The sequence below is a fragment of the Arthrobacter sp. Bz4 genome, from assembly GCF_003075455.1.
Classification (GTDB): domain Bacteria; phylum Actinomycetota; class Actinomycetes; order Actinomycetales; family Micrococcaceae; genus Arthrobacter_D.
The window spans coordinates 1-94911 of the sequence record NZ_QDAE01000013.1 but is presented as its reverse complement, the minus strand read 5'-3'; the positions used below and the strand labels follow the sequence as shown (position 1 = coordinate 94911).

Genomic DNA, 94911 nt, shown 5'->3' with positions numbered 1-94911 from the left:
GGGTGATGTCATGCAGCCAAATTCAACCAATCAATAAAACAATCGGTATCAACAAACATGGCACACTATTGAGTTCTCAAATAACAGGCGCAATTCGTATTATCTGTAAATAATCTTTCTATTTACATTTCCTCGCTGCGACTTATCTAAAGTTATTCCATCCGCATTCTCTTTGTCAAATCCGCGTTATTTCCGGATTTCGGCAAAAACAACCGAATGAGCCGACGAAAAGTTGAGGTAATTCTGGCTTCTGTGCAAAGCACACGCCGGAGCTACCTGTAAATTTTCGAAGGGGGTGGTTGCCACTCAGTGGCGGCAACTCATGAAACATTACACGTGGATCTGAGTGCACGCAAATCGTCCTGCTGCACGCCTGAACCAGGTGGTTTAGGCGGGTGCGACGTCCACAGTGGCGAGCGTCCGTTTGCCCCGGCGAAGGACCAGGTACCGCCCATGCAGGAGCGATTCGGGGCCCACAACAGTGTCAGGATCCTGGACTTTGGTGTTGTTCACGTAGGCACCCCCTTCCGAGACGGTGCGTCGTGCGGCTGAGTTACTTGCCGACAGCCCGCTGGCCACCAACAGATCAATAATCCCCAGACCAGCAGTCGACACAGTGGCAGTGGGTAACTCGGCAATTGCCGACGACAGGGTGGTCTCGTCGAGTTCCGACAGTTCACCCTGACCGAAAAGCGCTGCGGACGCGGCAATGACCTTCTCCGTTGCGTCCACGCCATGCACCAACGAGTTCACCTCGAAGGCAAGCGCGCGTTGCGCCTCCCGCAAGTGCGGCCGTTCGTCGGCAGCGCGGCCCAACTCTTCGATTTCCTCACGGGATTTGAACGTGAACACCTTCAGCCTTCCCACCACATCAGCGTCGGCGGTGTTGAGCCAGAACTGGTAAAAGGCGTACGGGCTGGTCAGCTGGGCATCGATCCAGATGGCGTTGCCCTCGCTCTTGCCGAACTTGGTGCCATCCGAGTTGGTAATCAGCGGCGTCCCGATAGCGTGGACGCTCTTCCCCTCGGCACGCCTGATCAGGTCCGTGCCGCTGGTCAGGTTGCCCCACTGGTCTGAGCCGCCCGTCTGCAGGGTGCAACCGTAGCTGCGGTAGAGCTCCAGGAAATCCAGGCCCTGCAGAATCTGGTAGCTGAACTCGGTGTAGCTGATCCCGGCGTCGGAATTCAGCCGCGCACTGACGGCGTCCTTGGCGAGCATGGTGCCCACCCGGTAGTGCTTCCCGATTTCACGCAGGAAATCAATAGCACTCAGCGGTGCCGTCCAGTCGAGGTTGTTGACCATCCGGGCAGGATTGGACCCGGTGAAATCGAGGTATTTCTCGACCTGTCCCCGCAGCTTCTCGACCCACTCCGCCACCGTTTCAGGAGTGTTGAGTGTCCGTTCGGAGGTGGGTCGCGGGTCACCGATCAAACCGGTGGACCCCCCAACCAGGCCGAGCGCACGATGGCCGGCGAGCTGCAGCCGGCGCATGGTGAGGAGCTGCACCAGGTGTCCGAGGTGTAGGCTCGGTGCAGTCGGGTCGAAACCACAGTAGAAAGTCACCGGGTCCCCCGCAAGGGCTTTTTCGAGCGCTTCCTCGTCGGTGGACACATGAATCAGTCCACGCCACTTCAGTTCCTGCCACACATTGGCGAAAGCTGGGTCGTTGCGCTGGGCGTTCAGGAGTTCGGCGAGGCCGTGGTCTGTGGTTTCTATTTGCTGGGACACAGACTCTAAATTATCAGTCCTCGATGCCCGCCGGTATTTCGCCCGTGGCAATCAGGCGCAGTCGCTGGGTAGGTCGCGTCATCGACACGTACAGGTCGCCGACACGGATGGACCGTGGGTCGAGCATTTCTGCTGGTTCCAGCACCACGACGCCGTCGAACTCCAGCCCCTTCGCCTCCCGGGGACTCGTGACCACAATGTCCTGACCCATGCTGCCCGCACCGAAGCCGATCCGCTGACCGTAGACTCCGGTCAGAGCGGACCGCACCTCCGCCAGAAGCCGCTCGGGGGCAATGATGGCGAGCAACCCGCCCTCCACCGCACTGAGTTCTTCGGGAAGAGCCTGCAGGAGCGCCGGAATCAGTTCAGGAACCCGGTCTACGATCGGGGCCCACCGGCCTTCTCGGACAGCCTTGGGTGCCGAGACCACCAGGCCCGCGGCATTGGCCATCCGGGCCGCCGCCTCGGCAATCTGCGCCGGTGTGCGGTAGTTGACGGTGAGCTCTTCGAGCTGCCACCGCTCCCCCACGAACGGTTCAAGCGCCTGCTGCCATGAATTGGAGCCCGCGGCCGAACTGGTCTGGGCAATATCACCCACAATGGTGAACGATTTCAGGGGGCAGCGGCGCATCAGCACCCGCCACTGCATGGGGGATAGTTCCTGGGCCTCGTCGACCACAATGTGGCCAAACGCCCATGTCCGGTCGACTGAGGCGCGTTCAGCTGCGCTCAGCCGGGCTTCGGTGACTGCATTGTGGTCCGCAAGGTCTTCAGCGCTGAGCACACCATCGACCCCTGAATCCGCCAGCGACTCGTTGACATTCTCGAGGGTTCGTTCGGCGTTTGCCAGGTCGCGGCGACGCTCCTGGTCCCGGGCCGCTGTGTCCCGACCCGCTGAGGGATCGAGGTCGCCGAGCAGTTCGGCTGCCTCGTCCAGCAACGCCACGTCGGCTTCGGTCCAGGGTGCACCTGCTGGTCGGGTGAGGTGGCCCACCTCCGCGTCGCTGAAGCCAGGAGCTGCAGCGGCAAGGATGCCGGGCTTGGTCAATAGTTCAGCGACGAATTTCTCTGGGGTCAGCGGCATCCAGGCCAGGTTCAACGCGATCCGGACGTCGCGCGAACTGCGCACGTCTTCTGCCAGGTAGGACCGGTCAGCGGTATTGCCGGCGCCCGACGATTCCTCAAGCTGCTCGGTGAGTTGTTCGGTCAGCTCGCGCAGGAGGATCTTGACGAACGTCACCCGGGCTTCGTTATGGGGTTTCCCGGTGGCCCGGGCGCGGTCGCGTGCCTTGCGCACCTGCCGGGGGGAAAGGGTCAGGATGGTTCCCTCGACATTGAGACGCTTGTCCTGGTCGGGGACCCGTTGGCGGTTCGCCAGGGCTCGCTTCAGCACCTCGACCATCTCCAGACGGCCCTTGATCTCTGCTGCTTCCTCGGTGGGCTCCTGTATGGCAGTGATGCCGGGCATCAGGCTGCCGATGCTCGCCATCACCACGCCGGTTTCACCCAGCGACGGGAGCACCCGCTCAATGTATTTCATGAACGCGTTGGTGGGTCCCACCAGGAGGACGCCAGCCGACTTCAGCCGTTCACGGTGCGTGTAGAGCAGGTAGGCGGCGCGGTGGAGCGCAACAGCTGTCTTGCCGGTTCCCGGGCCACCCTGTACGACGACGACGCCCTGCAGCGGCGCCCGAATCACCCGGTCCTGTTCGGCCTGGATGGTTCCGACGATGTCGGACATTTGTCCGGTGCGCTTGGAATTGAGGGCGGCGAGCAGCGCACCCTCACCCTGGAGTGATTCATCTTCGGTCAGGAGGGCTGCATCCAGCACATCATCTTCAATGGCAAGGACGTTCCGTCGGGACAGAATCAGGTGACGACGACGACGAACGCCCATTCGCTCGAAAGCGGTCGCCTGGTAGAAGGTACCGGCTTCGGGTGCACGCCAGTCGACCATCAGCTGTTGCAGGTCCTCGGTGGACAACCCGATCCTGCCGATGTACCGCTCATCCCCGTCGTCAAGGTCCAGCCGGCCAAAGACGAGCCGGTCGTCGACGGCGTTGAGCTGGGCCAGCCGATCCTCGTACATCGTGGCGAAAGCGTCGCGTTCGGACCGGTTCTGGTGGGAGCCGGCCGACAGGGAACGGCGCACCTCTGCCAGCTGCCCGCGCTTCTCGTCACGGAGTTCATCGAGCCGTTGGTAGAGTCCCGCCACGTAGCCGCGCTCATGGTCGAGTTCGTTACGGGCCGTGGATGTGTGATGCATTATGCGTTTCCCTCTCGCCAAAGGCAGACCGTCAATTCTACAGTGCAGCTGGCACTTTTGGCATGATCGGTGAATCCTATGAGGCCACCACCGTGTGCACTGGGTACTGCTGGACTTTCAGCCGTCCCTGCAACCCGGTGAGTTCCAGGACCACCGCGCAACCGACAACCTCGGCTCCGCACGATTCGAACAGGGCGGTCGCCGCGGCCAGGGTGCCCCCGGTGGCCAGCACGTCGTCGAGCACCAGCACCCGCGTCCCCGGGGCGACGTCGTCCTGATGGATCTCCAGCTTTGCCTCCCCATACTCGAGGCTGTAGGACTCGGAGAGGACCGGCCGGGGCAGCTTTCCGGGTTTGCGGACCGCCAACACTCCGGTGCCGGTCGCGTAGGCGACGGCGGCGGCCAGCAGGAATCCGCGTGCCTCAATCCCTGCGACGAGGTCGAAGGTGCCGGTGAAGGGTTTGACCAGGTCATCGATGACGGCACGGAATGCGGGTCCATCGCTAAACACCGGGGTGAGATCGCGGAAGCTGATTCCCGGCCGGGGAAAGTCCTGAACGGTCAGGCAGAGTTGTTCAACATAGTCCTGAGCTGTCGTCCCGGAGATTGTGGGCACTGAATTATTCACCCGTTAACTGTACGGGGTATACGGGGCTTCGCCGCGCGGTACCGCGACACGGTGGGGTCGTCGGTGAGCCAGTACCGCCAGGGATATTCACTGCCCCCGCCCACGCCGGCGACTCCGACGCGGGGGCCACTCGACACGAGGTCCGGGTCCACCGGTGCCGCAGGCAGGGTCAGGGTGAGGGGCGCCGCAAACAGGTCGGCGCCGTCAAGTTTCCGGTTCAGTCCGAGCGCCTGAGCCAGGCGGGCTGGTCCGCGGGCCAGGTCGACGTCGTGTCGTGGAGACTTCCGCCGTTCCCGGGCAACATCGAGCCCCTCGACGATTTCCCCTGCCCGCAGCAGCAACCCGGTTGCCTGACCTGCCTCGCCGCAGACCACATTGGCGCAGTAGTGCATACCGTAGGTGAAGTAGACATAGAGGTGGCCGGGGTTACCGAACATGGTGGTGTTCCGGGCCGTCTGTCCGCGGAACGCGTGCGATCCCGGGTCGTCGGCACCAAGATAGGCCTCCACCTCGGTGATGCGGACGGCAACGCGGCCGGTGTCGTCGTCGTGGGTCAGGGTGCTCCCCAGCAGCAGGGGCGCGACCTGGGTGGCGGGCAGGGCCAGGCGGTTTCTGTCGGGGGTCGCAGTCACGCACACGACGGTAGCAAACCCTGCAGCCACCCCACCCACGCTGATGTCCGATTTCCGCTAGCTGAGGGGCGGTTCAACCTGCAACGATGGGTGGATGGACTTCTGGCAGCAGTATCGGGCAATCGACTCGCGGGACGCGCGTTTTGACGGCCAGTTCGTCACAGCTGTGGCGACAACGAGAATTTACTGCCGGCCGTCATGCCCAGCGAGAACCCCCAAGCCCGCCAATGTGCGGTTCTACCAGACCTCGGCGGCCGCGCACCAGGCCGGGTACCGTGCCTGCAAACGCTGTCTCCCAGAGGCGGTCCCGGGCACCCCGGACTGGAACCTGCGCTCCGATGCTGCGGCCCGCGCCATGCGGCTGATCTCCGATGGAGAGGTGGACCGGACCGGCGTCACGGGACTGGCAGCGCGGCTGGGTTATTCAAGCCGCCAGTTGAACCGGATCCTGCATCAGGAGTTGGGCGCCGGCCCACTCGCCCTCGCCCGTGCCACCCGCGCCCAGACCGCACGGTCACTGCTCACGGCTACCGGCTTGAAGTTCTCGGACATTGCCTTCGCCGCCGGGTTCAGCAGTATCAGGTCCTTCAATGACACCGTGCAGGAAGTGTTTGCGCTCACCCCCTCCGATCTTCGCGGCCGCGCGAAAGCCGCCGGCGACAACACCCCCGGCCGCCCGGCTGGTACCACCCCGGCTGGTTCAACCCTGGCGCTGACCCTCCCCCTCCGCGCCCCCTACGACCCCGGCATCTTCGAGTTCCTGCGGCTCCGAGCGGTCGACGGCGTGGAGCACGCAACCGATGGGGTGTACGAGCGGTTGCTGCAGCTGCCGGGAGGACAGGGCAGGTTCAGCGCACGCCTGACCACGGCGCCCAGTGGCGTGCCTGCGCTGGCTGTGACAGTGACCGTGGAGAAGTTGCCCGACCTGCCGGTGTTGTTGTCCCGGATTCGCCGGCTATTCGACCTCGACGCCGACCCGCAAGCCGTCGACGGCGTCCTGGGCGCCGACCCGCTGCTCGCCGACCGGGTGCGCCTCCTTCCCGGGATCCGGCTGCCCGGGGCCACCGACCCCCACGAGATTCTGATCCGCGCGCTCATCGGTCAGCAAATCTCTGTCAAAGCCGCCCGGGGCACGCTGCACCGGCTCGCGGCGCTCGGTACCGCGTCGACGCTGGTCCCCCAACCGGGCGCCAGCACGCTCCACCGGCTCTTTCCCACTCCGGCTCAACTAGCCGACGGCGGCGCCGAGCTCCTCACCGGCCCGGCTCGACGTCGTGAAAGTATTCTGCGGGTCAGCGCAGCCCTCGCCGAGGGGCGTCTGCACCTTGGGGTGGAGGACAGTGTCGCGGACCTGAAACGCAAACTCCTCCCACTTCCGGGCATTGGGCCCTGGACCGTCGGCTATGTGGCACTGCGCGTGCTCGGTGCCCCCGATATCCAGCTGGACAATGACGCAGCCCTGCGCACCGGTTGGGCCGCCCTCCCGGGACAGACCGGACCGGTCCACCCGCGGCAGCTTTCGGCGTCCATGGAACGCTTCAGCCCCTGGCGCTCCTACGCCACCATGCACCTCTGGCGCCTGGCTGCCAGCCACCCTGCGACCCGCACCCCCGCAACCCCCGCAACCCCACCAGTGAAAGCAGCAACCCCATGACCCTCGATCCCCCCACCGTGGTCCGGCAAACCACAGTCCTCACCCCTGACGGTCCGTTCACCATCCTGGAGCAGGGCGGCGTTGTGCTCGCGTCTGGCTGGACCTCGGAGCTGGCGGAACTGACCGGGCAAATCCATCCGACACTCCGTCCCACCGACCCACCACGTGAGGTGGCTCCCGCCGAGCTTGGGCCCATCGCTGCGGCAGTCGACGCGTACTACGACGGCGACATTACGGCGATCGACTCGGTGAGAGTGCAACAGGTGTCGGGACCGTTCCGCAGCCATGCGTGGGACATGTTGCGCACTGTTGAGCCGGGCCGGCCGGTCACCTACGCGCAGTACGCCTCGCTGGCGGGCAATGCCGGCGCGGTGCGCGCGGCAGCCGGCGCCTGCGCCAAGAACGCTGCGGCGCTCTTTGTACCGTGTCATCGGGTGATCCGCACCGATGGCTCCCTCGGCGGCTTCCGGTGGGGGTTGGCGGTCAAGACCAGCCTGTTGGCCCGCGAGGCGTCTCACTCAGCGGCGGTGTTGGCCCGGTAGAAGTCCTCAAGCACTCGCAGTTTACGGACGCTGATGTGAGGGGTATCGCCGTCGATATCCACTCCCACCGCATCAAGATGGGCATGCCAGCGGGCCATCAGTGCTGCGGTCTCGGTGGGGTCTTCCACCACATGTCTGACGGTGACAATGGTGGAAGAGCCGGCGGCCGTGAAGTCCACCTCCGCCTGCTCGACCCGCGGCTGCTGCGACGGATCCGCGGTCACCGCGTCCTTCACCCTGGGCAGGGTCGCCTCGAAGCGTCGATCGAAGTGGATCATGGTGACCCCGTCGGCGATCTCCAGTTCACCCATCGTGTGGGAGAGCTGGTATTGGTGGCGTACGCGTCCCGTAACGCAGCCCAGTCTGCATCCGGGCCGGGCGTCCTGCCAGCAGCGATGGCGTCGAGGGTGTCCAGGATGAGTTGCCAGCCAGCAGCACCCTCGGTGAGGAAATCTGCGGTTTCCGATCGGACCCGCAACTGCAGCAGGGCACCGCCGGCGCAGTCAAGAACCCGCCATTCCAGGATTGATTCGAGCCCCATGTTGTCGTCCCAGGTGACCTGGAGGCTGGTGGGCGGGTTGAGTTGAAGAACAGTGCCGGTGGACGGGTCGCCGCCCATATCCAGCGCATATTCCTTTCCGAGTTCCCAGCCAGGTGTCAGCTTCCCAAGCCACTGGGCGAGCCGTGCCGGTTCGGTGAGAAGGTTCCAGATGTAGGAGCGCGGGTAGTCGAACTGCCGGTCGAACGCCAGCACATACCCGTCCCTCAACCGTTCAACACGGCCCAGCGGCTCGGCACGGTGGGACGCCGATTCGCGCTGCAACTCGCCGGTGAGTTGGGATTCCATGCTGCCTCCTGGGACAGGATGCTCCCAACCTACAGCAGGCACCTACCGTTCCGGAAGGGTGTTACTGGGGCGAGACCGCTGCCGGCCAGGGTCCCAGCTCCGGCAGGTCAACTGTGTCGGCGTCTTCGGCCGCATCAGTGGCTTCCAGACCACCGACGGGTTCGCGACCCGCAAGCCACGCGGCGATGTCCTGCAATGCGCCGGTCACGACGACGGTGTGGGCGGCCTCCGAGGTGTCGTCGGAACCGGGCGCCTGGACTGTGATCGCTTCCTCGCCCATCGGCTGCAGCTTCAGGACAGTTCCCTGTGGGACGCGGGCTGCAAGGAAATCGATGAGGTAATGGCAGAAGCGGTCGCTCCAATCCCGGGTGGTGGTGCCGGCATCGAGGTCGGACGCGTGGATCACCAGCTCCCGCCACAGCGCCAGGGCCGCGTCGTAGACAGTCCCATTCCGGAAGGAGACTTTTGCCTCCCACTGGTCGCGGGCGTTCTCGAACGCGCCGACGGCGGCGTCAACCGCCGCCACCAGTGCTTCCTTCTGCTCGGCGGCCGGGCGCTGGGCCCTGGCCTCGATGGCCTGGACCCGGCCCTCGTACCCGCCGTCGTACAGCTCGATCAGGTTGCCCTGCGTCGCATGCTCGACCTGCCGCTGCATGGCGCGCGAGATTCCCTCCGCGTGCGCGACCACGTGGGCCCGCGACCAGCCGGGCAACGCGGTAGGTTCGCCGAACGAACTGTCGTCGATCCCCTTCACTGTGGCCTTCAGGTCCTCACCGGCAACGGCGAGCCCGGCTGATACTTCGCGGATGAGATGCTCAATCACTGTGGGTCCTTATCGTCTGGCCCGGTCGACGGGCGGCTGCACTAGATCCTGTCCTAGAGCGTACCCCGCACGTCAGTCAGGAAGCTGGCAACGCCTGCCAGCTCCTGCCGGAGGGCCTGCAGCTGGCGCTGCACCGCCACCGGGGCCGTGCCGCCCTGGGAGTCTCGGCTGTTCAGGGAACCCTCGACCGTGAGGACCTCGCGGACACCCGGGGTGAGGTGCTGCGAAATGGACGCATAATCCGCGTCACTGAGGTCCCACAGCTCCACGCCACGGCCCTCGGCCAGCCGGACGGCTGCACCGGAGAGTTCGTGGGCTTCCCGGAAGGGGACCCCCTGCCGGACCAGCCATTCGGCTACGTCGGTCGCCAACGCGAAACCCTGGGGTGCGAGGGACGCCATCCGTTCGGTGTTGAACGTCAACGTGGCGATCATGCCGGAGACTGCTGGGAGCAGCACTTCCAGCGTGTCGGTCGCGTCGAAGACCGGTTCCTTGTCCTCCTGGAGGTCACGGTTGTAGGCCAGCGGCAGCCCTTTGAGGGTGGCGAGCAGCCCCGTGAGGTTGCCGATCAGGCGGCCCGCTTTGCCCCGCGCCAGTTCAGCGACGTCGGGGTTCTTCTTCTGCGGCATGATCGATGACCCGGTGGAATAGGAGTCATGCAGGGTGACGAAGGAGAACTCCTTCGTGGCCCACAGGATCACCTCCTCGCTGATCCGGGACAGGTCCACCCCGATCATTGAGGCGATCCACGCGAACTCGGCGTAGACATCCCGCGCCGCCGTCCCGTCGATCGAGTTATGGGTCGCCGAGGCGAAACCCAGCTCCGCCGCGACAGCCTGCGGGTCCAGCCCCAGCGAGGATCCCGCGAGGGCGCCGGAGCCATAGGGCGACACGGCCGCCCGTTTGTCCCAGTCCTGAAGCCGCTGCACATCGCGCAGCAGCGCCCAGGCATGGGCGAGCAGGTGATGGCTCAAAAGCACGGGCTGGGCATGCTGCAGGTGGGTGCGGCCCGGCATCGGAACCCTCAGATGGTCCTCGGCCTGTTGTACCAGCGCTTCAATGGTGGCCAGCACCCCGGCCCCGACGATCCGGGCGTGGTCCCGCAGATACATGCGCCCCAGGGTGGCGACCTGGTCATTGCGGGAGCGGCCAGCGCGGAGCTTGCCGCCCAGCTGGACGCCGGCACGTTCGATCAGGCCACGTTCCAGCGACCCGTGCACGTCCTCGTCCGATGCGGCGGGCGTGTACGCGCCGGAGCGGACGTCGTCGTCGAGGGCGTCGAGGGCGGCGAGCATGCCGGTGAGTTCGTCGTCGTCGAGCAGGCCCGCCCGGTGCAGGACCCGGGCGTGCGCCCGGGACCCGGCAATGTCATACACGGCCAGGCGCCAGTCGAAGTGGGTCGACTTGCTCAGGGCGGCCAGCGCGTCGGCGGGTCCGCCGTCGAACCGGCCGCCCCAGAGGGCTCCCTCGTTGGTGGAGGCTCCCGCCATCGCTACTGACCCGCCCGCTCGTCGCGGCCGGAGGCCACCTTGGAGGACAGACCGAAGATCTCGATGAAGCCGCGGGCCATTGACTGGTCGAAGGTGTCGCCGGTGTCATAGGTGGCCAGGTTGAAGTCGTACAGCGAGGTCTCGGACTTGCGGCCGGTGACCGTGGCGCGGCCGCCGTGGAGGTCCATCCGGATGTCCCCGGAAACGTATTTCTGGGTGTCGTCGATGAACGTGTCAAGGGAGCGCTTCAGCGGGGAGAACCACTGGCCGTCGTAGACCAGCTCGGTCCAGCGCTGGCCGACGGTCTTCTTGAACCGGGCCTGCTCGCGTTCCACCGTGACGTTTTCCAGCTCGCGGTGCGCGGCGATCAGGGCCATGGCGCCGGGCGCCTCATAGATTTCGCGGCTCTTGATGCCGACCAGGCGGTCCTCCACGATGTCGATCCGGCCCACGCCCTGGGCGCCGGCACGGCGGTTCAGCTGTTCGATGGCCTGCAGGGGGGTGACTGCAACGCCGTCGATGGCGACGGGGATGCCCTCACGGAAGGTGATGGTCACCTCGTCGGCGGCCGGGGAAAACTCGGGCGAATCGGTGTACTCGTAGACGTCCTTCGACGGGCCGTTCCAGATGTCCTCGAGGAAACCGGTCTCGACGGCGCGACCCCAGACGTTCTGGTCGATCGAGAACGGGTTCTTCTTGGTGGTCTGGATGGGCAGGTTGTGCTCCTCCGCGAAGGTGATGGCCTTGTCCCGGGTCAGGGCCAGGTCACGCACGGGGGCGATGCAGCGCAGGTCCGGGCCGAGGGTCTGGATGCCCACCTCGAAACGCACCTGGTCGTTGCCCTTGCCGGTGCAGCCGTGGGCCACCGTGGTGGCGCCGAATTCACGGGCGGCCGCCACCAGGTGCTTGACGATAACCGGGCGGGAGACCGCCGAGACCAGCGGGTAGGCGTCCATGTACAGGGCGTTGGCCTTCAGCGCTGGCATGCAGTAGTCGTTGGCGAACTCGTCGCGGGCGTCAGCCACGTAGGCTTCGACGGCGCCGCAGTCGAGGGCACGCTGGCGAATCTCCTCCAAGGATTCACCGCCCTGTCCAACGTCGACGGCGACGGCGATGACCTCGGCGCCGGTCGCTTCGGCGATCCAGCCGATGGCTACTGAGGTGTCGAGTCCGCCGGAGTAGGCGAGGACAATGCGTTCAGTCATGGGTTGTGCTCCTAGGGTGTTGAGGTTGGTTTTGTCTGAAAGAGGCAAGAAATGGTCAGGACAGGGGTTTGCTCATCGGGTCCTGCGCAAACTGGCGGAAGCGCTCCGCCACGTCCGGCCCGCCCGCCGGGTCGCGGGTCACCAGCATAATCGTGTCGTCGCCGGCGATGCTCCCCAGGACCGAGGGCATCACCGAGTGGTCGATTGCCAGGGCCAGGAAGTTCGCGGCCCCCGGCGGGGTCCGCAAGACGACCAGGTTTCCCGACGCCTCAGCAGTGACGAGTAACTCCGAGCACAGCCGGGACAGCCGGGAATCGAGGATTTCCTGGGTGACCCCGCTCTGCGGCGTCCGCCCGCCGCCTTCGGCGGGCACCGCGTAAACGAGGGTACCCTCGCCGGCACGGACCCGCACCGCACCGAGCTCCACCAGGTCGCGGGAGAGGGTCGCCTGGGTGACCAGGACGCCGTCGTCGGCCAGGAGAGCAGCCAGTTCTGCCTGGGACCGGACCGACTGCCCGGTGAGGATCGCCCGGATCCTCGCCTGGCGGGCGGTCTTGGTGGTGGGCTGGAGGGAGGTCATCGTCGGTCCATCAGCCAGACCATCAAGGCCTTCTGGGCGTGCAGCCGGTTTTCGGCCTCGTCCCAGACCACCGATTGGGGGCCGTCGATGACATCGGCGGCAATCTCGTAACCACGGTACGCGGGCAGGCAGTGGAGTACGACGGCGTCGGGGGCGGCGTGCGCCATCGCGGCCGCATCCACCCCGTAGCTGCTGAACAGCTCAAAGGTTGCGTCCTTGGCTCCCGCGCTGTCCGGTTCCTGGCCCATAGAGATCCAGGTGTCGGTGGCGACGACGTCGGCGTCGGCAAGCGCGGTGGCAGGGTCGGTGGTGACCAGCACCGACCCACCCGTCTCGGCAGCCCGGGCAGTGGCCTGATCGATCACCGACTGCTGGGGAAGGTGCCCCTCGGGGCCGGCGATCCGGACGTGCATGCCAGCGGTGACCCCCGCGAGCAGGTAGGAGTTGGCCATGTTATTGGCAGCATCGCCCAGGTACGCGAGGCTCAGCCCCGCCAGGGTGCCCTTGTGTTCGCGGATGGTCAACAGGTCAGCGAGAAGCTGGCACGGGTGGTAGTCATCGGACAGCGCGTTGATCACCGGGACCTTCGACGCCGCGGCCATCTCTTCCAGCCCGGCCTGTGCGTAGGTGCGCCAGACGATGGTGGAAACCATCCGTTCGAGCACCTTGGCGGTATCGGTAATGGATTCCTTGTGGCCCAGCTGCGACTCCCCCGCCCCGATGATCAGTGGGACCCCGCCGAGGTCGGCGATGCCGGTGGCAAAGGAGACGCGGGTGCGGGTGGACGTTTTGTCGAAGATGACCGCGACGGTTTGACGTCCCGCAGTGGCTGCTCCGTCTGGATCCAGGCCGGCGTAGGTGCTGCGCGAATACGGGGCACGCTTGAGCTCGGCGGCAAGGTCGAGGACTTCGGTCTGCTCGGCCTGGGTCAGGTCGGTGTCGACCAGGAAGTGGCGGGTCATGGGGTACGTTCCTTTGCGATATTCAGGATGCCGGGCAGCGCGGCGGTGAAGGTGGCAGCCTGCTCTCTGGTGAGGATCAGCGGTGGTGCCAGGCGCAGCGTGTGCGGTGTGGGAGCGTTGATGATGAAGCCCTGGAGTAGTGCTTCGGTCACGGCCGCAGCGGCGTAGTCACCGGTCAGGTCGAATCCGATCAGCAGCCCTTCACCGCGGACCTCGGTGACCAGCTCGACAGTGGCAAGCTCGGCGCGGAGCCAGGCTCCGACGTCGTGCGCGTGGCCGAGGAGGTCGGTGGCCTCGATGGTGTGCAGGGTAGCCAACGCTGCGGCCGTCGCGACGGGATTCCCCCCGAAGGTGGTGCCATGCTGGCCGGGGGTGAACAGGGATGACACCGCAGCGCCGAACGTGATCAGGGCACCAATAGGGAACCCGCCGCCGAGTCCCTTGGCAAGCGTCATGGCATCCGGCACGATGCCGCTGGGCTGATGGGCAAACCAGGACCCGGTGCGGCCGATCCCGGTCTGGACCTCGTCGAGGATCAACAGCGCGCCAGCTCGGGTGGTGACCTCACGGGCGGCCTGCAGATACCCGGGAGGGAGCGGACGGACGCCAGCCTCCCCCTGGATGGGTTCGAGGATGACCGCTGCAACGGTCTCGTCGACCGCGTTCACCAGCGCCTCGATGCTGCCGAACGGCAGATGTTCGACGCCGCCGGGGAGCGGTTCGAACGGCTCACGGTAGGCCTGCTTCGCGGTCAGCGCGAGCGCCCCCATGGTGCGGCCGTGGAAGGCGCCGTCCAGGGCCAGGATCCGGGTGCGTGCGGGTTTGCCGTCCGCCGCTGGGGTGCTGTTGCGGCGCGCCAGCTTGAAGGCTGCCTCCACCGCCTCGGTGCCTGAGTTGGTGAAAAAAGCCTTCGACCCGGCGGGCGCCGCCGAGAGCTGCAGCAGTTTTTCGGCCAGGGCAATCTGGGTGGGGCTGGTAAAGAAATTGGACACATGACCCAGGGTGGCGAGCTGGCTGGAGATCACCGAGGTGACGAACGGGTGGGCGTGGCCCAGAGCGTTGACGGCGATACCGCCGAGCAGGTCGAGGTACTGGTTGCCGTCGGCATCCCAGACGGTGCAACCGTTGCCGCGGACCAGAACCCGCTGCGGGGTGCCGAAGACGCCGAGCAGCGAGGAGCTGTAACGCGCCAGCCAGTCAGCACCCGAGGCCTGCTGGTCGAGCACTTCGGCGAGCTGTTCCGTGTGGTTGAGATCAGTCATGATCCGTCCTCGTCCGGTACCACCTGGGTGCCGATTCCGGCGGTGGTGAAGGTTTCCAGCAGCATGGAGTGGGCCAGCCTGCCGTCGACGATGTGCGCGCGCTCCACTCCGCCGTCGATGGCGGCGAGGCACGCGGTCATTTTCGGAATCATGCCCGACTCGAGCTGCGGCAGCATGGCGCGCAGCTGGCCAGCGGTGAGGGAAGAGATCAACGAGGACCTGTCGGGCCAGTTGGCGTACAGCCCCTCGACGTCCGTGAGGATCACCAGTTTGGAGGCGTTCAGGGCCTGGGCCAGGGCCGCCGCGGCGGTATCGGCGTTGACGTTGAGGACCTGGTTGGTGCCCTCGCCGTCGTCGTCAATCTCCGGGGCGACCGTTGAAATCACTGGGATCCGGCCGGCCTCAAGGATGTCGAGGATGGCGGCCGGGTTCACGCCGACCACCTCGCCGACCAGGCCGAGGTCCACCTCGACGCCGTCGACGACGGTGCCGGTGCGGGTGGCTTGCAGGAGGCCGCCGTCCTCACCGGAGAGTCCGACGGCGTAGGGGCCATGGGAGTTGATGAGACCGACCAGCTCGCGGCCCACCTGACCGGTGAGCACCATCCGGACCACGTCCATGGTGGCGGGGGTGGTGACCCGCAGGCCGCCCTTGAATTCGGACTCCATGCCGAGCCGTTGCAGCATGGAGCTGATCTGCGGTCCGCCGCCATGGACGACGACCGGGCGGATTCCGACGTGGTGGAGGAAGACGATGTCCTCGGCGAAGGCGCGGCGCAGGTCCTCGTTGACCATGGCGTTGCCGCCGTATTTGATCACCATCGTGGTGCCAGCAAACCGTTGGATCCACGGCAGCGCTTCGATGAGGGTCTCTGCCTTGTCCTGTGCGGCAATGACTGAATTCATGGTGTCCTTCTGTTCTAAGCTGCCGCGGCGGGCAACCGTTACGACGAGTACGCCGAGTTTTCGTGCACGTATTCGTGCGTGAGGTCGTTGGTCCAGATGGTCGCGGTCTCGGTCCCGGCGTTGAGATCAATCTCGACCGTGACCTCGCGGCCCGTGAGGTCCACCAGGTCCCGTGAATCGCCGATGCCGCCGTTGCGGCAGATCTGCACCCCGTTCATGGTGACGTTCAACTGGTCCGGTTCGAAGGCCGCGTCGGTGGTGCCGACCGCTGCCAGCACCCGGCCCCAGTTGGGGTCGTTGCCGAAGATGGCCGTCTTGAAGAGGTTTGAGCGGGCCACCGATCGGCACACCGTTTCGGCGTCCTTCTCGCTGGCCGCGTTGACGGCGGTGATGGCGATGTCGTGGCTGGCACCTTCGGCGTCCTTGATCAGCTGCTGGGCCAGTGAATGGCAGACCCCGGTGAGCGCTCCCTCGAACTCCTGCAGGTCGGGGGTGACCCCGCTGGCGCCCGACGCGAGCAGGACCACCGTGTCGTTGGTGGACATGCACCCGTCCGAGTCGGTCCGGTCGAAGGTCACTCGAGTGGCCGCGCGCAGGGCCGTGGCCAGCTGTGCGGGATCGACAACAGCGTCGGTGGTGAGTACCACCAGCATGGTGGCCAGACCGGGGGCGAGCATTCCGGCGCCCTTCGCCATCCCGCCGATGGAGTATCCCTCGCTGGGGGCGTCGACTGAAGCCGGGTGCCTCGCGTTCTTTGGCACCGAATCGGTGGTCATGATGGCTTCGGCTGCGGCCTGCCCGCCGGCGGTGGACAGTTGGGCGACGGCGTCGCTGACGCCTGGCAGCAGCTTGTCCATGGGGAGCTGTTCCCCGATCAGCCCGGTGGAGCAGATGAAAACGTCACCCGAGGAGACCCCCAGCGCGTCGGCGACGTACTCGGCGGTGGCGTGAGTGTTCTGGAAGCCAACGGCCCCGGTGCAGGCGTTCGCTCCCCCGGAGTTGAGGACCACTGCATCGACCCGCCCGTCGGAAACCACCTGACGGGACCACTGCACGGGTGCGGCGGCAACCCGGTTGGAGGTAAACACTGCCGCTGCGTGCTGCAGGGGTCCGTCGTTGACAACGACCGCGACATCGGGCTTGCCCGAGGATTTGAGTCCGGCGGCAGTGCCTGCGGCGCGGAATCCGGCCGGTGCGGTGATGCTCATGGTGCTACTCCCTGCAAGGTGAGCCCAGCGGTCTCCGGGAGTCCCAGGGCAATGTTCATGGATTGGATGGCCCCGCCGGCGGTGCCCTTGGTGAGGTTGTCGATCACGCAGGTGACAATCACGCGCCCGGCGTGTTCGTCGAACGCCAGCTGGAGGTTGGCGTAGTTGGAGCCGAGCACGGCCTTCGTGGCCGGCCAGTGGCCTTCCGGTAACACGGTGACGAAGGGTTCGTCGTCGTACGCTGCGGTCCAGGCATCCCGCAGCTGTTCGGCAGTGGTTCCGGGCATCACCTTGGCGGTGGCGGTGGTGAGAATGCCGCGGGCCATCGGTGCGAGGGTCGGGGTGAAGGACACCTGGACCTGCTGCCCGGCGGCGAGGGACAGCCCCTGCTCAATCTCGGGGGTGTGCCGGTGTGCGCCACCGACTCCGTACGGGCTCATTCCCCCCATCACCTCGGACCCCAGCAGGTGCGGCTTGACCGCTTTGCCCGCGCCGGAGGTGCCCGACGCTGCAACGATAACGACGTCGTCGGGCTGCAGCAGCCCGGCCGCGAACCCCGGGGTGAGCGCCAGCAGCGAACTGGTGGGGTAACAGCCCGGGACGGCGACCCGGCGGGCGGAGCGCAGGAGTTCGCGGTGGTCGGGCAGCTCAGGGAGGCCGTACGGCCAGGTGCCGGCGTGGGCGGAGCCATAGAACTTTTCCCAGGCAGCCGGGTCGGAGAGGCGGTGGTCGGCGCCGGCATCGATCACGAGGGTGGTGTCGGGTAGCTGGGCGGCGATATCGGCGCTGGCGCCGTGAGGCAGGGCGAGGAAAACCACGTCATGGCCAGCGAGGTTTTCCACTGTGGTCTCTTCAATCAGGCGGTTGCTCAGCGAGTGCAGGTGTGGTTGAAGTTCACCGAGGCGCGATCCTGCACTGCTGTGGGCAGTGATCGCACCGATGGTCACCGAAGGATGGGAGGCGAGCAGGCGGAGCAACTCACCGCCGGCGTAGCCGCTGGCACCCGAAACCGCCACTGAAATAGTCATGACCCAACAGTACAACAGGAATATACAGAGGTCCACATAAATATGCACGAGGTGCTGCGAGGAGACCCGGTCGTTCTAGCATGGAAACACAGCACGCCAACAAAGGAGCCTCGATGCCAACAGCCATTGTTATCCAGCAAGCCGGAGGGCCCGAAGTACTCAAGGTGACCGAGGTGGATCGGCCCACACCAGCGGGCTCCGAGCTCCTGGTGCGGGTGGCCGCGGCAGGCGTCAACTACATCGAAACCTATCAGCGCAGCGGCTACTACCCGGTGGGCTATCCCTTCACCCCGGGCGCCGAGGCCGCCGGCGAGGTGGTGGCGCTGGGCCCGGAGGCGTCCGGCTTCGCCGTCGGCGACCGGGTGGCCTTCGCCGAAGGGAAGGGCACCTACGCCGAGTTCACCCTGGTGGAAGCCGACAAGGCCCTGCCGGTGCCCGAGGGCATCAGCCTCGAAACGGCAGCAGCGCTTCCGTTGCAGGGCATGACCGCGCACTACTTGATCAATACCACCTTCACCGTTCAGCTGGGCCAGACGGTCTTGACGCATGCCGGTGCGGGAGGCGTGGGCCTGCTCCTCATCCAACTGCTCAAGGCCAGGGGTGCCCGGGTGATCACCACGGTCTCCACCGACGCCAAGGATGCGCTGGCCCGGGAAGCCGGAGCAGATGAAGTGCTCCGATATGAGGGCTTCGACACCGCCGTGCGGGAGCTCACCAACGGCGTCGGAGTGGATGTCGTGTACGACGGCGTGGGCCGGGCCACCTTTGACGGGTCGTTGGCGTCGCTACGGAAGCGCGGCACGCTGGTGCTGTTCGGCGCTGCGTCGGGGCCGGTTCCGGCGTTCGACCCGCAGCGGCTGGCGTCCGCGGGGTCGGTTCATCTCACCCGGCCGAAACTGCTCGATCACCTGCTGACCGTTGAGGAACGGCGCTGGCGCTCCTCGGAGCTGTTCGCCGCCGTCGTGGACGGCTCGCTGAAGGTCAGGATTGGCGCAACCTATCCCCTGGAAGCCGCTGCGCAGGCGCACGAAGACCTGGAGGCACGCAAAACCACCGGAAAAGTGCTGCTCGTTCCCTAGCACCCGGATTGACTGCCCGTGACCCGTGGGCAGTCCGGGCGGTCCGGAACCGCGACCGGACCGCCCGGAACGGGCTAGCGCTGGACGGCTCCGTGGCGTTCGGCCGCCAGGTGGACCGCTGCGTCGCGGGCGCCGCTGGCCTGGTCGGCGGTCAGGGTCCGGTCCGGTGCCCTGAACCGCAGGGCGAAGGCCAACGACTTGCGCCCGTCCTCGATTCCCGCGCCGTCGTACACGTCAAACAGGTGCACGTCCTCAAGGAGCTCCCCCGCGCCTTCGCGCAGGGTCGACAGCACGACGTCGGCCGGCAGCCCGCCGTCGACCACCAGTGCCACATCCTGGGTGGTGGCAGGGAAGGTCGAGAGGTGCTTCGCGACAATTACATCCGGAGCGGCGTCGAACAGCAGGTCGGCGTTGATTTCCAGCGCCACGGTGCGGGCTGGCAGGTCTAGGGCGGCAAGAAGCTTCGGGTGAAGTTCGCCGGCATAGCCGAGCAGTTCACCGGTGCGCAGCGAAATGCGTGCCGTGCGACCGGGATGGAACACCTGGTGCTCCCCCTGCGTCACCTCAAGGTCGACGCCGACGACGTCGGCCATCAGCCGGACCGTGTCCAGGGCATCCGCCCAGTCCCACGGGCGTGGCTGATGGTTGGCGCCTGCCGGTGAGTCGTTGCCGGTGAAGACAGCAGCGATGGTCAACGGCTGGTCGGGCAGTCCGTCATAGAGGCCGTCCAGGATGTCCTCGGAAGGGCGGACACCTAACGGCGGAATGTCACGACTGCCGACGGCGTCCTGTGGCAGGAATACCAGGCCCGCCTCGTACAGGGCCAGATCCCGGAAGCCACGTGAATGGTTCCGTTTGGCGACTTCGATCAGTCCGGGCAGCACCGAGCGGCGCAGGTAGCCCAGTTCGGCGCTCAAGGGGTTGGCCAGCTTGATGGCGGGCTGTTCCGTCGCGTCGGCGGACCCGAAGGTGTTGTTGCTGTCCAGCGACACGAACGGGTAGGAGAGCACCTCGGTGAGGCCCGAGTCGGCCAGCGCCTGCAGCACGCGGCGGCGCTGCACCTGGACGCGGGACAGGCCGCTGCCGGGAGGTGCCACGGGAAGCCGCGACGGGATCTTGTCGTAGCCCACCAGCCGGGCGATTTCCTCGGTGAGGTCGTCCTTGATCTGCAGGTCCTGCCGCCAGCTGGGCGCCGTGACGGTGTGACCGCCGTCGTGCGCTTCCACTACGGCCCCCAAATCGGTGAGGGCCCCGGTGATCTGCTCGTCGGTGAAGTCGATGCCGATCCGGCTGGCCGCGTAACCAGCAGGCAGGTCGATGACGACGGCGTCGGGCTGAGTGCCCACCTCGGTTCCGGCGTCGTCGGCGGTGCCACCGGCGAGTTCGACCAGCAAGTCCACCACGCGCTGGGCGGCGATGCCGGCAACCTGCCAGTCCACCCCACGCTCGAACCGCTTGGAGGCCTCGGACGGCAGCTTGTGGCGGCGGCGTGATCGCGCGATCGACACTTCATCGAAGTGGGCCGCCTCGACCAGCACCGTGCCGGTCGAGTCGGACACCTCCGTGTCGGCGCCACCCATGACACCGGCGATGCCGATGGCGCCTGAACCGTCGGCAATCAGGAGGTCTTCGACGTCGAGCTTGCGGACCTTGTCGTCGAGGGTTTTGAGCGTCTCCCCCGGCGTTGCCCGCCGGACGACGATGCCGCCGGAGAGCTTGTCCTGGTCGTAGCAGTGAATGGGCTGACCCAGTTCGAGCATCACATAGTTGGAAATGTCGACGGGCAGGGAAATGGAACGGATCCCGGCGAGCCGGAGCCGGGACGCCAGCCACGGCGGCGTGGGACGGCTCGCATCTACGTTGCGGACGGTGCGGGCGACGAACCTGTCACAGCCCGGGTTGCCGTAGATCGGCGACTCGTCGCTGATGGTGACCGGGTACCCACCGGACAGTGCCGCGGGCGCGGTGACCTGGGCTGCGGGGTCGGTGAAAGCGGTCCCGGTGGCATGGGCGTACTCACGGGCAACGCCGCGGATCGAGAAGCAGTAGCTGCGGTCCGGGGTGACGTTGATTTCGGCGGCCTGGTCGTAGAGACCCAGCAGGTCCATGGCATCGGAGCCCACCTCCGGGTCGAGTCCGAGGGTGGAGAGCACCAGGATGCCGTCGTGATCGTCGCCGATGCCAAGTTCACGCACCGAAGCGATCATGCCGGCGGAGACGTGGCCGTAGGTTTTGCGGGCGGCGATGTGGAAGTCGCCGGGCAATACGGCGCCCGGCAGGGTGACCACCACCTTGTCACCCTCGACGAAGTTGTGGGCGCCGCAGACGATGCCCTGCACCCCCGACGGGTCGATGCCCTCGGTGGTCAGCGTCTGGGGCTGGCCTTCGGGGACAACGCGGACCTGGCACCAGTTGATGGTTTTGCCGTTGGTCTGCGGCTCCTTGACCACCGAGAGCACCTGGCCGACGACGACGGGCCCGGACAGGGTGTCGGTGGGACGGTGCACGGCCTCTTCCTCAAGGCCGACCTTGACCAGTTCAGCCATTACGTCTTCGGCGGTGGCACCGGCTGGGACCTGTGCGAATTCACGCAACCAGGAAAGTGGAATACGCATGCTTAGATCTCCATCCCGAAGTGCTCGCTGAACCGTACATCGCCCTCAATCATGTCCCGCATGTCGCCTACCTCGTTGCGGAACATCAGGGTGCGTTCAATGCCCATGCCGAAGGCGAACCCAGAGAATTCCTCGGGGTCGATGCCCGCAGCGCGCAGCACATTGGGGTGGACCATGCCGCAGCCACCCCACTCGATCCACTGCGGCCCACCCTTGGCGCCGGGGTGCCAGATGTCGAGTTCGGCTGATGGCTCGGTGAACGGGAAGAAGTTCGGGCGCAACCGGATCTGGGCGTCGTCGCCGAACATCAGCCGGGCGAAGTGCTCCAGGGTGCCGCGCAGGTCGGCCATGCTGAGGTTCCGGTCGATGGCCAGGCCTTCGAACTGGTGGAACACGGGCGTGTGGGTGGCGTCGAGCTCATCGGTGCGGAACACTTTGCCGGGGCACAGCACGTACAGCGGCAGCGGACGTTCCAGCATGGACCGCACCTGGACGGGTGAGGTGTGGGTGCGCAGCAGCAGGTGCGCCTCGGGAGGCTCCACGAAGAAGGTGTCCTGCATGTCACGGGCCGGGTGGTCTGGTTTGAAGTTCAACGCGTCGAAGTTGAACCACTCCGACTCCAGCTCGGGTCCTTCGGCGATTTCCCAGCCCATGCCCACGAAGATGTCGCTGACGCGTTCCTGCAGGGTGGACAGCGGGTGGCGTGCACCCGCACGCCGACGTCGCGGTGCGGCCGTCACATCCACCGCCTCCTCAACGAGGATGCGGGCATCACGTTCGGCTTCCAGTTCAGCCGTCCGGGCGGCGAGCGCAGCGTTGATTCTGCCGCGCGCCGGCCCGATGTTCTTGCCGGCCGCAGCCTTCTCGTCCTTGGCGAGGGCACCGATGCCCCGGTTCGCGAGGCTGAGTGGCGATTTGTCGCCGGTATGGGCGATTCGCACCTGCTTAAGCTCGTCAAGATCGGCCGCGGCTGCAATGTCGTCGAGCGCGCGATCAACGGTCGCGCGAATCGCCTCGGCATCAAGCGGGGAAGGAACGTCGACGACGGCGGACGTTGCGTGCGCGGGTCCGCCCGGCGGTGTGGAGTCAGACATCGAGATGTTCATACCTTCAGTGGTGGTGGGCAACTGGTGTTTCACCGCGGATCCGGTGACCGTTGGCAGACGGTGCAAGTCTAGCTAACACCGGTGCTGAGTCCCCAATGGGCACCTGTGACTCCCGTACTAGGATGATTCCCATGGTCCCGGCCCACAGAATGCGATGGCTGCTCAACTGGCTGAACCTGTCCACCGCGGCGGGGCTGATGCTGGCGAAAACGAAACGGTGCGACCTCCGCCCTGGCCCCGAGGGGCTCCTCCTCGCTTTCGGCTACACCGGCACCCTGCCGGTCGCGCGTGCCTTCACCGTGGGAAACGTCATCCTGTTCCGCGGGTCCGCCTTGGAGGGGGCACCCCGCCCGGCGCTCCTTGCCCACGAAGCCCGGCACAGCACCCAGTACGCCATCTGTCTGGGGTTGCCCTTCCTGCCGCTTTACTTCGCGGCGGCGGCTTTTTCCCTCCTGCGTACCGGCGATCCTGCATCCCTGAACCTTTTTGAGCGGCGCGCGGGATTGGCCGATGGTGGGTATGTTCAGCGACCAGTGCGGCCGCTTGCCACGACACTTTCCGCCGTATTCGGGAAAAGGGGAGCACCGTGACGTTGGGTACCGACGTTCCAACCATCACGGTCACCGGTACCGGCTCGGTCGCCGCTGTGCCCGACCGCCTGCACCTCGGCGTCGGGGTGGAGGTACGCCGTCCGACGGCCCCGCAGGCGTATCTCGGGGCCGCCGACGCTGCTGTCAGGGTGTTCGATGCCCTGGACTCCCTCCGGCTTCAGTCACTTCAACGGGCCACCCACCAGATCGGGCTGCGCGCGGAAATCCTGTGGGGCGAGAACCAGGAGCAGCGGGTCACCGGGTATGTCGCGTCACAGGATCTCAACCTGTCGATCGGTGACCTATCGTCAGCGTCAGCCGTACTTGAGGCTGTGGTGCAGGCTGGCGGCGACGATGCCCGGATCAGCTCTCTGTCGTTCGGCTTCTCCGATCCGGAGGCCAGGGCTGCCCAGGCACAGGAGGCCGCCTGGCAGGATGCACTCGCCCGGGCCCGCCGCTGGGCCGAACTGGCGGGATGCGTCCTCGGCACAGTGGAGGAAGTATCCGAGGTGGCGGGACACTCTCCGCGTCCCCTGATGCGCGAAGTGATGTTGGCTGAGCAATCAGCTATGCCCGTCGAACCAGGCGAGGCCGACGTCGTCTGTAGCGTTACGGTCCGCTGGCGGATCGCGACGCTGGAGTAACGCGGCTGGAATAACGCACCAGTAACGCTCGGCGTGCTATTCAGAGACCCGAGTTCGGGCTGAATCAGGTGAATCGTGTGTGAAATTCCCAAGGGTCCGCGACGGTCGTTGCTGACTCCCAAACAACTGGTCCTGGGGTGCTTAAGCGTCACCCTGGTAGTGGCGGGAATTCTTTTGCCACCCGACCTTTCCGATGAGGGGCTGGCCAGCCTCGCCATCTTCGGCGTGGGCCTCTATGGATTCGGCTTGATCACCGTGGGCACGGCACTGCTTGTGACCGAGGTGATTCTCCCCGCCGTGAAGGAGGTGGAGTTCGGACTCCCCTCCGGCTACAGAATGGCCACAGCAGTCTCCTCCCGGGAGGAAGCACTGCGGGACGAATTCGACCGTCAGCGAGGGGATCTTGAACTCTGCGCTCAGTTGCTCTGTGATGACCCGGTGATAGCCCTGCGGCTACTTGAAGCGGCTTGGGCGAAGGCGGCCGCGGTATGGAAGGGGCCGGTGACTCCCGACATTCGAACGTTCGTGATTTGCCAGTTGGTCGACCTCGTCGATCTGCACCTGCACAACGCCGGGCGGATCAGGGCACCCTCGGCGGGTGGTTCGTTGCTGACAGCGCTTGATGGACCGGAACGCACGGCTGTGGTCCTCCGCGACTTCGCCGGACTTTCGCCCACCCAGATTGCTGTGATCACCAACCGGTCGGTGGACCGCGTGCGTGCCGATCTGCGAACCGGCAATGCCAAGGCAGATGCCCAGCGGGAAACGCCATGAACAGTCAGCTCCGCGACCGCCTCGCGGCTGAAGCAAGCGACCGGGCCCAATCCCATCCGGCTTTTGTCGACCGGGCACTGCAGGACGGTATGCGAGTGTATCGGCGGCACGTGGTTCTCGCCGTCACCGCCGCCGTAGCCTGCGCCGTGGCGCTGATCGCGATGGCCGCGTTGGCGCCCAGGCTGGTGTGGGGAAGCCCGGCCGAGGAACGGATTGTCGGTCTGATCATCGAGCCCGGAGCTGAAACAGTGCTTCTGGGCGGGACAGTCGAATTCGTCGCAGTGGCCCAGCTCCACGATGGCAGCACCCGACCAGTCGAGGGCCCAATCATCTGGAAGTCCTCCGACACCGGTACTGCGATCATCGCGACCTCGGGACAAGCCAAGTCGGTCTCCCCTGGCATCACTACCATCTCTGGCTCCCTTGACGGACAGGAGGAGCTGACGGGCCGAGCCTTCCTTAAGGTGCTGCGCGCCACCGTCGGGCCGAGAGTGTGGTGGGCTTCCCTTCCGCCCTGATCTCACCCGCCGACCCGATCGGGTGAGCGGTACCTAGTGTTCCGCCCCGGCGGCCAGGCGCAGGTCCGACGTCGTCTGCTGGCTCGTCAACGCGATGAGGCGAAGCGCGGTTGCCATCTCGGCAACGGGCATTCCGGGAACCCCGTGAACTGCTGCCTGTTCCACGGAATAGGGAACGTGGATGAAACCACCCCGAGGGCCGTCACCCTTGCGGTCGGTCGTGGTGGCCAGCTGGTCCATGAGCCCGTAAAAGACGTGATTGCACACATAGGTGCCGGCGGTCTGGGAAATTTCAGCGGCAATGCCAGCCTCGATCAAGTCCTGCAACGCCTGCTTGATCGGCAGGGTCGAGAAATACGCCGCCGGTCCGCCGACCCGAATCGGGGCATCGATGGGTTGGTTGCCTTCATTGTCGGGGATGCGGGCGTCGTCGATGTTGATCGCGACGCGTTCCAGCGAGATCCTCGTTCGCCCGCCGGCCTGACCCACGCAGAACACCAGTCTGGGGCGGTGCAGGGACACCGCAGCACGCAGGATGGCGATGCTTTCACCAAAGGTGCAGGGCAGCTCGACCGCAAGTGCATCGACCCCGTCAGCACGCAGGTCCTCGGCGGCCTGCTGCGCCGCCTGCCAGGACGGGTTGACTGTTTCGCCGCCGAACGGCTCGAATCCAGTGAGGAGAATCATGGGTCAAGCCTAGGCGACGCCCCACCCGAGTGGCGTAGGCGCACAGTAGTGGTTGCCCAACACCGCGTCCTCGGGTGCGCCACTCTTCTGGGCCGGGCACCGGTGCCCTGGTCAGGCGAGGAACGCGGTCAGCCCCTCGATCAGCCGTTGCACGTCGTCGAGGTTGGTGTAGGGCGCCAGACCCACCCGGAGCCCGCCCGCCGCTCCCAGCCCCAGCACGCCGACCGCTTCAATCGCATAAAAGTTGCTGGCGGGCACCAGGATGTCACGTTCGGCGAGAAACCGGCTGGCCGCGGCAGCGTCGTGGCCGTCGAAGGTGAGCAGCAGCGTCGAGGTCCGGACGGCGGCCCGGGAGTGGACTGTCACGGCCGGCAGCTGGGCTATTGCCGCCTCAAGAAGCGCCAGGAGTGACGCCTCATGCCGTTCGATGTCGGCGTGGGCCGCGGTGAGCTGTTCCCGGCGGGACCCGCCGTCGCCCAGGGTCGCAGTGAAGTCGATTGCCGCCGTAGTGCCAGCCATGATCTCGTACGGCAGGGTGCCAAGTTCAAAGCGTTCAGGGACCGCGTTGGTGGAGGGCAGCAGCTTCTCGGGAAACAGCGTCTCCAGCAGGGCTGGCGCTGCGGCGAGCACACCGCAATGGGGGCCCAGGAACTTGTAGGGCGAGCAGACGAAGAAGTCGGCGCCCAGCGCCCGCACATCCACGGCAGCGTGGGCGGCGTAGTGGACACCGTCGACGAACAGGAGGGCACCGGCGTCGTGCACCATCCCGGCAATAGCCCGGATGTCGGGCATGGTCCCGAGCAGGTTCGATGCTGCTGTGACGGCGACGAGCCGGGTGCGGGGGCTCAGCGCCTCCCGCAGTTCGTCCAGGCGCAATTCTGAGGTCTCAGTGTCGAAGCTGACCCAGCGGATGGTGGCGCCCCGCCGCTCGGCGGCCTGAACCCACGGCCGGACGTTGCAGTCGTGGTCCAGACGGGTCACGACCACCTCGTCGTCTGGCCCCCAGCCGGTGCTGAGGTGCTTGGCGAAGTCGTAGGTGAGTTGGGTGGCGCTGCGGCCGTAGACAATCCCGGACGGGTCCGCGTTGAGGAAATCCGCCATCGCCGACCTGAAGCTGAGGACCGCCGTATCAGCGTTGCGCTCCGACGCGACTGAGCTCCCCCGAATGGACAGCGGACCGGTGAGCGTATCAGCGATCGCCTGCCCCACGACGCGCGGTGTCTGGGTTCCGCCCGGACCATCGAAATGGGCGATCCCGGAGGCCAGGGACGGGAAGTGTGAACGCAGGCTCTCGACGTCGAGGGGCATGAGGTCCTTTCGGATGGCTGGCAGACGTTGCTCAAGCCTAAGGGGGAAACCCGCGACGAGCGGGAACTACGGCAGGTGGCAACTACGGCAAGTGGGAACTGCGACGGGTGGGGCCTTTTGACGGGCGGGCTGGTGCCCGGCCAGTTTGGCGAGTTGCAGGGCCTGCCGGAGTGGCTGCAAGCAGTGAGCCCGTTTCATCATTCCCCGGCCATGCCGGTTGAAGCTTTCGATCCCGTCCCGATTGTGGTGCTGGGCCTCGTAGCGGTTGGGGGTGCAGTCCTCGCCGCGTCCCTCATCCGGCACCGCGATCTCACTGGCTGAACCGACCCCTTCCCTCCTAGATCCCGACATCCCGTCGTTGCAAGGCGACCGCGCTGAGTCCGGCGAGCGCTGCCGAGATGCCCCATAGCCAGGCGGCAGCACCCCAGTCCGCCCCATTGGCCACCGGTGAGTTCCCATACGCCCAGTGGTAGGGCGAGAGGTTCAGCAACCACTGAAGATCGGGGCTTTGGCGTCCGACGGCGTTGGATACGTAGCTCAGCACTGCGACCCCGGCACCGGCCGCAAGGCCATAAAGCCTCCTGCCACTCACCGCCCCGACAAACAGGGCGGCCATCCCACTGAGGAGCGCGAGTCCCCCGAACAGGACCGTCGCACCAAAGAGGTCCTGAGTCTGAATCCCCAGCTCAGCGGGCTCGTTGAGGAGCAGCACGAGGATGAAGACGACAGCCGCGAGCGCGACAGTGCGCACCGCAATCGCCAGGGTCCGCTCCAACACCACTTGGGGTCTGGTGACCGCGTGCGCCAGCGTCAGTTCCAACTGGCCGGACTCCTCATCACCGGCCACCGCCGACGCACCCCAGGACACCGACGCGATGGTCAGGAGCAGGAAGCCGATCAGCCCAAAGATGGTGGCCTGCGTGTACCCGGGACCCGAGGCGATCTGATCATAGTTCAGTGCCCTGGTCATCTCCGGAGGTAGCGCGTTGATCATGTCCTGCATCTCGTCGCTGTTCCCGAGGGAAGGAAACAGCGGCAGGTACACCAGGATGGCAGCTGCGAGGCCCACGGCCCAGGCCAGGGTGGATCGCCAGTGATCAAGCAGCGCGCGCCTGAACAACGGCAGGATCCTGGCTGGGTCGGTCCGGCCGTCCCGGGTGGCTGGCGGTGCCGAATGACTCATGACCGGCTCCGCTCGCTGAATCCACGGGGGCCGGCCACGTCACCGCGGCGACCGGAGGCACCGGCAGCACTGGCAGCGCCCGTCCCGCCGGTGCCATCGTTCCCCCCGTTGCCATACAGGGTGAGCACTGATTCCTCGAGATCGGGTTCTTCAATGACCAGATCGGCGAGTTGGAGCGGTGCCAGGGCACGGATCAACGGCCGGATGGCGCCCTCGTGGGTGGCTGAGATTTCGGTGAGCTCGCCGGCCGTCTGAACTTCGATGGTGTGCAACCCCGGTACGTCCCGGAGCAGCAGCTCCAGCTCGGGCCCGGGGACACCGGTCACCGCGATCCGGATCTGGCGGTGGGCACCCTCCCGGAGGGCTGAGACGCTTGAGACCTGGACGATGTCGCCGTCGCGCAGGATGGCGACCCTGTCCGCGGCCTGCTGGACTTCGCTCAGGACATGTGAACTCAGGAAGATGGTCTGCCCCCGCTGCTGGGCTTCGCGCAGGAGTGCCCGGAACTCCTGCTGCATGAGCGGGTCGAGGCCACTGGTTGGTTCATCCAGAATCAGCACTTCGGGGTCATGCATGAAAGCCTGCACCAGCCCCAGCTTCTGTTTGTTGCCTTTGGACAGTTTGCGGGTATGGCGGTCCAGGTCCAGGTTGAAGCGTTCCGCCAGCTCGTCCGCTCGCCCCGGCCGCACCGCACCGCTGATGGCCGCATAGTGCGCCAGCAGCCGGCGTCCGGTGATCCGTTGCTCAAGGAATAGCTCACCCGGCAGGTAACCGATTTTGCGCCGCAGTTTAGGTCCCGCAGCGCCCGGATTCTCACCCAGAATCCTGATACTCCCGGCGCTCGGCCTGATGATGTCGAGCAGGCACCGCATGGTGGTGGTTTTTCCTGCACCGTTGGGCCCGATAACGCCGAAGACTTCGCCGCGTTCCACCCCAAAATCGATGCCGTGCAGGACATCCCGGCGACCAAACGATTTCCGGAGGCCCTTGACCTCGATCACCTGGCCCATGGCACGCACCACCTTCCTGAGTTCACAGCTTACAAGCAGTCCTCCCCCAACCACAGTAGAACGTATGTTCTAATATATTCATGCGATGGGCTGGTCAGAGTACGACGACGACGACGCCGGCTCCTCAGGAGCCGCTGCTGCCCCTGAGCGGCCTGGTCCGGACTGTCAGGACGCCAGAATTTGCGGGCATCACGTTCCACGAGGTGCTCGCCAAGTCGGCGCTGAACCGGGTACCCGGCAATTCCAGCATGCCGTTCCACTGGACCATCAACCCCTACCGCGGTTGCTCCCACGCCTGCGTCTACTGTTTCGCCCGAAAGACCCACAGCTACCTGAACCTCGACACTGGGTTGGACTTCGACTCCCAACTGGTGGTCAAGACCAATGTGGGTGAAGTGGTGCGCCGCGAACTGTCCCGCCGGTCCTGGCAGCGGGAACATGTCGCGATGGGCACCAACACCGATCCGTACCAGCGGGCCGAGGGCCGCTACCGGCTGATGCCCGACATCATCACCGCTCTCGCCGATTCGGGGACACCGTTCTCCATCCTCACGAAGGGCACCCTCCTGGCACGGGATATCCCGCTCCTGAAGAAAGCATCTTCAGCGGTGCAGATTGGGATGGGAATCTCGCTCGCCATTATCGACCCCGCACTAGCCCATGCGGTGCAACCCGGTACACCCAGCCCCAAGGCACGGCTCGAGCTGATCAGCCGCCTGCGCGACGCTGGATTGCCCTGCGGGGTTCTGGCAATGCCGATCCTGCCGTGGCTGACCGACGATGACGAGTCACTCGATGCATTGTTTGGCGCCCTGGCCGCTGCCGGTGCCACTGGAGTCTCGGCGGGCGCCCTTCATCTACGGCCCGGGGCCCGGGAGTGGTACCTGGAATGGCTGGCGGAGAATCACCCGGCGCTGGTGGGCCGGTACCGGCGCCTGTATCGCGGCGGGAGCTATGCATCCAAGGAGTACCGCACCTGGCTGTCGGGGCGGATTCGGCAGCACCGGGCTAATCACGGGTTCACCTCCGGGGCGCAGTTCTTTCGAGAGCTTCAGCCAGGACCTCCCGGAGTCAGCGAAACGGCTGCTACGGCTACCGTGCGCCCTGCACACGCTACGGATGCGGAGCCGACACTGTTCTAGAACCGGCACTGTTCTAAAGCCAGCACTGTTCTAGAAGCGGAGCGAGAGCTCCCCGGTCTACTGTTGAGCCGCTCCGGCATGGCAGGTCTTCGTCAGCACCGCGTCAACGATGGGGCGGTCGGCAGGGATCCAGGCGAGGTCGGCCAACTCAGTGGAACCGGCAAGGGGAACCCAGGAGAGAACATCATGGTCTTCCAGCGGCCGGGGTTCACCGGTGGTGACCTCGGCTAGCCAGACCCGCATGACGGCGCGTTCGTTCAGCGCCCAGCCACCGGGTACCGGCCCGACAATCTCAGCGCCGAGCTCAACTTCGACCCCAAGCTCCTCCAGGAGCTCCCGATGCAGTGCGGCTGTGTCCGTTTCCCCCGCCTCGACCTTCCCCCCGGGGAATTCCCACATGCCGGCGAACTGCTCGGGCGCCGTACGACGGGCGGCAAGCAGCCGGGTGGGGTGAGTCAAGGAATCGACGATCGCTGCGCCGACAATCTGGCGGGGTAACTGGTCAACTGGCACGAACCGAGTGTAGCTGGCGGTACCGGCCCGGCTACAGTTGAAATAGACAACGGCGTCGATGCGTTGCGCTCTACAGAGCAACGCCACCAACACCATCTGATGCCGAAACGAGTTCCATGTCTGACGCCCGACGCACCCTCACCCCACGGCAGCTGAACTTCGCCATCATCGCCCTCGCCATGGGCGGCTTCGGTATCGGCACCACCGAGTTCGCCATCATGGGTCTCCTGCAGGAGATGGTGGGCGACCTTGATATCTCCATTCCCGAGGGTGGGCATGTCATCTCGGCCTACGCGATCGGCGTCGTCATCGGCGCTCCCCTGCTCGCTGCCCTCGGCGCCCGGTTGCCCCGCAAAGGGATGGCGCTGGGGCTGATGGTTCTCTTCACCGTCGGGAACCTGTCGTCCTATTTCGCCGCCGACTACGGCTGGCTGTTGTTTTCCCGTTTCATGTCGGGTCTCCCCCACGGCGCGTACTTCGGCATCGCGGCTGTCATTGCCGCGTCCCTCTCGGCGCCCACGCGCCGGGCGCACGCCGTGGCCATGGTGATGCTGGGGCTCAGTATCGCCAACGTCATCGGAGTACCGTTCGCCACCTGGTTGGGTCAGATGTTCGGGTGGCGGACCATGTTCCTTCTGGTGGGTGTCATTGGGGTGGTCACTATCTGGATGATTTCCCGCAGCGTCCCTCACCAGCAGGTCCTGCAGAATGCGAGTATCCGCCGGGAGCTGGGCGCCTTGCAACGTGGCCAGGTGTGGATGACGCTGCTGATCGGCACAGTTGGCTTCGGTGGTTTCTTCGCTGTCTACTCCTACATCTCCCCGACCATGACCGAGGTCACGGGCCTCCCCGAAGCGACCTTGCCGTTCGTCGTTGCCCTCTATGGTCTGGGCATGGTGACCGGGAACATTATTGGCGGCCGCCTGGCCGACATTTCCGTGATGGGCACCATCTACTGGGTGATGGGCGTGATCGCCGCCGCGCTGGTGGCGTTCTCCTTCGCCGTTCAGTGGGCGCCAACCGCCCTGCTGTTCGTCTTCCTGGTCGGTGCGATTGGCGCCATGCTGATTCCGTCGCTTCAGGTCCGCCTGCTCGACGTCTCCCCTGACGCGCCGTCCCTCGCCTCGTCCCTGAACCATGCAGCACTCAATATTGCCAACGCCCTGGGCGCGTTCCTGGGCGGCGCGGTGATCGCCGCTGGCTGGGGGTACACGGCTCCGGCACTGGTCGGTGCGGTGTTGGCCGTCATCGGGCTTGCTGTGGCCTTGGTCAGCGGGCGGATGGACCGGGGAACCAGGACGCCCCGGCCGACTGAACATTCGGCGGTCGGCCAGGGCCTCAGCTGAGGCGCTGCGCCCTCGCGGAGGCGTAAAGGCAGACGGTTGCGGCGGTCCCCACGTTGAGGCTTTCCGCCCGACCATAGATGGGCACTGCCACCCGGTGGTCCGCGCCCTTCAAAACGACGTCGGGCAGCCCCTGCGCTTCGTTACCGAAGAGCCAGGCCGTCGGGGCTTCCAGTCGAGCTGCACTGCTCCCGTCCCCAGCGTTCTCGGCTGAGGGTGCCAGCCGCCGTCGTGCACTGCCTTCCTGCAGGGTGTCGAGGTCGACGTCGCCGTATCCGTCGGCTGCCAGCACGGTGATCCCGCGCTCCCGCAGCGAGGTGAGCACCAGGTCAAGGTCGGCGCCCAGGACCACCGGCAAGTGAAACAGTGACCCGACAGTTGACCGGACAGCCTTCGGGTTGTAGAGGTCAACGCTCGACGACGTCAACACCACCGCGTCGGCGCCAGCGGAATCGGCTGCCCGCAGGATGGTTCCCGCGTTGCCGGGATCGCGCACTTCCACCATCACGGCAACTAGCCGGGGCTCCCTGGCGAGCATCGCTTCGAGCGGGACATCGACAAACGAACACACCGCGATGACACCCTGCGGCGTCACCGTCGAAGACATTGCGGCCAGCACTTCCTCAGTCACCAGCCGTGGGGCTGGCTGTCCTTCGAACAGTCCAAGCTCGGCGTGCCGGTCCAGGCATTCCTCGGTGATGAACAGTTCCTCGATGACCTCCGGCTCGCCCGCAGCGTGGCGCGCCGAATGCAATGCCAATGCTTCCCGAACGGATTGAGGCCCCTCGGCGAGAAACCGGCCCTGCCTTAAACGGGCCGGACGCCCAGCGAGCCGAGCCACTTCCTTGACCCGATCAGCTCGGGGGTTGGTCATGGGCGGTGCCGCTGGGCGTCCGGTGTTAGTCATGTACTGATGTTCTCAGTATTTTGGGTCTTCCCCGTAATCCGGGTGAGACCGAACCGAGAAGGGTAAGACGAAAGCTTAGGCGTTTGCCTTGGCTGGTGCCTTGGTGGCTGACGCCTGGGCGCCGGCTGGTGCTGAGGTGTCCGCAGGCAGCGAATCCTTGGCAATCTGTACCAGTGCGGAGAACGCGTTGGCGTCAGATACTGCAAGCTCGGCCAGCATACGGCGGTCAACCTGGATCTCGGCGGCCTTCAGGCCCTGGATCAGACGGTTGTAGGTCAGGCCGTTGGCGCGGGACGCAGCGTTAATGCGCTGGATCCAGAGGCGACGGAAGTCACCCTTGCGCTTGCGACGGTCACCGTAGCTGTACACAAATGAGTGCAGCAGCTGCTCTTTGGCCTTGCGGTACAGGCGTGAACGCTGCCCACGGTAGCCCTTCGCCCGCTCGAGAATTACCCGACGCTTCTTGTGGGCGTTTACCGCCCGCTTCACACGTGCCACGTGCGTACTCCTTCAGTAGATCTACCGGGTGATGATGTTCAGCGCTGTCCTGCAGTGTGCAGGAGACTGGCGCAAGCCCGGTTAAGTGGTTTGGGTGAGTTAGATGCCGAGCATCTTTTTGATGACCTTGGTGTCGGCCTTCGAGACGATCTTGTCGCTACCGAGACGGCGAGTCAGCGTGGAGGGCTTGTGCTCCAGGTAGTGGCGGCGGTTAGCTGCTGGCGCTTGAGCTTGCCGCTTCCGGTCAGCTTGAAACGCTTCTTGACACCACTGTGGGTCTTCATCTTCGGCATGAGAACCGATCTCCTTTGGTTTCCACCAGCTGTTGCAGGCGGGTCGTACGGCACCCGCGGGGGTGCCTGCGGGTTTATTCGGGCGCCTGGCGGCTCCGGGGGACGTAATCCCTAGTCGGAGGTTCCGGGCTTAGGCCGGCTCGGCGTGCTCCGGGGAGCTGCCTTGCTGGCAGGTTTGGGTGTTGCTGGCTTGGGCATGGCCATCGGCTTGGGAGCCGCGGTTGGCTTCGGCGCTGCAGCGGGCTTGGGAGCAGCTGCTGGTTTCTCAGCTGCCTTCGCACCGGCCGCCTTGGCTGGAGCCTTCGGTGCTTCAGCAGCGGCTTTCTCGGCAGCTTTCGCTGCCTTGGCTGCCTCGGCTGCTGCGACTTCCTGATCCGCCTTGTCCTGGATAGCCTTCTCGCGGTCGACGATTTCCTGCGCCGCGGCCTCCTTGGCTGCAACTTCGGCCGCAATCACTTCCTGTGCTGCGGCTTCTTCGGCCGCCTCCTGGGAAGCGGTGGTTGAGTAGCCGTCGGGCAGCAGGTCCGCGAGGCTCTGCGTCATGGGCGCCTTGTCCGGGGTGGTATCCACCTTCTCGGTACCAGCCTTCACCGCCTCATTCGCAGCCTTGGCATCGGCGCGCTGGGTAGCGCGTCGCGCTTCAGCCTTTGCCTCAGCCTTGTTCTTGACCGGACCAATGACCATGACCATGTTGCGACCGTCGATGCGGGGGGTCGATTCAACGATTCCCACCTCGGCAACGTCCTCAGCGAACTTCTGCAGCAGGCGAATACCCATTTCGGGTCGCTGCTGCTCGCGTCCACGGAACTGAATCATGGCCTTGACCTTGTCGCCTGCGCCCAGGAAGCGCATTGCATGTCCGCGCTTGGTCTCGTAATCATGAGTGTCAATCTTCAGGCGGAACCGGATCTCCTTGAGAACGGTGTTCGTCTGGTTCTTGCGCGCCTCACGAGCCTTGACCGCGGCCTCATACTTGTACTTGCCAAAATCCATGAGCTTGGCAACCGGAGGCTTGGCCTGCGGTGCAACCTCAACAAGATCCAGGTCTGACTCGGAGGCAAGACGGAGAGCATCCTCAATACGGACGATGCCTACCTGTTCGCCCGCAGGTCCTACCAACCGCACCTCTGGGACGCGGATACGATCATTGATTCTTGGCTCGCTAATGTGTTGCTCCTGAAATCTTTGAAGTAATACCACCTGCAATAGAAGAAGGCCCCCGACTGCACGTGCAATCAGAGGCCTCGATGATCGGTTACTTCCACTGCGAGTGGAAGCGTACTGTCAAGAAATGTCTTGACGATCGTACGTACCGACCTGTTACCCGGCTGCCACCATGTTTCGCAACGAAACACCTGGCAATCGCGGGTGGGAGGAAACTCCGCTTGCAAACTGGAAGTGATCTTTTTCATGCCTCGTGTGGGTGCATGAAATAGTGACCTCCAGTCGGTCTGTGACAAGCTTACCAGCATGAGTACTCCGGCCAGTAATCCAGACAGCGAACGCAACATCTTCCAGGCACCCGGCGACGACGGCGGTTCCGCTGGCCCCCCGGACCAGCCATCACTCCAGGACCCCCTGGACCAAACCGCCGACGACGGTCGCCAGGTTCGCCGCGACATCGCCGAGGTCAGTGCCGTGGAGCTGATCATGACCTCCGCGCTGCACCTGATGAGCGCCGCAGCCGTGAAATGCGGCCTGGCAGAAGGCGACGACGCCGAGGAACTCAAGGATCTTGACGAGGCCCGCAAGATCATCACGGCACTGGCCGGGTTTGTCACTGCCGCTGCCCCCGAGATCGGGGGCCAGCACGCCGGGCCGCTGCGCGACGGGCTCCGCTCACTGCAGCTGGCCTTCCGCGAAGCGTCGGTCATTCAGGACGCGCCAGGTCAGGGCCCCGGCGAAAAATTCACCGGCGCGGTCAACTAGCCCGCCGTCGTCGTGCCTGCTGGGCGCCTAGGCCCAGCAGGCAGATCAGTACCGCGACCGACCCCACGGCGGTGAAGGCCGCGGACGGGCCCACCGTGTCGATGGTGATGCCGGCCAGTGGTGCACCCAGCGCCACCCCCGAGGTGAGTGCCGAGCCATACCATCCCATCGCCTCGCCACGCCGTTCCTCGACCACTAGGTCGGCCACCCGTTCGGACGCCGCCGACAGGACCGGTGCGCACAATAGTCCCGGCAGGATCGAGAGCAGGCACAGTGCCAGGGTGTTTTCGGCGAAACCCATGGGGATGGTGAACAGCCCCATGAGCAGGAGGAGCACGAGCGGGGACACCGGCCGGTGCAGTGCACCATAGATCAGGCCGCCCACCACCGATGCGGCACACCAGGCGGCGAAGACCAGCCCGAGTTCACCCTCCCGGCCCGACTCCTCGAGCGCGGCGACGATCCCCACCTCGGTACCGGCCAGCACCAGTCCTGCCCCGGCAGCCACCACCAGGACCACCGCCACCGCCACCGTCAGCCAGACGAAGCTGCCCGCCAGCCGCTCTTTGACCCGCTGACGTCCCTTCGCCCCTTGACGACCGTGTGCTGCGCGTCCTCCCGGGTACAGTTCGGCCGACGCTTCGGTGACGTGCGCTGGCGCCGATGCGACCAGTGCACCGACGGCGGCGGCTCGTCCTCGGCTTCGGTCGGGGGCCGGGAAACAGCTCCCAGCTGCTCGCTCCGGGTCGGTGGGTTGAACCACATCAGGAAGAGACCGGCACCGGCGGTGGCCAGCCCCACCAGGGTGAGGCCAAAGACCGTCGAGACCTGGGTGGCCAGGACAACGCCCAGCGCCGGTCCCACCATAAAGATCATCTCGGTGCTGATCGCGTCAAGGGTGAACGCGGTCCGTCGCTTCTCCCCGGACACCATCACGCCCAGGGACTGGCGAACCACCGAGAAGGCGGGCAGGGTGAACAACCCACCGATCAGAGCGGCGACGAGCAGCCACTCGTAGGACAGCTGGGGTGCCACAGACCAGATCACCGCTTCGGCGATCACGGACGGAATCAGTGCCTTGCGCAGCCTCGCGCTGTCGACCCGACGGCCCCGCCAGGGTGCGCCGACGGCGATGCCAATCGTCAGAAGAGCCGCGACAGCGCCGGCTTCCGCGTACCCACGGTCGAGGGTCTGCACCACATGAAGGGTCAGCAGGACCCCGGCCGCGGAGTGCGGGAATCTGGCGATCATTCCGACGATGAGCAGACGCCGCACCGGGACAATACGGAGCAGCTCCCGGTAGAGGGCAAAATTCACTGGTTCACTCTTCTGCGGGTCCGCCCGCACGTCCTCAGCGGGTCAGTACCACCTCAAGGGAGTCGACCCGTTCCACAAATTCTGTATTGGCCCGCAGCCGGTCCTGCAGTTCCTGGACCACCGTCTGGACCGCTTCCCCAGCCAGCCCGTCTCGCAGCGTGATCTGGAGCCGCACTTCGGGGCCCGGTCCGCCGCCGGATGCCAGTGTACCGTCTGCCGCGCGGGCCGGAACCCCGCTTCCGGGACCCAGCGCTACCCGCAGGATCGCTGGCTCCTTACCGGTGAGCTGGGCGACCAGGTCGGCGATGCTTGGGTCGCTGTAGGCCGGCCGCCACTGGTGCTGCTGGGCCAGCGCCCACATGGCGGGGCGACGCACAACGAAGGTGAAGTGTGCGCCCGGATCGATGACCAGTAGCTGCGCTCCGTCGGCGACCGCCGACAGCGCCGCACGCGGCGCGTAAACGGCCACGGGCCTGGCTTCCGGATGCCACGCGGCCAGTGCAGCAACAGAGCTGAAGACCGGCAGCGCCGTGCGGCCATCGGGTGCTTTGAGCGTGACCAGGGCCATGTCGGCCTCCTTGTCGCCCTCCGGTGCTCCCCCGCCGTGGCCGTGGTCGGCGTGCGAGTGAGGGTCGTCGGGCGCGGTTTCCCCGGCGAGCTGGGCTACCACGGGTACGAAAAGTCTCACCCCGGCGAGGGCGGCGAGCACTCCCGTTTCGTCGCTGGTCCCGGCCAGCAGCCGGTCGATTGCCTCGGTGTAGGCGGGCGGTGCGGCGCCGTCGTCGTCGTCGAAGTTGTGCAGCGGGTTACCCTCGCCGCTCAGGTCACGGCCTTCCCAGGCCTGCCCCGCGGAATCGGCGGTGTTGGCCGCCAGGGCAGCGGCGATATGTGCGGGGAGTTGCCGCTCGCTCACATCCGGGATGCCGGGTGCCCGGCGATGTCGAGCGCCTGGGGCAGCGTGAAGGCGCCGGCGTACAGCGCCTTGCCCACGATTGCACCTTCCAGTCCGTGTGGCACCAGCTGGCGCAGCGCCGCGAGGTCCTCGAGGCTTGAGATTCCACCCGATGCGACCACGGGCTGCGAGGTCCGCTCAAGCACCTGCTGGAGTAGTTCGAGGTTGGGGCCGCGGAGCGTGCCGTCCTTGGTGACGTCTGTGACCACGTACCGGGAGCAGCCCGCGTCTTCGAGGCGCTGCAGGACTTCCCACAGGTCGCCGCCTTCTTCGGTCCAGCCGCGGGCTGCCAGGGTGGTGCCCCGGACGTCCAGGCCGACGGCGATCTTGTCGCCGTAGCGGGCGATGACCGCAGCCGTCCACTCCGGGTTTTCCAGGGCTGCGGTGCCGAGGTTCACCCGGTGCGCGCCGAGTTCCAGGGCTGCGTCGAGGGAGGCGTCATCGCGGATTCCCCCGGACAGCTCCACCTTGATGTCGAGTTCGTTAATCACGCGTCCGAGCAGTTCGCGGTTTGAGCCCCGGCCGAAGGCTGCGTCAAGGTCCACCAGGTGCACCCATTCGGCGCCGTCCTGCTGCCAGGCGAGGGCCGCCTCGAGGGCGTCACCGTAACCTGTTTCGCTGCCGGCCTCGCCCTGGACCAGGCGGACAGCCTGCCCGTCGACGACGTCGACAGCAGGAAGCAGTTCGAGAATGGGGGATTCAGTAAAGGGGCTCATCGGGTGTTGTGACTCTTTCGTAGCTGTCGGAGGTCTGGAATCAGATGTCGGTCAGGGTCAGGAGGTAGGCAGCGAGGAGCGCCATTCCCGCCAGGACCCAGAAGCTGATGATCAGGGCCTTGGGTAGTTCCTGCCGCCGGAAGGAGATAGCCCCACCGATCAACAGGCCCGCGAGCCCCATCAACACTATGCTCCACATGACTACCGCAGCCCGGCTGTCCAGTTGGAGAGCAGACGGGCCCCGGCGTCACCGGACTTTTCGGGGTGGAACTGGGTGGCGCTGAGGGGACCGTTTTCCACGGCGGCAATGAACTGACCGCCGTGGTCCGCCCAGGTCACCATTGGGGGCTTCATTGCTGGCTGGGTGACCTCGAACTTCCACTGCTGCACTCCGTAGGAGTGCACAAAGTAGAACCGCTCGTCCTCGATGCCTTCGAACAGCTGCGACCCCTCGGCTGCCTTCACCGTGTTCCAGCCCATGTGCGGGACGACGTCAGCCTGCAACCGTTCAACGGTGCCTGGCCACTCGCCCATGCCCGCGGTCCGGACGCCGTGCTCGACGCCCTCCTCGAAGAGGATCTGCAGGCCCACGCAGATGCCAAGCACTGGCCTGCCGCCCGCCACCCGCCGGCCGATCATGCGCAGTGCATCGACATCCTTCAGACCCTTCATCACGGTCGCGAAGGCTCCGACGCCGGGCACCACCAACCCGTCGGCGTTCAGGACGTCGTCGGGTTTGGCGCTCAACGTCACTTCAGCGCCGACGTGTTCCAGGGCACGGACCGCTGAACGGATGTTCCCCGAACCGTAGTCCAGAACCGTTACGCGTGGCGCACTCATAGTGCCCCCTTGGTGGACGGGATGCCCTCCACGCGTGGGTCCGGTTCCACTGCAGCGCGCAGCGCCCGGGCGAACGCCTTGAACTGGGCTTCGACAATGTGGTGTGGATCCCGTCCACCCAACACCGTCATGTGCAGACAGATCTGGGCATGCAGGGTGATCGCCTCGAAGACGTGCCGGGTCAGCGAGCCGGTGAAGTGCCCTCCGATCAGGTGGTATTCCTGGCCTGCGGGCTCACCCGTGTGCACCAGGTATGGCCGGCCGGAGATGTCGACGACGGCGTTGGCCAGCGCCTCATCCAGGGGCACCGTCGCTTCGCCGAACCTGCGGATCCCGGCCTTCGTCCCCAGGGCCTCCCGGAGCACCTCGCCGATGGTGATGGCGACATCCTCGACGGTGTGGTGGGCATCGATGTGCGTGTCACCGGTGGCTCGGACCGTGAGGTCGATCAGTGAGTGCTTGGCCAGCGCAGTCAGCATGTGGTCGTAGAACGGCACCGAGGTGCTGATCTCCGCGCGTCCGGTGCCGTCAAGATCGAGCTCGACAAACACCGACGACTCGCTGGTGGTCCGTTCCCGGCTCGCAGTGCGTCCGACAGTGGTTTCCACGCTCATGGCTATCCTTCGATTGGTACGTAGCGGATGGGTGACGGTAGGGACAGCACCGGGCGCCGCTTGGAAAGGGTCTATCACCAGTCTAGGAGACGGTCCCCTCCAGCAGGGCACCGAGGGTGTCGAGGAACACTGTGGTTTCCGTCTCGGTGCCTGCGGTGACCCGGAGGTGACCGGGAATACCGACGTCGCGAATCAGCACTCCCCCGTCGAGCAGGCCCTGCCAGATGCGGTGCGGGTCGTCCAGTCCGCCGAAGAGAACGAAGTTGGCGTCCGAGGGCACCGGGGTCAACCCGAGGTGCTGGAGACTGGTCACTATCCGATCGCGTTGCACCTTGATGTTTTCCACGTTGGCAAGCAATCGGTCAGAGTGGGTCAGGGCCGCGTTCGCTGCCGCCTGGGTGATGGCCGAAAGGTGGTACGGCAACCGGACCAGGCGCAGCGCGTCAGCAACCTCGGGGGCCGCCGCCAGGTAACCGAGCCTCGTCCCGGCCATCGCGAAAGCCTTGCTCATGGTGCGGGACACCACAAGACGTTCCCGGCCCGCCAGCAGGCTGAGGGCGCTGACGGTGCCTGCGTGGGCGAACTCGGCATAGGCCTCATCGACGATCACGATTGCCTGCGCGTCGCTGCCCGCCTCATAAACCGCTTCCACCACATCCAGGCCCAGCGCTGAGCCGGTCGGGTTGTTCGGCGAGCACAGAAAGACGAGGTTCGCGCCGGATTCGCGCACTTCGCGGGCCGCGTCGGCGGCGCTGAGCTCGAACCTGTCGTTACCCTGCCCTGCGATATAGCGGGTGCCGGTGCTGCTGGCCAGCAACGGATACATGGAGTAGGTCGGGGGGAAGCCGATGGCTGATCGACCCGGGCCGCCGAAGGCCTGCAGCAGGTGCTGCAGTACCTCGTTGGATCCGTTGGCGGCCCACAGGTTTTCGGGCGTCAGTCCGTGGCCGAGGTAGCGTGCAAGATTGGTCCGGAGCTCGGTGAACTCACGGTCGGGGTAACGGTTCAGCCCCCCGACCTCCCGGCTCACCGCATCAACGATTGCCTGCCGGACATCGTCCGGCACTCCATGGGTATTCTCATTGACGTTCAGGAGGATGGGGACATCCAACTGGGGCGCACCGTAGGGGTGCTTGCCCCGCAGATCCTCGCGCAGGGGCAACCGGCTCAACCGCTCAAACTGTTCGCTCACCTGTCAAGGTTAAGCATGGAGTGCTGCAGGTGCAGAATCGGCGGGCCTTCACCCTTCATCAGGATCTTCACCGCGTTCGCAGAAGCTCCGCACCCGGTGGCCGATACTGGCCGACCGGGTTGGAGGGTTCTGGGGGTGCAGTAGTGGCTGTCGAGGCGTTACCGGTTGGTGGGGACATCCAGTTGCTGCCCTGCCTGCAGCACTGAGGTGCCCAAGCTGTTCAGTTCAACGATCTCGGAGACGACGATGCGCGGATCGCGGTCCGGAGCGAACTCGGTTGCCAGCTGCCAGATGGTTTCGCCGGCTGCGACGCTGACACTCACGGTCTCGGTCACCTCTCCGCCTTCAGCTGATGCCTTGGCAGGCGAGTTGAAAAATCCTGACAACATCAGAACGGCCGACGCGAGTAGCACGATCGGCAATCCGACCAACAGGAGCCGGCCCCTGCGGGTCAGCCGCAGCTTGGTGGCGCCGCTCGTGGTCGCGTCGCTTTCGGTGGTAGGGAAATTCTGGTGTGTGGTGATGACAGACATGGATACACCTCTCTGTACTCTCGAATCAGTCCATTCGGTCCTGGGGTATTAACCCGGGACCAACCCTGAAGGTTGAAGGCGGTGTTCGAGCTAAAACCGGCGATTCCTGTTTTGTTCGAACTTATCTTCGAATTACTGCTTGTTTATTTTTAGCACTGATTGACGAACTTTGTCGAGACACGATCGAACAAATGTTTGAAAACGTGTCCTGACTCCCTTACCGTTAGGGCAAGGATGAAGGTTCGGGATCCAGCAGAAACCAGCACATCATCCGCCACTGACAAAATAAGCTCGGCCCGTGGAATCCAGGGATCTGCCGGGGTACATGGATTCTTATCGAAGGGACAGCGACCGTGAAAGAGTCCGACGCACCACTGGATGAACCGGCCTCCGACCTCGCCCCGGCTGACCTTGCCCCGGCCGCCCTGCCAGCCCGTGGCCGCCCGCGTGGCCGCCAGGTGCCCAAGGGCATGACGCCCCGCCAGAAGAAAATCCTCGAGACCATTCAGCGGGCCATCGGCACCAACGGGTATCCGCCCTCCATGCGCGAGATCGGAGACACGGTTGGGCTCGCCAGTCTCTCGAGCGTCACCCATCAGTTGTCGCAGCTGGAGCGGATGGGCTATCTCAGGCGCGATCCGAAGCGCCCCCGCGCCATGGAGATCCTGCTTCCGCTGACCCTCGACCATGATCAGCACAGCGGCGAAGAAGGATCGGGCCAGGGCACGACACCGGACGTCGGCGGCGCGGTCGACGCAGCCATGGTTCCGATGGTGGGGCGGATCGCTGCCGGCGGCCCGGTGCTGGCCGACCAGGTAGTGGAAGATGTCATGCCGCTACCCCGCCAGTTGGTGGGACACGGCGATCTCTTCATGTTGCGGGTCTATGGCGATTCGATGATCGACGCCGCCATTTGCGACGGTGACTGGGTAGTGGTCCGGCGCCAGCAGGAAGCACAGAACGGTGACATCGTGGCCGCGCTCCTCGACGACGAGGCGACTGTGAAGACTTTCCGTCAGCGCGACGGTCACACCTGGCTGCTCCCCCAGAACACCCAGTACGAGCCGATCCTGGGAGACCTCGCCACGATTATGGGCAAGGTCGTCTCGGTGATGCGCGCCCTCTAACCCCCGGGCGTGGGTTTTCCTGCCAGCCGCTCCAGGACGCCGACCGCCGTCGTGCGATCGGTGGTGGACCAAAAAGGAGGCAGCGCGGCACGCAGGAATGATCCGTAGCGTGCGTTGGCGAGCCTGGAATCGAGGATCGCCACCACCCCCTTGTCTTCGGCTGCGCGGATGAGGCGTCCGGCGCCCTGAGCGAGGCGGACGGCCGCGTGGGTTGCCGAAACACTCATGAAACCGTTTCCACCGGCTTTCGCAACGGCTCTCGTCCGCGCTGTCATGAGTGGGTCGTCAGGGCGCGGGAAGGGAATGCGGTCGATGGTGACCAGCCGGCACGACCGGCCTGGCACATCGACGCCCTGCCAGAGTGACATGGTGCCGAAGAGGCACGTGTCCGGCTCATCCGAGAATTGTTTGACCAGCGCCGACATTGACGATTCGCCCTGGCACAGGATTTCGAAGTCGACCCGAGGGCGCAGTGCTTCGGCTGCGTCTTCGGCCGCGCGGCGGGAGGAAAAAAGTCCCAGCGCCCCACCCCGCGATGCTTTCAGCAAGACCTCCAGTTCGTCGAGCTGCTCAGGCGAGGTGCCCCGCTCCGGCTTTGGAAGGTCCTTCGCGACATACAGGACGCCCTGCTTCGGGTAGTCGAAGGGGCTGCCGACGTCGACGCCGGTCCATGACGGCGCCGAGGCGCCCGCGAGACCGAGCGAACCGGCGACTGGACCGAATTCGGCCCCGATGGCGAGCGTTGCCGAGGTCAGGACCACTGTGTGATCGGCGAACAGGCCTTCCCGCAGCTTCCCGGCCACGGACAGTGGCGCGATGTTGATGGTCGCGGGTGCGTCGTCGTCGGGCTGTGAATACCCGGTGCCCGGTGAGAAGGTGCTTGGCCGTGAGGCCCAGAGCACCTCACCGGCCGGTGTCGCCGTCAGAAGCCGCTCGCAGAGTTCGAAGACGGCGAGGACGTGGGACTTCGCCATCTGCCGGCCACCGTCTGCCGGGGTCGGTCCGTCTCCTTTGGCGTCCGACAGGACGGCCCGGCAGGCTTCGCGGACCTGGGTGATCGCCGTTTCCTGCTCCTCGGTGAGTCCGGCAGCCATTAATCCCGTGGGGATCCCGGTGACTGTTGACTCGAAAAAGCGGTTTGCGGAGTCGAGGCCCTCGGTGGCGATTGACAGATGACGGCGGGCCGCCGAGGCCGCAGCGGAAATCATCCCCGCCGATAATTGTCCGGACACCGCTCCGGTGACCCGGTCATGCAGTTCGTGGGCTTCGTCGATGACGACGACGTCGTACTCGGGGAGTACCGCCAGCCCCTCGAAGGCACTGATCGCGAGCATTGCATGGTTGGTGATGACGATATCCGCGTCGCCCGCCCTGGCCCTGGCCCGTTCGCTGAAGCATTCCGCCGCGACCGGGCACTTTTGGGCGCCAAGACATTCCATGCTGGTCACGGACACCTGCCGCCACGCCTGCTCGCTCACCCCGGGGGTCAGCTCGTCCCGGTCACCCGTGTCGGTGGTTTCGGCCCACTCCCGGAGCCTGACAACCTCGCGGCCCAGCGGGGTGGCCGGGCCGGCGGAGGGATGCGGTGCGGCGGTGTCCTCGCCGAGGCTGAAGAGCGCGTCGGGTGCCCCCTCTTCGGGGAAGCCTCCGCCCGTTTTGTGCTTGCAGACGTAATTGCCGCGGCCTTTGAGCAGCACCACGTCGACGGGGCGGGGTAGCTTGCCTTTGAGGGCCTTCAGCAGCCGGGGCACGTCGCGACCGACAATCTGGGCCTGCAACGCCAACGTTGCGGTGGATACGATGGCCGGTTTGTCGTGGGTCAGGGCGTGGGAGATCAAGGGGATGAGGTAGGCCAGCGATTTACCGGTGCCCGTGCCAGCCTGCACCAGCAGGTGGTCCCCGGTGGTCAGCGCCTCGGCGACCCGTTGCGTCATCTCATGCTGGCCCACCCGGTTCTCGCCGCCCATGGCTTCAACTGCGGCGTCAAGAAGTTCCAGCGGCCCCGCGGTACCGCTGTCAGGCATGCTGGCGGAATTCCTCCAGATCGGCGGCAAGACCCGCACGGACCATGACATCGAGCCGGGTGCCCGATTCAACGTGCTCAAGGTTCAGGATCTCGGCGTCGGACTGGTGCAACCTGCTGACGACGTCGCCGCGTTCGTATGGCACCAGCAGCGTCAGCTTGACGCTGGGTCGCGGGATGGCAGCGCTGACGGCTTCGAGGAGCTCGGCGATACCCTCGCCCGTGCGGGCTGAGACCACCACGTGCCGGGGCTCGCGTTGACGCAGGCGTTCGATCACGAAGGGATCCGCGGCATCGGCCTTGTTCAGAACAATGATTTCGGGGACCTTGCGGGCATCGACCTCAGAGAGCACTTCCCGGACCGCGGCGATCTGCCCCTCCGGATCGGGGTGGGACACATCCACCACATGGAGAATCAGGTCCGAGTCGGCAATCTCTTCGAGCGTCGACCGGAATGCCTCAACCAGCTGGGTGGGCAGCGACCTGACGAACCCGACCGTATCGGCGAGCGTGTAGCCCAACCCATCGGCGGTTTCGGCCTTACGCACCGTGGGATCCAGGGTGGCGAACAGCGCGTTCTCCACCAGGACGCCAGCGTCGGTGAGGCGGTTCAGCAAGGAGGATTTGCCAGCGTTGGTGTAGCCGGCGATTGCGACCGAGGGGATCTCATTACGACGGCGGTTGGCGCGTTTTGTTTCGCGGGCTGGTTTCATCCCGCTGATCTCCCGGCGCAGCTTCGCCATCCGGGTGCGAATCTTCCGCCGGTCAAGCTCGATCTTCGTTTCGCCGGGCCCACGGGAACCCATCCCGGCGCCGGCGCCGCCGACCTGGCCGCCTGCCTGGCGGGACATGGAGTCACCCCAACCGCGCAGCCTGGGGAGTAGGTATTCGAGCTGTGCCAGCTCGACCTGGGCTTTGCCCTCCCGCGATTTCGCGTGCTGGGCAAAAATGTCGAGGATCAGGGCCGTCCGGTCAATGACCTTGACCTTGACGATGTCTTCCAGTCCGCGGCGTTGGGAGGGAGAGAGTTCGCTATCCACGATGACGGTGTCGGCTCCGGTGGATACCACGATGTCCTTGAGCTCCTGGGCCTTGCCCGAGCCGAGGAAGGTGCCGGGGTCTGGCTTGAGCCGGCGCTGGACGATGCCGTCGAGCACCTCTGAACCGGCGGTGGCTGCCAGCGCCGACAGTTCCCGCAGCGAGTTTTCAGCATCTTCGGCGGTGCCTTCACTCCAGAGCCCTGCCAGGACGACGCGTTCGAGGCGGAGCTGCCGGTATTCGACCTCAGTGACGTCTTCGAGTTCGGTGGAAAGCCCTGCGACGCGTCGCAGTGCACGCCGTTCGTCCAGGTCCTGCTGGTCGCCGTCGTAGGACGACCGTTCGTCGTCGTGCCCGGATGAGACACCGACGAAACGGTTGCCTGCGCCCTTCGCGGACGCGGCCTCGTCTTTAGCCAGGATCCGGTCAATCACTGCCTGAATTTCGGCTGGGCCGATCTCTGGTTCCGGCGTCGCCGGTCCCCCGTTATTCGTGGTCATACGCTCCCTAAAGTGGTGTCCTTCAATGGTAGTCGTCCCGGTCCCGATCGGGTGAGGCACTTCACTGAGCGCGCAATTGATCCCTCCGGCGCGGCAGGGCCCTATCGTGAGCAAGGTGGACCGGACGGGCCATCCGGGACGGCGGTGACCGAAATTCCCCTCACGGGCGCCCAGGTTGCTGGCGGATTCGGCGGTGACCGGGTTCCAGAAACCGTCGGCGGCTCGACTACGCTGGTTTGTTATGGATTCCCACTACTTCAGCGCCCAGCCGGCCGGCCCGGAGACCCGCAAACCGCTCCGCACGGTGCTGGCCGGGGTAGAGCGCACCCTGGTAACGTCCTCGGGCATCTTCAGCTCCGACGGGATCGACAAGGGCACCCGCATCCTGCTCGCTGAGGCCCCCAATCCGGTGGGCTCCCGGATGCTCGATATTGGCTGCGGCTGGGGTCCACTGGCACTGACGATGGCGCTGCTGGCCCCCGACGCCCAGGTGGTCGCCGTCGACGTCAACGAACGGGCGCTGGCGCTCACCGCGGAAAACGCGAAACTGTTGGGCCTGGGCAATGTGGTGGCGACCCGCCCTGAAGAGGTCGACGCCGATGCCACCTTCGACACCATCTGGTCCAATCCACCGATCAGGGTGGGCAAGGACGAGCTGCACGCGCTGCTGCTGAAGTGGCTGCCCCGGCTGTCGCCTGGCGGGTCCGCGTGGCTGGTGGTGCAGAAGAATCTCGGCGCTGACTCGCTGCAGAAGTGGATTGCCGATCAGCTGGCCGACGGGTTCGAGGTGTCCCGTACTGCTACCTCGAAGTCGTTCAGGATCATCCGGGTGGAACGCCTCACTCCCTAGCGCACGCCGCCTAGCACCGCTCGGCTGTCTGGGAGCCCTTAGAGGAAGGTGCCGGTCGCCACCAGGACGGCTGGCCCGCTCAGGCTGACATGTTCGCGCCCGTCAGGTCCGGCGTGGAAGCGGACGCCGACGACGCCGCCGGGCACCTCGACCCGCCAGGTGAGGGGCGCTTCGGCCCCGGCCCAGAATCTCGTGGCCGCCGCAACTGCGCACGCCCCCGTCCCGCAGGACAGGGTCTCCCCCACACCGCGCTCATGCACCCGCATCCTGACGCGGCCGACGCCGTCGTGCACCAGCGGATCGTGCGGCACCACGAATTCGACGTTGGTCCCGTCGACGGGCGTTGGGTCGACGACCGGCGCGGTGAACAGCCGTGCGGCATCCAGTTCGGCAGGCTCAGCCAGTGCCACGACCGTGTGGGGGTTGCCCATGCTGATTGACAGGGCGGGCCGCGGAACCTCCAGCCCATCGGCCTCCACCAGGGAATCGGTGGCTCGCGATGCTGCAGCGTCGGGGAAGATGAACTCCCAGGGACCCATATCCACCGAGTAACCATCGACGGACCGTTCCACCAGTTTGATCCCGCCGCGGGTGGCAATCGACGCCGTGGCTCCCTCGGCAAGGCTGAGCAGCCCCGCGGAGACCAGCAGGTGGACGAAGACCCGGACGCCGTTGCCGCACATTTCCGACAGCGAGCCATCCGAGTTGCGGTAATCCATGAACCACTCGGCCGACGGATCACTCTGGAGCAGCACCCGCCCCTCCGGCAGGTGGCGGGATCTGATCGCTCGAATCAACCCGTCTGCGCCGATACCACGGTGCCGGTCACAGATGGTGCGGACGTCGTCGGGCCCGATCTCCAGCTCGCCGTCCGGGTCGGTGACCAGGACAAAATCGTTTCCGGTGCCGTGGCCCTTGGTGAAGGCGACACCACTCAGGGCGGTCGGTGCTGGTGAAACCAGTGCGTCGGATTGAATAGTCACGTGTCTAGGATAGGCCGAAGGTCTGCTGGAGGTGGTCTGCGGCCCGGGAGCCCAGGAGCGGATCCTCCCAGTCGAGCCACGTGATTCGCGGGTCGGCGCGGAACCAGGTGAGCTGGCGGCGGGCAAACCGCCGGGTCGCGTCGATGGTGTCGCTCGCTGCCTGTTCCGTGGTCAGCTCACCGTCGAGGACCTGAAGGAACTGGGCGTATCCCAGTGCCCGGGATGCCGTCCGACCGCTCCGCAGACCCTGGCGGTCCAGGCGTGCTACTTCGTCGAGCAGCCCGTCGTCGACCATGGTGTGGACCCTGGTAGCCAGGCGCTCACGTAACACCGGCCGGTCCACTCGCAGGCCCAGCTGCAGTGCCGGCTGGTGGTACAGGCGTTGCGGCATGAAGGAGCTGAACGGGCGGCCGGTCACCTCGTACACTTCGAGGGCCCTGATCAGCCGGCGGTCATCGAGATCCCGGCCGGCGGAGATCGGGTCCACTGCCGCGAGGCGCTCGCGGAGGAGGTCCGCGCCGTCGCGGGCCAGGTCGGCTTCCAGCTGGGCCCGGATGCCCGGCTCGGTACCAGGGAACTCCAGGACGTCAAGGGCCGCCCGAATGTACAGCCCCGACCCGCCCACCAGGATCGGCATCCTGCCGCGGTCCCGGATAGCGTCGATCGCGGTCCGCGCCTGCTGCTGGTAGGCGGCGACGCTGGCTTCCTCCCGGACGTCGAGCGTGTCGAGCAGGTGATGCGGTATCCCCTGCCGCTCGTCAAGACTGACCTTGGCGGTGCCAATGTCCATGCCGCGATAGAACTGCATCGAGTCGGCGTTGATGATTTCGCCGTTGAACCTGCGCGCGAGTTCGATGCCAAGCGATGACTTGCCCGACCCGGTGGGTCCGACGACGGCGATCAGGGGCGGGGATGCGGGCGCAGCGGGAAGCACCGTCAGGCGTCGCGGACCGGCAGCGAGGGCATCCCCAGCGACACGGCGCCTGCTGGGCCAGCGGCTGACCCGCCAGGCGCTGGCACGCCGCACGAATCGGCCTGTGCCCGATCCCACGCGTCACCGGCCCGGGACCGGCGGATGTGAAGTTCTGCCGGCGTCGCGGGGTCCGCCACCAGGTGGAAGGCGGCAGCCTCCGTGACCGTGACGGTGACCAGGTCACCGGGGCGGGGCGGTTCGACGCCGTCGGGCACCGAGAAATGAACCAGGCGCTGGTCACGGGCCCGGCCCGAGAGCCGGTGGGTTTCGCTGGCTTTACGGCCCTGCTGGGCGGTGACCATCAGCTCGACCGTCCGCCCGAGCTGGAGGGCATTCTCTTCTGCTGCGATGCGGTCCTGCAAGGCGGTCAGCCGTTCGAACCGTTCCTGCACCACCGCCTCGGGATTTGATTGGGCAGGTCAGCGGCAGGGGTGCCGGGCCGCTTCGAGTACTGGAACGTGAAGGCGGTGGCGAAGCGGGACTTCTCGACGACGTCGAGGGTGGCCTGGAAGTCTTCCTCGGTTTCCCCGGGGAACCGACGATGATGTCGGTGGAGATTGATGCGTGGGGCATTTTGGCCCGCACCCGGTCGAGGATGCCGAGGAATTTCGACGACCGGTACGAGCGGCGCATCGATTTGAGGATCTGGTCGGAGCCCGATTGCAGGGGCATGTGAAGTTGGGGCATCACGTTGGGGGTCTCGGCCATGGCGTCGATGACGTCGTCGGTGAAGGCTGCCGGGTGGGGGCTGGTGAACCTGACCCGTTCGAGACCCTCGATGCTCCCGCAGGCGCGGAGGAGCTTGGCGAAGGCACCCCGGTCGCCGAACTCCACCCCGTAGGAATTGACGTTCTGGCCCAGCAAGGTCACTTCGATCGCACCATCGGCCACCAGCGCCTCGATTTCGGCGAGGATCTCCCCCGGTCGCCGATCGCGTTCCTTGCCGCGCAGGGCAGGGACGATGCAGAAGGTACAGGTGTTGTTGCAGCCGACCGAGATGGACACCCAGCCGGAGTAGACGGCGTCGCGCTTGGTCGGGAGCGTGGACGGGAAGACATCGAGGGACTCGAGGATCTCCAGCTGCGCCTCGTTGTTGTGGCGGGCCCGCTCCAGGAGCGCGGGGAGAGCGCCGACGTTGTGGGTGCCGAATACCGCGTCGACCCACGGCGCTTTCTTCAGGATGGTGTCGCGGTCTTTCTGGGCGAGGCAGCCACCGACGGCGATCTGCATGCCGGGGTGCGTTTCCTTGACCGAGGCGAGCATGCCGAGGTTGCCGTAGAGCTTGTTGTCGGCGTTCTCCCTGACCGCGCAGGTATTGAACACGACGACGTCGGCCTGGGTGTCCGTTGCTGCGGCATAGCCGGCGGCCTCCAGCAGCCCGGAGATGCGCTCCGAGTCGTGGACGTTCATCTGGCAGCCGTAGGTCCGAACCTCGTAGGTGCGCTGCGCCCCCGACACCGCTGCGCCAGGAACACCGGCCCGTTCAGCGGCGGGACCTGTGGGAAGGGTTGGGGTAATGAGACTCACCCGTTAAGGGTACGTGTGCTGCGCTGACCCCCACAATCGACGGGACCTGGAGTTCCCGCGGCAACCGCTGCGAACCGGTCAGTACCAGTTCATCCGCTGGGAATGCTGCCAGGCTGCACACGGCGAACCGTATCTACCGGAGATGTAGCCGAGGCCCCATTCAATCTGGGTGCGGTAGTTCGTCCGCCAGTCAGCGCCGGCGCTGCCCATCTTGCTGCCGGGCAGGGATTGGGGAATACCGTAGGCCCCGCTGTACGGGTTGTTCGCGCTGGTCAGCCACCGGGATTCCTTGTTCCATAGATTGACCAGACACTGGAACTCGTCGCCGTTCCACCCGAACGACGGTAGTCGGGATGAAGCATAGGCCTGGGCTCCGGCGGGGTCGTCAACGATCGGTGCGGGGCCCGGTGCCGGAGCGGGGGCTGGTGCGGGGGCCGGTGCCGGCGGTGTTGGCGGTGTTGGCGCGGTGCCGGGGTCCGGCTCGGCGTGGGGCGGGGCAGGGGCCGGGCCAGGGATGGGTATGGGTAGAGGCGCTGGAGACTGGGGCGCCGGAGACTGGGGCGCCGGCGGTTGTGGCGCGGGACCCGCTACGACCGGCGGCGCAGGAGCCCGCGGTGGCGTCGTCGTTGCCACCGCGGCTTCGGCTGCCGCCCGGGCCGCCGCAGCAGCCTCTGCTGCTACCTGTTGTTCGAGGAAAGCCGCTTCTTCCTGCAAGCCCTGGATGCGGTCGGCTTCAAGGTCGGCCGTGGTGTCGTTCAGTTCGGCAAGCTGCTCGAGGAGCTCTGCGGCCCGGGTTTCCTGCTCCTGCACCGAGATGCGGGCGGCGGCGTCGTCGCCCTGGGCAGTGCGTAACCGTTCGGCTGCCTCGTCCGTCAGTTCCCGGTGCCGCTCGGTGGCGGCGTCATAGCGGTCCCGCAGTGACTCGGCCTCACGCTCGGCGGCGACCGCATCGTTGTAGGATCCGGCAGCCCGGTCGGTGACGGTTTCAAGTATCATCAGGCGGTCCAGCAGGTCCATGGCGCCCTCCGGATCCAGCAGCGCCAGCATTGAGGTGTTGGTGCTCCCGGTCTTGTAGGAGAGGGCAGCGGCTGCGCCAGCTGCCCGGTGCAGGTCCGCGGACTCGGCCTCGGCATTGGCTAATTGTTCGGCGAGCGTGTCGGAGAGCCGTTCGCTCACCCGCAGTTCCTCTGCGGCCTGCGCGTGATCAGCCGCTGAGCTGACGGCGGTGTCGCCAAGTTCGGCGGCGGCGGTGCGGAGCCCTTCCAACAGGCTTTCAATCTCGCCGACCTGGGCTTGTTTGGCTGAAGCATCGGCTTTGGCTGCCTTGATCTCGTCCCAGGTTGGGTAGTCCTGGGCTGCAGCCGGAGCGATCGAGGTGAGGAGGGAAGCGCCAAGGAGCACCACGGCCAACGCTGCACCAGCGCCCGTCCGTGCAGCAGTCATTCCCCGCGCCAGCCCGATCATAAGGATGCTCAGCCTACAGTTCGGTGTTCTGGGTCCGCCAGACCTCAACCGGCCGTTTTAGGGAACGAATGGATAACGGCTGAGCGTGACTGACCTGCGCCCGGCGGACCTCGTCAGAGGAAATCAGGTTCGGCGTCGTCGTCAGCTGCACCGGCGGCGACGTCGTCGAGCACCGATTTCACCACACCGAACGCCAGCGACGGGCTGTATCCCTTGCGCCCGAGCATGCTCACCAGCCGCCGCGTTTCCTTGTCGAGGGTGGCACGATCTGTACCCGTGGCGGCGGGGCGGTGCTTTCGGCGCACTAGCTGTTCTGCAGCGTCCCGTTCCTCATCGTCACTCACCTGGGACAGTGCCTCCTCGGCGATCTCGCCGTGGATGCCTTTCTCAGCCAGTTCGCGTTTCAGTGCGCTCCTGGCCAGGGATCGGGTCGCTGCCCGGCTACGCACCCACATCATCGCGAACTCGGCATCGTCGATCAGCTGGACTTCTTCAAAGCGGTCCAGGACGGCCACCGCCACCTCTGCGGGCACGTCCCGCTCCGCTAGTTTGGAGGCAAGCTGATGCCGGCTTTTGGGCGCGAGGGTGAGCTGCCGCAACACGATGGACCGTGCCGTCGCGTAAGGGTCTGCATCGGGTGCGAGGGCTCCCCCGCCAGATCCCGCTGCATCCTTGCCAGCGGACATCTCCGAGGCCGAACCGGAGGAGCCAATGGCACCCGATCCGGCGCCAGCAGGTTGCCGGCCACGAGGCTTTCGCCCGCTCCCGGATTTCCGCTCACCGGCGTTCCAGCCGTCTGATGTCCGGTGAGCGGTTGTCCCGTCGGAGCCGGCCCCGGATTTCCGCCTGGAATTCAATCCACTGCGGGAACCGTTGTTCTGTCCGAAAGGCATGGCTGGCTAGCGGTTCTCTCCGCTGACCGCTTTCAGTTTCGGCTCAGCCTTCGCCTTGGGCTCGACCGCCGCCTCTTCAGCAGCCAATCCAACACCGAGTTTCTCGCGGATGCGCCGTTCCAGTTCGTCGGTCAGGTCGGGGTTGTCGAGCAGGAACTTCCGTGCGTTTTCCTTACCCTGGCCCAGCTGGTCGCCGTCGTAGGTGAACCAGGCACCCGACTTCTTCACGAGACCGTTCTCGACTCCAACATCGATCAGCCCGCCCTCACGGGAAATTCCATAGCCGTACAGGATGTCGAATTCGGCTTGTTTGAAGGGCGGTGCCATCTTGTTCTTGACTACCTTGGCGCGGGTCCGGTTTCCTACCGGGACAGCGCCCTCCTTGAGGGTTTCAATCCGGCGTACATCGATGCGGATGGAGGCGTAGAACTTCAGCGCCTTGCCACCCGTGGTGGTCTCGGGGCTACCGAAGAACACGCCGATCTTCTCGCGCAACTGGTTGATGAAAATAGCTGTGGTTTTGCTTTGGGCGAGACGGCCGGTGATCTTCCGGAGCGCCTGGCTCATCAGCCGTGCCTGCAGGCCCACATGGCTATCTCCCATGTCACCCTCGATTTCCGCGCGGGGCACCAGCGCAGCAACCGAGTCAATGACGATCACGTCGATCGATCCTGACCCGATCAGCATGTCCATGATTTCCAGCGCCTGCTCACCGGTGTCCGGCTGGGAGACCAGGAGCGCGTCGGTGTCGACGCCGAGCCGCTTCGCGTATTCGGGGTCGAGTGCGTGTTCAGCATCAATGAATGCCGCGATGCCACCGTTGCGCTGCGCGTTGGCGACCGCGTGCAGTGCCAGCGTGGTCTTACCCGAGGACTCCGGTCCGTAGATTTCGACGACCCTGCCGCGGGGCAGCCCGCCTATGCCCAGTGCAGCGTCAAGTGCGATGGAGCTGGTCGAAATCGTTTCGATGGGGGCGCGCACCTCATCACCCAGGCGCATCACCGAGCCTTTGCCATACTGCTTGTCGATCTGCGCAAGTGCTGCTTCGAGAGCTTTCTCGCGGTCTGCTGGTGCGGCCATTCTTCACCTCGGTTGGTTATGGCCGTTGCGGCCGTTTTCGTGTTCAATTCGACCGTAGCCCGGGGCACTGACAAATTGAGAAGCTTCACGGCGTATGTGGATAACCACGACAGCCGTCTGTTAGAAATGATAGTCCTATCCGAACAAGTATTCGAATAACTTGGGCGGCGTGTCAGGTGCCGCATCCGGACTATTTGGGAGTGATGTCCTTGCCTAAACGGCGTTCCGACGGGACATCCTGGAGGTCACACACCGCGACCCAGATATCGCGCGGGCTGATTCCGGCACCCAGGGCCTCTTCAGGGGTGCGGCCGCCGAGTTCGGCGAGGACGATCGTTCGGGCCAGAGTACGGGAGTACCCCGCGCCGAACTCGTCATCCATAAGCCGCCAAAAGGCACTGGTGCGCATGATGTAATCCTCTCACTGTCTCTGAGTTGGCTGACTTGCTGGCCCGCTTTCGGGGCCGGTTGATGAGCGATTGTGTGCGTAACCATAGAATGAAGCACATGACAGCCGAGCACCGTGAAGCCGATCCCGCCGTAGACACTGCCATCCAGGCATTGGAACAACAACTGAGCATGCTGTGGCGGAGGGCACGATCGAACTCCTACAAGGTGGCCCGGCGCGTCCACCCGGACATGGAACCGGCCGCCTACGGCCTGCTGGTGATCCTTCAGCGGGAGGGCGCCATGCGGCTGACCGACATCGCGGCGAGTATCGGCGTCGGCAAACCATCGGTCAGCCGGCAGATAGCGATGCTCGAACAACTCGGCCTGGTCCAGAAGGAAGCCGACCCGCTCGATGGCCGGGCCCAGTCGATTACCCTGACCCCCGCCGGCTCGAAGCAGCTGGTCGCCGCCCAGACCGCCCGTAAGGAAGCGTTCCACAACCTGATGGACGACTGGGATGTCAAGGACCTCACCACCCTGGGGACCCTGATTGCCCAACTCAATGAGACGTACACCAAAGACAACTGGTGATTGACAACACACTGTTGATAACACGCTGTTGATAACACGCTGTTGACAACACACTGAAGCCCGCCGGAGTGTTCCGGCGGGCTTCAGTCAAATCGCTGTGGACGCTGAGTTAGCGGTTCGTTGCGGCCAGTCCGCGGCTGAAATCCTCGGATAGGTCGGCCGGGATGTCGTCGACAAACGCCCGGGCGAATTCCTGGGGCACCGTGTCAGGGACTGATACGCCCTCTGCCTCGGCGAGACGATCGCTGACTTCGCGGAGCATGAGGGACAACGGAACATCGAGCGCGGTGCAGATCGAGGACAGGAGCTCAGACGATGCTTCCTTCTGGCCCCGCTCTACCTCGCTGAGGTAACCGAGGGAGACTCGAGCACTATGCGAAACCTCGCGTAGTGTGCGGCCCTGCCGCTGGCGGACGTCCCGCAGGACATCGCCGATCTCATGGCGTAGCACTACCATTTTGCGCTCCTTCGGCTTGCGCTGTGCATCTTCCGCCAACCCCACATCCCGCCAACGGACTACTCCGTTAATGGATACGGGTTGCTTTACCATCTGAATCGCCATGCTCCCTCGTTGCAATTGATCCGGTGTCTCCTTAGGAAGGTGTACCGGCTTGGTAGTTTCAAGCCTAAGCTGTCAACCTGTTCAATGGCTGACAGTAATGATAACTGTTCAGTCCTGGGATTTGTTCCCTGCGGCCTGGTCGCGTAACACGGCGCCCAGCAGATTCAGTGCGGCGGCACAGGCGTGCCTCCGGACCGACTCCCGGTCGCCGTCGAACAGGTATTCGTTCACCGTCGTCCCGGCCGCTGATGCTACGGCCACGAAGACGGTGCCCACCGCCTTACCGGCGTGTGGCTCGGGTCCCGCTGCTCCGGTGGTGGAAACGCCCAGATCGGCGTCGAAGACGCGCCGTGCGCCTTCCGCCATCTGGCGTGCGACGACGGCGTCCACCGCCCCGGTCGCGGCGATCCCTGCGGGGTCGACGCCGAGAATGTCCACCTTGATCTGGTTCTGGTAGGTCACCGCCCCACCCTGCAACACCGCGGATGCGCCCGGCACCGAGCCCAGCGCGGCGCTGACCATCCCGGCGGTCAGCGACTCGGCAGTGGCGATGGTGAGGTGACAGGCTGTTGCCTGGCGGATCACCTCTGCGGCAGGCCCAGCGGGAACTAACGGTTCCATCGGTGCCGCGCCTACGACGTCGGGCTGCCGGGGTGCCCGGTTGAAAGCGCATCACGCCGGAGCCGGATCGCCTGGATAATGTAGTCAATCCCGGTGACGACGGTGACGGCGACGGCTGCCAGCATCACCGTGATGGCCACCCAGGAATACCAGTCACCGAGCACCCCGGCCAGTGGCAGCAGGTAGAGGAAGATGGCGAAGGTCTGGATGACTGTTTTGAGTTTCCCGCCCCGTGAGGCTGGCATCACTCCGTAGCGGATGACGGCGAACCGCAGCACGGTGATGCCCAGTTCGCGGACCAGGATCACGATGGTGACCCACCACCAGAGTTCTCCCATGACAGAGAGCAGGATCAGTGCGGCACCTATGAGCAGTTTGTCGGCGATAGGGTCGGCAATTTTCCCAAAGTCGGTGATTAGCCCGCGGCTCCGAGCCAGGTCGCCGTCGAGTTTATCGGTGTAGATCGCGACGGCGAACACCGCCACCGCCAGCCAGCGGAAAAGCCCGCCCGAGTCATCGGCGGCCGAGTCGTCCAGGAGCAGAAACCAGATGAAGAACGGGACCAGAAGGATCCGCACCACCGTAAGGACGTTGGCAATGTTCAGCGTAGGGACCTGTTTGGCCGGAGGAATACTCACGGCATAAGGCTACCTTCCCGTGAGGCTCCAGGCGTCAGTTGAGCCGTCATCGTCGTCGTCCGAGCCGTCATGGTACTGGCCCGCCTGGCGGCGAGCCTCGAGATCGTCGGCCACCAGGTCGATCGGTGGTGCCTGCGGGGCACTGGGCGCCGGCTCATCGGGGACGGACACGGGTCCGTCACCGCGCATGGCGCCGAGTACCGCTGCCAGGTCATCAGGCTTGACCAGGACGTCGCGGGCCTTTGAGCCTTCCGAGGGACCCACCACACCGCGGGACTCCAACAGGTCCATGAGCCGGCCCGCCTTGGCGAAGCCGACCCGCAGTTTACGCTGCAGCATGGACGTGGAACCGAACTGGGTGGTGACCACCAGTTCCGTGGCCTGCAGGAGAACGTCGAGGTCGTCGCCGATGTCGTCGTCGATCTGCTTCTTCGGCGCCTCGACCGCCACATCCTCACGATAGTTGGCCTTCAGCTGGCCCTTGACGTGTTCCACCACCCGGTGGATTTCGGACTCGGTGACCCAGGCGCCCTGCACGCGCATGGGCTTGGATGCCCCCATGGGCAGGAACAGTGCGTCGCCCTGACCGATGAGCTTCTCGGCGCCCGGCTGGTCCAGGACCACGCGGGAGTCGGTGACCGACGACGTCGCGAACGCCATCCGGGACGGAACGTTGGCTTTGATCAGGCCGGTGACGACGTCGACCGATGGCCGCTGGGTGGCGAGCACCAGGTGGATGCCGGCGGCGCGCGCCAGCTGGGTGATGCGCACGATCGAGTCCTCGACGTCGCGCGGGGCGACCATCATCAGGTCGGCGAGCTCGTCGACGATGACCAGCAGATACGGGTACGGGCGCACCACGCGCTTGGAACCCTCGGGCGGCATGACCTTCCCGTTCCGGACCGCCTTGTTGAAGTCATCGATGTGCTTGTAGCCGTAGTTGGCGAGATCGTCGTAGCGGGTGTCCATTTCACGGACTACCCACTGCAGCGCCTCAGCGGCCTTCTTGGGGCTGGTGATGATGGGCGTGATCAGGTGCGGCACGCCTTCGTAGGCGGTGAGCTCCACCCGCTTGGGGTCGACCATCACCATGCGCACCTCGTCGGGGGTGGAGCGCATCAGGATCGAGGTGATCATGGAGTTCACGAACGATGATTTACCGGCACCGGTGGCACCGGCAACCAGCAGGTGGGGCATCTTGGCCAGGTTGGCGACGACGAACCCGCCCTCAACGTCCTTGCCGACACCCATCACCATCGGGTGTTCGCTCTTGCGGGCGTTGCCGGACCGCAGCACGTCGCCCAGTGACACCGTTTCACGGTCGGTGTTGGGGATCTCGATGCCGATGGCCGACTTGCCCGGAATCGGGGACAGGATGCGGACGTCGGAACTCGCGACGGCGTAGGAGATGTTCTTGGACAGCGCGGTCACCCGTTCCACCTTGGTGCCCGGCGCCAGCTCGATTTCGTAGCGGGTGACAGTGGGGCCGCGGGAGAACCCCGTGACCTTCGCGTCAACGTGGAACTGGTCGAGGGTGTGGGTCAGGGCTGCGACCACAGAGTCGTTGGCTTCGGACCGTTCCTTGGGCGGGGTACCGGCGGGCAGGTAGTCCGACGGCGGCAGGGTGTACGTGACGTCGCCGGCCAGCTGCAGCTGCTCGGTGCGCTGCGGCATGGGGGTCGGCGGGATCTGCGGCTGCACCGGATTGGACGGTACCTGTGGTGCGGGGGCAGGGAGGACCGCCATCGCCTCGGTGGCCGGTTCAGGGTTGCCACCGGGGTCGTGGGCGCGGTCGTTGGGATCTGTGGGGATGCCATGATCCTGTTTGATCTTCTCGGTGGCGCGTTCCTGCTGGGTGGGACGCCGGACGCCCGGTGGTACCCGCGGTTCGGTGGGGACCGGCGCCGCCTGGTGCGCCTGAGTCTGGTGCTGGGTGTCGTCGTCGTCGTCGGCCAGGACTGCCCGCTCGAATGCTTCATCACCGACGTACCCGTCAAGCTCGGCCTGGGCGCGGTCGGCCGCACGATCGCGTCCGAAGAGACGCATCTTGCGTTTGGGTTTCCTGCCGGGTGCCGAGTGGCGCTCGTCGAGGTAGCTTTGATCATGTTTTTCGGTGGCCGGGTCGGTTCCCCGTTCCTTGGTGCCCTGCTGGTCCCGCTCGATGAGGTCCTGGCCCATCAGGTGCTCATACAGGGCGCGCAGCCGGGAGGGGATGTGGCGGAACGGGGTGGCGGTAATGATCAGCAGGCTCAGGAAAATGAGTGCCGAGAGCAGCACGATCACCGGCCATTCGGTCAGGATTCCGCTGAGCGGGCCGGCCACGAGGAAGCCGACCACTCCCCCGGCCTGCCAGAGGCGTTCGAAACCGTCGGCGAGGGCTGGCGCTCCCCCCGAGAGGTGGGCGATACCTGAACCCGCGAACAGGGCAATGGTCATCCCAATGCCCACCCGGTTGTTGGCCCGGTGGTTCTCCGGATACCTGAAGAGGCGCACCGCGCCGATCAGCAGCATGAACGGCACAAGCAGCGCCATCCAACCGAAGGTTCCAGCGGCGACAGCGTGCACCACATCGGCGCCGGGCCCCGTGAGCGCCCACCACTCGACTGCGGCGACTGCCACGCTGAGGATCATCAGGAACAGGCCGGTACCGTCCCGGCGGAGCTCCTTGTCCGGGTGGACGTCGTGCCCGAACTTGCGGATACCCGAGGCGACCATGTGGGCGGCCCCCATCCACAGCCCCCGGAGTGCGCGCAGAGGCAGAGGAAGCGTGTCCCCGGGCAGCGCGGGCTGCTGTTTGGTGGGTTGCCGGGTGTTGCCACCGCTTTTGTTTGCGCCGCTACGGCCCGAAGTTGAACGCGCAGCAGCCGAGGTGTTCTTACCGCGCGACTGCTGTGAACCTCTGGGGTCCGGGGAAGTACGAGTCGCCATAGTGCCAACGGTACCGGACATAGCCCCGGATTCCCCGGACATACGCGGCCGGATCTGCGTTGCCGCATGCAGTGCTGCTCGGCAGGTGGGGGCGTCCGCCGAGCATCGACAGCTCTGCCCGGTGAGCCGGGAGTCCCGGCGAGCAGGCCTGCTGCCGGTTTCGGCTGCTACGCCTCCATGACCACCGGAATGATCATCGGCCGGCGGCGGTAGCGCCTATTCACCCAGGTACCAATCACCCGGCGGACCACCTGTTGCAGCTGGTAGACGGTGTGGTCCTTGTTGCTCATTACTGCTTCTTCGAGTGCGGCGTTGAGTTTGGGCTTGATCTCATCGAACACCGAGTCGTCTTCGGCGAAACCCCGGGCGTGGATGTCGGGACCGGACACGATCTTGCCGGTGCTCCTGTTGACCACCGTGACGATGGAGATGAACCCCTCCTCGCCGAGGACCCGGCGGTCCTTCAGGTCGGCGTCGGTGATCTCGCCGATGCTCGACCCGTCCACATAGACGAAACCGCATTCCACCGCCCCGACCACGCGGGCTACCCCGCCCACCAGGTCAATGACCGAACCGTCGTCGGTGAGCAGCACGTTTTCGCTCGGGATCCCGATCTGCTCGGCGAGCCGGGCGTTGGCAATCAGGTGGCGGGTTTCGCCGTGGACGGGCATGACGTTCCGGGGCCTGAGGATGTTGTAGCAGTACAGCAACTCACCGGCTGCAGCGTGCCCGGACACGTGGACCTTTTCGTTGCCCTTGTGGATGACGTCGGCGCCGAGCTTGAGCAGCCCGTTGATGACCCTGAACACGGCGTTCTCGTTGCCCGGGATCAGTGAGGACGCGAGGATCACGGTGTCGCCCTTGCCGACGATGATCCGGTGGTCGCCGTTGGCCATCCGGGACAGGGCGGCCATCGGCTCACCCTGGGAGCCGGTGGACATGAGAACCACCTTGTCGTCCGGCAGGGTGTCCACGTTCTTGATGTCCACGAGAATGCCGTCGGGAACCCTGAGGTAGCCGAGCTTCGCGGCGATGGCCATGTTCCGCACCATCGAGCGGCCGGCGAAGCAGACGAAACGCCCGTGCGCTTCGGCGGCGTCGAGCACTTGCTGTACCCGGTGGATGTGGGACGAGAACGACGCGACGATGATCCGTTTGGTGACCTGCCCAAACAGCCGGTTCAGGACCGGTCCGATCTCGCGTTCGGCGGTGGTGAAACCGGGCACGTCGGCGTTGGTCGAGTCGACCATGAGGAGGTCAACTCCCTCTTCGCCGAGCCGCGCGAACGCCCTCAGGTCGGTGATGCGCCCGTCCAGGGGCAACTGGTCCATCTTGAAGTCGCCGGTGTGCAAAACGTTTCCTGCGCTGGTGCGGATGAAGACCGCGAGGGCATCCGGGATGGAGTGGTTGACCGCCACGAACTCGCACTCGAACGGTCCGAACTGTTCAATCTGCCCCTCGGTGACGGTGAGGGTGTAGGGGGTGATCCGGTGTTCCTGCAGTTTCGCTTCGATCAGGGCCAACGTGAGCTGGGAGCCGATCAGCGGGATGTCTTTTTTGTGCCGCAGCAGATACGGAACAGCGCCAATGTGGTCCTCATGACCGTGCGTCAGGACCAGTCCGACGACGTCGTCGAGCCGGTCCTCGAGGTACGAAAAGTCGGGGAGGATCAGGTCGACGCCGGGCTGGTTTTCCTCGGGAAACAGCACCCCACAGTCGACGATCAGGAGTTTTCCGTCCAGTTCGAACACCGCCATGTTCCGACCGATTTCGCCGAGGCCGCCCAGGGGGACGATGCGCAGAACGCCCGGTGCGAGTTCTGGTGGGGCGATGAGTGCGGTGGCGGCCGATACCGTCATGCGGGTGTTCCGTCAGCGGTCCGGGTGGAGCGCGGGCGGTCGAAGTTCATCCCCGCTTCGGCCAGGTCGGCGAGCACGGTTTCCATCTCGACGGCGGTGGGTCCGACCAGGGGCAGCCGCACCGCAGCGTTGGGGATCAGCCCCTGCCGTTTGAGGATCTGCTTCGCCGAGACGGCTCCGGGGATGTGGGTCATCACCGCGCGCACCACCGGGTCGAGCTCAAAGTGGATCCGGCGGGCGGTGGCCACGTCCCCGGCGCCCGCGGCGTCGACCAGCGCCCTGAACTGGGCGGTGGCCACGTGTGCGCTGACACTGACCACACCGACGCCGCCAGCCATCATCCAGGGGAGGGTGAGGCCGTCGTCGCCCGAGTACACGTCGAGCGTGGTGTTGGCGAGCACCCTGGTGATCTCCGCGAAATCCGCTTTGGCATCCTTGAGCGCGACAATCCTGGGATTGTCTGCCAGCCGGATCATGGTCTCGGTCTGGATCGGGATGCTGGACCGGCCTGGGATGTCGTAGATCATGATGGGCAGCTCGGTGGCAGCGGCAATCGCTTCGAAGTGGGCCAGCACACCGGCCTGGGTGGGCTTGTTGTAGTACGGGGTGACCACCAGTTGTCCGTCGACGCCAGCGCGCACGGCACGCTGCGCCATCTCGATGGAGTGCGAGGTGTGGTTGGTTCCGGTGCCGGCGATGACCTTCGCCCGCCCGCCCACGGCTTCCACGACCACCCGGAACAGGTCTTCCTTTTCCTGGTCCTCCAGCGTGGAGGTCTCACCGGTGGTCCCGGAGATCACCAGGCCGTCGCAGCCGTCGTCGACCAGGTGAGTCGCGAGCTGGGCGGTGGCCTCGAAGTCCACGCTGCCGTCAGCGTGGAACGGGGTCACCATCGCTGTGACCAGGGTGCCGAAGGGAAGGGTGCGGGTGTCGGTTTGAGCCATGGGTAAAACGTTACCCGGTTCGACACCGTTTAGCTTCCGCTGCACATCGCCGCCGCGGGGCTGACTCCCCGCTGTGAGACGATCAGGTCATGGTATCTGGCAAGGTAACCCGCCGGCTGAGCGGGGTCGACGCCGCCCGCGGTGTGGCGCTGTTTGGGATGATGAGCACCCACATTTTTGCCCTGTACGTTCCGGGCACGGCCGAGGCGTCATGGGTGGCCCTGGTTTTCTCCGGCCGGGCATCAGCCCTGTTCGCCGTCGTCGCCGGGCTCGGCCTTGCCCTGTTGACCGGAGGGAACCGGATCCACCACCGCAACGCCATCGGGATGGACCGCCGGGGCATCGCGGCACGTGCGGCCGTCATCATGGTGATCGGGCTGATGCTGGGCGGACTGGAAACCAACATCGCCATCATCCTCTTCCACTACGGGGTGCTGTTCCTGCTGGCGCTGCCGTTCGTCTCCATGCCGTTCAGGCGGCTTCTCTGGTGGGCAGCAGGCTGGCTGCTCCTTTCGCCGGTCGCCGCCTATTTGCTGCGGCCCTGGATCGCCGAGACGGTCAATCCGCCGTCGATTGGTGGGAATCCGCTCTGGGAAACGCTGCTGGAACCAGCCACGCTGCTCGCCGACATCACCGTGACCGGCTACTACCCGGCGTTGCAGTGGCTGAGCTACATCCTGATCGGCATGGCGATCGGCCGTCTACCACTCCGGGACAAACGGGTACAACTGGGCCTGGTGGTGTCCGGTGCGACCCTGGCCGTGGCGGCGAAACTCGTCAGCGGCTACCTCCTCGGCCCGTTGGGCGGTCTGGCGGCACTGCTGCAGACCCCCGACGGCAGCAGATACCCGCTGGCGGCAATGATGAGCGTCAGCCTGACGGGGGTCGACCAATCCGATTCGTGGTGGTGGCTGGCCGTGAGCGCACCCCACTCGGGCTCCCCCCTGGACCTGCTGCACACCGGCGGGACGGCTGCCCTGGTGATTGGGCTGTGCCTGCTGGCCACCCGGCGGTTTGAATCCGCGCTGCTCCCCCTGTCGGCAGCCGGGGCGATGACCCTGACCCTTTACGCGGTTCATATCTGGACCATGAGCGTTGTCGATGCCCAGACCCCGGCGCCCGACCCGGCGCTGGTGTATTGGGGCCAGGCGGTCGTGTTTGTTGTCCTCGGCATCCTCTTCCAGCGCATCAACGCCCGCGGGCCCCTGGAGTTACTGACCTCCGGAGCGTCGCGGGCGGCGCGGGCGGGTGTGAACAGCTAACGCTGTTAGCGGGCTGCGTTGTACAGTTTCCCGGCGGTGCGCATGGAGCGCCTCGCCCTGGTCCTGTCCCCTGCTGCGTCGTAGGCGCAGGAGAGCCTGAACCAGCCGCGCCAGTCGTCCGGCGCCGCCTCAACCTCCGCCTGGTATTCGGGGAACCGTGCGTCCGCTGCCGACCGGACAATCCGACCGGCGGGGGTACGGGGCAGGTCGTCGATGGGGAGCCCTCCCTCGGCATCAAGGTCGGACGCCATCTTTGAGGTCTGTATCCCGAACAGCAGTTCGCGGATCATGGCCCACCCGCCGATCAGCGGCAAGAGGAGGTAGGCGAGCCCGAGTGCTTGGCGACCAGGTCCGGGTCGGTGAGGAGGATGACGCTGCGTTGCAGGGCGATGATCAGCCAGAAGACGAGCAGCAGGCTCACCAGTGCGACGCCGATTTTGGCCCGGTGGCGTTTTACTGCGTCAAGGAATCCAGCTGTTTCGGCCATGGGGGAGCTCACGCTTCCAGTTCGAGGTAGCCGTCCAGCCCGACCGTCAGGCCGGGGTGGGACGCGACACCGCGCACGCCCAGCAGCACGCCGGGCATGAATGATTCGCGGTGGTAGGAGTCATGGCGAATGGTGAGCTGCTCGCCAACGCCACCGAGGAGCACCTCCTGGTGCGCGACCAGACCGCGCAGCCGTACCGAGTGCACCCGGACGCCGTCGACGTCGGCGCCGCGGGCGCCGTCGAGCTCGGCGGTGGTTGCGTCGGGGCTGGCGGGAAGGCCTGCTTCCCGGCGTGTTTGCGCGATCAGGTTCGCGGTCCGCACGGCGGTGCCCGAGGGAGCGTCCACCTTGTCCGGATGATGCAGTTCGACGATCTCAACCGACTCGAAGTATTTGGCTGCCCGCGCGGCGAACGCTGAGGCCAGCACCGAGCCGACCGCGAAGTTCGGGGCGATCAGCACCCCGGTGGTCGGGTGATCAGCGAGCAGACTGCCGAGCTGCTGCAGCCGTGATTCGTCCCACCCGGTAGTCCCGACGACGGCATGGATGCCGCGCTCCACGGCGAACACCACGTTGTCGAAGGTCGCGTCGGGGACGGAGAGGTCGACGATGCATTGCGCGCCGGCCGCGACAATGGTCTCCAGGGTGTCTTCGCGCCCGAGGGCTGCCACCAGTTTCAGGTCCGCTGCGGCGTCGATGGCCTTGACGGCCTCCGACCCCATGCGGCCGGCGGCGCCGAGTACGGCCACGGCAAGTTGTTCAGTCATAACACCCAACCCTACTGATCAGGCACTCCCCTGCCCATTTGGGTCAGGAGTCCCCCGCGGTGGCTGCGGATCCGGCACCCACCCACTCGACGGTCCCGTCGGTGAAGAACTGTTCCTTCCAGATGGGGACCTTTTCCTTGACGGTGTCCACCAGCTCGGAGCAGGCGGCGAAGGCTTCGCCCCGGTGGGCGGAGGCGACAGCTGCCACCAGGGCAGGGTCACCAATGGTTAGCGGACCGACGCGGTGCGCCACCCAGATCCGAACGCCCTGGTACCGGGCGGCGATCCCGTCGGCGATCTCGCCGATAATCCGCTCAGCGCTGGGGTGCGCCGAGTAGCTCAGCGACGTGACGTCGCGGCCGCCGTCGTGGTTTCTCACCACCCCGCCGAAACCCACTACCGCTCCACAGTCCGGTGCGTCGACCTGGGCGAGGGCCTCATCGAGGCTGATGCTTTGCTGCGCGAGGGACACATGCACCACGTGGCTAGTGTTCATTTTTTCCTTCCAGCTGGGAGCAGATGTGCCCCAGCAGTGGTCTGAGCACTGCCAACCCGTCCCGGACCCCGCCGGGTGAGCCGGGCAGGTTGATCACGAAGGTGCTTCCGGCGGTGCCAGCATGACCACGGCTCAGTGCTGCTGTTGGGACCTTCTCGGTACCGAGGCGCCGGAGCGCTTCCATCACGCCGGGCAGGTGGCGCTGAAGGTAGGGCGCGGTTTGTTCGGGGGTGACATCGTCGGGGCTCAACCCGGTGCCGCCGCTGGTGATAACCACCGACGGTGAGCCCTTGAGCACGTCACCGATCGTTTGGCCCACGGCGTCGCCGTCGGGCACCACCAGGATTTCCTGCGGCGCGAAGCCGTTCTCCAGCAGCCAGGTGTGGATGAGTGGACCGCACTCGTCCTGGTAAACCCCGGCGGCTGCGCGGGTCGAGGCGATGATCACCGCTGCGGTGCGCGGGGCGCTCATGCCGTCCAGTCCCCGCTCTTGCCGCCGGACTTCGCCAGCACTTTCGTGTCAGTGATGATGGCCCGCTTGTCCACTGCCTTGATCATGTCGTAGAGCGCGAGGGCTGCCAGGGAGGCACCGGTCAGGGCTTCCATCTCGACGCCGGTGACTGCCGTTGTCTTGACCGCGCAGGTAATTGTCACCGCGTTCTCGGCGGCCTCGAAATCCACGGTGATCTTGCTCAAGGGCAGGGGGTGGCAGAGCGGGATCAGTACGGACGTCTGCTTGGCAGCCAGGATGCCGGCCACCCGCGCGACGGCGAGTGCGTCGCCTTTGGGCAGGCCACCGGCGGTGATCAGTCCGACCACCTCCGCGGTGGTGTGCAGGATGGCCTGTGCGGTGGCTTCGCGGGTGGTTTCAGCCTTCGCCGACACATCGACCATGTGGGCGCTGCCGTCTGCGCGGACGTGGCTCAATGACGACGGGCTGGGGTTCTCGGTCATGCTGTCCTTACTGGTTCTCGATACTTAGCTGTGCTCTGGCCCGGCCACGGCGAGGAGGCTCGCTGCGGGAATCCCAAAGGATGGTGCGCCGTGCACCCCATCCACCAACCAGACGGTAACCAGATCCCCCGCGGCCAGGCAACCGGTGCCAACCGGTAGGTGGACCAGCACGTTTGATTCGGCCAGCGCATGGATCAGGTGCGATCCCGGGCCGCCTACCAGCCTAACCGTTCCGAGCGCTTCCCCCGCTGCCGCCCGGGGCGTGTACCAGCCCCGCCGGACCTGGTGTTTGGCCTCGGGCGAGGTGACCTCCTCTTCGAGCGCGGCGGTCAGCGCGACCCGAGGATGAGGGGTCCCCGCGACGGCGGTCAGCGCTGGGCGGAGGAACATTTCGAAGGAGACGAGCGCGCTGACCGGGTTGCCCGGGAACCCCAGGAACGGGACACCGCCGATGGTCCCCAACGCCTGCGGTCCGCCCGGTTGCATGGCGACCGAGAGGAACTCGACGCTGCTATTCGCCAGCGCCTGCTTCACCACCTCATACGCACCCTGACTGATGCCACCGGTGGTGAGGATCAGGTGGATGCCACTGTCGGCCACCGCCGCGAACGCCTCCCGCAGCAGGGCAGGATTGTCATCCATCAGTCGGTGGCGGACGACGGCGGCGCCCGCGTCCAGGAGTGCGCTTTCGAGCAGTGTGGTGTTGGCATCGAAGATTTTGCCGGGTTTCGGGGTGCTGCCGGGCTCCTGTACTTCGTCCCCGGTGGTCAGCAGCAGGACGGTGAAGGGACGGCGCACCGGGACGGTTGCCACGCCGCAGGCCGCGAGGAGGCCCAGTTGGGCCGGGCCGAGGAGTGTCCCGGCGGTGACGGCCGCTGTACCGGCCGCGATGTCGCTGCCGATCCGGCGGATGAAGGCACCGGGCTCGACCGTCCCGGGGAGGTCAACGGTCAGGGCGACGCCTGACGCGTAGTCCGCAGCCGAATAGAACTGGGCGGGTGTGACCCGTTCGATTGGGACGACGGCACCGGTGTGGCGGGGAATCATGGCGCCGGTCATGATGGGCGCGGCGGTCCCCTGAACCAGGTCCGGCGGTTCGATGCCAGCCGGAATGGGAGCTCCGACGCTGAGGGTTAGCCCCCGATGGTCGCTGATTACATCCACATCGGCCTCATGGATGGCATAACCGTCCATCTGCGAGTTATCGAACGGAGGCAGACTCACCGGGGCGGGCAGATCGGTGGCCAGCACCCGGCCGCGCGCCGCCGCCAGCGGAAGGTGGTCGTTGTTCGACTCTGCCCGGCTATCGGCCAGACTGTCGGCGGGGTAGCCGCTGCTGTAGCGCAGCAGCCCCAGCACGGCTTGCTGATGTTCCTCGACGCTTCTGATCATGGGATCCCTACCTGCCCTCACGGTTAGCTCTGATGCTCCACCTTAGGCTCCCATGAAACCGTGTTCAGGAAACCGTGTTCAGGAAACCGTGCTCAGGAAACCGTGAACGACACGGTGTGGAGTCCCGTAGCGCCGTCGGGGGTCACCGGTGCCACCCGGTCCACCTGCACCGCCCCCGTCGCATCGACGGCCCGTACCTGCACCGTGTGTGATCCCGGGTCCAGCTGGATGTCGGCCGAGAACTGCCGCCACGTGTCCCGGGAGATCTCGGTTCCCAGCCTGGCGCTCTGCCATCTGCCCCCGTCCACCCTCACCTCGACCCGCTCAATCCCCCGGTGTTGCGCCCAGGCGTAGCCGGCGATCGCGACCGTCCCGGCGGGCACCGTCGAATTGTTTTGGGGGACGTCAATGCGTGAGGAGGTTTTGACCGGCCCACGTTCTGACCAGCCCCGGGTAGACCAGTAGGCGACGTCGTCGTCGTACCGTGTCACTTTCAGCTCGGTCACCCACTTGGTCGCCGAGACGAAACCGTACAGCCCGGGAACCACCAGGCGGACGGGGAAACCATGTTCAACAGGGAGCGTTTCGCCGTTCATTCCGACGGCGATCAGCGAGTCCCGATCGTCGGTCATGGCTTCCAGCGGGGTGCTGGCGGTGAATCCGTCGATGCTGCGCGACAGCACCATATCGGCCCCGTCCTGGACGCCCGCCATGGCTAGCAGGTCGCGGACCGGCCAGCCGAGCCATTTTGCGTTGCCGATCAGGTCACCGCCCACCACGTTCGAAACGCAGGCGAGGGTGATATAGCTTTCGATCAGGGGCTTGGTCAGGAGCTCGTCGAAGGTCAGCTCGACCTCCCGATCCACCATGCCGGTCACCCGTAGCCGCCAGGTGACCGGATCCACTACCGGCACCACGAGGGCGGTATCGATCCGGTAGTAGTTGTCGTTGGGGGTCACCAGCGGTGAAACGCCGTCGACGCCGAGATCCGCCGCTGCGGGAAGCACTGCTGCCGCTGAAGCCCGGTTCGCGCTCGCCGACGGCCTTGGCAGGGAGATCTGTTCCCTGGCGACGGTCACCAGGGATTGGCTGTTGCGCACCCCCGCCGCTGCGGCCCCCGATACTGCCGCGACGACGCCACCCACTCCCACCCCCACGAGGAACCGGCGGCGGGCCACCGGCCCTGGAACGCCGCCGTCGGCCGCCGTGCGGGGGTGCCAGGCCGCCAGCCGGTCGATCATGACGCTGATCAGCATGACGCCTAGTACCAGGGCGACCACCGGCGCCGCGAAGGCGGGCGTGAGGACTGCGGCCGTGCGGCGACGGCGGCGATCCCCGCCAGGCCGAACGCCAGCACGACTGCGGCTCCGGCCCGACGCCACCTGTATTCAAGGATTCCGGCGGCGGCGGCCATTGAAGCGATGAAGAGGAACATCGTGCCGAGGAACACCAGCTTGTCGGCGGTGCCGAACGTCTCAATGGCCCAGTCCTTGACGCCGGGTGGCAGCACATCAATGACGATCGACCCGACGGCGGTCACCGGGGAAAGGGAGGGGCTGACCAGCGCGGCGGTCAGCTCGGCGGCGATCACAGCGAGCAGGACAGCAACCAGCCCGGAAAGTGCTGCCCATCCGTTGGTCCGTCCCACGCCGGTCACCCTTTCTGTGATGTGTCAGTCATTTAGCCCAACGTCTGCGCCCCATCATCGGTTCGCCAGGCGTGCATAAGCCTCCACCGAATAGTGGCCCTAGCTGAAAGGGCGTAATCTCGAGGGATGGGAATTGAACTGGGTATGCCGCATATCGGGGTCCAGCGTCCCTCTGATGCCGGGCCGGGGCTGATTGACAGTTTCGGCCGCAAGGCCACTGACATGCGCCTGTCGCTGACCGACAAATGTAATCTGCGCTGCACCTATTGCATGCCCGCCGAGGGTCTTGACTGGCTGCAAAAGTCAGCCGTGCTCTCCCGTGAGGAGATCGTCCGGCTGGTGCGGATCGGCGTTGATTCCCTCGGGGTGCGTGAATTGCGCCTGACGGGTGGCGAACCGCTGGTGCGGGCCGACCTGCTGCAGATCATCGGCGACATCCGCGCCAACCACGCGGACCTGCCCATCTCCATGACGACCAACGGCCTGGGCCTGGACAAAAAGGCTCAAGCCCTCAAGGACGCGGGCCTGAGCCGGATCAATGTGTCGATGGATTCGCTCCACCCCGATACGTTTGCCCAACTGACCCGCCGGCCGTTCCTCGACCGGGTGCTGCGGGGTATCGAAGCTGCGGCGGAGGTGGGGCTTGGCCTGGTCAAGATCAACGCCGTCCTGATGCGCGGGATCAACGACCATGAGGCGCCCGAACTCCTCGAATGGGCGGTGTCCAAGGGATTTGAGCTGCGTTTTATCGAGCAGATGCCCCTCGACGCGGACCACGGCTGGACCCGCGACGGCATGATCACTGCCCTCGAGATGCGGACCCTGCTGGAGCAGCAGTTTGTGCTGACCCCGGATCCGCGCAACCGGGACGCGCCCCCGCCGAGCGCTGGGAGGTACGCCGAATCGCGGCCCCTGACATCGTCGTCGGCACCGTGGGCATTATCGCCTCGGTGACTGAGCCGTTCTGCGCCGACTGCCGGCGAACCCGCGTCACCGCCGAGGGCAAGATCATGAGCTGCCTATTTTCCCGCGAGGAGACCGATCTACGGGATCTGCTGCGGTCGGACGCCGACGACGACGCGATCGCCGCCCGCTGGCAGGACGCCATGTGGGCCAAGCCGAAAGCGCATGGGATGGGCCACGTGGGTCTGGGTTCGGACGATTTTGTCCAGCCGGACCGCAGCATGAGCGCGATCGGCGGCTAGATGCTGATTCGATATTTCGGCGCCGCGCAGGCCGCAGCCGGTATGGCGGAAGAACGCCTCGACCTCGACGCAGTGACGCTCGAGACAGTCCTGGCGCACCTCACCGCCCGGTACCCGCTGCCGGTTCGGGTGGGCGGGCCGGCGATGCCCGAGGTCATCGCCCGGAGCAGCTTCCTGCTGAACGAGGTGGCTGCCCGTGACCGCGGCCGGGTGCTGGCCGCCGACGACGTCCTGGATATTCTGCCGCCCTTCGCCGGGGGCTAGCCCCAGCCTGCCTCCGCCCCCTGGTCAGGTGCTAGACGCGTTCCAATAGCATTGCCGTGCCCTGGCCGACCCCCACGCACATGGTCGCGAGCCCCCGGTCCGCCTGCTCGCGTTCCATCCGTCCGAGCAGGGTGATGGCGATCCGTGCACCCGATGAACCCAGCGCATGCCCGAGGGCGATGGCACCGCCGTCGCTATTCACAATCCCCGGGTCGAGACCTAGCCTGCGGATGCAGGCCAACGACTGGGTGGCGAACGCCTCATTGAGCTCCACCGCACCGATATCGTCGAGCCGCCAGCCGGCTCGGGAAAGCACCTTCTCCGTCGCGGGAACCGGACCGATGCCCATGATTTCCGGCGGCACTCCCGCTGATGCGCCGTCCACGACACGTGCCCGGGGAACCAGACCGAACCGCTTCACCGCGCTCTCGCTGGCAACGACGATGGCGGACGCACCGTCGTTGAGTGAACTCGCGTTTCCTGCCGTGACGATCCCGCCCGGCCGCACGACCGAACGAAGCGAGGCCAAAGTTTCCAGCGATGTACCTGGCCGGGGACCCTCGTCCTGGTCTACAACGCCGGTCTTCGTTTCAACGGACAGAATCTCCTTGGTGAACCGCCCCGCAGCAATAGCCGCCAGGGCACTCCCATGGGACTTCACCGCGAACGCATCAGCATCTTCCCGGGTGATGCCATCCAGCGACGCCACTTCTTCAGCGGTTTCCGGCATCGACAGCTTTTGCTGGTCGCTGAAGCGCGGGTTGGTGAATCGCCACCCCAGAGAGGTGTCAGCAATTTCGCCGGGTCGGGCGAAGGCCTTCACTGGCTTTTCCATCACCCACGGTGCGCGGGTCATGGACTCCACCCCACCTGCAATGACCACGTCAGCGGCACCGGCCTTGATCATCTGCGAGGCGATCAAAATGGCGCTCAGCCCTGAAGCGCACAGCCGGTTGACGGTCAGGCCGGGAACAGTGTCCGGCAACCCGGCAAGCAGCGTTGCCATCCGCGCCACGTTCCGGTTGTCTTCGCCGGACTGGTTGACGCAGCCCAGAACCACTTCGTCGACGGCCTTCGGGTCCATGCCCGCACGTTGCAGGGACTCCCGAACCACCAAAGCCGCAAGGTCATCCGGTCGCACCGATGACAGGGCACCACCATAACGGCCGACAGGAGTTCTCACTCCTCCGACAAGAAAAGCTTCATTCATTGGGTGTTCCTTAATTGAGGTGTTGGCTGGATGGGCGGGGTCAGGCGAACGCGGAGATGCCGGTGATGTCGCGCCCGATCAGCAGCGACTGGATGGAGTCGGTCCCCTCGTAGGTGTGCACCACCTCCATGTCGGTCATGTGGCGGGCCACATGGTTTTCCAGCAGCAACCCATTCCCGCCCAGAATGTCCCGCGCCTGCAGGCAGATCCAGCGAGCCTTCTGGGCGGTATGCATCTTCGCGAGTGAGGCCATGGGGCTGGTCATTTTTCCCTGATCCGCGAGGGTGGCAAGGCGGAAACAGATCAACTGCATCGCTGTCAGCTCGGAGAGCATGTTGGCGAGCTTGTTCTGCACCAACTGGAAGCCCGCGATGGGCTTGCCGAACTGCACCCGCTGTGTGGCATAGGAAACTGCAGCTTCGTAGGCAGCAATGCCGTGGCCCACGGCTTCCCAGGATGCCCCGCTGCGGGTTGCCGTCAGTACCCGGGTCACGTCCCTGAAGGAGTGAGCCTCGGCGAGCTTGTTCTCGGCCGGGATGCGGACGTTGTCGATCATCACATCGGGCTGCCAGATGGCCCGCTTGCCGATTTTCCCCGTGATGAGCTCGGTGGTGTATCCATCCGGGTAGGTGCCGTCGTCATTCTTTTCCAGAATGAAGCCCTTGACCTTGTTGTCCGCTTCATCGCGCGCCCAGATGATGACGACGTCGGCAATGTTCGCGTTCCCGATCCACCGCTTGCGGCCGTTCAGGACGTAATGCTCACCTTCCCGTCGGGCTGTGGTTTCAAGCGCCACCGAATCCGACCCATGGTCCGGCTCAGTCAGGCCAAACGCGCCAATCTTGTCCAGCCTTGCCATGCCGGGCAGCCACCGCTGCTTCTGTTCCTCGTTGCCGAGCATGTTGATGGTGCCCATCGACAGCCCCGACTGCACTCCGATGAACGTATTGAGGCTGCCGTCACCGCGCGACATCTCAACGGAAACCATTCCCGCGGCCAGCCTGCTCAGCCCGGGGCAGCCGTAGCCCTCGATGGTAGAACCAACGATTCCGAGCTGGGCAATGCCGGGGACCAGCTCAAAGGGAAACTGCGCAGCTTCCCAGTAGTCGTTGATCACCGGAAGCACCGACGTATCGACGAAGCCGCGGACTTTCTTCCGGATCAGCACCTCCTCCTCGGACAGGAGCTCATCAAGAAGGTAGTAGTCAACGTTCACCGGATCAGCGCTCTGGGCGGTAGTGCTCATGGGGTCCTCATCTGTCGTCGTCGGATCTAGGAAAGTTCAGCGGGCTGCGGCGAGCTGCTGCGCAAGCCAGCCGCGCACCAGGTCCGAGCTGGAGCCCAGCATCGGCGGAGCCAAATCGTAGGTGGCGGGTGTCCGGGAGAAACTCACCGGGTGTCGAACCGTCGGAATTTGTCGTTCGTTTTCGCCCGGGAGTACCACTGGATCCAGGCCCAACCTGTCGGCAAGGTCCACCCCGCCCTTCACGTCCTGGATGGGCGCACAAGGCAACCCCGCACCGGAAAGAAGGGGGAACCATTCCTCGGCCGAGCGGGCTGCCAGCTGCACTTCGAGGAGGATGCGCAGCTCCGACCGGTGCGCGTTGCGTTGCTCCGCGGAGGAGAACCGTTGATCCTGCGCCAGTTCGGGTACCTCAAGCACCGTGCAGAGCCGCGCAAACTGGCCGTTGTTGGCTGCGGCGATGACCAGCCGGCCGTCACCGGTCAGCATAGGCTCGTAAGGGTAGAGGCTGGGGTGTTCATTGCCCATCCGGGTGGGAATGACACCGCCAGTGACATAGGCCGCGGATTGGTTGACCATCCCCGACAGGGCTGAGGACAGCAGATTCAGCTCCACATGCTGCCCTTCCCCGGTGGTGGTGCGGTGATGGAGTGCTCCAAGAATTCCCGTGCTGGCGTGCAAGCCAGTGATGACGTCGAACATTGCCAACCCGGCACGGTACGGTTCCGTCTCCTGGCCACCGGTGAGGCTCATCATCCCCGAGGCCGCCTGGACCAAGAGGTCATAGCCGGGGAGCGCGGCGCCTGCACCGGTTCCGAAGCCCGTGATCGATGCGTAGATGACCGTGGGATTGAGATCGGCAATCGCGGCGTAGTCAAGACCGTAGCGCTCCAGTCCATGGGGCTTGAAGTTCTCAACGACTATGTCGGCCCGGGCGGCCAGCTGCTGTGCAAGGGCAAGGTCTGAGGGCTCGTTGAAGTCCAGGGTGATCGAGTGTTTGTTCCGGTTGACGGAGAGGAAGAACGTGCTCTCGTCGTCGCGTACCGGCGGCTTCCACGTCCGGGCATCGTCTCCGGCCGGAGACTCGACCTTGATCACTGTGGCGCCCATATCGGCGAGCAGCATCGTGCAGTACGGTCCCGCCAGCACCCTGCTGAAATCCGCAACGACCACTCCGCTCAGCGGACCACTCCCGGTGCGTCCAAAGATTTCGTTCAGCGTGTCCGCTGCAGCTTCCGCCATAGTTGATCCTCCATCACATGTGTCGTGTGTCACCACCCTCGCAGAGGCCCAAGCTCGCGTCCAATACAAATTGTGTCGGCTATTTTTACGATTTCAGGAATAATCTCTTGACGTTCTTTCCCAGACTTCACCCCGATAGGTCCCTCATTGATAGCTTGCTTAGCTCCAATCATTGACTCTTAGTAACAATCCCGACAATAATTCAGGGTTATGGAGATACAGCAAGTCCGCGCCTTCCTCGCCGTCGCCCAGGAACTGCACTTCGGCCGTGCCGCGGAACGTCTGCACATCGCCCAGCCACCACTGAGCCGCACCATCAAGAATCTTGAACGCGAGCTGGGTGCAACCCTTTTTGAGCGCAGCACCCGAAGCGTGAAACTCACGACTGCGGGCCAGGCGCTGCTGGCCCCGGCAGAGGAGATCATGTCAGCCTGTCGCAGGGCACGATCGGCAGTGACTTCGGCAGGCAAAGGTGAGACTGGGAGGGTCCGGGTGGCTTTCGCGGGTGTGTCCTCCCACGTCATGGTGGGCAAGCTGGCAAAGCTGGTCAGGCAGACCCACCCCGGAATCGACATTGAGCTATACAGCTCCTACTACGCCGTCCCTGCCCTGAATGAGGTCATTGCGGGCACCATGGACATCGGCCTGGGCCGGTGGAGCTTCCTACCCTCGGGGATCGAATCGCGGACCGTGGCCCGGGAGACTCTGGTGATTGCGCTGCCGTCAAACCATCGGCTGGCTCACCGGACGTCGGTCCGGATGGCAGATTTTGCCACCGAGGATTTTGTTGCCTTGCCGCCGGACCCGGGGGCAGTCCTCAGGGAACACCTCGATCGGCTTTCCCACGGTGCTGGCTTTGTGCCCTCGATCGTGCAGGCTGCACCCGATACGTCCACACTGCTCTCGTTGGTCGCCGCAGACATTGGCTGCGCCCTTACTGTGTCCTCTGTCCCGGACAACGTGTCCTACCCGGGGGTGGTGTTTGTCCCCCTTGAGGATCCGGCCGAACCCATCCTGCTGCGTCTGATCTGGCGCAGTGATGACAGCAGTCCAGCGCTGCGCGAGGTCCTGCGCCTTTCTGAGGCCCTGATGCCCTCGCCGGAGCCGTCCCCGGCCTAAGCGGGCTGAATCCCGCCCAGGCCGCACCTCCAGTGGTTACTCTGAGAGCGACTGCAGCCGGCCCTCCGCGTGGGTGGGCGCCGCCGCCGTCGGGGTTTGCCCGTCTTTGCGCAGGGCAATGAAGGTCAGGAGGAGAACCACGCCCAGCAGCACCCCACCGAGGGCCGCGGCGGCCACTCCGGGCATCATCAGGCTGACACCGGCGACAGCGGAGACGACGCGCAGCAGCATCGGCAACCGCCGGCCCATGCCAAGCACCCACCCTTCGAAGGCACAGGCCAGAGCGTAGACACCGATCAGGCTGAGACTGAAGGCCATCACAATCTCCGGCAACGGGGCCTGGGCAACCAGCGCCGGATTCAGCGCAAACCCAAACGGCACGATGTACTTCACTGCCCCCAACTTCATTGCGGAGACGCTGGTTTTCATCGGGTCGGAACCGGCGATCCCGGCGGCGGCAAAAGACGCGAGCGCCACCGGCGGCGTGATGTAGGAGACTGCGGCCCAATAGATGACGAAGAGGTGGGCTGCGATCGGATCGATACCGAGTTCGACGACGGCGGGGACCATGACGATTGCCAGGAACACGTAGGCCGCGGAAACGGTCATACCCATGCCCAGGATGAAGCAGGTCACGGCACCGGCAATGAGCATCAGCACCACGTTGTCCCCGACCAGGACCAGCAGTTCCCTGGCCAGTGAGAGAGTTACCCCGGACATGTTGAGCCCGCCAACAATGAGCCCCACCCCGGCGATGATGCCCAGGATCTCACTAATGGTCCTGCCGCAGTCGAAAAGCATATCGACGAACCGGCGTGGCGTGAGCCTGCCCTCCCGCTTGACCATCCCGTAGACCACCAGGGCACCCGCTACCCAGAACGGTGCCTGCGTTTCGGTGGTGACCACCAGAAGCGCGGTCAACATGACAAGTGAGGCAAGGTACGGCCAGCCCGAGGCCATCACCGGACCAAACCTGGGCAGTTTGGACTTCGGCAGCCCCGCCAGGCCCTTCCTGGAGGAATAGGCATCAATCTGAAGGTAGATGCCCACGTAGTACAGGATTGCGGGAATAGTCGCGGCGATCAGAATTTCTTTGTAGGGCACACCCACAAAGGAAATCATCAGGAACGCCGCGGTGCCCATGACCGGCGGGGTAATGGATCCGCCGGATGACGCGGTGGCTTCAACCGCCCCTGCGTACCGGGGAGAAAACCCGGCCTTGATCATGGCCGGGATGGTCATGGGCCCGGTGGTGAGCACATTCGAGACGGCGCTTCCGCTCATCATTCCCATGGAAGCGCTGCTGGCCACCGACACCTTGGCGGCGCCGCCGCGTGCACCACCAAACAGGGATTGGGCCAGATTGTGGAAGAACGTGGATCCGCCGGTGTGCCGGAGAATCACCCCGAAGAGCAGGAATCCGATCAGGATGCTGGCTGCGGTCTGCAGCGGCAGGCCCATGATCCCTTCGACGCCCACCGCATGGATCTGGGCAGTGGTCCGGAAATCATGGGAGATGCCCTGCAGAAATCCGAAGGGCATCCGGGAAGAGAACATCGGATACACAGAGAACAGGAACGCGATGACCGCAACCGCTGACCCGGCTGTGCGCCGCAACGCCTCGATCGCCAGCCCCCACAGCACCACGCTGAAGACGGCTGCCAGCGGCGGCGCCGCGTAATCCCATCCCAGATTCAGGATGGTCTCAGCGTTGACGCCGAAGTAGACGGTGACCACCAGCGTCGCGGCGAACAGAACGACGTCGTACCAGGCCAGCGCGGCAGGCCTTGGTCGAGGCCCGACACCATCGTCAGCGGCCGGCAACGTCACGGACTTTGACGCCGGGAAGATGATGAACGCGATGGCCAGGAAGCAGGTCAGCATGTAGTACAGATAGGCGTGCGTGAGCAGTGTGACACCGAAGAGATCCCAAAAGAACACCTGGTTCATTGAGAGCAGGATGCCGAGAACAGTGAACACCACCACCACTGCCCGCCAGGGGCCGTTCAGCCGCGGTGGCGCATCGGTTGTCGTCCCAGCGGGAGGCGCAGTCTCAATCGTCAAGGTGTTCTTCCTTCCATGCGGTCCATTCCTGGGCCAGGTTTTCCTTGTCAGCCGGTCCGATGAATGTTTCCCAGCCTTCCTGCAACGCGGCCTGCCGTTCGACAAGCTCGGCATTGCGCTGTTCAGCCTCTTCGGTCCACATGCCCTGTTCCTCGAGATACCTCACGGTCCCGGGATGAAACGGGACCACCAGGGGCTCGGTGAGCACCTTGTCGAGGGCAAACTCACCAGCGGACGGTGTGGTGTTTTCATAGCGGTCAAAGTTTTCATCCATGGCTTTCACCAGGTCATAGACCTGCTGCTCATCGGTGTCCGCATAGGTGGAGATCGGGACCGTGTAGGCGAAGTTTTTTGCTGAGTCCCCCTCCTCCATTCCTGGGGCTCCCGAAAACTCGCCGATGGTCACCATCGGGGCGATCGCGTTGACGGCTGCCATCTTTTCGGGGGAATCGTCGTTCATGCTCATCCAGTCGACGTCCACCGTGCTGGCGAGCTCTTCCAGGTTGGAGCCATAGGCACTACTGAACAGGACATCCAGCCGACCGGTCTTCAGCGCTTCGGTTTGGTCGCTATAACTTACGTCGACGGGTTCGACGTCATCCCAGGTCAGGCCACCGTAGGCAAGGTAGGCCTCCAGCTTGAGGTTAATTGAGGTGTTGGCTGTGACACGAGGGAATTTTTTTCCTTTGAGGTCCTCGAAAGTTTCGATGCCAGCGTCGGTGCGGGTCATCAGCCCATAATTTCCCATGGGCGCCCACACCACACGGAGATCCTGGGGGCCCCAGTTCTCGCTGGAGAAGTCCTGGATGCCCTCGAATCCGAAGTAGTATTCGTCTCCCATCCGGCTGAACTGGGCGCTGCCAGCCTTCAGTGGAGCAACCCGCCCAATCGATGTGTCGGAGGTGAGGATACGAACCTGGGTGCCCTGCACACGGGTGAGACTGTCCGATACAGCGGCAAGGTCGTTGTAGGTTCCGGTTCCCACACCGTAGGTAGTCATCACCAGCTGGGAATTGGGGTCAGCGCGGCTGTCGGGCGAACTGCTGGTAACGATGCCAGTGATGAGGACTCCGGCCAGCACGGTACAGGTCAAGATTTTCTTCATTGAAAGCCCCTATGAGATCCGGCGGCCGGCGATATGCCTTGATGCCATGGATCAGTTGCCTGAAAGTGTTATCTACGTCACTCTCCCAGAAAGGTTACCCATACTTCCAATACCTAATTCGCCGAAGATTCATACCTTGAATGAATCGATAGACAGGACGTTCTCTCGAAGAGATTGTTTTCTATCAGGTATCAATCATGCTCGGCTTTGGTATTGGATTAGCTGTAATACTCCTGAGAGAGTGAGGGCAGTCACTACATTTTTGAAGGAGACCCCATGACGGCAGCACTCAACGAATCCCCTGTCGCTTCGGCACTACCGGATGTCGCAAACGTCCCTGACACCTCCGACGTCCTGCAGCTCAACGGACTACTCAGTAGCCAGGAGCTAGCCGTTCAGACGTCGGTCAGGGCATTTGTGGACACCAGGATCAAGCCCAACATCGCCCAGTGGTACGAGAGCGCTTCCTTCCCCACTGAAATAATGCACGAGCTCGGTGATCTGGGCGTGCTGGGCATGCACCTTCACGGGTACGGCTGCCCCGGGCGCACCGCTGTCGAATACGGCGTGGCCGCCATGGAACTGGAAGCCGGTGATTCAGGTATCCGGACGCTCGTCAGCGTGCAGGGCTCACTGGCGATGAGCGCCATCCACAAGTGGGGCTCCGAAGAGCAGAAGAATCATTGGCTGCCGTCTATGGCTACCGGCCGCGCTATCGGTTGCTTCGGTCTCACGGAGCCAACCGCAGGCAGCGACCCATCCGCCATGAAGACGTTCGCCCGCAAGGATGGAGCGTCCTGGATTCTCACTGGCGAGAAGCGCTGGATTGGTCTGGCGTCTATTGCCCAGGTGGCGGTGATCTGGGCGATGACGGACGACGGTGTTCGCGGGTTCCTGGTGCCCACTGACTCCCCCGGCTTCGTAGCAACGCCGATCACCTCCAAGCTCTCCATGCGCGCCTCGGTTCAGTGCGACATCATCATGACGGATATCCGGCTCCCCGACACCGCACTCCTCCCCGGGGCAAAAGGCTTGCGCGGCCCGTTCTCCTGCCTGAACGAGGCGCGGTACGGAATTATCTGGGGTGCCATGGGTGCGGCCCGTGACAGCTACCAGGCCGCACTGGACTACTCACAGGGACGTCTGCAGTTCGACAAGCCACTTGCCTCCTATCAACTCACCCAGGAGAAGCTGGTCAACATGATGCTCGAAATCCAGAAGGGCACACTGTTGGCTATACATATCGGCCGGCTGAAGGACGCAGGCACGCTGCAGCCGGAGCAAATCTCGGTGGGCAAGCTGAACAATGTGCGGGAGGCCATCGCCATCGCACGCGAGGCTCGGACCGTCCTGGGCGGCAACGGCGTGACCCTCGACTATTCGCCACTGCGCCATGCCAACAACTTGGAGAGTGTGCGCACTTATGAGGGTACTGATGAGGTACACACCCTGATTCTGGGCAGTCACCTCACCGGCATCCCGGCGTTCAGGTAGGGGCGCTTTCATGGAATTCACCCTGATCAACGCCGAGTCCACCAACGGGCTGGGCATCATCACCATCAACCGCCCTGAGAGCCGCAATGCCCTCAACCGGGTTGTACTGGACGAGATCGCCAACGCCCTGGACCTCTTTCTTGACGACGAAGGTGTGGGCGCGGTGATCTTTACCGGCGCCGGGGGGAAGGCGTTTATTGCTGGCGCCGACATCAACCAGTTAGCCAACTACAGCCTGGTTGATGGCCTCTCCGGCAGGATGCAACGGCTCTACGACACCATCGAGGGTTACGAGCTGCCGACCATCGCCGCCATCAACGGGTATGCGCTCGGTGGGGGGCTCGAACTTGCGATGGCGTGTGACATCCGTGTAGCGGCAGAAGGTAGCCGGTTTTCCCTGCCGGAAACCAATCTCGGCATCATTCCCGGCGCGGGCGGAACTCAGCGGTTGTCGAGGCTGGTGGGCCGGGGGCGCGCCGTGGAACTCATCCTGACCGGACGGCTGGTCGACGCACCCGAGGCTCTGGGCATGGGGCTGGTGTCCGACGTCGTCCCGTCGTCGGACCTGATGGATACGGTGAGGAAAACCGCCGACACCATCATGGCGAAGGGCCCGCTAGCAGTCCGCCTGGCCAAAATGGTGGTGAAGCATGGCTTTGACACCGATCAGCAGACCGGACTTCTCCTGGAGCGGCTTGCTCAATCGCTCCTGTACACCACCCAGGACAAAGCCGAAGGCACCGCAGCATTCCTCGAAAAACGCTCAGCCAGATACGTAGGAAAGTAGCAATGGAAACTAAACCTGATCTTCAGAAAATTCGCCGCATTCTCGTCGTAGGTGCGGGCGCCATGGGCTCCCAAATCGGATTGGTCGGCGCGCTGGCCGGGTATCAGGTCACCGTCCAGGACATCTCGGAGAGGATGCTGGCGCCGGCGAGTGAAGAGCTCTCACTGCGGCTCGACCGCAGTGTTGCTAAAGGCCGCCTCGAACGCGGGGCAGCGGACGCTGCATTGAACCGGATGAGCTTCACCACCAGCCTCAGGGATGCCGCATCGACTGCTGACTTCGTCATCGAGGCCGCAGTGGAAAAACTGGATATCAAGCGGGAGATCTTCCGGGAACTCGATGAGTACGCACCAGCCCATGCAGTGTTGGCCACCAATTCCTCCACGCTGGGCTCATCGAAAGTGGCGGATGCCACCGGGCGTCCGGACAGGGTCTGCAACATGCACTTCTTCAACCCAGCCCTGGTCATGAAATGCGTCGAGGTGGTGCGCCACGAGAGCACCTCCCAGCAAACAGTGGACACCACAATGGGTCTCGCCACGCGGCTGGGCAAAGCGCCAATCCTGATCAATCGCGAGATCCCCGGGTTCGTCGCAAACCGCCTGCTGGGCGCTTTGCGCACCGAGGCGCTGAAACTGTACGACGGCGGCATAGCGAGTTTTGAAGACATCGACACGGCGGCCAAGACTGCGTTGGGTCACCCCATGGGCCCCTTCGAATTGATGGACCTGGTGGGCCTCGATGTCGCCTACCTGATCAGGCACGCCCATCATCAGGAGACCGGGGATCCCGCCGACCTGCCACATCCGGCCCTTGCCGAGCTCTACGAAGCCGGGCACTACGGGCGAAAGACTGGGAAGGGCTGGTACGAGTACACCGAGGGCAGCTAGAGGCACTCCGCTCGCACCCTGCTAGTCCGTTAAGTCATGATCCTAAAACGCGCCCCTGCTGAGCAGCGGCGCGTTCGAAGATTCTGTGCAGGACCGCTAGTGGCCGAAATCCGCTGGGGTGTCGAACGGGCCGACAACGGTAATCGTGCGCGGGGCGGCAGCCAGTTCGGCGGCCAGTTCCCGGACCTGCGCCTCGGTGACGGCGTTGACCCGTGCCAGCACCTCATCGAGGCCGAGGAACTCCCCCGACACCAGTTCTGCCCGGCCGAGGCGTGACATCCGAGACCCGCTGTCCTCCAGTGCCAGCACCATACCGCCGGAGAGTTGCCCGACGGCTCGACGCAGCTCATCGGCGGAAATCCCGTCTGCGGCGAGCCGGTCCAGCTCGGCACCGAGCAGCTCAATGACCTGACCGGTCTTCGCCGGTGAGCACCCCGCGTACATGGCGAAGTAGCCGGCGTCGGCGTAGGAGGCGGAGAAGGAGTAGGTCGAATAGACGAGCCCGCGCTTCTCGCGGACTTCCTGGAAAAGCCGTGATGACATCCCGCCGCCCAGGACGGCGTTCAGCACGCTCATCACGAACCGCCGGTCGTCGGTGGCGGTGATTGACGGGCAGCCGACCAGAATGTTTGCCTGCTCCACCGCACGCCGAATGACCCGGATTCCTCCGGTGCTTTCAATCGGTACCGGCGTATCGGAACGACGGGCCACGGGCAGCGCATCGGCCTCCAGCGTCCAGCCGGCGGTCCGCAGCGCGTCGAGGACGAGCCCGCAGACCACTTCGTGGTCCAGTCCCCCGGCCGCGGTGACGACCAGTTCCGATGGTCGGTAATACTGGCGGTAGTGAGCCAGGACCGAGTCGCGGGGCACTGCCTTGATGGCGTCGGGGGTGCCGCCGATGGGGCGACCCAGTGGGTGGGACCCGAGCACCGCTTCGACGAATTCTTCGTGGGCGACGTCGGCGGGGTCATCGCTGTCCATCGCGATTTCCTCGAGGATGACGTCGCGTTCCTGCTCAAGTTCGTCGGCGTCAATCACGGCGCTGGTCACCATGTCGGCGATTACGTCGATTGCCATGGGCAGATCAGCGTCAAGCACCCGGGCGAAATAGCACGTGTGCTCCTTCGCCGTGGCAGCGTTGGATTCACCGCCCACCTCGTCAAACGCTTCGGCAATCTCGAGCGCAGTGCGCCGCGTGGTGCCCTTGAAGAGCAGGTGTTCAAGGAAGTGAGTGGACCCGTGCTGGCCTTCGGCCTCATCCCGGGATCCGACCCCCACCCAGAAACCGATGGTCGCGGACCGCTGGCCGGGCATTGCCTCGGTCAGGACACGCACCCCGCCGGGAAGTACTGACCGGCGCACCACGGCGCCGCCCAGCGTCCCCGCGACGAGCGTGGGATCGTGGCCGGCACCCGCACTGTCCGCGGAAGGCGCAGGGGTGGGCAGCAGCGGCAGGACGATCGACGTCGGCCCAGTGCGGTTCTCGTGTGAAACGGCCAACGGCCCTGCTCCCGACGTGGTGTCGGGAACAGGACCGGAGGCGTTGTTAGCTGATACAACCATTCGCTAGTTGTCGTCACCCTCTGCTGAGTCCGCCGAAGCGTTCTCAGCCGCAGCGTCGTCGGCAACCACTGGGGAGAGCGAAAGCTTTCCGCGGTCATCGATCTTGGTGATTTCGACCTGAACCTTCTGGCCCACCGAAACAATGTCGTCGACGTTGTCGACGCGCTTGCCGTTGGCCAGCTTGCGCAGCTCGGAGATGTGCAGCAGCCCATCCTTGCCCGGGGTCAGCGACACGAAGGCACCGAAGGTGGTGGTCTTGACGACCGTACCCAGGTACCGCTCGCCAATCTCAGGAACCTGAGGGTTGGCGATGGCGTTCACTGCGGCGCGTGCAGCCTCGGCCGCACCACCGTTGGTGGCGCCGATCAGAACCGTGCCGTCATCTTCGATGGAGATGTCAGCGCCGGTGTCTTCCTGGATCTGGTTGATCATCTTGCCCTTGGGGCCAATGACCTCGCCGATCTTGTCAACCGGGATCTTCACCGAGATGATGCGTGGCGCGAACTCGGAAAGCTCGTCCGGCACGTCGATGGCTGCCTCAAGGACACCCAGGATGTGCAGGCGGGCTTCACGGGCCTGCTTCAGGGCTGCGGCGAGCACTGAGGCGGGGATTCCGTCGAGCTTGGTGTCCAGCTGGATGGCTGTGACGAACTCGGCGGTACCGGCAACCTTGAAGTCCATGTCGCCGAAAGCATCTTCAGCGCCAAGGATGTCGGTCAGTGCCGCGTAGCGGGTCTGACCGTCGACGACGTCGGACACCAGGCCCATGGCGATACCAGCGACGGGTGCCTTCAGGGGCACACCGGCGTTGAGCAGCGACAGGGTTGAAGCACAGACCGAGCCCATCGACGTCGAGCCGTTGGAGCTCAGCGCCTCGGAGACCTGACGGATCGCGTAAGGGAATTCCTCACGGGTCGGCAGGACCGGCATCAGGGCGCGCTCGGCGAGGGCACCGTGACCGATTTCGCGGCGCTTCGGCGAACCGACGCGACCGGTTTCACCGGTGGAGTATGGAGGGAAGTTGTAGTTGTGCATGTAGCGCTTGCGCGTTACCGGCGACAACGAATCAATCTGCTGCTCCATCTTGAGCATGTTCAGCGTGGTGATTCCCATGATCTGGGTTTCGCCGCGTTCGAAGATCGCAGAACCGTGAACGCGAGGCAGGACCTCGACCTCGGCGGTGAGCTGACGGATGTCGCTCAGGCCGCGGCCGTCGATACGGATCTGATCCTTGAGGATGCGCTGGCGGACAACGCTCTTGGTGACCGACCGGAAGGCGGCAGAGAGTTCCTTCTCGCGTCCTTCGAACTGCCCGGCGAGGTCAGCGGTGACGCTGTCCTTGAGGGCGTCCGAGGCGGTGTCGCGCTCCTTCTTGTCACCGATCTGGAAGACCTCGGTCAGCTTGGCGGCTGCTGCCGACTCGACCGCTGCGAAGACGTCGTCCTGGTAGTCAAGGAAGACCGGGAAGTCGACGGTTGGCTTGGCGGCGCGGCCGGCAAGGTCAGCCTGGGCGTCACAGAGGGCACGGATGTACGGCTTTGCCGCTTCCAGGCCGTCGGCGACGATCTCTTCGGTCGGTGCGGTGGCACCGTCTTCCTTGATGAGCTTCCACGAGTTGTCGGTGGCTTCAGCTTCCACCATCATGATGGCGACGTCGTCACCCTCGGGTCCACTGACCACACGGCCGGCAACGACCATGTCGAAGACCGAGTTCTCCAGTTCGGAGTGCTTCGGGAAGGCGATCCACTGATCCTGGCCGCTGCCATCGGAGACGAGTGCCACGCGGACACCACCGATCGGACCGGAGAAGGGGAGGCCGGAGAGCTGCGTGGACATCGAGGCGGCGTTGATGGCAACGACGTCGTATCGCACGTCGGGGTTGATCGCCAGGACGGTGACCACGATCTGGACCTCGTTGCGGAGGCCCTTCACGAAGGCCGGGCGCAGCGGGCGGTCCATGAGCCGGCAGGCGAGGATCGCCTCGGTGGAGGGACGGCCTTCGCGGCGGAAGAAGGAGCCTGGGATGCGCCCTGCGGCGTACATGCGCTCTTCAACGTCGACGGTCAGGGGGAAGAAGTCGAAGCCTTCGCGGGGGTGCTTGCCAGCGGTCGTTGCTGACAGGAGCGCTGTGTCTTCGTCGATGTAAACCATTGCGGCGCCGGCTGCCTGCTGTGCAAGGCGGCCAGTCTCGAACCGTACGGTGCGCTTGCCGAACCGGCCGTTGTCAATAACGGCTTCGGCGAATTGAATTTCGGGACCCTCCATAGAGAGTCACCTCCGTTTCTGTTTGGGCTGGTGCCCTGCCGGAACCTGATCACCGTTCAATGCGGTGATGCTCGCACCCGGTCTTCGATCGAGATCCACGGGGACTCACGCGTGCTCTGCACTGTTCTGCGCTGCACGGTCGTCTGCTCCCGGAGACCACTACCGAGGACCGCGAATGCGCGGTGCCTGCCTGGCTCCATGTGTTTTTAGTTGTTTGTGTGGCCGGTGGCCACATGTGGAAGGCGGCTCCTTCCCTGAAGGAAGGACCCGCCCCACGTGTGTTACTAGCGGCGCAGGCCGAGACGCTCGATGAGCGTACGGTAGCGCGTGATGTCAGTCTTACGCAGGTAGTCCAGCAGACGACGACGGCGTCCAACCATCAAGAGCAGGCCACGACGCGTGTGGTGGTCGTGCTTGTGCATCTTGAGGTGTTCGGTGAGGTCGAGAATACGGCGGGACAGCATCGCAATCTGCACCTCAGGTGAGCCGGTGTCGGCTTCCCCGGTTGCATATTCCTTAATGATTTCCTGCTTGATAGCGGCGTCAAGGGCCACAATAACTCCTAGAGTTGTACCGTGAACAAGTTCCCTGGTCTTGCCGACAGTCGCCTGCCGAACCAAAGACACAGAAAGATCCAGCCACCACGGACTGCAGCCGGATCCACGGTCCAGTTTACCTGCTGAGGCGTTGTTCTGTCGAAAGGACCTCGCGGGTCTCTTCGACGTCGAGCCGCATCTGGGCGATCAGCGTGTCGGGCCCGGTGTAGGCCACCATTCCCCTCAACCGACGGGTGAACTCCACGATGATGATCTGTCCGTACAGGTCGAAGTCGGAAACGTCTTCCTTGGGGCGATCAATGACGTGTGCTTCGACGTGGCGACTGACGCCTTCGAAGGTGGGGTTCGATCCGACCGAAATGGCTGCGGGCCAGCGGGTGCCGGCTTCGTCGACGAGCCATCCGGCGTAGATCCCATCGGCGGGAATATAGCCGCCGGAGGCTGGTGACAGGTTGGCGGTCGGGTAGCCCAGTTCACGGCCGCGAGCCGCGCCGTGGACCACTTCGCCGCGCATCCGGTGTGGCCGTCCGAGGATCCGCGCGGCAGTTGCCACGTCCCCGTCTTCCAGGGCCTCGCGGACCCAGGTGGAGGAACAGCGCCGATCGCCGTCGGCCTCGGTGGGATCGGTCGGGCTGGCGCCGAAGTCGTCGATGACGATCACCTCGAAACCGAGTTTCTGTCCCAGTTCGCGCATCGTGCCGAGGTCGCCGCTATTGTCCCGACCGAAGCGGACATCGTGACCGATCACCACGGCGCGGGCGTTGAGGGCGTCGACGAAGACCTTTTGGACGAACTCTTCCGGCGTGTTTGCCGCCAGTTTCAGCGTGTAATGCATCATCAGCAACGCCTGGATCCCGGTGGTGGCGAGGGTCTCGATGCGGTCCTCAAGACCCATGATGAGTTCCGGCGCCTGATCCGGCCGATGCACCTTGGCGGGGTGGGGCTCAAACGAGATGACTACCGCTGCGGCGTCGCGGTCGCTTGCCGCGGCGACCAGCTGTTGCAACACCCGCTGATGGCCGAGGTGGACACCGTCGAAATTACCAATGGTGACCACCGATGGACCAAAACCATTCGGAACACTGGTCAGGTCATTCCAGTAGTACACGCATCTCCTCTTTCGTTGTAAACCGCCCCCGGGCCCGGGGTGCAGCGCTGACCGCCGGTCTTAGCCGCGTGCTGCGTACTCGTTGCGGATCTCGGTGGTCTTGGCGATGTACCGGTGCCACACCAGCAATGCTGCCGGGAAGGCGAGTTCAATGACCATCAGGATGATCATCATGTAGTGGGGGGTTCCGGAGAACGCCCAGGACAGGACCCGGCCGATACCGCCGATGAAGACCATCAGGCAGACCATCCAGAGCATGTTGGCCCACTCAAACTTCACGCCAATGGTGATAAACGCGGCTCCCACACCGACCATCATCGCCGAGAAAAAGCGGAACTGGCTTTCGAGCGTGGGGCTGGGGTTCCCAATATCGGTGTCAGGCACGCCCGAGGTTCCCGTGATCAGGTAGAAGGCGCCGAAACCGGCGAGGATCAGACCCACCAGGACGACGACAGTCCTGAAGACGCCCCACTCCCCCTTGGGCGACTTGGGCTTGGCGGTCTTCTTTCCGCTCTTCGCTGCGGTTTTGGGTGCCGACGACGGCGTCCCTGCCTTCGCCTGCGCTCCGGCCGGGCTGGCGGGCTGGCCGGCGGTCCGCCCGGCGGCATGGCCCGGAGCCTGAGCGCCCGTTGGCCGTGGCTGCCCGGCGGAGGGGCTTCCCGGCGCGTTGCCCGAGGCCGGGCGGGTGCTGTCCTGCGGATTGCCGGTGGGGTGGTTCTCTGAATTGGACATGATGCTCCCTTTAACTGGCTCCAGCATTAATTGGTACTCCTGCAGTCATACTCTCACGCAGCGGGGCTGATCCGCTCGGTGGTCTGCACCGTTGGTGTTCCCGGCCGATTCAGAAAAAGCCACCAGAGGCCAAGGATCGGCAGAACCAGCGGCACGAAGCCGTATCCCCTGCCGAACAGGGACCACACCGTGTCACTGGGAAATGCCTCCGGGTCGAGGAGGCTGAACAGCCCGACCGTGAGGACACCTACGAGTTCCAGACCCACCGCACCGACTGAAATCCAGTACCAGCGTTTCCCCGGCATCGCCAGGGCCACGGTCGCCAGGACGTAGACGACCGCGGCAAGCGCGGTCAGGAGGTAGGCGAGTGGCGCCTCACCGAATTTGGTGCCGATCTGGAAGGCTGCGCGTGCGGTTGCCGCGAGGGCGAAGACCCCATACACGGCAATCAGCAGGCGTCCCGGCCCGCTGTTGCGGTGCCGGGAGACAGCAGCGCTGTTGTCGGGGCTGTTGTCGGTCACAGGGGCACCCGATCCCAGATTTGTTCCATCCGAAACAGCATAACGAAGACCGTGATTCCGACGGCGCCCAGCACCAGGTTGCTCCATCTGCTGCGCTCCAGGATGGCCCACCAGAACCCGGCCACGGGGATGCACAGCGCGGTCAACAGGTAGCCCCAGAACTCCCAGGCCTCCCCCGCGATTGCCTCACCACCGGCCTGCCTGATGATGGCTGCCACCCCATAAACCAGGAGAAACAACTCAACAGCTGCGACAGAGAGGATGGTGATGTCATTCGGTGGCTGCCGGATCACCGCAGCACCGAAGCAGATCACGGCCGACGCCAGGCACACGATGACGCCGGCGATAAAGAACCCGTCAACGATCACTGGGCAGAGCCGTTCCCGGGAGCGAAAACCAGCAGGGGGCGGGCCCGGTCTGACGAGTTCTTGAGGAGGGCGATCAGGGTGCCGTCGGGGGCGAACGCGGCCACCGGACCGTCGTCGGGCCCGGCCGGGATGAAACGCCCGTGCGATAGATCGAGTGCTTCGGCTGCGGAAAGTTCGCGGGGGGTGAAGAGCACCCGCGCCGCATCGTTGATGGGCAACAGTCGGAGATCGGTGGCCAGTTCCTCCAGGGTTGCCGACTGTTCCAGCGAGTACGGACCCACTTGGGTCCGGCGGAGTGCCGTCAGATGTCCGCCGACGCCCAGTGAACCGCCCAGGTCCCGGGCCAGCGCCCGAATATAGGTCCCCGAACTGCATTCGACTGTGACATCGATGTCCAGCAGCGTTCCATCGCCCTCCGCGCTTGTCACGGGCCGGATGTCGTGGATATCAAAGCGGTGGATCGTGACCGGGCGTGCCGCGAGGACCACGTCCTCCCCGGAGCGAACCCGGGTGTAGGCGCGCTGCCCGTTGACTTTGATGGCGCTCACGCTGCTGGGTATCTGCTGTATTTCACCGGTAAGCGCTTCCGCCCCGGCACGGACGGCCTCGGCGGTGATGCCCGCGGCGTCGGCGGTTGTAACCACGTCGCCCTCGGCGTCGTCGGTCACCGTCGACTGCCCCAGCCGAATGGTGGCCGTATAGGTTTTGGACGTACCGACCACATAGGTGAGCAGCCGGGTGGCCCGGTTGATGCCGACCACCAGCACGCCTGTTGCCATCGGATCGAGGGTGCCAGCGTGGCCCACCTTACGGGTCCCGGCGATACCGCGCATTTTGCTGACGACGTCATGACTGGTCCAGCCCTGAGGCTTGTCCACGATTATTAGTCCTGAGTGGACTTGCCCGGAATTCACGCCTCTCAGTATAGGGCGACGCGGGGATACGCTTGCCCAATGCCGAAGATCTCGTCCCACGCCGATTCGCTCCCAGCCAACCAGATCCGTGAAATCACTCAAGCTTCCTGGGCGACGCCCGGTGCAATTGTGCTGAGCATCGGCGAACCGGGGTTTCCGGTGGCTCGCCATGTTCTGGAAGCCGGGATGGCGGCGTTGGACCGGGACGAGACCAACTACACACCCAATGCTGGCATCGCCCCCCTGAGGGAAGCCTTCGCCGCCCGGTTCAGCGCACAGAATGCGGTCGACGTGGACCCGGGTCGGGTCTACGTGACAGCGGGGGCCCAGCAGGGACTGCACCTGGCCATGAGCCTGCTGCTCGACGTCGGCGACGAGGTGCTGATCCCCAATCCCGGTTATCCCACGTTTGGCATGACTGCCGGTCTGCTGCACGCCGTACCCGTGGAGTACCCGCTGCACGCCGAGCACGGGTTCCAGCCCCGGGTGAAGGACCTCGAGGAACTCCTGAGCTCCCGCACCCGGGTCATCGTCCTGAACTCCCCGTCGAACCCGCTCGGTGCTGTCTTCAGCGAAGGCCTGACCCGTGAGCTGATGGAATTCGCCCGGGTCCACGACCTCTGGGTTATCTCCGATGAGTGCTACGAATCGTTCACCTATGACGTCCCGCATGTCAGCCCCGCCCGTTTCGATAGGCCGGGAGCAGACAGGGTTTTTACCTCCATCACCCTGTCCAAGACCTATGGGCTCACCGGGATTCGGGTCGGAGCGCTCATTACGCCCCCGGGCATGCAGCAACAGCTCGACAACGTGATGGAATCGATCGTGTCCTGCGTAGCGGCGTCGTCGCAGTATTCGGCGTTGGCAGCGCTGACCGGCCCGCAGGATTATGTGGCGACGGCGCTGAGCCACTACCGGAGCAACAGGGACGCGGCTTCGGCTGTGCTGCAATCGCTGGGCATCGACTTCCTGGACGCCGAGGGCGCCTTTTACCTGTGGGCTGACTTGTCGCACGCCACGGACGGCGACGTCCGGAAGTGGGTGCACGTGCTGCTTCGCGAACGGGGCGTGGCGGTGGCGCCCGGGACCGCGTTTGGTTCGATTGGCGAAGGGTGGATCCGCATTTCGCTCTGCGGCGACTCAGCCGAACTCATCGACGGTCTCTCCCGCCTTCCGGCACGGCCTCGCGGCGATGACGCTGACCTCAACCAGGACTAGAGTTCCCGGCGAACTTAAGGACAGCAGGGTGGGACCGCGTGTGCGGTCCCACCCTGCTGTCATGGTGTCTGGCTATTAACCGTTACTTCGACGAAACCTCGTCGGCGTCGTCGTCCTCGTCCTCGTCCGGTTTGCGATACGGATCAGCGTCGCCAGCGAACTTCGCACCCTGGGCAATGGCCGCCACCTCTGCATCGCGTTCCCGCGCAGTGCGCAGCAGCTCTTCGAGATGGCTTGCGTTGACCGGAATCTCGTCGGGGACGAATTCCAGCGTCGGAGTCAACCGTGCGGTAATGTTCTTGCCCACCTCTGACCGCAGCACTCCTCGCGCCGACTCGAGGGCGGTGCGGGTAGCAGCCTGTTCGTCCGCGTCGCCGAACACCGTGTAGTACAGGGTCGCGTGCTGGAGGTCGTTGGTCACGCGCGCATCGGTGATGGTGACGGCCTCAAGCCGTGGATCTTTGACCCGGCGGCGCAACGCCTCAGCAACAATTACCTTAATCCGTTGTGCAAGCCGTGAGGCCCGGGCCGGATCTGCCATAACTAACTCCTCTTGCCTAAAATACTTACCTATAAATCGGGAACTTCAAGGACGCCGGCGAGGACTGTCGTCGTCGCAAGCCCCCGAACACACGCCGCCAAGCCGAGAAGGCCTGACCGCCCCACTCGGACGCCCCGGATTCCGGGGCGCCTATGGTTGGTGGGCGTCTGAGCGAACGCTCCGGACGAAGTCCGCGTGCGGGCGCGAAGTGGGCAAAGGCGCCCCGGATTCCGGGGCGCCCAAGCTCACAACCTAGACGCGCGGCTTCTCGCGCATCTCGTAGGTTTCAACGATGTCGCCTGCCTTGACGTCGTTGAAGGACCCGAGGCCGATACCACATTCGAAGTCCGTGCGGACCTCGGTGGCGTCGTCCTTGAAGCGACGCAGGGACTCGATGGTGAGGTTGTCGCCGACAACCGTCCCGTCGCGGACCAGGCGTGCCTTGGAGTTCCTGCGGATGACGCCCGAGCGGACGATCGACCCGGCGATGTTGCCGAACTTCGATGACCTGAAGACTTCCCGGATCTCTGCGGTTCCGAGCTGTGCTTCTTCGTACTCTGGCTTGAGCATGCCCTTGAGCGCTGCTTCGATGTCATCGATTGCTGCGTAGATGACCGAGTAGAAGCGCAGGTCGACGCCTTCGCGGTCGGCAAGATCTGCCACCCGCTCGGCTGGCCGGACGTTGAACCCAATGATGATCGCTGAGTCAACGGTCGCCAGGTTGACGTCGTTCTGCGTGATGGCGCCGACACCGCGGTGAATAACCCGCAGAGCAACTCCATCGCCCACATCGATCTTGAGCAGTGAGTCTTCGAGTGCTTCGACAGCACCCGAGACGTCGCCCTTGAGGATGAGGTTGAGGGTGTCGACCTTGCCGTCTGCAACGGCCTGATCGAAGTCCTCGAGGCTGATGCGCTTGCGGCGCTTCGCCAGGGCTGCGTTGCGGTCGGCTGCTTCACGCTTCTCAGCGATCTGGCGACCGGTCCGCTCGTCAGGCGTCACCAGGAAGGTGTCACCGGCACGAGGCACCGTGGAAAGACCCAACACCTGCACGGGGCGGGACGGGCCAGCGACCATAACGTTGTCGCCGTCCTCGTTGAACATGGCACGGACGCGTCCGTGAGCCACACCCGCAACGATCGTGTCGCCGACACGCAACGTTCCGGACTGAACCAGAACCGTTGCGACAGCGCCGCGACCCTTGTCCAGGTTCGCTTCGATAGCGATACCGCGGGCGTCCTTGTTCGGATTGGCTCGCATGTCCAGTGCCGCATCGGCGGTCAGCAGGACCGCTTCGAGCAGTTCGTCGATGCCGTCGCCCTGAAGCGCCGACACATGAACGAACATGGTGTCGCCACCGTATTCTTCGGGAACCAGACCGTATTCGGTGAGCTGGCCCTTGACCTTGTCAGGGTTCGCTCCTTCGCGGTCCATCTTGTTCACCGCGACAACGATCGGCACATTGGCTGCCTGAGCGTGGTTCAGCGCCTCAACCGTCTGAGGCATGACGCCGTCGTCGGCTGCGACAACGAGAACCGCGATGTCGGTGACCTTGGCACCTCGGGCACGCATAGCGGTGAACGCCTCGTGACCGGGGGTGTCAATGAACGTGATGGCCCTTTCGGTGCCCTCATGCTCGTGGTCGATCTGGTAGGCACCGATGTGCTGGGTGATCCCGCCGTGTTCGCCTGCGACGACGTTCGACTTACGGATCGCGTCCAGCAGGCGGGTCTTACCGTGGTCAACGTGACCCATGACGGTGACCACTGGTGGACGGGCCTCGAGCTGGGTGTCGCCCTCGGCTTCGAGTTCGGCGTCGATATCGATGTCGAAGTTGCCCAGGAGCTCGCGCTCCTCGTCCTCCGGCGAAACGACCTGGATCTTGTAGCCCAGTTCGGTGCCGAGCACCTCGAAGGTACCTTCGTCGAGGGACTGGGTAGCGGTAGCCATTTCACCGAGGTGGAACAGGACCGTGACCAGTGCCGCCGGGTTCGCATCTATCTTCTCGGCGAACTCGGAGAGTGATGAGCCGCGACGCAACCGGACAATGGTGTTGCCGTCGCCGCGGGGTACGCTGACGCCGCCCAGGGACGGAGCTGACATCTGCTCCAGTTCCTGACGCTTCGCGCGCTTCGACTTGCGCTGCTTGCCGCGTCCTGCACCGCCCTTACCGAAAGCGCCGGCAGTGCCGCCGCGTCCGCGACCGCCCTTACCGAAGCCACCGCCTGCGGGTGCACCTCCACCTGCACCGGGGGCGCCACCTGGGGCGCCACGGCCCGGTCCGCCGCCTGGACGGGCTGCGCCACCGCGACCGGGTGCTGCTGGGCGTTCGGTGCGGTTCGGCATCATCCCCGGTGTGGGGCGTGAACCTGCTGCACCGGCTGCTGGGCGGGGACCGCCCGGACGGGCTGCTCCCGCTGCGGGGCGTGGGCCACCTGCAC

Annotated in this window: 89 protein-coding genes and 5 pseudogenes; 22 read left to right on the top strand and 72 right to left on the bottom strand. The window is 65.2% G+C overall.

Annotated features, from left to right (window positions below; all coding sequences use genetic code 11):
• Positions 1-387: 387 nt before the first annotated feature.
• The 4 genes from tyrS to DDA93_RS11150 all read right to left on the bottom strand — a co-directional run bounded on the left by tyrS (position 388) and on the right by DDA93_RS11150 (position 5254).
• Positions 388-1728: a tyrosine--tRNA ligase gene (tyrS, locus tag DDA93_RS11165; RefSeq protein ID WP_279325272.1), complete on the bottom strand. Its 1341-nt coding sequence runs from the start codon at positions 1726-1728 to the stop codon at positions 388-390.
• A gap of 13 nt (positions 1729-1741) precedes the next feature.
• Positions 1742-3994: a UvrD-helicase domain-containing protein gene (locus DDA93_RS11160; RefSeq protein WP_024476451.1), complete on the bottom strand. Its 2253-nt coding sequence runs from the start codon at positions 3992-3994 to the stop codon at positions 1742-1744.
• Positions 3995-4070: 76 nt separating this feature from the next.
• A complete protein-coding gene (locus DDA93_RS11155) occupies positions 4071-4622 on the bottom strand; it encodes an adenine phosphoribosyltransferase (protein WP_237742115.1) in 552 nt (183 codons plus the stop codon).
• Complete coding sequence (locus DDA93_RS11150; RefSeq protein ID WP_243400603.1) at positions 4619-5254, bottom strand: DNA-3-methyladenine glycosylase; 636 nt, start codon at positions 5252-5254, stop codon at positions 4619-4621. The genes DDA93_RS11155 and DDA93_RS11150 overlap by 4 nt, the downstream gene beginning before the upstream one ends.
• Before the next feature lie 94 nt (positions 5255-5348).
• Between DDA93_RS11150 and DDA93_RS11145 the strand changes: the two genes are divergently transcribed.
• A complete protein-coding gene (locus tag DDA93_RS11145; protein ID WP_116778822.1) occupies positions 5349-6908 on the top strand; it encodes an AlkA N-terminal domain-containing protein in 1560 nt (519 codons plus the stop codon).
• Positions 6905-7450 (top strand): methylated-DNA--[protein]-cysteine S-methyltransferase, encoded by a 546-nt coding sequence (locus DDA93_RS11140; protein ID WP_116778821.1) that lies wholly within the window; start codon positions 6905-6907, stop codon positions 7448-7450. The genes DDA93_RS11145 and DDA93_RS11140 overlap by 4 nt, the downstream gene beginning before the upstream one ends.
• Here DDA93_RS11140 and DDA93_RS11135 read toward each other — a convergent pair.
• The 11 genes from DDA93_RS11135 to argC form a co-directional block, all read right to left on the bottom strand.
• Positions 7423-7761 carry a hypothetical protein gene (locus tag DDA93_RS11135; protein ID WP_165802623.1) on the bottom strand — a complete coding sequence of 113 codons (339 nt, stop codon included), beginning with the start codon at positions 7759-7761 and terminating at the stop codon, positions 7423-7425. The two genes, DDA93_RS11140 and DDA93_RS11135, sit on opposite strands and share 28 nt — an antisense overlap.
• Positions 7725-8297 (bottom strand): SRPBCC domain-containing protein, encoded by a 573-nt coding sequence (locus tag DDA93_RS11130; RefSeq protein ID WP_116778819.1) that lies wholly within the window; start codon positions 8295-8297, stop codon positions 7725-7727. Before DDA93_RS11130 ends, DDA93_RS11135 begins: the two co-directional genes overlap by 37 nt.
• A gap of 61 nt (positions 8298-8358) precedes the next feature.
• Positions 8359-9120 carry a maleylpyruvate isomerase family mycothiol-dependent enzyme gene (locus DDA93_RS11125; RefSeq protein ID WP_019483392.1) on the bottom strand — a complete coding sequence of 254 codons (762 nt, stop codon included), beginning with the start codon at positions 9118-9120 and terminating at the stop codon, positions 8359-8361.
• A 53-nt stretch (positions 9121-9173) separates the two neighbouring features.
• Entirely contained in the window at positions 9174-10610 is a 1437-nt protein-coding gene (argH, locus tag DDA93_RS11120) for an argininosuccinate lyase (protein WP_019483393.1), read from the bottom strand.
• A gap of 2 nt (positions 10611-10612) precedes the next feature.
• Entirely contained in the window at positions 10613-11815 is a 1203-nt protein-coding gene (locus DDA93_RS11115; protein WP_019483394.1) for an argininosuccinate synthase, read from the bottom strand.
• A 55-nt stretch (positions 11816-11870) separates the two neighbouring features.
• Complete coding sequence (locus DDA93_RS11110; RefSeq protein ID WP_019483395.1) at positions 11871-12395, bottom strand: arginine repressor; 525 nt, start codon at positions 12393-12395, stop codon at positions 11871-11873.
• On the bottom strand, positions 12392-13357 hold the full coding sequence (argF, locus tag DDA93_RS11105; protein WP_116778818.1) for an ornithine carbamoyltransferase: 966 nt from the start codon (positions 13355-13357) through the stop codon (positions 12392-12394). The genes DDA93_RS11110 and argF overlap by 4 nt, the downstream gene beginning before the upstream one ends.
• The gene (locus DDA93_RS11100; RefSeq protein ID WP_116778817.1) at positions 13354-14619 is read right to left on the bottom strand and encodes an acetylornithine transaminase; all 1266 of its coding nucleotides are present in this window, start codon (positions 14617-14619) and stop codon (positions 13354-13356) included. The genes argF and DDA93_RS11100 overlap by 4 nt, the downstream gene beginning before the upstream one ends.
• Positions 14616-15524 carry an acetylglutamate kinase gene (argB, locus tag DDA93_RS11095; RefSeq protein ID WP_116778816.1) on the bottom strand — a complete coding sequence of 303 codons (909 nt, stop codon included), beginning with the start codon at positions 15522-15524 and terminating at the stop codon, positions 14616-14618. Before argB ends, DDA93_RS11100 begins: the two co-directional genes overlap by 4 nt.
• A 38-nt stretch (positions 15525-15562) precedes the next feature.
• Positions 15563-16732 (bottom strand): bifunctional glutamate N-acetyltransferase/amino-acid acetyltransferase ArgJ, encoded by a 1170-nt coding sequence (gene argJ, locus DDA93_RS11090; RefSeq protein ID WP_024476439.1) that lies wholly within the window; start codon positions 16730-16732, stop codon positions 15563-15565.
• Complete coding sequence (gene argC, locus DDA93_RS11085) at positions 16729-17760, bottom strand: N-acetyl-gamma-glutamyl-phosphate reductase (RefSeq protein WP_116778815.1); 1032 nt, start codon at positions 17758-17760, stop codon at positions 16729-16731. The genes argJ and argC overlap by 4 nt, the downstream gene beginning before the upstream one ends.
• Positions 17761-17873: 113 nt before the next feature.
• On the opposite strand from argC, the gene DDA93_RS11080 reads away from it, so the two are divergent.
• Positions 17874-18839, top strand: a complete 966-nt coding sequence (locus DDA93_RS11080; protein ID WP_116778830.1) for a quinone oxidoreductase — start codon at positions 17874-17876, stop codon at positions 18837-18839.
• Between the two features lie 74 nt (positions 18840-18913).
• Here DDA93_RS11080 and pheT read toward each other — a convergent pair whose 3' ends face one another.
• Both pheT and pheS read right to left on the bottom strand, forming a co-directional pair.
• Positions 18914-21454 carry a phenylalanine--tRNA ligase subunit beta gene (pheT, locus tag DDA93_RS11075; RefSeq protein WP_116778814.1) on the bottom strand — a complete coding sequence of 847 codons (2541 nt, stop codon included), beginning with the start codon at positions 21452-21454 and terminating at the stop codon, positions 18914-18916.
• Positions 21455-21456: 2 nt separating this feature from the next.
• Entirely contained in the window at positions 21457-22548 is a 1092-nt protein-coding gene (gene pheS, locus DDA93_RS11070) for a phenylalanine--tRNA ligase subunit alpha (RefSeq protein WP_116778829.1), read from the bottom strand.
• Positions 22549-22691: 143 nt separating this feature from the next.
• Here pheS and DDA93_RS11065 point away from each other — a divergent pair, with 143 nt between their 5' ends.
• The 4 genes from DDA93_RS11065 (at position 22692) to DDA93_RS11050 (ending at position 25086) form a co-directional block, all read left to right on the top strand.
• Positions 22692-23150, top strand: coding sequence for a DUF4157 domain-containing protein (locus DDA93_RS11065; protein WP_116778813.1), 459 nt, complete (start codon positions 22692-22694; stop codon positions 23148-23150).
• The gene (locus DDA93_RS11060; protein ID WP_165802622.1) at positions 23147-23794 is read left to right on the top strand and encodes an SIMPL domain-containing protein; all 648 of its coding nucleotides are present in this window, start codon (positions 23147-23149) and stop codon (positions 23792-23794) included. The genes DDA93_RS11065 and DDA93_RS11060 overlap by 4 nt, the downstream gene beginning before the upstream one ends.
• A gap of 174 nt (positions 23795-23968) precedes the next feature.
• Positions 23969-24568, top strand: a complete 600-nt coding sequence (locus DDA93_RS11055; protein ID WP_165802621.1) for a sigma-70 family RNA polymerase sigma factor — start codon at positions 23969-23971, stop codon at positions 24566-24568.
• Complete coding sequence (locus DDA93_RS11050; RefSeq protein ID WP_116778810.1) at positions 24565-25086, top strand: hypothetical protein; 522 nt, start codon at positions 24565-24567, stop codon at positions 25084-25086. Before DDA93_RS11055 ends, DDA93_RS11050 begins: the two co-directional genes overlap by 4 nt.
• 33 nt (positions 25087-25119) lie before the next feature.
• Here the strand turns inward: DDA93_RS11050 and pcp are convergent, their stop codons facing one another.
• Positions 25120-25773: a pyroglutamyl-peptidase I gene (pcp, locus tag DDA93_RS11045; RefSeq protein WP_116778809.1), complete on the bottom strand. Its 654-nt coding sequence runs from the start codon at positions 25771-25773 to the stop codon at positions 25120-25122.
• A gap of 111 nt (positions 25774-25884) precedes the next feature.
• Positions 25885-27081 carry a cysteine desulfurase-like protein gene (locus DDA93_RS11040; protein ID WP_116778808.1) on the bottom strand — a complete coding sequence of 399 codons (1197 nt, stop codon included), beginning with the start codon at positions 27079-27081 and terminating at the stop codon, positions 25885-25887.
• Positions 27082-27108: 27 nt separating this feature from the next.
• On the opposite strand from DDA93_RS11040, the gene DDA93_RS16190 reads away from it, so the two are divergent.
• Positions 27109-27402, top strand: a complete 294-nt coding sequence (locus tag DDA93_RS16190) for a hypothetical protein (RefSeq protein ID WP_133185496.1) — start codon at positions 27109-27111, stop codon at positions 27400-27402.
• A gap of 16 nt (positions 27403-27418) precedes the next feature.
• Here DDA93_RS16190 and DDA93_RS11030 read toward each other — a convergent pair whose 3' ends face one another.
• Both DDA93_RS11030 and DDA93_RS11025 read right to left on the bottom strand, forming a co-directional pair.
• Positions 27419-28264: an ABC transporter permease subunit gene (locus DDA93_RS11030; RefSeq protein WP_116778806.1), complete on the bottom strand. Its 846-nt coding sequence runs from the start codon at positions 28262-28264 to the stop codon at positions 27419-27421.
• Positions 28261-29274, bottom strand: coding sequence for an ABC transporter ATP-binding protein (locus DDA93_RS11025; RefSeq protein ID WP_116778805.1), 1014 nt, complete (start codon positions 29272-29274; stop codon positions 28261-28263). The genes DDA93_RS11030 and DDA93_RS11025 overlap by 4 nt, the downstream gene beginning before the upstream one ends.
• A gap of 80 nt (positions 29275-29354) precedes the next feature.
• On the opposite strand from DDA93_RS11025, the gene DDA93_RS11020 reads away from it, so the two are divergent.
• Entirely contained in the window at positions 29355-30416 is a 1062-nt protein-coding gene (locus DDA93_RS11020) for an Rv2578c family radical SAM protein (RefSeq protein ID WP_207771337.1), read from the top strand.
• 57 nt (positions 30417-30473) lie between these two features.
• On the opposite strand, the gene DDA93_RS11015 is transcribed toward DDA93_RS11020, so the two are convergent.
• Positions 30474-30929, bottom strand: coding sequence for a (deoxy)nucleoside triphosphate pyrophosphohydrolase (locus tag DDA93_RS11015; RefSeq protein ID WP_243400602.1), 456 nt, complete (start codon positions 30927-30929; stop codon positions 30474-30476).
• Between the two features lie 116 nt (positions 30930-31045).
• Here DDA93_RS11015 and DDA93_RS11010 point away from each other — a divergent pair, with 116 nt between their 5' ends.
• Positions 31046-32275, top strand: coding sequence for an MFS transporter (locus tag DDA93_RS11010; RefSeq protein ID WP_019483415.1), 1230 nt, complete (start codon positions 31046-31048; stop codon positions 32273-32275).
• Here DDA93_RS11010 and DDA93_RS11005 read toward each other — a convergent pair.
• The 4 genes and pseudogenes from DDA93_RS11005 to infC form a co-directional block, all read right to left on the bottom strand.
• Positions 32268-33179, bottom strand: coding sequence for an RNA methyltransferase (locus tag DDA93_RS11005; protein WP_116778803.1), 912 nt, complete (start codon positions 33177-33179; stop codon positions 32268-32270). The genes DDA93_RS11010 and DDA93_RS11005 overlap by 8 nt on opposite strands.
• A 75-nt stretch (positions 33180-33254) precedes the next feature.
• On the bottom strand, positions 33255-33677 hold the full coding sequence (gene rplT, locus DDA93_RS11000) for a 50S ribosomal protein L20 (RefSeq protein WP_116778802.1): 423 nt from the start codon (positions 33675-33677) through the stop codon (positions 33255-33257).
• Positions 33678-33776: 99 nt separating this feature from the next.
• Positions 33777-33970: pseudogene (gene rpmI, locus DDA93_RS10995) on the bottom strand (50S ribosomal protein L35).
• Positions 33971-34081: 111 nt separating this feature from the next.
• A complete protein-coding gene (gene infC, locus DDA93_RS10990; protein WP_272942575.1) occupies positions 34082-35170 on the bottom strand; it encodes a translation initiation factor IF-3 in 1089 nt (362 codons plus the stop codon).
• Between the two features lie 270 nt (positions 35171-35440).
• Between infC and DDA93_RS10985 the strand changes: the two genes are divergently transcribed.
• Positions 35441-35899, top strand: coding sequence for a DUF1844 domain-containing protein (locus tag DDA93_RS10985; RefSeq protein WP_116778801.1), 459 nt, complete (start codon positions 35441-35443; stop codon positions 35897-35899).
• Here the strand turns inward: DDA93_RS10985 and DDA93_RS10980 are convergent.
• The 8 genes and pseudogenes from DDA93_RS10980 to DDA93_RS10950 form a co-directional block, all read right to left on the bottom strand.
• Positions 35892-37216, bottom strand: a pseudogene (locus DDA93_RS10980) (MFS transporter). The gene DDA93_RS10985 and the pseudogene DDA93_RS10980 sit on opposite strands and share 8 nt — an antisense overlap.
• 34 nt (positions 37217-37250) lie before the next feature.
• Complete coding sequence (locus tag DDA93_RS10975) at positions 37251-38129, bottom strand: SseB family protein (RefSeq protein ID WP_243400601.1); 879 nt, start codon at positions 38127-38129, stop codon at positions 37251-37253.
• On the bottom strand, positions 38126-38884 hold the full coding sequence (gene priA, locus DDA93_RS10970) for a bifunctional 1-(5-phosphoribosyl)-5-((5-phosphoribosylamino)methylideneamino)imidazole-4-carboxamide isomerase/phosphoribosylanthranilate isomerase PriA (RefSeq protein ID WP_116778799.1): 759 nt from the start codon (positions 38882-38884) through the stop codon (positions 38126-38128). Before priA ends, DDA93_RS10975 begins: the two co-directional genes overlap by 4 nt.
• Positions 38885-38924: 40 nt before the next feature.
• The gene (locus DDA93_RS16345) at positions 38925-39065 is read right to left on the bottom strand and encodes a hypothetical protein (RefSeq protein ID WP_019483424.1); all 141 of its coding nucleotides are present in this window, start codon (positions 39063-39065) and stop codon (positions 38925-38927) included.
• Between the two features lie 20 nt (positions 39066-39085).
• Positions 39086-39724: an imidazole glycerol phosphate synthase subunit HisH gene (gene hisH / locus DDA93_RS10965; RefSeq protein ID WP_019483425.1), complete on the bottom strand. Its 639-nt coding sequence runs from the start codon at positions 39722-39724 to the stop codon at positions 39086-39088.
• The gene (gene hisB, locus DDA93_RS10960; RefSeq protein ID WP_116778798.1) at positions 39721-40338 is read right to left on the bottom strand and encodes an imidazoleglycerol-phosphate dehydratase HisB; all 618 of its coding nucleotides are present in this window, start codon (positions 40336-40338) and stop codon (positions 39721-39723) included. Before hisB ends, hisH begins: the two co-directional genes overlap by 4 nt.
• 82 nt (positions 40339-40420) lie before the next feature.
• Complete coding sequence (locus tag DDA93_RS10955) at positions 40421-41530, bottom strand: histidinol-phosphate transaminase (RefSeq protein ID WP_116778797.1); 1110 nt, start codon at positions 41528-41530, stop codon at positions 40421-40423.
• Positions 41531-41688: 158 nt separating this feature from the next.
• Positions 41689-42063, bottom strand: a complete 375-nt coding sequence (locus DDA93_RS10950) for a LysM peptidoglycan-binding domain-containing protein (RefSeq protein ID WP_116778796.1) — start codon at positions 42061-42063, stop codon at positions 41689-41691.
• Between the two features lie 470 nt (positions 42064-42533).
• Here DDA93_RS10950 and lexA point away from each other — a divergent pair, with 470 nt between their 5' ends.
• Positions 42534-43190, top strand: a complete 657-nt coding sequence (lexA, locus tag DDA93_RS10945; RefSeq protein ID WP_116778827.1) for a transcriptional repressor LexA — start codon at positions 42534-42536, stop codon at positions 43188-43190.
• On the opposite strand, the gene DDA93_RS10940 is transcribed toward lexA, so the two are convergent.
• Positions 43187-45214 (bottom strand): ATP-dependent DNA helicase, encoded by a 2028-nt coding sequence (locus tag DDA93_RS10940; RefSeq protein ID WP_116778795.1) that lies wholly within the window; start codon positions 45212-45214, stop codon positions 43187-43189. The two genes, lexA and DDA93_RS10940, sit on opposite strands and share 4 nt — an antisense overlap.
• Positions 45207-46751, bottom strand: coding sequence for a GTPase HflX (hflX, locus tag DDA93_RS10935; RefSeq protein ID WP_019483432.1), 1545 nt, complete (start codon positions 46749-46751; stop codon positions 45207-45209). The genes DDA93_RS10940 and hflX overlap by 8 nt, the downstream gene beginning before the upstream one ends.
• A gap of 241 nt (positions 46752-46992) precedes the next feature.
• On the opposite strand from hflX, the gene DDA93_RS10930 reads away from it, so the two are divergent.
• The gene (locus DDA93_RS10930; protein WP_116778794.1) at positions 46993-47601 is read left to right on the top strand and encodes a methyltransferase; all 609 of its coding nucleotides are present in this window, start codon (positions 46993-46995) and stop codon (positions 47599-47601) included.
• Between the two features lie 38 nt (positions 47602-47639).
• Here the strand turns inward: DDA93_RS10930 and dapF are convergent, their stop codons facing one another.
• From dapF to DDA93_RS10895, 7 genes and pseudogenes are all read right to left on the bottom strand, one after another.
• Positions 47640-48584: a diaminopimelate epimerase gene (gene dapF / locus DDA93_RS10925; protein WP_019483434.1), complete on the bottom strand. Its 945-nt coding sequence runs from the start codon at positions 48582-48584 to the stop codon at positions 47640-47642.
• A gap of 4 nt (positions 48585-48588) precedes the next feature.
• Positions 48589-49518, bottom strand: a complete 930-nt coding sequence (gene miaA, locus DDA93_RS10920; RefSeq protein ID WP_116778793.1) for a tRNA (adenosine(37)-N6)-dimethylallyltransferase MiaA — start codon at positions 49516-49518, stop codon at positions 48589-48591.
• Positions 49519-49520: 2 nt separating this feature from the next.
• Positions 49521-50967: pseudogene (gene miaB / locus DDA93_RS10915) on the bottom strand (tRNA (N6-isopentenyl adenosine(37)-C2)-methylthiotransferase MiaB).
• A gap of 195 nt (positions 50968-51162) precedes the next feature.
• Positions 51163-52527, bottom strand: coding sequence for a lytic transglycosylase domain-containing protein (locus tag DDA93_RS16820; RefSeq protein WP_243400600.1), 1365 nt, complete (start codon positions 52525-52527; stop codon positions 51163-51165).
• Positions 52528-52661: 134 nt separating this feature from the next.
• The gene (locus DDA93_RS10905) at positions 52662-53441 is read right to left on the bottom strand and encodes a regulatory protein RecX (RefSeq protein ID WP_347693522.1); all 780 of its coding nucleotides are present in this window, start codon (positions 53439-53441) and stop codon (positions 52662-52664) included.
• A 6-nt stretch (positions 53442-53447) separates the two neighbouring features.
• Entirely contained in the window at positions 53448-54521 is a 1074-nt protein-coding gene (gene recA / locus DDA93_RS10900) for a recombinase RecA (protein ID WP_019483440.1), read from the bottom strand.
• A 190-nt stretch (positions 54522-54711) separates the two neighbouring features.
• Entirely contained in the window at positions 54712-54930 is a 219-nt protein-coding gene (locus DDA93_RS10895; RefSeq protein WP_024476256.1) for a DUF3046 domain-containing protein, read from the bottom strand.
• Between the two features lie 98 nt (positions 54931-55028).
• Between DDA93_RS10895 and DDA93_RS10890 the strand changes: the two genes are divergently transcribed.
• On the top strand, positions 55029-55502 hold the full coding sequence (locus DDA93_RS10890) for a MarR family transcriptional regulator (RefSeq protein ID WP_019483442.1): 474 nt from the start codon (positions 55029-55031) through the stop codon (positions 55500-55502).
• 109 nt (positions 55503-55611) lie between these two features.
• On the opposite strand, the gene DDA93_RS10885 is transcribed toward DDA93_RS10890, so the two are convergent.
• The 6 genes from DDA93_RS10885 to dapA all read right to left on the bottom strand — a co-directional run bounded on the left by DDA93_RS10885 (position 55612) and on the right by dapA (position 63054).
• The gene (locus DDA93_RS10885) at positions 55612-56052 is read right to left on the bottom strand and encodes a helix-turn-helix domain-containing protein (protein ID WP_024476255.1); all 441 of its coding nucleotides are present in this window, start codon (positions 56050-56052) and stop codon (positions 55612-55614) included.
• A 120-nt stretch (positions 56053-56172) separates the two neighbouring features.
• Complete coding sequence (locus tag DDA93_RS10880; RefSeq protein ID WP_243400599.1) at positions 56173-56685, bottom strand: CinA family protein; 513 nt, start codon at positions 56683-56685, stop codon at positions 56173-56175.
• A gap of 11 nt (positions 56686-56696) precedes the next feature.
• Positions 56697-57323 carry a CDP-diacylglycerol--glycerol-3-phosphate 3-phosphatidyltransferase gene (pgsA, locus tag DDA93_RS10875; protein WP_116778791.1) on the bottom strand — a complete coding sequence of 209 codons (627 nt, stop codon included), beginning with the start codon at positions 57321-57323 and terminating at the stop codon, positions 56697-56699.
• Positions 57324-57332: 9 nt separating this feature from the next.
• Entirely contained in the window at positions 57333-60251 is a 2919-nt protein-coding gene (locus DDA93_RS10870) for a DNA translocase FtsK (protein ID WP_116778824.1), read from the bottom strand.
• A 167-nt stretch (positions 60252-60418) separates the two neighbouring features.
• Positions 60419-62110, bottom strand: a complete 1692-nt coding sequence (locus DDA93_RS10865; RefSeq protein WP_116778790.1) for a ribonuclease J — start codon at positions 62108-62110, stop codon at positions 60419-60421.
• Positions 62107-63054 (bottom strand): 4-hydroxy-tetrahydrodipicolinate synthase, encoded by a 948-nt coding sequence (gene dapA, locus DDA93_RS10860; RefSeq protein WP_019483448.1) that lies wholly within the window; start codon positions 63052-63054, stop codon positions 62107-62109. Before dapA ends, DDA93_RS10865 begins: the two co-directional genes overlap by 4 nt.
• A gap of 89 nt (positions 63055-63143) precedes the next feature.
• On the opposite strand from dapA, the gene DDA93_RS10855 reads away from it, so the two are divergent.
• Positions 63144-64316 carry a heparan-alpha-glucosaminide N-acetyltransferase domain-containing protein gene (locus tag DDA93_RS10855; protein ID WP_019483449.1) on the top strand — a complete coding sequence of 391 codons (1173 nt, stop codon included), beginning with the start codon at positions 63144-63146 and terminating at the stop codon, positions 64314-64316.
• 5 nt (positions 64317-64321) lie between these two features.
• Here DDA93_RS10855 and DDA93_RS10850 read toward each other — a convergent pair.
• The 8 genes and pseudogenes from DDA93_RS10850 to DDA93_RS17125 form a co-directional block, all read right to left on the bottom strand.
• Positions 64322-64803 (bottom strand): annotated as a pseudogene (locus DDA93_RS10850) (hypothetical protein).
• 8 nt (positions 64804-64811) lie between these two features.
• On the bottom strand, positions 64812-65570 hold the full coding sequence (dapB, locus tag DDA93_RS10845; protein WP_116778789.1) for a 4-hydroxy-tetrahydrodipicolinate reductase: 759 nt from the start codon (positions 65568-65570) through the stop codon (positions 64812-64814).
• Between the two features lie 43 nt (positions 65571-65613).
• Complete coding sequence (locus DDA93_RS10840) at positions 65614-66066, bottom strand: molybdenum cofactor biosynthesis protein MoaE (RefSeq protein WP_019483452.1); 453 nt, start codon at positions 66064-66066, stop codon at positions 65614-65616.
• A complete protein-coding gene (locus DDA93_RS10835) occupies positions 66056-66538 on the bottom strand; it encodes a MogA/MoaB family molybdenum cofactor biosynthesis protein (RefSeq protein WP_116778788.1) in 483 nt (160 codons plus the stop codon). The genes DDA93_RS10840 and DDA93_RS10835 overlap by 11 nt, the downstream gene beginning before the upstream one ends.
• Positions 66535-67020 (bottom strand): cyclic pyranopterin monophosphate synthase MoaC, encoded by a 486-nt coding sequence (gene moaC / locus DDA93_RS10830; RefSeq protein ID WP_116778787.1) that lies wholly within the window; start codon positions 67018-67020, stop codon positions 66535-66537. Before moaC ends, DDA93_RS10835 begins: the two co-directional genes overlap by 4 nt.
• 24 nt (positions 67021-67044) lie before the next feature.
• Positions 67045-68412: a gephyrin-like molybdotransferase Glp gene (glp, locus tag DDA93_RS10825; protein WP_116778786.1), complete on the bottom strand. Its 1368-nt coding sequence runs from the start codon at positions 68410-68412 to the stop codon at positions 67045-67047.
• A 92-nt stretch (positions 68413-68504) separates the two neighbouring features.
• A complete protein-coding gene (locus tag DDA93_RS10820) occupies positions 68505-69668 on the bottom strand; it encodes a molybdopterin-dependent oxidoreductase (protein WP_347693513.1) in 1164 nt (387 codons plus the stop codon).
• Between the two features lie 5 nt (positions 69669-69673).
• The gene (locus DDA93_RS17125; RefSeq protein ID WP_347693511.1) at positions 69674-70060 is read right to left on the bottom strand and encodes a hypothetical protein; all 387 of its coding nucleotides are present in this window, start codon (positions 70058-70060) and stop codon (positions 69674-69676) included.
• 126 nt (positions 70061-70186) lie between these two features.
• Between DDA93_RS17125 and moaA the strand changes: the two are divergent.
• Positions 70187-71265, top strand: a pseudogene (moaA, locus tag DDA93_RS10815) (GTP 3',8-cyclase MoaA).
• Entirely contained in the window at positions 71266-71529 is a 264-nt protein-coding gene (locus DDA93_RS10810; protein ID WP_116778785.1) for a MoaD/ThiS family protein, read from the top strand.
• Between the two features lie 31 nt (positions 71530-71560).
• Here the strand turns inward: DDA93_RS10810 and DDA93_RS10805 are convergent, their stop codons facing one another.
• Genes DDA93_RS10805 through DDA93_RS10795 form a run of 3 tightly spaced genes read right to left on the bottom strand, consistent with a single transcriptional unit; the run spans position 71561 to position 75224 of the window.
• Positions 71561-72739 carry an acetyl-CoA C-acyltransferase gene (locus DDA93_RS10805; protein ID WP_116778784.1) on the bottom strand — a complete coding sequence of 393 codons (1179 nt, stop codon included), beginning with the start codon at positions 72737-72739 and terminating at the stop codon, positions 71561-71563.
• A 40-nt stretch (positions 72740-72779) separates the two neighbouring features.
• Positions 72780-73985 (bottom strand): acyl-CoA dehydrogenase family protein, encoded by a 1206-nt coding sequence (locus DDA93_RS10800; protein WP_116778783.1) that lies wholly within the window; start codon positions 73983-73985, stop codon positions 72780-72782.
• 36 nt (positions 73986-74021) lie between these two features.
• A complete protein-coding gene (locus tag DDA93_RS10795; protein ID WP_116778782.1) occupies positions 74022-75224 on the bottom strand; it encodes a CoA transferase in 1203 nt (400 codons plus the stop codon).
• 210 nt (positions 75225-75434) lie between these two features.
• On the opposite strand from DDA93_RS10795, the gene DDA93_RS10790 reads away from it, so the two are divergent.
• Positions 75435-76343, top strand: a complete 909-nt coding sequence (locus tag DDA93_RS10790; RefSeq protein ID WP_116778781.1) for a LysR substrate-binding domain-containing protein — start codon at positions 75435-75437, stop codon at positions 76341-76343.
• 36 nt (positions 76344-76379) lie between these two features.
• On the opposite strand, the gene DDA93_RS10785 is transcribed toward DDA93_RS10790, so the two are convergent.
• Together DDA93_RS10785 and DDA93_RS16815 are read right to left on the bottom strand one after the other, a co-directional pair.
• Positions 76380-78407 carry a TRAP transporter permease gene (locus DDA93_RS10785; RefSeq protein ID WP_243400598.1) on the bottom strand — a complete coding sequence of 676 codons (2028 nt, stop codon included), beginning with the start codon at positions 78405-78407 and terminating at the stop codon, positions 76380-76382.
• Positions 78397-79512, bottom strand: a complete 1116-nt coding sequence (locus DDA93_RS16815; protein ID WP_116778779.1) for a TAXI family TRAP transporter solute-binding subunit — start codon at positions 79510-79512, stop codon at positions 78397-78399. The genes DDA93_RS10785 and DDA93_RS16815 overlap by 11 nt, the downstream gene beginning before the upstream one ends.
• 276 nt (positions 79513-79788) lie before the next feature.
• Here DDA93_RS16815 and DDA93_RS10775 point away from each other — a divergent pair, with 276 nt between their 5' ends.
• From DDA93_RS10775 to DDA93_RS10765, 3 genes are read left to right on the top strand one after another with little or no spacing between them, the layout of a single operon-like run.
• On the top strand, positions 79789-81006 hold the full coding sequence (locus DDA93_RS10775; RefSeq protein ID WP_116778778.1) for an acyl-CoA dehydrogenase family protein: 1218 nt from the start codon (positions 79789-79791) through the stop codon (positions 81004-81006).
• Positions 81007-81016: 10 nt separating this feature from the next.
• Complete coding sequence (locus tag DDA93_RS10770; protein ID WP_116778777.1) at positions 81017-81793, top strand: enoyl-CoA hydratase-related protein; 777 nt, start codon at positions 81017-81019, stop codon at positions 81791-81793.
• Between the two features lie 2 nt (positions 81794-81795).
• Positions 81796-82683, top strand: coding sequence for a 3-hydroxyacyl-CoA dehydrogenase family protein (locus DDA93_RS10765; protein WP_116778776.1), 888 nt, complete (start codon positions 81796-81798; stop codon positions 82681-82683).
• Positions 82684-82779: 96 nt separating this feature from the next.
• On the opposite strand, the gene DDA93_RS10760 is transcribed toward DDA93_RS10765, so the two are convergent.
• The 8 genes from DDA93_RS10760 to truB all read right to left on the bottom strand — a co-directional run bounded on the left by DDA93_RS10760 (position 82780) and on the right by truB (position 90711).
• Complete coding sequence (locus DDA93_RS10760) at positions 82780-84246, bottom strand: pitrilysin family protein (protein WP_116778775.1); 1467 nt, start codon at positions 84244-84246, stop codon at positions 82780-82782.
• A gap of 3 nt (positions 84247-84249) precedes the next feature.
• Positions 84250-86511, bottom strand: a complete 2262-nt coding sequence (locus tag DDA93_RS10755; protein ID WP_019483461.1) for a polyribonucleotide nucleotidyltransferase — start codon at positions 86509-86511, stop codon at positions 84250-84252.
• A gap of 284 nt (positions 86512-86795) precedes the next feature.
• Positions 86796-87065, bottom strand: coding sequence for a 30S ribosomal protein S15 (gene rpsO, locus DDA93_RS10750; RefSeq protein ID WP_019483462.1), 270 nt, complete (start codon positions 87063-87065; stop codon positions 86796-86798).
• Positions 87066-87183: 118 nt separating this feature from the next.
• Positions 87184-88176: a bifunctional riboflavin kinase/FAD synthetase gene (locus tag DDA93_RS10745; RefSeq protein WP_116778774.1), complete on the bottom strand. Its 993-nt coding sequence runs from the start codon at positions 88174-88176 to the stop codon at positions 87184-87186.
• A gap of 60 nt (positions 88177-88236) precedes the next feature.
• The gene (locus tag DDA93_RS10740) at positions 88237-88908 is read right to left on the bottom strand and encodes a DUF4345 domain-containing protein (protein WP_133185494.1); all 672 of its coding nucleotides are present in this window, start codon (positions 88906-88908) and stop codon (positions 88237-88239) included.
• A 53-nt stretch (positions 88909-88961) separates the two neighbouring features.
• On the bottom strand, positions 88962-89429 hold the full coding sequence (locus DDA93_RS10735; RefSeq protein WP_019483465.1) for a hypothetical protein: 468 nt from the start codon (positions 89427-89429) through the stop codon (positions 88962-88964).
• The gene (locus DDA93_RS10730; RefSeq protein WP_019483466.1) at positions 89426-89797 is read right to left on the bottom strand and encodes a hypothetical protein; all 372 of its coding nucleotides are present in this window, start codon (positions 89795-89797) and stop codon (positions 89426-89428) included. Before DDA93_RS10730 ends, DDA93_RS10735 begins: the two co-directional genes overlap by 4 nt.
• Positions 89794-90711: a tRNA pseudouridine(55) synthase TruB gene (gene truB, locus DDA93_RS10725; protein ID WP_116778773.1), complete on the bottom strand. Its 918-nt coding sequence runs from the start codon at positions 90709-90711 to the stop codon at positions 89794-89796. Before truB ends, DDA93_RS10730 begins: the two co-directional genes overlap by 4 nt.
• Before the next feature lie 39 nt (positions 90712-90750).
• Between truB and DDA93_RS10720 the strand changes: the two genes are divergently transcribed.
• A complete protein-coding gene (locus DDA93_RS10720) occupies positions 90751-91929 on the top strand; it encodes an aminotransferase class I/II-fold pyridoxal phosphate-dependent enzyme (protein WP_116778772.1) in 1179 nt (392 codons plus the stop codon).
• Positions 91930-92011: 82 nt separating this feature from the next.
• On the opposite strand, the gene rbfA is transcribed toward DDA93_RS10720, so the two are convergent.
• Together rbfA and infB are read right to left on the bottom strand one after the other, a co-directional pair.
• Positions 92012-92470 (bottom strand): 30S ribosome-binding factor RbfA, encoded by a 459-nt coding sequence (rbfA, locus tag DDA93_RS10715; RefSeq protein ID WP_116778771.1) that lies wholly within the window; start codon positions 92468-92470, stop codon positions 92012-92014.
• Positions 92471-92722: 252 nt separating this feature from the next.
• A partial coding sequence (gene infB / locus DDA93_RS10710; protein ID WP_243400597.1) for a translation initiation factor IF-2 occupies positions 92723-94911 on the bottom strand: 2189 nt, incomplete at its 5' end.

Bases quoted from the DNA above. Each gene is read 5' to 3' on its own strand.
- DDA93_RS11160 (WP_024476451.1), bottom strand. From the start codon at position 3,994: ATGCATCACACATCCACGGCCCGTAACGAACTCGACCATGAGCGCGGC.
- DDA93_RS11145 (WP_116778822.1), top strand. From the start codon at position 5,349: ATGGACTTCTGGCAGCAGTATCGGGCAATCGACTCGCGGGACGCGCGT.
- DDA93_RS11140 (WP_116778821.1), top strand. From the start codon at position 6,905: ATGACCCTCGATCCCCCCACCGTGGTCCGGCAAACCACAGTCCTCACC.
- DDA93_RS11135 (WP_165802623.1), bottom strand. From the start codon at position 7,761: ATGGGTGAACTGGAGATCGCCGACGGGGTCACCATGATCCACTTCGAT.
- DDA93_RS11130 (WP_116778819.1), bottom strand. From the start codon at position 8,297: ATGGAATCCCAACTCACCGGCGAGTTGCAGCGCGAATCGGCGTCCCAC.
- argH (WP_019483393.1), bottom strand. From the start codon at position 10,610: ATGGCGGGAGCCTCCACCAACGAGGGAGCCCTCTGGGGCGGCCGGTTC.
- DDA93_RS11115 (WP_019483394.1), bottom strand. From the start codon at position 11,815: ATGACTGAACGCATTGTCCTCGCCTACTCCGGCGGACTCGACACCTCA.
- DDA93_RS11110 (WP_019483395.1), bottom strand. From the start codon at position 12,395: ATGACCTCCCTCCAGCCCACCACCAAGACCGCCCGCCAGGCGAGGATC.
- argF (WP_116778818.1), bottom strand. From the start codon at position 13,357: ATGACCCGCCACTTCCTGGTCGACACCGACCTGACCCAGGCCGAGCAG.
- DDA93_RS11100 (WP_116778817.1), bottom strand. From the start codon at position 14,619: ATGACTGATCTCAACCACACGGAACAGCTCGCCGAAGTGCTCGACCAG.
- argB (WP_116778816.1), bottom strand. From the start codon at position 15,524: ATGAATTCAGTCATTGCCGCACAGGACAAGGCAGAGACCCTCATCGAA.
- argJ (WP_024476439.1), bottom strand. From the start codon at position 16,732: ATGAGCATCACCGCACCGGCCGGATTCCGCGCCGCAGGCACTGCCGCC.
- argC (WP_116778815.1), bottom strand. From the start codon at position 17,760: ATGACTATTTCAGTGGCGGTTTCGGGTGCCAGCGGCTACGCCGGCGGT.
- DDA93_RS11080 (WP_116778830.1), top strand. From the start codon at position 17,874: ATGCCAACAGCCATTGTTATCCAGCAAGCCGGAGGGCCCGAAGTACTC.
- pheT (WP_116778814.1), bottom strand. From the start codon at position 21,454: ATGCGTATTCCACTTTCCTGGTTGCGTGAATTCGCACAGGTCCCAGCC.
- pheS (WP_116778829.1), bottom strand. From the start codon at position 22,548: ATGTCTGACTCCACACCGCCGGGCGGACCCGCGCACGCAACGTCCGCC.
- DDA93_RS11065 (WP_116778813.1), top strand. From the start codon at position 22,692: ATGGTCCCGGCCCACAGAATGCGATGGCTGCTCAACTGGCTGAACCTG.
- DDA93_RS11050 (WP_116778810.1), top strand. From the start codon at position 24,565: ATGAACAGTCAGCTCCGCGACCGCCTCGCGGCTGAAGCAAGCGACCGG.
- pcp (WP_116778809.1), bottom strand. From the start codon at position 25,773: ATGATTCTCCTCACTGGATTCGAGCCGTTCGGCGGCGAAACAGTCAAC.
- DDA93_RS11040 (WP_116778808.1), bottom strand. From the start codon at position 27,081: ATGCCCCTCGACGTCGAGAGCCTGCGTTCACACTTCCCGTCCCTGGCC.
- DDA93_RS11030 (WP_116778806.1), bottom strand. From the start codon at position 28,264: ATGAGTCATTCGGCACCGCCAGCCACCCGGGACGGCCGGACCGACCCA.
- DDA93_RS11025 (WP_116778805.1), bottom strand. From the start codon at position 29,274: ATGGGCCAGGTGATCGAGGTCAAGGGCCTCCGGAAATCGTTTGGTCGC.
- DDA93_RS11020 (WP_207771337.1), top strand. From the start codon at position 29,355: ATGCGATGGGCTGGTCAGAGTACGACGACGACGACGCCGGCTCCTCAG.
- DDA93_RS11010 (WP_019483415.1), top strand. From the start codon at position 31,046: ATGTCTGACGCCCGACGCACCCTCACCCCACGGCAGCTGAACTTCGCC.
- DDA93_RS11005 (WP_116778803.1), bottom strand. From the start codon at position 33,179: ATGACTAACACCGGACGCCCAGCGGCACCGCCCATGACCAACCCCCGA.
- DDA93_RS10985 (WP_116778801.1), top strand. From the start codon at position 35,441: ATGAGTACTCCGGCCAGTAATCCAGACAGCGAACGCAACATCTTCCAG.
- priA (WP_116778799.1), bottom strand. From the start codon at position 38,884: ATGAGCCCCTTTACTGAATCCCCCATTCTCGAACTGCTTCCTGCTGTC.
- DDA93_RS16345 (WP_019483424.1), bottom strand. From the start codon at position 39,065: ATGGGGCTCGCGGGCCTGTTGATCGGTGGGGCTATCTCCTTCCGGCGG.
- hisH (WP_019483425.1), bottom strand. From the start codon at position 39,724: ATGAGTGCGCCACGCGTAACGGTTCTGGACTACGGTTCGGGGAACATC.
- hisB (WP_116778798.1), bottom strand. From the start codon at position 40,338: ATGAGCGTGGAAACCACTGTCGGACGCACTGCGAGCCGGGAACGGACC.
- DDA93_RS10950 (WP_116778796.1), bottom strand. From the start codon at position 42,063: ATGTCTGTCATCACCACACACCAGAATTTCCCTACCACCGAAAGCGAC.
- lexA (WP_116778827.1), top strand. From the start codon at position 42,534: ATGACGCCCCGCCAGAAGAAAATCCTCGAGACCATTCAGCGGGCCATC.
- DDA93_RS10940 (WP_116778795.1), bottom strand. From the start codon at position 45,214: ATGCCTGACAGCGGTACCGCGGGGCCGCTGGAACTTCTTGACGCCGCA.
- hflX (WP_019483432.1), bottom strand. From the start codon at position 46,751: ATGACCACGAATAACGGGGGACCGGCGACGCCGGAACCAGAGATCGGC.
- DDA93_RS10930 (WP_116778794.1), top strand. From the start codon at position 46,993: ATGGATTCCCACTACTTCAGCGCCCAGCCGGCCGGCCCGGAGACCCGC.
- DDA93_RS16820 (WP_243400600.1), bottom strand. From the start codon at position 52,527: ATGACTGCTGCACGGACGGGCGCTGGTGCAGCGTTGGCCGTGGTGCTC.
- DDA93_RS10905 (WP_347693522.1), bottom strand. From the start codon at position 53,441: ATGCCTTTCGGACAGAACAACGGTTCCCGCAGTGGATTGAATTCCAGG.
- recA (WP_019483440.1), bottom strand. From the start codon at position 54,521: ATGGCCGCACCAGCAGACCGCGAGAAAGCTCTCGAAGCAGCACTTGCG.
- DDA93_RS10895 (WP_024476256.1), bottom strand. From the start codon at position 54,930: ATGCGCACCAGTGCCTTTTGGCGGCTTATGGATGACGAGTTCGGCGCG.
- DDA93_RS10890 (WP_019483442.1), top strand. From the start codon at position 55,029: ATGACAGCCGAGCACCGTGAAGCCGATCCCGCCGTAGACACTGCCATC.
- DDA93_RS10885 (WP_024476255.1), bottom strand. From the start codon at position 56,052: ATGGTAAAGCAACCCGTATCCATTAACGGAGTAGTCCGTTGGCGGGAT.
- DDA93_RS10880 (WP_243400599.1), bottom strand. From the start codon at position 56,685: ATGGAACCGTTAGTTCCCGCTGGGCCTGCCGCAGAGGTGATCCGCCAG.
- DDA93_RS10870 (WP_116778824.1), bottom strand. From the start codon at position 60,251: ATGGCGACTCGTACTTCCCCGGACCCCAGAGGTTCACAGCAGTCGCGC.
- DDA93_RS10865 (WP_116778790.1), bottom strand. From the start codon at position 62,110: ATGACGGTATCGGCCGCCACCGCACTCATCGCCCCACCAGAACTCGCA.
- dapA (WP_019483448.1), bottom strand. From the start codon at position 63,054: ATGGCTCAAACCGACACCCGCACCCTTCCCTTCGGCACCCTGGTCACA.
- DDA93_RS10855 (WP_019483449.1), top strand. From the start codon at position 63,144: ATGGTATCTGGCAAGGTAACCCGCCGGCTGAGCGGGGTCGACGCCGCC.
- dapB (WP_116778789.1), bottom strand. From the start codon at position 65,570: ATGACTGAACAACTTGCCGTGGCCGTACTCGGCGCCGCCGGCCGCATG.
- DDA93_RS10840 (WP_019483452.1), bottom strand. From the start codon at position 66,066: ATGAACACTAGCCACGTGGTGCATGTGTCCCTCGCGCAGCAAAGCATC.
- DDA93_RS10835 (WP_116778788.1), bottom strand. From the start codon at position 66,538: ATGAGCGCCCCGCGCACCGCAGCGGTGATCATCGCCTCGACCCGCGCA.
- moaC (WP_116778787.1), bottom strand. From the start codon at position 67,020: ATGACCGAGAACCCCAGCCCGTCGTCATTGAGCCACGTCCGCGCAGAC.
- glp (WP_116778786.1), bottom strand. From the start codon at position 68,412: ATGATCAGAAGCGTCGAGGAACATCAGCAAGCCGTGCTGGGGCTGCTG.
- DDA93_RS10820 (WP_347693513.1), bottom strand. From the start codon at position 69,668: ATGCTGATCAGCGTCATGATCGACCGGCTGGCGGCCTGGCACCCCCGC.
- DDA93_RS10810 (WP_116778785.1), top strand. From the start codon at position 71,266: ATGCTGATTCGATATTTCGGCGCCGCGCAGGCCGCAGCCGGTATGGCG.
- DDA93_RS10805 (WP_116778784.1), bottom strand. From the start codon at position 72,739: ATGAATGAAGCTTTTCTTGTCGGAGGAGTGAGAACTCCTGTCGGCCGT.
- DDA93_RS10800 (WP_116778783.1), bottom strand. From the start codon at position 73,985: ATGAGCACTACCGCCCAGAGCGCTGATCCGGTGAACGTTGACTACTAC.
- DDA93_RS10795 (WP_116778782.1), bottom strand. From the start codon at position 75,224: ATGGCGGAAGCTGCAGCGGACACGCTGAACGAAATCTTTGGACGCACC.
- DDA93_RS10790 (WP_116778781.1), top strand. From the start codon at position 75,435: ATGGAGATACAGCAAGTCCGCGCCTTCCTCGCCGTCGCCCAGGAACTG.
- DDA93_RS16815 (WP_116778779.1), bottom strand. From the start codon at position 79,512: ATGAAGAAAATCTTGACCTGTACCGTGCTGGCCGGAGTCCTCATCACT.
- DDA93_RS10775 (WP_116778778.1), top strand. From the start codon at position 79,789: ATGACGGCAGCACTCAACGAATCCCCTGTCGCTTCGGCACTACCGGAT.
- DDA93_RS10770 (WP_116778777.1), top strand. From the start codon at position 81,017: ATGGAATTCACCCTGATCAACGCCGAGTCCACCAACGGGCTGGGCATC.
- DDA93_RS10765 (WP_116778776.1), top strand. From the start codon at position 81,796: ATGGAAACTAAACCTGATCTTCAGAAAATTCGCCGCATTCTCGTCGTA.
- DDA93_RS10760 (WP_116778775.1), bottom strand. From the start codon at position 84,246: ATGGTTGTATCAGCTAACAACGCCTCCGGTCCTGTTCCCGACACCACG.
- DDA93_RS10755 (WP_019483461.1), bottom strand. From the start codon at position 86,511: ATGGAGGGTCCCGAAATTCAATTCGCCGAAGCCGTTATTGACAACGGC.
- DDA93_RS10740 (WP_133185494.1), bottom strand. From the start codon at position 88,908: ATGTCCAATTCAGAGAACCACCCCACCGGCAATCCGCAGGACAGCACC.
- DDA93_RS10720 (WP_116778772.1), top strand. From the start codon at position 90,751: ATGCCGAAGATCTCGTCCCACGCCGATTCGCTCCCAGCCAACCAGATC.
- rbfA (WP_116778771.1), bottom strand. From the start codon at position 92,470: ATGGCAGATCCGGCCCGGGCCTCACGGCTTGCACAACGGATTAAGGTA.